Here is a 109,722-nt window from a genome sequence, read left to right on the forward strand (position 1 = left end):
CGCGACGCGCTGCGGGCCCTGTCGGAAGCGGCCTTTGGCGACATCAACCACTATCTGCGACCGGGTCATCTGAAGCAGCTCCGCGCGATCCTGGAGGATGGCGAGGCGAGCCCGAACGACAAGTTCGTCGCGCTGGACTTCCTCAAGAACGCCAACATCGCTGCAGGCGGCGTGCTGCCGATGTGCCAGGACACCGGCACCGCGATCATAATGGGCAAGAAGGGTTGCAACGTCATCACCGATGGTGACGACGAGGCGGCACTGTCGGAAGGCGCGCGCGATGCTTACCTGCGCCGCAATCTGCGCTACTCGCAGGTCGCGCCGCTGTCGATGTACGAGGAGAAGAACACCGCCAACAACATGCCGGCGCAGTGCGAGATCTACGCCGAAGGCGATGACGCCTACAAGTTTATGTTCATGGCGAAGGGCGGTGGCTCCGCCAACAAGAGCTTCCTGTTCCAGGCGACGCCCTCGGTGCTGACCAAGGACCGGCTGCTCGCCTTCCTGAAGGAGAAGGTGTTGACGCTGGGCACCGCGGCGTGCCCGCCCTATCACCTCGCGATCGTCATCGGCGGCACCTCGGCCGAGCTCTGCATGAAGACGGTGAAGCTGGCGTCGGCTCGCTATCTCGACGCGCTGCCGACCCACGGCTCGCCCGACGGCAACGCGTTTCGCGATCTCGAGATGGAGCAGGAAATTCTGAAGATGACGCAGTCGCTCGGCGTCGGCGCGCAGTTCGGTGGAAAATATTTCTGCCACGACGTCCGCGTGATCCGCATGCCGCGTCATGGCGCCTCGCTCCCGATCGGGCTCGGCGTGTCCTGCTCGGCCGATCGCCAGGTGCTCGGCAAGATCACCAGGGAGGGCGTCTATCTCGAAGAGCTCGAGCACAACCCGGCGCAGTATCTGCCCGAGGTCGAGCAGTCGCTCGGCGGCGAGGTCGTCAAGATCGGCCTCAACCAGCCGATGAAGGATATCCTTGCCACGTTCTCGAAGTACCCGACCAAGACGCGGGTATCGATGACCGGCACCATGATCGTCGCGCGCGATTCCGCGCATGCCAAGCTGCGCGAGCGGCTCGACAAGGGCGAGCCGCTGCCGGACTATTTCAAGAACCATCCGGTCTATTACGCGGGCCCGGCCAAGACGCCCGAGGGCTATGCCTCCGGTGCGTTCGGCCCGACCACTGCGGGCCGTATGGATTCCTTTGTCGATCAGTTCCAGGCCGCCGGCGGCTCGATGGTGATGGTCGCCAAGGGCAACCGCGCGCCAGCCGTGCGTGAGGCCTGCAAGAAATATGGCGGCTTCTATCTCGGCTCCATCGGCGGCGCCGCGGCGAATCTTGCCGAGCACTGCATCAAGAAAGTCGAGGTGCTCGAATATCCCGAGCTCGGCATGGAAGCGATTTGGCGCATCGAGGTCGTCGACTTCCCGGCGTTCATCATCATCGACGACAAGGGCAATGACTTCTTCAAAGAGTTGAATCTCGGCTAGCCAGGTCCTGCGTCCTTCCGCCGGTTCTTGGACCGGCGGAGGATTTACGCAGCCTGCGCTCAGCGCTTTATGCTGAACGATACAGCGCCGCCATTTTCCACGCTGTCGAACATGACGAGGGCGCGAATGCTGGCTGAGTCTTCCTCGAGGGGAAGTAGAATCTCCGCTTTGGCGTCCGCTGTGACGGTGCTGAGGTCGAGCGTTGCCAACGGCTTTGCCGTCTTGCTGCTGCCGTCCCACAACCAAATTGTATAGGAAACCTTTTCATTCCGCGTCGGGCCTGCGAGAAGCAAGATGCCGTCGTTCACCGCGGCAAGGTCCCGGATCCCGGTATTTTCCCCGAGTTCTAACGGGATCTAGTCCGGCTTGAGGTCGTCGGCCTTTGTGAACAGTGCTCCCGCATCGACGCTGAGCACATAGGCTTGCTTGTCGAGCGACGGTCCTCGCAGCCCGAAGTACATGCGTCCGTTCCTGACCGCGATCCCTTCGATATTGACGCCGCCCTCCGCAAGAGGCTTGTTGAATTTCGCTTTTACATATTTGTCGTTTTCAATAACCTCGCGCATCCGCGGGCTCGCCTCCACGCCATCGACCTTCTTAGCGTTGGGTTCGGTCTTGGGAATACCGTTTTGCGGATCCACAGCGATCCGAAACACGACGTAGCTCGACAGGTTCTCCTTGTCTTTCTTGCGGCTGCGGCCGTGCGAGCCGGTCACATAGAAGAAACCCTTTTCGTAGGCGACGCCTTCGGCATCGGGATCCTTGTCTTCATCGGAAAGCCGGATGAGCTTCCGTGGAACGAGGACGTTTCCTTCGATCGAGAAGAACTGCGCGTATTTCTTCTCATCATTGGCAATCAGGCACGACGTGAATTTTGGTGTCGTCGGCACGCACGCCGCGCCGCTCAGATTCATGCGCGGCTGATCCTCGAACTTGTCGTCCTTGTCTTCCTTCTCAAAGATCGAGGCAGGCTTCCAGGCAGTCGCCTCCGGCGAAATCTTCGGCGGCAACGGTTCGCCGCGGCCGGCCGACGCCGTAGCTGCCAGCACAATGCAAACGAAGGCGGCGGTCAGTGATCGATGAAATGAAAGCGTGTCGTTGTGCGGCATTTTTCCCTCCCGCGTGCAATGCTTAACTACAACCCTGAATTGTTAAGAAGGCAAGGGCGGCGACTGTCGCGGAGCGGGATTTTCTCGTCAGCTACAATTCGTGACCTGGTTGGAGCACAGCCCGCGCCACCAGCCGCGGACGCCGTCCTGGCTCTCGACCAAGCCCCAGAGGCCGCTGCAGGCAAAGATGTGCTTCGGTCCGCCGTCGGTGTCGATCGCGCCGCCGAGCTCGCGCTGGGCGGGCGTCCATTTCGCATCGACGAAGGGTGCTTGGAACAGGCCGCCCATGCGTGTCGCGCCATTGGCGTAGGACGCGCCGACCTTGTTGGAGGCGACCCAGCCGCGTCCAGCATAGGGCTTTGGCGCGCTGCGCGGATATTTCTTGTCGTCCTCGTGGTCCTTGCCCGGCGGCTTGGCGCCTTCGATCAGAAACCAGCCGTTCTTGAAGCCGATGATGCGGAATTCGGTAAGCCAGCCGCCATCCGGCGTATTCTCGCTGCCGCCGAGCTTGAGCCGGTAGGGCGGCGGAAGCGTGCCGAGCACACGCGCCTTGATCGATGGTTCGGCACGCACGTTGAGGCCATCAGGATCCTTGTCGACGGACCATGCGCCGAAATCGCAGGGCTCGGTACCGTCGGGAAGCGTTGAGCGCCTGGCGGCGAGATCGGCATGCAGCTTTGCGAAGTCGGTGTCGTCGTTGTCAGAATCGGGCCCGCTACGCGGCTTCAATTCGGCCGAGATTGCGCGCGTCGCATCCGGCGTCAGCGCGACCACGAGAGCCTGGCGCGTGGCGAACACGCTTGCAGGTGACTTCGGATCGTTCGACGAGATCGGATAGACGGCGAGGTAGCCCGTCGGCCCTTCGGTTCGATAGGCCGTGCCGGCGACATAGCCGGCCGGTAGCATGGCGAGCGCGCTTGCCCGCCACGCCGGTTCGGCGTCGTCCGCGCTAGCCGCTTGTGTCGCGACACACAGGATCGTCGCCGCGATGAGACCGAGCGCGCGCACCGTTGCCGCGCGGCTTAGGCGCGCGTGCCGGTGAACGGGAAGCTGCCCATCGGGCCGATGCCCATCTCACCGCTCATGCTGTCGCCGGAGACGGTTCCGATGAATTCGAGCGTCAAGGGCATCGGATTGGTGATCGAGACCTTCCAGTTGACGGCATCGCCGCTGACGGTGCCATCGAAAATCTCGGCTGTATCGCCTTCCGCGCCCTGCGTCCCCGTGAGCGTGCCGCCGGCAGCCGTCAGGCTCAGCGTCGCCTTGCGCTCGCCCATGGGGGTCGTCAGGGTCAGAGTCCAGTTGCCGTCGACGGCCATTCGCGTCTCCCAAGATCCCGGCGGACCGCGACGATCCGCGGGCCAGTCCCGGCCGAGCGTATAGCGCAACTCGCCGCTCGCGCCTAACGCTCCGTTGGAGGCATTTAGGCGCGGGCGGCGGCGCGTCGTCGGCTGGTGACGATGAGGCGAAGCACGACGTATTGCACGGCGAAGGCGAGGATCTTGGCGCCGCCCGCGACCACCGTGATGTAGAACGCCCACAGCTTCAGATCGCCTGTGGAGGCGACGGCGATCATGCCGGCGCCGATTACGAACATCAGCGCGGCCCAGGCATAACCTGCAGCCGTCACATATTCCGGAACGGTCTCGACGACGATCGGCGGCATGTAGCGCAGCATCCAGCCCCGCTTGAGCATGATGGCGCCGATCGCGAAATGCGCGATCGAGGGCTTTGCGAGCATGAAGCGGGGATCGTTGGTCAGCAGCGTGACCGTGCCGAGCACGACGACGAGCGCGACGCTCGCATAGGTCATGTAATTGAGCTGCTGCCCCTTGACGCGCGCGTAGATCACCTGCGCGATCGCTCCGGCAATCGCCACCGACGTTGCCAGGACGACGTTGTCGGTGATGATGTAGATGACCAGGAAGACGATGGCAGAGAAGAGGTCGGAGGCGAGGCGGGCGAATACGTCCTTCATCGTCGATCCTGTTCAGCGGGAGTTGGACATTGGGCTGGCCGGCGCACCGTACTTGATCTGCCGATATTCGGGATACCATTTTGTGAAATAGATCGCGCTGTTGCGGGCGGCGAAGGCGACCGCAAGGCTCGACCAGAGCGGCAGGCCGGGGACATAGAGCAGCACGAGATTGGTGGCCGCCATCAGCAGCGCAGCCGCGGTCCAAGCGCCCGTGATGACGTAATTGGCATAGAGAAAGCCGGGCATTGCCGCGGTCTCGGCCGGCACGGATTCGACCGCGTATTGCAGCGTGAAGGGACGCCGGACCAGCATCGAGCCGAGCGAGATGACGAAGATGCCGATGTCGACCGACAGCTTGACACCGAGCGTGCCAAGCGCCGGGTCGAACAGCGCGAGGTGGAGGCCGATTGCGGCGAATAGCAGCGCCGAGCCCATAGCCAGGATCTTCAGCGAGCGACCGCGCACGACATCGATCGCCACGGTGGCCAGACAGGTTGCCGAGGCTACGATTACGCTGATCGTGGCAGACGTCATCAGCATCAGGAAAGTGAAGGCGCCGTAGGGCGCGAGGATCAGGAAAATCGCCATGGTTCGCCTCGGTCAGGCCTTATCTTTACGGTGTAAAGATCAATATGTCAGGAGCGAGGCGGGGTCAAGTAGAATCTTTACAGTGTCAAAATGACGTAAGCGACTTCCAAAAATTGGATTGCTGCAACGGCTTGGTCGGCCATCTCATCAATGAAGCCGGCCCAGGACAGGTGCGGCAGCACAGGTAACGCACAGGCGATCGAGAGGACGAAGGCGAGCAAGATACCGCCGTTGAAGATGGTTTGGCCGCTCCGCCGCGGCCGGATCATCGGGAGCGTGATCCCGGCGCAGATCAGGAACAGGATCAGGACAGCGAGGCGGTCCGCGGTGATCGAGGGCATATGCACGAGAGACCTTTTGGTGACATCAGCGATGTCGAGAGGAGAGCTACCGCGCGCCGACCCAATTGCCGTGAAAACCGTCGGGCACGCGATGGCCGAGCTGCACCAGCGCGACGGGGCCGGCCTCGACATCCTTGGCATTGAACACGGCGAGGTCGCTGCGGTTTTCCCGCGCGCGCCAGACCACCGCCAGCAGCCAGCCGTCGCCTTCCGCCGCATCTTTCGACCGCTCGACGAAGACCGGCTCGGAAATGGTGTCGCCGGCCGGCAGCGGATAATGGCCGAGGCGCGTTCCATTGCCATCGACATGGACGACGCCGGACAGCGCGCCGAACATCGGCAGCTTCGGATTGGCGCAGGCGTACCAGCCGTGACGGCTCTTCAATCCGGCGCGGCGGTCGTCGATGCGCGGGAATTCGCCGGTGAGATCGTCGAGATAGGTCTGCTGGAAGCGGTCGGTCTTCCCGGCAAGATCGAAGGTCCAGCGGCAGTGGCGAGCGAAGGATTTCTCGGGATTGGTGGGCGTGCAGTCGGGATGCGTAAATAGTGGTGCTTCCTCGAACTGCATGACGTCCGCGATGATGCGGTCACCGTCCTCCCAAGCATTCATGACGTGGAAGACGTAGCAGGCTTCAGCACGAAACCAGACGATGTCCTTCGCGCTGCCCTTGCGCTTGATCACGCCGACATAGGCGCCCTTGTCCGGCTCCCAGGCATAGGGCGGCCGCCCGCTGATCGCGCGCTCCATGCTGCCGGTGACGGGCAGGATCGGAAACAGCACGTGGTTCTCGGTGACGATGAAGTCGTGCACCATGCTGGCATAGGGCGCCTCGAAACGTTCGAAGCGCGTCGCCTTGCCGGACGCGTCGATCGAGCCGTAGGAGAGGGCAGGCGTCAGCGGACCCGCGGCGTTGAAGCCGAAGAACACCAGCTCGCCGGTGACGGGATCGATCTTCGGGTGCGCGGTGAGCTGCCGGCGACACGGCCCTGATAATTGTGATAGCCGCGGGTTGCGAGCGTGCCCGGATCGATCTCAGTCGGCAGATGGGCTTCTTCCAGCGCAAGCAGCTTGCCGGCATGGAAGATGATGTTGGTGTTGGCGACGCCGCCGTCGGTGAGGTCTTGCGGCGCATCCGGCAGCTTGCGGCCGAAGCCCCCGAACAACGCGCGGCCGGCATCGTGCTCGGCCAGCCATTTCGGCGTACGGACCCAGCGATTGCGATGGCTGGCGCGGCCGTTCTCGAGGTGAAAGGCGTGCAGCATGCCGTCGCCGACGAACCAGTGCGCGCCGGGCGAGTCGAACTGCGGATTGGGGCCGTTGCGAAAGAGCGTGCCGTTCAGTTCGCGCGGCAATTCACCGATGATTTTCAGGAAGGGCGCGTCGGCCTCAAACGGAATCGGACCTAGGTTGTGGCGGCGTTCGGCAACGGCGTCCTGCTGCACGGCGTATCCCTTCCTTATCTTTACATCGTAAAGATCAAAGAGCCGTACGAGGGGTTTTGGTCAAGTGAAATCTTTACACTGTCAATATTGCGTCCTATAGCTGGCCCATGGGCAAGAGTGAGATCAGGACAGAAACCGCGCGCGGTGGGCGCATTTCGAAGAAGGCGAGCGCGCCGGCGCGTTCCGCGCGACGACCGGCGAGCGTCAAGTCCGAGGCGCCCTATCACCACGGCGCGCTGCGCGAGGCGCTGCTCCAGGCCGCCGAACGGGTGCTGGAGCGTGACGGGCTTGCCGGCCTGACATTGCGCGCGGTGGCGCGCGAGGCGGGCGTCTCGCATGCCGCGCCCACCCATCATTTCGGTGACCTCACCGGGCTTCTCAGCGAGCTCGCGGCGGTCGGCTTCCGCCAGTTCAATGCGGCGATGGCGTCGTCCTCTGACACCGCCACCACCCCGCTTGAGCACGCGCTGGCGCGGCCGAAAGCCTATGTTGCCTATGCCCAGGCTCATCCCGGCATGTACGGCATCATGTTCCGCACCGAGCGCCTCGACTATTCCAGGCCGTCGCTGCACGAGGCCGCCGAGGCGTCCTTTGCGGGACTCGCCAATGCCGTCGGCATGATGCGGCAGGAGCAGATCCGCGGCGACGCGCTGACGCTCAATCAGGGCGCTGCGATCGCGCGCGCCTGGTCGATGGTGCACGGTTTTACGATGCTGCTGCTCGATGGACGGCTGGAGGATATTCTGGGGCGTCTGCCCGAGGGCACGACTCCCGAACGCCTGCTCGAGGCCATGCTGATGTCGCCCGTGACGGGGAAGCCGCCGGGCCCCTGATCGATTGCCGGCGAGCGCCTAGCGCATCGTCGCGAGCTCGACCGCGCGGCCGCGTGCGCCTATGATTTTCACCTCGTCCTTGCCGCAGGTAAAGCTGCGGGCGAACTCGTCCGCGGCCTTGCGCGCGAGCTCATTGGCGTTCGGGTTGGCGATCGCGTCGACATAGGCGACGTGGCAGACGGGGCCGGGTGGCAGCCGGGTCACGATGAGCATGGCCTTGGTGTTCGGCCGCCCCTGCTTGTCGGGATCGGTGCCATCGGCGATGTGCCAGCGTTGGATCATCGCAAACGGCTTGGCCCCAGCGGTGCGCCATTCGACGGTGGTTTCGGACGAGTTGAACGGAGCGAACCAGACTTTAGCCGCCGGTTCCTCGGCCGCGGCCTCGCGATTGCGGCCGACGGAGACGATTTCGCGAAGATCGTCTTCGGCGATCAGGACCACGAGGCCATCCTTGCCCTTGCAGACCCGCGTGGTGCTGCCGTCGAGCTCGCTGGGCTTTCCGATCTGGCGGCAATCCTTCGGGGCCGTCGAGGTATATTGGCTGCCCACGGATCGGGCGTCGGCGCGGTCGAGAGCACTGCACATCAGCAACATGGCCAAGGGCAATATGGCCAAGCCTGCGGTGGTGATGCGGAACATGACGACGCCTTTGATCGAGTGGGAACTCCGTACCATCAGACGTCTTGATTGTGGGCAAGGTTCAAACGGGGTCAACAGACACCTGACAGCGGCGCGGAATCGTTCTAGAAGAGCGGCTTCGCTTGGGCTCTTTCAGCCTCGTTCGCGTCCTCGTTTTTCGTGATCATGCCAGCCACCTCGTCCAACAAACCTTATCGCGTCGGCCGCTCGAAAACCGGGCTCGGCCTCTTCGCCACCAAGCCGATCAAGAAGGGCACTCGGATCATCCGTTATTACGGACCGATCCTGGACTCCCGGATTCCCGAGCACGACGACATCGAGAACAAATACCTGTTCGAGCTCAACGGTCGCTGGACCATTGACGGCTCCGTGCGCAAGAACCTCGCGCGCTACATCAACCATTCGTGCCGGCCCAACGCCGAATCCGACGTGCGGCCGCGCGAGCGCAAGGTTTTCATCCGCGCCATCAAGAACATCGCGCCGGGCGACGAGATCAATTACGACTACGGCACCGATTATTTCAAAGCCTACCTGAAGCCGATCGGCTGCAAGTGCGAATCTTGCGAGAAGAAGCGCAAGAAGCTGCGCGCCGAGGCGCGGGCCGAACGCGCCAAGGTGAAGGCGCGCGCGGAGCGCAAAGCCGAGAACGCGAGCGTGAAGTCCGCCAAAAAGAAGAAGCTTAATGGTCATGCCGTCGGCAAGGCGAAGGGCCGCGCGCGGGCCTAGCCTGAGTTCGAGCTTCTGGCATAACTGTCATGCCCCGCGAAAGCGGGGCATCGACGACTACCTCTGGAATACTGGGTCGCCCGGTCAAGCCGGGCAACGACAGCGAGTGATGTGGCCTCAGGCAGCCAGCACACTCCCGCTCCTGCGCAATCCCACATATTGCAGTTCGGCAAACACGCCGGTCGCGATCGCCTGCGCCACGACCATGAGCTCGCCGGCAAGGTTCGGCGACACCGCGCCCGAGAGCAGCAGCGCAATGCTGCCGGCGGTCCAGGCCGCGTTGCCGACCACGACCAGCAGCACGAGCGGCTTTGCCACGGAGGCGCGTGAGGCGAGCCAGCCGACCAGCGCCGTGTAGGCGATCAGGAACAGGCCGGTCTCGCGCAGCAGCGCTTCGGGTAGGTTGAACAGCGAGGCGAACGCGCTGGCGCCGAACGTGAAACCGAGAGCGGCCACGCCGCTGAAGATCGCGTCGGCAAGAAGCGCGCGGCGAAGGAAAGTGGATGCGTCGATCATCGTGGGTCTCCATGGTTGGGGTGGGCTCGAGGTGAAACTCAGTGCAATCCACGCCACCAGGCGCGGAGCAGGCGGGCGAGGCGGAACGGGCAGAGGCTCCTGCCGACGCTGTGCTCGAAGGCCGTGACCTGCGCGACGACGTAGTCGCCGGTCGAATGCACCAGCGGCTCCGGCATGTTGAGGCTGCGCGCCAGCATCCGGGTTGCGAGCGCCATGGCCCAGGGAACTAGCTGGTCTGTGACGGTCCGGTAGAGCAGCAATGCGATCATGGTCGTCTCCTGTTGCGACCCAAGATGCGCCGGCCCGAGCCCCAATTCGATTACCTCCGACGTAATGGAAGGGCCGAAATCTGCGTGCTAGGTTTTTGACCATGAACGCACATGCATCCACCGCACAGGCCGAACGCAGCCAGCCGGTCCATATCGGCGACCATTTGCGCGAATGGCGGCAGCGCCGCCGCATGAGCCAGCTCGATCTCGCCGGTGAGGCCGAAATCTCGGCGCGGCATTTGAGCTTCGTCGAGACCGGCCGCGCCGCGCCCTCGCGCGACATGGTGCTCAGACTCGCCGACCGTCTCGACGTGCCACTGCGCGAACGCAACGTGCTGCTGGTCGCCGCCGGCTATGCCCCGGCCTTTCCGCAACGCACGCTGGAGGATCCCGCCTTGAAATCAGCCCGCCAGGCGATCGACCTCGTCCTCAGGGCGCATGAGCCGAATCCGGCGTTGGCCTATGACCGGCACTGGAATCTGGTCTCCGCCAACCGCATGCTGGCGCCGCTGCTCGCCGGCATCCCGCAGCGGCTGCTCGGTCAGCCCTTCAACGTGCTGAGGCTTGCCTTCCATCCCGAGGCGCTGGCGCCGCGCACGGTCAATCTCGCGGAATGGTGCGGACATCTCCTGGAGCGGCTGCACCGGCAATGCGAGGCCACGGCCGATCCCGAGCTGATCAAGCTGTATAACGACTTGAAGAGTTATCCGATCCCGGCGCGCGCGGCGCCGCTGTCGAGCGACAATGTCGCGATCCCCTTCAAGCTGCGCCACGAGGGGGAGATACTAAGTTTCTTCTCCACCACCATGGTATTCGGTACGCCCGTCGACATCACGCTGTCGGAGCTGGCTCTGGAAACCTTCTTCCCGGCCGACGAGCGCACTGCCGAGCGGCTGAAGCAGATGGCGGCTGGCTTGCAGTAGTGCCGTTTACAGGAGCCGGTGGCGCTCGCATAATCCCCGGATGGACACACGCTCGTCCCGGCCATTACGGTCGGCCAATCCGGTCGGCGACCTTTTGCGCGGCTGGCGCATGCGCCGTGCATTGAGCCAGGCGGAGCTGGCGTTCGAGGCCGGCATTTCGATCAAGCATCTGAGCTATGTCGAGACCGGCAAGTCGGCGGCAAGCCGGGAGATCCTCCTGCAGCTCGCGACCGCCCTCGGTTTGTCGCTGCGTGATCGCAATGCGCTGCTGGAGGCCGGGGGTTTCGCGCGACTATACGGCGAGCGCGATCTTTCAGCGCCGGAGCTTGCCGACGCGCGGCGCGCGATCGATCTTCTGCTCCGGCGGCACGAACCGTTTCCCGCGATCGTGACCGATCGGCGCTGGAACGTGATGGAGGCCAACTGCGCCGCGTCGCGGCTGATGACGATGCTGCTTGGGCAAGAACGCATGCAGCGGCCGCTCAATCACATGCGCATGTTCCTCGCGCCGGACGAGCTCAAGCCGTTCGTCGAGAATTGGCCCATCGTCGCGACCGCGTTGTTGTCGCGTGCGCGGCACGAAGCGATGGCTGCACCGCTCGACGAGGCCCTGCAATCGACGTGGCGCGAATTGACGCGGCTGCCGGAGCTTCCCGCACTCAGGATCGAGGACAACGTCGCGCCGGGGCCGCTCTGCGAAGTGCGCTTACGAACGGGCGACGCCCGCATCGGTCTGATCGGTGCGGTGCTGACGCTCGGGACCCCGCAAGACGTGACGCTTCAGGAGCTTCGCGTTGAAATGTTCATGCCGGCGGATGCCGTGTCCGAGGCCACTCTGATCGCGCTTGCGGCTCAGGAGGCCTGAGCTCGCTCGGCGTCGCGGCGCTCAAAGCTCATGGCTTGCATCACCTCCGCAAACGGACCTTTGAGATCGCTCAGTGTCGCCATGGTCAGGCCCGCGCCGTTGGTGCCGACGCGCGTGGCGGCGCGGATCAGGATCCATTCGCTCTCCGGCGGTCGGAAGAAGTAGAGGCTGATCTCGGGATTGATAAAGGTCCAGTTGCGCATGTCGACGATCTGCGCAACGCCGCTCGAAAAGTCCGCGGCCTGCACCGCTTGGAGCAGTGGTGTGTTCGGTTCGCCCTCGACCAGGGGTGCATCAAGTCGCATCCAGGCGGCGGCCGGGCCGGGCTTCTCCAGCGCGCCCTCGATCAGCCGCACCGACACGTTCTGGAAATACCGGCTCCATTTCTGCGCGAAGGCCGCCGGTGCTGCGCCTGTCTCAGGCGTCTTGTCGATAGTCGCGGGCCTGGCGAAGGGATCGACGGGCGATTCTCCGCTCGGCGCCGTCAAGAGCGCCGTGCAACGGGCGATCTCGGTCTCTCCGTCCATCAGCCGCACCTGGGCGGTCTTGGCCTTGCGGCCGTCGCGCAACAATTCGGTGGTGGTCTGGAAGACGCGCAGGCCCGCCGGTCGCCACAGGTCGAAGGTCAGGCGCCGCACCGCGAAGCCGGATTCGGTGGCGAGACGGTCGATGTCGCGGGTCATCAGGGCGGTGGTGGCGCTTCCCTGCAACATGTCAGGCGACCACGGGCCGCCGGCATGCTCCGTAGCCCGGAACTGCTGGCCTTCCGGCTTGGAAATAGCGGTCATCGCGGTTTCCCCTCGTGCTTGATCGTGGCCGCGAGTATCGGGTCGGGTGAGGCCTGTCACAATAACCGCAGAGGTGAAGTCGTGAGCCATGCAGGACCGGTGCCTTGCGCCGCCTCCGGTTCGGTTTATCTTCCGACGAACCCGTACCGTCCGAAGGAGACGTCCGACATGAGCACGTTGAAACCGCTTCAGATCGACGTCGTTTCCGACGTGGTGTGCCCCTGGTGCTATATCGGCAAGCACCGGATCGAGAGTGCGCTGGCGCTGGTGCCCGATGTTCCGGTCAAGCTCAATTTCCGTCCCTTCTTCCTCAATCCCTGGGTGCCGTCCGAGGGCATCAGCCGGGAGGAGTATCTCACCAAGAAGTTCGGCTCGGTCGAGGCCTACAAGGGCATTGCGGGACGCGTCGTTGCGGCCGCGGGCGAAGAGGGGCTCGTCTATCGGCCCGAGCTTGTCGCGCGTCAGCCCAACACCACCGACTGCCACCGCTTGATCCTGTGGGCCGAGGCGATCGGCAAGGCGCCCGAGATGAAGCAGCGCCTGATGGAGCTCTACTTCCGCGACGGCGGCGACCTCACCGATTTGAACGTGCTTGTGCAGGCGGCTGCCGATGTCGGCCTCGATGCCGACGACGTGCGCCGGCGCCTCGCCACCGACGAGGACGTCGCGCGCGTATCGGCGGACGCGCAGGAAGCCGCCGAGAAAGGCATCTCCGGCGTGCCGACCTACGTGTTCGCGCAAAAATACGCCGTCTCCGGCGCGCAGGATCCCAACATGCTCGCGCGCGCCATCCGCGAGGTCTCGGCGGAGATCAACGCCCAGGCGGCGGAGTAGGAGCCATCCTATTTACGAAGCAGGCGAACTGCGCGACGCGCCGCCGCGTAGGCGATGCCGTGCGCCGCGAGCGCTCCGTGAACCAGCGCCACGATGGGGTCGTTCCGCCGCAACGGTATCAGCACGTCGCCGACGGCGAAGCGCCCGCGCCAGATCGGATTGATCATGGGGTGATCGGCGCTCGCCGTGGAATCCGCGCTGGCGATGGCTGGATCGGCGCAGAGGCGGCGGGTGAGCTCGAGCGTGAGCTGCACGCCCGGCGAATATCTTGCAAAGCGCTCGTCGATGCCGAGCTTGAAGAAGAAAGCGCGATCCTGGTGGCGCAGCACGATGCCGGCGGCCACCGGCGTCGCGCCGGCGCGAAGGGTGACGATCTCGCATTGCCCGGTTTCTGCCAGCGCGGAAACGGCGCGGCGGATGAAGGTTGCATCGCCGGCATGCTGGACCAGCGCGGTTCCGCGCTTCCCCTTCCAGCCGCTGGCTTCGAGCTGCAAAAATGTCTCGAGCGCCGGCCCGATCTCGTCGGGGCTGCGCGCGACGTCGAACACGATTGCGCCGTGTTCTTCGAGGCGATGCCGTTGGCGGCGTAGCTCCTTGAGCTTTTTGGTGCCGAGCGCGTCGCGTAGCAGCGTCTCACCGTCCTGGGTCGCGTCCAGGCTGGCGCGGATGTAGGAGTTGAGGAGGCGCGGCTTCAGGCCGTCGCGATTCAGAACCTGGCTGAGGGCGGTCATTGCCGCCCCATCGAGCGCGACATCGTTCAGCACGAGCGCATGCGCCCCGGTTGCGCGGGCCTGCTGCACCAGGCGCGCCGCTGCCTCGATCGGGGCATCGCGGTCGATCAGCGGGCTGCACAGCGTACCATAGGGATGCGCGCTCACCAGCGCGGGCAGGGGGATCTTCCATGCCCGCCAGAGCGAGATCACCGGCATCAGCCCGATCAGCCGCGATCCATCGTATGCGGAAAGCGCCGAGGCATCGGTGCGGCCGCGCGCGGTTGCACTGACAGCGAGCTCCCAGCCCGGCAGGTAATATCCGTTCGGCTCGATCGCGCGCTGCGCGAGTGTGCGCCACTGGCCGGGTTCAATCGCCGTGAGCGGGACGCGCGCGCGCGCCGTCGCGGCATGCTTTGCCGATGCCGGATTGATCGCAGCCTGGTGCGCGATATCGACCACGTCCCGTCGTCCCCGTTCAGGAGGCCATGCTTAGCGCAAAGATTGGAAAATACAGTTGGGACACCGTCTCAATTCGAGTGGTAATATTAACGTTTCGTTGAGCATCCGGCCGCGAGCCGGCCGGATGCGCCGATGGATACGCCAGAATTGCTCTCGACCCGGAGGATCATCATGGTCGCCACATCTTTTACGCCGATTGCGTCGCTCCTTGGCGGCGCGTTGATCGGCCTGTCCGCCGTGCTGCTGATGTGGACGACGGGACGGATCGCCGGGGTCAGCGGTATCGCGGCGCGGCTGTTTCCGCCTTACGAGGATCGGCAATTCGCCGGCCGGCTCGCCTTCGTCGCGGGCCTTATCGTCGCGCCCGTTCTGGTGCGCCTTGTCACGGGAGGCCTGCCGGCGCAAACGATCGGCGCCGGAACGCCGCTTCTGATCGTCGCGGGATTGCTCACCGGCTTCGGCGCGGTGTGGGGCAGCGGCTGCACCTCGGGCCACGGCGTCTGTGGCTTGTCGCGGTTGTCGGCGCGATCGCTGGTCGCGACCATGACCTTCATGGCGGCCGGCATGGCGACCGTATTCGTGATGCGGCACTGGAGCTGACCGCGATGACAATCCTCATTCAATTCGGGATCGGTGTGGTCTTTGGGCTTGGCCTCATCGTCTCAGGTATGTCGAACCCGGCAAAGGTCCTGAATTTCCTGGACGTTGGCGGCATCCCGGCAGGAACGTGGGACGCAAGCCTCGCATTCGTGATGGCTGGCGCGGTCGCGGTGACCTTCATCGGCTTCAGCCGCGTCCTGAAATTGGCGCGGCCTGTCTTCGCCGATCGCTTCTATGTCCCAACGCGAAAAGACATCGATCCGAGGATTATCGCCGGTCCCGCCATCTTCGGTATCGGCTGGGGCCTTGTAGGCTTTTGCCCAGGCCCGGCGTTGACCGCGCTCGGATTTGGCTCGGCCTCCGCCTTCATCTTCGTCGCCGCGATGTGTGCCGGCATGGTGCTCGCCCGCTTCATCGCGCAGCTCTCGTCGGCAACGCGTATTGTCACGCCGGGAAAACCGCTCGAGATCTGACATGGACAAGACCGGGCGAGTTATCTCGTCCGGTCCTGCATTTCATGACTTCATCGACTACCAGCGATCGCCGACACCAACGCCAACACTGACGCCGGGTGCGCGGATGCCGACGCCGCCGCGCGGACCATCGTCCCAGTCGCGATAGGTGCGGCGCTCATAGTAGCGGTCACGCGGCATCGTCGCGTAGGAGTCGCGCACGATCACACGCGAGCCGCCGCGGGTGCGATAGCAATTGCCGGAATCGTCGCAGACCAGCCGCACTTGCTGGACGAGATCGGGGCTGGTGTATTCGCTGGTCGTATAGACGTCGGCGGCCTTCGCGCCGCTCACCGCTGCCAAGGCTCCGACGCCAGCCAGCAACGCAATCGTGAATGTCCTCATCATGTCCTCCTCGAAACTGCCCTCGGCGGTAACAAGAAGGGGAGGCCATGATCGTTCCGGCAAAATTACAGGTTTTTCCCGGAACCGGATCGGACGTCGGCTTGATCCGTTTCCTAGATCGGCTCGTAGCTTTCCGATCCGCAGATGTCGTCCGCTTCGGCGCGGCGGCGATCGACCACCTTTCCGCCTGATATGGTCACGATGTAGGTCTGTGGCCCGAGCGGCGATCCGGTCGCCGAGGTGAGCTGCGCGCGGACGCAAGCTGTCCAGCCCGGTCCTCGTACCTCACGATGGGGTGTGGCGACATGCACCTCACGCGGATAGGACGTGCTGAGGAAGACGACTTCGATCTGCTCGCGCACGACGCGTTTGACGTCGGGGGGCGATTCGGGCGGCGGCTGCTCGGCCTCCTTCATGCGCATGAACTCGGGCACCGGTGCGCGGCTGTCGGCAAACCCGCAGGCCCCGAGCGCGAGCGCGCTGCCTAGCAGCGCGGCATGAGCAATAATCCGTAACATCCGTGAAGGTCCCCTGCGGGCCAAAACATAGGCACGAATGCGATCCGACGAAGACCCGGCCGATCAAAATTTGCTGAAGCCAGAATTCCTTGGAGCCAGGATTCTTGGAGCCAAGATTTCCTGAAGCCAACATTTCCTGAAGCCCTGCAGCCCGCGGCATTGGCTATTCCATAATTGCCGGCTAGTTTGTACCCCAGACGAGGGGGATTGCGCCCATGAGGATTTTGGTCATAGCGGCCGCCGTGCTTGCGCTGGCGGTTGCCTCCGCGCAGGCGCAGATGGGCGGTGGCAGGCGTCAGCCTAACGAGGGCGGCCAGAAGGCGGACAACAAGCCCAAGGTAGACGAGAAGGCCTACAAGGCCGCACTCGAGCGCATTCCCGAGTCCAAGGAGAAGTACGATCCGTGGAGCGGGGCGCGTCCGCCTGAACCTGGCAAGAAGCCGAAATAGGTGAGGCGGGCCTTGGCGACCCGCTCCTGCTATTTGGCCGCTCTCATCACGCTCCTCTTGTTTTCGTCGCGGCCAGGCATCGCCTGGGAGAGCTGGGGTGGCGATCCCGGTGGCTCGCGCTTCTCGCCATTGCGAGAGATCACGCCCGACAATGTCGGCAACCTGGTTCGGGCCTTCGAATTCCACACGGGCGATCTCGCGGCGCGGCCGCCCGGGGTGATGCGGCGAACCAAATTCCAGGCGACGCCGCTGTTCGTCGAGGACAGCCTGGTCTTCTGCTCGCCTTTCAACGAGGTGATCGCGCTCGATCCCGGTACGGGCGCGCAGAAATGGCGTTACGATCCCAGGATCGCGATGAACCAGCGTCCCGCCAACCGCTACGTCTGCCGCGGCGTCACTTACTGGATCGACGATGAGGCGCCTGTAGATGCGGCATGTCGATCGCGTATCTTCATGGGCACCAACGATGTTCGCCTGATCGCGCTCGATGCGAAGACGGGAATCCCCTGTGCCGGCTTCGGCGAGGGCGGTGAGGTCAGGCCCGACATTGGCATGAAGCTGGAATGGCCGGGCGAATTCCAGATCACCTCGCCGCCGGCGGTCGGCCGCGGGGTCGTCGTGGTCGGCTCCGCGATTGGCGACAACCGCCGCGTCGACGCGCCGAGCGGTGTGGTGCGTGCGTTCGATGCGCGTAGCGGTCAGCCGCGCTGGACGTTCGAGCCGCTCAAGCGCGACGGCATCGAAGCCGGTCACGCCAATGTCTGGGCGCCGATGTCGGTCGACGCGGCGCGCGGACTGGTATTCCTGCCGACGTCCTCGCCGTCGCCGGATTTCTGGGGCGGCAAGCGGCCGGGCAACAACGAGCATGCCAATTCGGTGGTCGCGCTGCGCATCGAGACGGGTGAGCTCGTATGGGCATTCCAAACCGTGCATCACGACGTCTGGGATTACGATCTGTCGGCGCAACCGACGCTCACGCGCATCGACACCGGCGATGGTCAGCGCGATGTCGTGATCCAGCCGACCAAGCAAGGCTTTGTCTTCGTGCTCGATCGCGACACCGGCAAGCCGGTATGGGCGGTCGAGGAGCGCAGCGTCCCGCAGGGGGCCGCGGAAGGCGAACGGCTGTCGCCCACGCAGCCATTCCCGACGCATGTGCCGCCTCTGATGTCACAAAAAATCTCGACTGAGGATGCGCTCTCGCTCATTCCTAGCCTGCGTCGCTCAGCTTGCGAGAAGGAGTTTGCGGAGGCACGCAACGAGGGCCTGTACACGCCCCCCTCAACCCAAGGCACGCTGGAGTTTCCGTTCACCGGCGGCGGCGTCAACTGGGGCAGTGCGGCCTTCGATCCCGTCAACCAGGTCCTCTATGCCAACACCAGCCGGGCCGTTCATCTCATCAAGCTGATTCCGCGGGCGGAGACGGTCGGATTCGATCCTCCGCCCGGTCATGATTTCGGCCAGCAGACGGGTGCGCCGTTTGCGATGTCGCGTGCGGTGGCAATGTCTCCGCTCGGGCTTCTTTGCAACAAGCCGCCCTGGGGCGAGATGGTCGCGGTCGATCTGAAGGCCGGCAAGATCCTCTGGCGTTCGACGGTCGGCACCACCGAGGATCTCGCCCCGCTCGGCGTGCCGCTGCCGTGGGGTGCGCCGCTCGTCAACGGGCTCGCGGTCACGGCAGGCGGGCTCGTCTTCACCGGAGCGATGGACGCCTATTTGCGCGCCTTCGATGCGCGCAGCGGCAGGGAGCTGTGGCAGGGTCGGCTGCCCGTGCCCGGCGTCGCCAATCCCATGACCTATCTCTGGAAGGGCGAGCAGTATGTCGCGATCGGCGCCGGCGGCCACTCCGAGGCAGGCACCTCGATCGGCGACAGCTTCGTTGCGTTTCGCCTGGCACGGCCGGGCGAGGGGCCGTCGCTGTGGTCGCGTACGATCGATCGCCCCGGTGGACGATTTTTTGCGGCATCATCGGCGATCGCGCTCGCGATCGTCGCGCTCGTGGTTGCAAGCCTGGGCTGGCGTCGCCGACGTCGTGTCGCGCGAACATGACGCAGCGTCGCGCGCGCGATGCGAATGATCGTTCACATCGTATGCACTACTGTACGAAAGCGAGGCCGATGCGCCTGTCGCTACGCCAGACAGGGCGGCATTTCCGCACGAAATTGTCGCGCGCGATCGCGAGCGTGAACGATTGCGGCAATGTGACGAGGGCATCGAGGTCGATTGCGGCGCCGTCCGCCGACATGTTTCGCACCGTGCACGTGATGCCGCTGTTTTCAAAGGTGATCTTTCCACCCTTGAAAACACGGTGACGCTGCGCAGCACGCTTCTCGATCATCCGCGTTAATCCATAATGATCTTTGTGAAGTAGTGCATAGAAATTACGTTGAACTAAACTCAATACTGGCGCTACTTGCACAGCGCTTCAGATTTCGTTTACGACGTCGAAGCGGAAGTCACTCCGCGGATTTCCCCAAGCCGTTCCTTTGTGGCGCTACGCGCCGATGGAGATATTGATGAAGACCACGTTTTCGCTTCTGTTCGCCGCAGCGCTCTCGCTCTCGTCCATGCCCGCCCACGCCACCAAGCTCGATCTCGCGACCATGAGCTGCAAGCAGTTCCTGGAGAGCGGCGACGACACCATCAAGATGGTGCTGACCTGGATGGACGGCTGGTACAAGGGCGACGAAGAGAATGCGATCATCGACACCAACGTATTCGTCGAGAACGCCAAGCAGTTCGGCAGCTATTGCGGAAAAAATCCCAACGTCAGCATTGTCACCGCGGCTGACGAAGTGCTCGGCAAGTAATTTCTGCCGCGTGTCGGCACGACGCGCGATCACAACCGCGCTTCCCGTCTCGACATGACGCCATTGAGAGCCGCGGCGCGCTTTGCGCTCCACGCGGCTTTCTTCTTTCGGATGATGCTCATCCCGGCAGCATCGCGAACGCACTCGACACCATCGCCACCGGCTTGTTGTCGGTGGCCGAGAGCAGCGTGACCCGGCCAAAGCTCATGGTGCGTCCGAGTCGCACCACGCGGGCGTCGGCCAGTACGTCCGACGAGGAGACGGCGCGCATGAAATGCGTGGTCTGGTCGACCGTCGTCATCGGACGATAGCCGCGGTTGGCGGCGAGGTTCGCGATCACCATCGCGGTGTCGGCGAGCGCCATCAGCGCCTGGCCGCAGACCACACCACCGTTGCGGCACAGCCGCTCCGAGAACGGCATGCGCAGGAGCGCTGCCGGCTGCCAGTCCGGCACGTCCGGCGGCGGCAGGTGATCGATGCGCTCGACCGACAGGTTGAGATCCTGGACCCAGGGCGCAAAGACTTCGCCGAGGATGCGTCGGGCCTCACTGATGCCGAACTCGGCTTCTGGCTGCGATGGCATTGCTGTCGTTCCCTCCTGTATTGCCGGATGTTCGGCATTTCGAGCGGACCGGCGCGGCAAAGTCGCCGGTCTGCCGCGGGTCCCGTCGGCTTGAAAATGCCTGACTTCGCCCGGTATGATGCCATGGAGTGGGTATGGGTGGGTGATGTTGCGTAGGTATGTCCTCGTGTTTTGTCTGGCCGGGCTCGGCCTGTTGCTGAACGGGTGCACTAAGTGCGGCCCGATCTGGGACGACTGGCTCCACGCGCCGAAATCGTGCAGATCGGACCGGCTCTAGCGGGCCGAGCGGCCCCTGCGGTTGTGGCAGGGGTGACAAGGCGCGGGCGACCCGCGCCGCCATGGATGATCAAGGAGTCAATGATGAAGCTTTTCCGTATGGCCGCGGTGCTGGCTGTTCTGGCGGGACCGACCGTGCTGGCGGGACCGGCTTATGCGCAAATGCCCAATCTCAATTTGCTGCAGGAGGGGCCTGGCAAGACCCCCGAGGAGAAGGCCGCGGAGGCCGAGCGTGACAGGGCCTACAAGGAAACGCTGAAGAAGATTCCAGACTCCAAGGCGTCCAACGATCCCTGGGGTGGCATGCGCTCCGACCCGCCGAAGGCGTCGGCGGCGCCAAAGGCGTCGGCCGCAACCGGTGCGCCGAAGAAGAAGTCCGGCACGACTGCCAATTGACCTTCCGCCCGATCGGCGGCGGTTGATGCCTCCGGCCGGGACTCCTCTTTGATCGGCCTGCTTCCTACATTGCGCGGGAGTGTATCGCGTCGAGGAGAGCAGAACATGGCCGATCGTCCGCGGGATCTCGCCGAGCGGATGGCGCGCCGGCGCAAGATGGGCGGCAAGCCCGGCCCGAGGGCCGGCGACGGCTATCTGCGCGAGACCTTCACGCTGCCGCGCGCGGCGGCACGGGAGAGGGCGCAGGCTTTCTTCGCCCGCTACCCCAAGGCCGGCTATATGAGCGCGGTCGAGACCTGGCGCGAGCTGCCCGGCGGCGACATTGAATTCACGATGCGGCGGCTGCCCAGCGCGGATTAGGGCCGGCCCCTATTCGAAGGTTTCGGATGTGATGCGGATCCGGAACACGGGCTCCTTGGCCTCGTCCAGCAGCTCCATGTTCCATTCGGAATTTTCCTGGAGCTTGCGGGCGATGCCGGCGGCCATGTCGGCGCAGACGCTTGTCATCTCCCTCCAGGCCAAATCGCGATCGGCAAATTCCGACGCCTGGTCGGCACAGCCGGAATAGCGGCCGTTCCGGATTCGAAAGAAGTAGAGCGGCATGGTTCGCACCGATCGCGCCTGATGGCTCCGTCCCCTCGGCCATAATCGCGGGCAGTCCAATCCCAAACCAGCGGCAGATCAATTCCGGGCGGCTACGGAATAGCCCCATGGGCGCGGCTTGCGCCCTGCAAGCCATGCTGCGCTCCGCAAGTCATGCTGCGCTCAAGTCATGGCGGCTGCGGCGCGCCGGGGCGCATGCCGCCGACGATCTCGGTCCGGCCGTTCAGGCGGTTTTGCGCCCGATCGCCTTCAGCTCCCGATCGATGCGCAGCTGCACCCGTCGGATCGCCAAGAGATCGATCTTGGTCTCGGTCCTGCCGGTCTTGATCTGCTCGCCGATGCGGAACTGCCACTGCCAGATGCCGGGAATTGCCGTCTTGGCGACGGTGAACTCGATGCCCCTGTGATTCATGGCCATCTCCCACGATTCACTTCCATCACTGAGAACATGCTGGGCGGCATAATATTCCAAGGGAAAGCCAAACCTGTCGGTAAGCCCCGGATCGCTCACGGCTATCGCGCAAACGCACGTGCTCCGGAACATACGAAATCGAAATTCGAAAGACGTCGGCCGCGCGCGTCGGCGCGAGACCTCATGCCCGTGGTTCTCCGGCCAAGAACAGAGTTCCGAGAATGGGTAAGGGCGACTTCCGGAACGCGGCGGCATGTGCCTTGCTTGGCCCGATGCGGCTAAGCAACATGGACGCGTCATGCCGGGCATTCCCCGCCGCTATTCTCATTTCGTGTTCGGAATCATCCAGTCCGGACTGACCTCGCTGATCGCCGCGGGCATCGCCAGCTTTCCCGCAGGGAACGCGCTGGACTTCCTGGCGCACTGGATGGTGTCGTGGCTGATCGCATGGGCGGCGATGCTGCCGATCGTGCTGCTCGCAGCGCCGGCGATCCGCGCCTTCTCGCTGCGGCTGACGCAGGAGGAGGGCGGTTCGCAAACCGGCCGGCCGGCAAGAAAATCAGCTTGAAAATCGGAATGAAAAAACCCCGCTTGGGAGAACCAAGCGGGGAGAAGGTTATTGGAGGCTGAGGTGCTGGGCTGCAACACCATAGCCGGGCGACCCTAGCCGGTTCAGCTTACGACAGCCTGACAAGGCCCAATGATGGCAGCAAAAGCCGGAGCGCGGGGGCCGCAGACTGGCCCCGCACCGGTCCCAATTTCGACATCCGTTCGCACAACTCAGGACACAACCGCAGGCGAGATTTCGCGGCGACGGTGCTGCCATGGGGGAAACGTGGCGTGCCGGCAACGGGGTGGCATCATGGACAACGTAGAGCGGTCATTCGCCGCCGCGACGGCGGCTGGCTTCGTCGTGCTGGTAATCGGCATCGGGTTGCTGGTTCTGCTGTAGGCGCTGTTGGGTGCGGAAGATGGCTCCGAGGGTGGAAAGGCCCGTGCGCGCCTTTCAAAAACGCGAAAACAACCCCATGCACAGTAGCGTGCCTACAAATTCCCCGCCCAATCAATGGCTTACTGGTAGTATTTAGATACCATATCGGCTCGGATTTGCCTTTCACGGCCATCCGAATCCCGATTCCCGTGCCGATTCCCTGAGATCAACGGGCGGCCGCTCCGGCACCGTCGCCAGCGCGGGCCCAGCGGCCTAATGAACCTTGATCGCGTCCAGCGGCAAACGGAGTTCGGCGGCACGCTCTTCGCGGTCTTTCTTGCGGAACTCGTTTTCCTTGCGCTCGAACTTGCTCAGCTCCTCCCGCGCCGCCTCCAGCAGCGGAGTGCGCCGGATCGTATCGTGATGCGTGTTGTCCGTCATGACTGAAGTCCCCAGAGTTGCGGTCTCGTCCAAGAGCTATCCAGGAGAAGGCCGCAGACCGCGAAAGGTTCGGTGCCGGACGATTGCGGAATTCTGACGGCGCACAGCGCATCCGTCTTTGATGCGCTTCAGGCAGCCAAAATCGTAAAAGAACATATTGCGAACCTAGAACAAATAGGGTACATTGCTTTTATCGCCGCGCCGCCTCGCCAATCGTTTGTCCCTCACGCGAATCCTCGTCATAAGGAGCACGACCCGATGTCCACCACTGCCCTGCGTATCGTCGAAGGATCCTCCATGGACAAGAGTAAAGCTCTCGCCGCCGCGCTCTCCCAGATCGAGCGTCAGTTCGGCAAGGGCTCGGTGATGAAGCTTGGCAAGAACGACCGTTCGATGGATGTCGAGGCGGTCTCTTCGGGCTCGTTGGGGCTTGATATCGCGCTCGGGATCGGCGGCCTGCCGAAGGGGCGCGTTGTGGAGATCTACGGGCCGGAATCCTCGGGCAAGACCACGCTGGCACTGCACACGGTGGCGGAAGGGCAGAAGAAGGGCGGCATCTGCGCCTTCATCGACGCCGAGCACGCGCTCGACCCGGTCTATGCGCGCAAGCTGGGCGTCAATATCGACGAGCTCCTGATCTCCCAGCCGGACACCGGCGAGCAGGCGCTGGAAATCTGCGACACGCTGGTGCGCTCCGGCGCGGTCGACGTGCTGGTGATCGATTCGGTCGCGGCGCTGGTGCCGAAGGCCGAGCTCGAGGGCGAGATGGGCGATGCGCTGCCGGGTCTGCAGGCGCGTCTGATGAGCCAGGCGCTGCGCAAGCTGACGGCGTCCATCAACAAGTCCAATACGATGGTGATCTTCATCAACCAGATCCGCATGAAGATCGGCGTGATGTACGGCTCGCCGGAGACCACCACCGGCGGCAACGCGCTGAAATTCTATGCTTCCGTCCGCCTCGACATCCGCCGCATCGGCGCGATCAAGGAGCGTGACGAAGTGGTCGGCAACACCACGCGCGTCAAGGTCGTCAAGAACAAGCTGGCGCCGCCGTTCAAGCAGGTCGAGTTCGACATCATGTACGGCGAGGGCGTCTCCAAGATGGGCGAGATCCTCGATCTCGGCGTCAAGGCCGGCATCGTCGAAAAATCCGGCGCATGGTTCTCCTACGACAGCCAGCGTCTTGGCCAGGGCCGCGAGAATTCGAAAGCGTTCCTGAAGGCCAACCCCGACATCACCGCCAAGATCGAGACCTCGATCCGCCAGAACTCCGGCCTGATCGCCGAGCAGATTCTCGCCGGCAGCCCCGAGCGTGACGCCGACGGCGAGGAGCCGGCGGACGAGTAAGCTTCAGCAGTAAAGTTTTTCGCGAGGAGCGGGCGCTGAGGACGTTGAGTTGCCGACGTCTTCGGCGCCTGTTTCGTTTGGGATTGGTCATGCTCGGGGGGGCGCGATGAAGCGGTTGATCTTGACCAGTTCGTCCGGAAGCGGGCTCGCCCGATCGGGCTTGGCGGAGCTTGTCATCTCATCCTCGTTTCACTTTGAGTGGGGACCGCTGCCCTCGCCCGAGAAGCTCGCAGCCTTTTTCGCCGCGCGTTCGGCGAATCTCGGGCCGGGTGATCATTGGTCCGACTGGGGCATCCGGTGGCCCAAGGACATCAAGGCCCGCAAAGACTTGTCCCTTGCGAACTTCTGCGAGCAATATGACGTGGTTGAACTTTGGTTCGACCCAGCTCCCCGGGATCAATTGCAGCTCGTCTGGCTGCTGGACCACCTCAGCTCCTGCTCCTCGCTGGTGCGAAAGCTTAAACTTCGACTTGTGGCATCCGAGCTGACCACAGAACGCGGTGAGGATCTCGCTGCGTCCGAGCCGCACATTCATGTCGTGCGTATCACGGCTCGAGAGTTCGAGACTGCCCGGTTGGCGTGGTCGGCCTACCGCGCGACGACCCCTGAGGCGTGCGTCGATCTCCTTCACCAGGATCTCAGTGCATTGCTGATGCTGCGGTTGTTTCACCTGCGCTCGCAACGGCGCACATATGTGTTCGGAGAATTTGAGTTGGGTTCGTTGCTCGAGGGGCTCGCGCTCGGCCCCAAGCCCGTAGTGGCCGGGTTGGGCGACGAACTGCGCACGATCGATCGCGAAAATTTAAGAGCTCGGCACGAGGTCTATCTCCGCAGCCGGTTGTCGTTGACCGAGTTCGGCAGGGCCGTCCTGGCCCATCAGGAAGATTTCAGTCGCCACAATCCGATCGACCGCTGGTGGGGCGGCACGCACCTGACCAATGATCGGCTGTGGCGTTACGGTAATGTTTTGACGAAGCCTTGAGGCCACGGCATGACGCGGCTCATTGTCACGACCGACTCGTCCATCGCCGGCGCTATTCAACAGGCGGGCCTTGCCGACCTCGTGATTGCCATCGAGCGCCGGCTGGTCTGGGGACCGTTGCCAGCCGATGCAGAGCTGGACGCATTCTTTGCGCCGCGTACGACACAGCCCCGCGGGCTTCACTGGCTCGACGATACGCCGTCCTGGCGTCTCGAGGAATCAGGCGTGAAGGATCGAGGACTGATTGAACTGCTCGCGGAATATGACACGGTCGAGTTTTGGCGAGGGCCGGAGCCAAATGCGCAATTGATCCTGCTCTGGCTGCTCGATCATTGGGGCCGCCAACACGATGCAAATCCCGACTTTGTCGTGCGCTCCCTGTCCTTGGGTGTCAGGGATGTCGACCCACCGCGAAGCGAACTCTACCCGCCGGCTGTTGCGATCACACCTCGTCAACTCAAATCGGCCAAGCGTGCATGGCGGGCCTATCGCGCGCCGACCCCGCAAAGTTGGAGGGATCTCTTCAAGACCAATTTGAGCTGTTTGCCACAACTCGCCCCTCACGTGAGGGCTCTGCTCAACGAACTTCCGCGTCCCGCCTCAGGCCTTGGAGCCACGGAAGCGCGGATACTCCAGCTCATCGCGCGAGGCGGCATGCAGCCTTTCGATGTCTTTCCGGGCCATCAGAAGTGCAACGGGCTGGATGTGTATGGTTATTGGGAAGTTGGAGCGCTGCTTGACGGCCTTGCGCGGTGCGAGAGGCCGGCCGTGTCGGGACTGGATCAAGGTCCTTTTTCGCTAGAGATGCACGACGATTCAAGTCAGTTCGATCGGTACGAGCGGTCGCAATTGACGCTGACCGAGTTCGGAAAGGCGGTGTTGGGAGGCGACCAGGATTTTCGCCGGCACAACCGGATTGATCGCTGGTGGGGCGGCACTCACCTGACCAACGAGCGACTCTGGCGGTGGGACCCCGAGACCCGTTCGTTGGTTGCGCCCTAAATGCGTGTTCCGTGCCGGAGGGTGGGTTAGCGAAGTGTAGCCCACCTCTTCCATTTCGCCAGAGACAGAAGTGGTGGGTTACGCCAGCGACTGCGCTTCGCGCAGCCGGTGGCTAACCCACCCTACAAAACGGTTACTCCGCCGCCTCCGCGTAATCGCTCACCGGCGGGCAGGAGCACACCAGGTTGCGGTCGCCATAGACGTTGTCGACGCGCCCGACCGGGCTCCAGTATTTGTCGGTGCGCGAGGTGCCCGCGGGGAAGCAGCCCTCGGCGCGGGTGTAGGCGCGCTTCCAGTCGTCATCCGCGATGTCGTGCACGGTGTGCGGGGCGTGGCGGAGCGGCGACGCCTCGATCTTGAAGCGGCCGGCCTCGACCTCGGCGATTTCCTTCCGGATCGCGATCATGGCATCGCAGAAACGATCGAGCTCCGCCCTGGATTCCGATTCGGTCGGCTCGATCATCAGCGTGCCCGGCACCGGGAAGCTCATGGTCGGCGCGTGGAAGCCGTAATCGATCAGGCGCTTGGCGATGTCGTCGACGGTGACGCCTGAGGTCGTCTTCAGCGCGCGGGGGTCGACGATGCACTCATGCGCGACGCGGCCTTTCTCGTTCTTGTAGAGCACCGGGAAATGCGCATCGAGCCTTGCAGCCACGTAGTTGGCGTTGAGGATCGCGATCTCGGTGGCGCGCTTGAGGCCTTCGCCGCCCATCATCAGGATGTAGATGTAGGAGATGGTGAGGATCGAAGCCGAGCCGAACGGCGCGGCCGAGACCGGCCCCACAGGCGCTTTCCCATCCGTCGCCGGATGACCGGGCAGGAACGGCTTGAGGTGCGCCTTGACGCCGATCGGGCCCATGCCCGGGCCGCCGCCGCCATGCGGGATGCAGAAGGTCTTGTGCAGGTTGAGATGGCTGACATCGGCGCCGTAATCGCCGGGCCTGCTAAGGCCGACCTGCGCGTTGAGGTTGGCGCCGTCGAGATAGACCTGCCCGCCATGGCCATGCACGATCTCGCAGATCTCGCGGATGTGCTCCTCGAACACGCCATGGGTCGAGGGATAGGTGATCATGACCGCGGCGAGGTCGTTCGAATGCTTCTCGGCCTTGGCGCGGAGATCATTGACGTCGACGTCGCCGTTCTTCTCGCAGGCGACCACCACCACGTCCATGCCGACCATCGCGGCCGAGGCCGGGTTGGTGCCGTGCGCGGAGGAGGGGATCAGGCAGATCTTGCGATGCGTCTCGCCACGCGCCGCGTGATAGCCGCGGATCGCGAGCAGCCCGGCATATTCGCCTTGCGCGCCCGAGTTCGGCTGCAGCGAGATCGCGTCATAGCCGGTGATGTCGCACAGCCATTTTTCCAGCCGCGCGAACAGCGCGTAGTAGCCCTTCGCCTGCTCAGGCGGGGCGAACGGATGCAGGCTGCCGAATTCCGGCCAGGTCAGCGGCATCATCTCGGTGGTCGCGTTCAGCTTCATGGTGCACGAGCCGAGCGGGATCATCGCGCGGTCGAGCGCGAGGTCGCGGTCGCTGAGCTTGCGCATGTAGCGCAGCATCTCGGTTTCCGAGCGATGCGCGTGGAAGACGGGGTGGGTGAGGAAAGAGGTCGCACGCTTGAGCGTCTTCGGCAGCGCCTCGCGCGTGGTGGCGTCGATCTCGGCGTATGCAAGCTGCCCGCCGAAGGCGCGCCAGACTGCTTCCACCGTTGCGGGCGTGGTGGTCTCGTCGAGCGCGATCCGCAATGCAGTTTCGCCAGCGCCGAGATTGATCTTCTCGGCCGCCGCGCGCGCCACGATTTCGGTACGCTTCGCCCCTGCATCCACGCTGAGCGTGTCGAAGAAGCTGTCGGACTGCAGCGCAAAGCCGAGCTTGCGCAGGCCGGCCGCCAGCACCGCGGCGCGGCGGTGCACATTGCGCGCGATCTGCGAAAGGCCTTCGGGGCCGTGATAGACTGCATACATCGAGGCGATCACGGCGAGCAGCACCTGCGCGGTGCAGATGTTGGAGGTCGCCTTCTCGCGGCGGATGTGCTGCTCGCGGGTCTGCAGCGCGAGACGGTAGGCCGGCATTCCGCGCGAATCCACGGAGAGGCCGACGATGCGGCCGGGCAGCGAGCGCTTGAGCGCATCGCGCACCGCCATATAGGCCGCGTGCGGCCCGCCATAACCCATCGGCACGCCAAAACGTTGCGCCGAGCCGATGGCGATGTCCGCGCCGAGCTCGCCGGGCGAGGCGAGCAGTGTCAGCGCCAGCAGATCGGCGGCGATGATCGCGAGTGCGCCCTTGGCCTTCAGGCTGGCGATCGCGGGCCTGAGGTCGCGCACAGCGCCTGAACTGCCCGGGTATTGCAGCAGTGCACCAAGCACGTCGGTCTTGTCGAGATCGGTGAGGGGATCGCCCACGACCAGGGTCCAGCCCAGCGGCTCCGCGCGGGTGCGCATCACGGCGAGCGTCTGCGGATGCACGTCCTTGTCGACGAAGAAGGCCTTTGCTTCGACCCGTGAGTGCCGCTCCGCGAGCGCCATCGCTTCGGCGGCAGCGGTGGCCTCGTCGAGCAGCGAGGCGTTGGCGACGTCGAGCCCGGTGAGGTCGCAGATCATGGTCTGGAAGTTGAGCAGCGCCTCGAGCCGGCCCTGGCTGATTTCAGGCTGGTAGGGCGTGTAGGCCGTGTACCAGGCCGGGTTCTCCAAAATGTTGCGCTGGATTACCGCGGGCAGGATCGTGCCGGAATAGCCTTGGCCGATCAGCGAGGTGAAGACCTGGTTCTGGGCGGCGAGTTCGCCCATATGCGCGATCGCTTCGGTCTCGCTGAGCGGCTTGCCGAGATCCAGTGGGACGGCCTGCCGGATCGAGGCCGGCAGCGTCTGCGCCATCAGCGTATCGACGCTGTTCGCGCCGACGGCCTCGAGCATCGCGGTGACGTCGCGCGCGGAGGGGCCGATGTGGCGGCGAACGAAGCTGGTGGTGTCGCCGTTGGATTTGCGGTGCGCGGTCATCATGGGTCCTCGCTTCAGATGTTCTTGTCGCCGTCATGCCCCGCGAAGGCGGGGCATCCAGTAAACGCAGCCGCTTCGGCTAGGGCCGATGGGCCGCGGCGTACTGGATCGTCCGCCTTCGCGGACGATGACACCGAATATGAGGTCAGAGTTCGCATCATCTCACGCCGTGTGGGCCTTGTAGGCGGCTTCGTCCATCAGACCGCCGAGCTCGCTCTTGTCGGCAATCTTGATCTTGAAGAACCAGGCCGCGCCTTGCGCATCCGAGTTCACCAGTGCGGGCTCGGCGGCGAGCGCGGCGTTGGTCTCGAGCACTTCGCCCGTCACCGGCGCGTAGACGTCCGATGCGGCCTTCACCGATTCCACGACCGCGGCGGGTTCGGCCTTCTTCAGCGTGCGGCCGAGCTTGGGCAATTCGACGAACACGACGTCGCCGAGCTGCGATTGCGCGTAGTCGGTGATGCCGACGGTGGCGACATCGCCGTCGATCGCGAGCCATTCGTGGTCGGAGGTGTACAGCGTCGTGGTCATTTTCTCGGTCCTCAGCGTTTGTAGGTGTTTTTCACGAAGGGCATGGCGGCGATTTGCACGGCCAGGCGCTGGCCGCGCACCTCGGCGAAGAGTTTTGTGTCGATCGCGCTCGATGCGGTGGGCACATAGCCCATCGCGACCGGCGCATTCAGGCTCGGGCCGAAACCGCCCGAGGTGACCTTTCCGATCGGCTCGGCGGAGGTCGCATCCGCAAACAGCAGCGCGCCTTCGCGCACCGGCGCGCGGCCCTCGGTGCGCAGGCCGACGCGGCGGCGGGATGCGCCATGGTCGAAATGGGCGAGAATCTTTGCCGCGCCGGGGAAGCCCCCCGCACGCGCGCCGCCGGTGCGGCGGCTCTTCTGCACCGACCATTCCAGTGCGGCCTCGACCGGCGTGGTCGCGGTGTCGATGTCGTGGCCGTAAAGACAAAGCCCGGCCTCGAGCCGCAGGCTGTCACGGGCGCCGAGCCCGATCGGCATGACGTCCGGATTGTCCAGCAGGGCCTTGGCGAGCCGTTCGGCATCGCCGGCAGGAACCGAAATCTCAAATCCGTCCTCGCCGGTATAGCCTGAGCGCGAGACGAAGCAGTCGAGGCCGGCAACCCTGTGCGGGCCGGAATCCATGAATTTCATGGCGGGTGCTTCTGCACACAATTTCGTCAGCGCCGATTCCGCCTTCGGCCCCTGCAGCGCGATCAGCGCGCGGTCGGCAAGCGAATCGATCATGCAGTCGTCCGAGAGATTCGCGCGCAGATGCGCCTCGTCCTCGGCCTTGCAGGCGGCGTTGACGACCAGGAAGAGGTGATCGCCGAAATTGGCGACCATCAGATCGTCCAGAATCCCGCCCTCGGCATTGGTGAACTGGGCGTAGCGCTGCCGGCCCGGCGCGATCGCCAAGATATCCTGCGGCACCAGTCGTTCCAGCGCGCGGGCGGCGTCCTCGACCTTGCCGGATTTCGGCCTGAGTGCGATCTGGCCCATGTGGGAGACATCGAACAGGCCGGCTGCGTTGCGGGTATGAAGGTGTTCCTTCAGGACTCCGGCCGGATATTGCACGGGCATGTCATAGCCCGCGAACGGCACCATCTTGCCGCCGAGCGAGACATGCAGGTCGTAAAGGGGGGTGCGTTTCAGGGAGTCTTTGTCGTCGCGCGCAAGCATCGGGGGGCCCTCGGCGGTTCCCCGGGAACGATTTCCCGTGGACACCAGTCGAAGCCCCATCTGTCGCTGTGCCTGAGAGTATTATCCCGTCGGCGGACGCTGTCCGGACCTAAACCCGTCGGCGCCTCTTTCCAGATGCTGTCAAAGCCACGCGGTCCTTTTGCCTGAGAGTTTCCGGGGCGGTTGCTCCTTCGGCGCCGGCTACCAGTGCCGGTCTCTCCCGACGTGGCCGTACGATACAGAGGTAAAGACCACAGGCCGGCCAAGCCTGTCAACGCGGCATCGGCGGCTTTCCAACGGATTACGCGACTGCGGCAACGCCTTGATCTGGCTGCACAGTTTCTGGACAGCCAAGCTGGCCTTGTCTAAAAGCGCATTGGCCCGCAGATATCAGCCCAAACTTGCGGTTTGGGTGGCTGGAAGGCGGGTGCAAGCACACCCGATTGGATGAACATGAGCGGCGTCAACGAGATCAGGTCGACCTTTCTGAATTTCTTTGCCGAGAACGGCCACGAGATCGTGTCGTCCTCGCCATTGGTGCCGCGCAACGATCCGACGTTGATGTTCACCAATGCCGGCATGGTGCAGTTCAAGAACGTCTTCACCGGCGTCGAGAAGCGGCCCTATCAGCGCGCCACCACCTCGCAGAAATGCGTGCGCGCCGGCGGCAAGCACAATGACCTCGACAATGTCGGCTACACCGCGCGCCATCTCACCTTCTTCGAGATGCTCGGGAACTTCTCCTTCGGCGACTATTTCAAGGAGCGCGCGATCGAGCTGGCCTGGACGCTGATCACGAAGGAGTTCGGGCTCAAGAAAGACAAGCTGCTCGTCACGGTCTACCACACCGACGACGAGGCGGCCGGGCTGTGGAAGAAGATCGCGGGCTTCTCCGAGGACCGCATCATCCGCATCCCGACCTCGGACAATTTCTGGGCGATGGGCGACACCGGGCCGTGCGGGCCGTGCTCGGAGATCTTCATCGATCGCGGCGAGCACATCTGGGGCGGGCCTCCGGGCTCGCCTGAGGAGGATGGCGATCGCTTCCTCGAATTCTGGAATCTCGTCTTCATGCAGTACGAGCAGGTGACGAAGGAGGAGCGCGTGGCGCTGCCCCGTCCCTCGATCGACACCGGCATGGGGCTGGAGCGCATGGCCTGCATCATGCAGGGCGTCGACAGCGTGTTCGAGACCGACCTGTTCCGTCATTTGATCGACGCGACCGCGTCGGCTCTGGGAAGCGGACCGGACGAGAAGACCGTGGCCTCGTTCCGCGTCATCGCCGACCATCTGCGTTCGTCGGCCTTCCTCGTCGCCGACGGCGTGCTGCCCTCGAACGAGGGCCGCGGCTATGTGCTGCGCCGGATCATGCGCCGCGCGATGCGCCATGCGCAGCTGCTCGGTGCGCAAGAACCGCTGATGCATCGCCTGGTCTGGGCGCTGGTGCGCGAGATGGGCCAGGCCTATCCGGATCTGATGCGCGCGGAAAATTTGATCGAGGAAACGCTGCGGCTGGAAGAAACCCGCTTCCGCAAGACGCTGACGCGCGGCCTCGCCATTCTCGACGAGAAGAGCGCGTCCTTGAAGAAGGGCGACATGTTCGACGGCGACGTCGCCTTCACGCTGTACGACACTTACGGCTTCCCGCTCGATTTGACGCAGGACGCGCTGAAGTCGCGCGGCATCAGCGTCGACCAGGCTTCCTTCACCGACGCGATGGAGCGTCAGAAGGCCAAGGCGCGCGAGTCCTGGAAGGGGTCGGGCGAAGCGGCTTCCGAGGCGATCTGGTTCCCGCTGCGTGAGAAGCTGGGCGCAACCGAATTCCTGGGCTACGAGACCGAGAGCGCTGAAGGCGTGGTGACTGCGCTGGTCAAGGACGGCAAGGAAGCCACGAGCCTCAAGGCCGGCGAGACGGGCGCGATCGTGCTGAACCAGACGCCGTTCTACGCGGAGTCCGGCGGCCAGGTCGGCGACACCGGCGTATTGACCGGCGAGGGCGGCATCAAGTTCCGCGTCACCGACACCCAGAAGAAGCTCGGTGATTTCTTCGTTCACGTCGGCACATTGGAGAGCGGCGAGCTGAAGCTCGGCACCGCGCTGCAGCTCGAAGTGGATCACGGCAGGCGTTTTTCGATCCGCGCGCATCATTCGGCGACCCATCTCATCCACGAGGCGCTGCGCCAGGTGCTCGGCGACCACATCGCCCAGCGCGGCTCGATGGTCGCGCCGGATCGGCTGCGTTTCGACTTCGTGCATCCGAAGCCGATCACGGCGGAAGAGCTCGCGCGCGTCGAGGACATCGCCAACGAGGTGGTGCTGGAGAATGACGAAGTCTCGACCCGCGTCATGGGCGTGGACGAGGCCCGTGAGGCCGGCGCACGCGCCCTGTTCGGCGAGAAATATGGCGACGAGGTTCGCGTCGTCTCGATGGGCCGGACCGCGCGCGAGCGCGGCGCCAACGCACTCGGCTGGTCGGTCGAACTTTGCGGCGGCACGCATGTCAGGCGGACCGGCGACATCGGGCTGATCACGCTGACGGGCGAGAGCGCGGTCGCCTCCGGCGTGCGCCGCATCGAGGCTTTAACCGGCAACTACGCGCGAAAACACGCCAACGACACCATGGCGCTGGCGAAGACCGCGGCCCACGAGCTGCGCACCTCGATCGACGACGTCCCGGCGCGCATTGCCGCTCTGATGGAGGAGCGCAAGAAGCTCGAGCGCGAACTCTCCGACGCCCGCAAGAAGCTGGCGATGGGCGGCGGTGCAGCTTCGAGCAACGGCGCGGCCTCAGGTGTGCGCGAAGTCGGCGACGTCAAGCTGATGGCGCGCGCGGTCGAGGGCATCGAGATGAAGGATCTCAAGAGCCTTGCCGACGACGGCAAGAAGCAGATCGGCTCCGGCGTCGTCGCTATCGTCGGCGTCACCGAGGATGGCAAGGCCGGCGTCGTGGTCGGCGTCACCGCGGACCTCACTTCGCGTTTCAATGCAGTCAATCTGGTGAAGGTCGCCTCCGAAGCGCTCGGCGGCAAGGGCGGCGGCGGGCGGCCCGACATGGCGCAGGCCGGCGGCCCTGATGGCGCCAATGCGGCCGCGGCGCTCACGGCGATCGAAAAAGCCATGGCTGAACAAAAATCGGCCGGCGCGTAGGCAGGTGCGCCCCGTTCCGCGAGGAATTGGGCTTCGCGATCCCAATCTGAGGGATCGCCTCTACGAATTGCTGGAGCATGATCCGCTGGCCTACTCGGTCGGGTCGCGCTTCATCCAGCTGATCATCGGCGTCATCGTGCTCGATGTCGCCGCGATGATCCTTGCCTCGGTGCCGGAGCTGGACGCGCAATTCGGCGCGCTGTTTTCGGCGATCACCATCCTGTCCGTGATCGTGTTCGCGCTGGAATATGCGGCGCGGCTGTGGACCGTGGCGGGCCATACCCAGCGCGCAGCGTCCGCGCTGTCCGACCGGCTCAGCTATGTCTTCTCCGCACTCGGCATCATCGATCTGCTCGCGTTTCTGCCGGCCGCGATCGTGCTAGCCACGGGCCGGCATGCGACGCTGGCAGCGCTCGGCGTGCTGCCGTTCTTCAAGCTGGTGCGCTACTCGCCGGCGATGCGGTCGCTGCTCGCGGCCGTGCACGCGGAGCGGCGGGCGCTGATCGGCTGCATCGTCATCCTGATCGGCGCGGTTCTGACGTTTGCCTCGCTGCTCTATGCCATCGAGCGCGACGTGCAGCCGGACAAGCTCGGAACCATTCCGCAGGCGATGTGGTGGGCGATCGTGACGCTTGGCACCGTCGGTTACGGCGACGTCGTGCCGGTGACGGCGCTCGGAAAGTTCATCTCCGTCTTCACCATCATCAGCGGCTTTGCCATGATCGCGCTGCCGGTCGCGATCATCTCGACGGCGTTTGCGGAAGAGGTGAAGCGGCGCGACTTCGTGGTCACCTGGGGTATGCTGGCGCGGGTGCCGCTGTTCTCGCATCTCAGCGCATCCGAGATCGCCGACATCATGCGGCTGCTGCGGGCGCGCACGATCGAGCAGGGCGAGATCCTGGTGCGGCGGGGCGATGCGGCTTCGTCGATGTATTTCATCACCGCCGGCGAGGTCGAGATCGCGCTGCCGAACCAGCAGGTGCGGCTCGCGGATGGCACGTTCTTCGGCGAGATCGCGCTGCTGCATAAGACAAAACGCAGCGGCACGGTGACGGCGACACGCAAGACCCGGCTGCTGGTGCTCGACGCCCAGGACTTTCACGCCCTGATCGAACGCATGCCGACGCTGGCCGCGCACGTCCACAAGACCGCAAAGGCGCGACTGGAGGGCAGCGGTGACCTTGCGGTGGCGGAGCTGGCGCAGGCGGAGCGCGACGGCACCGACCGCTAAGCGCTCAGCCCTTCTTCAGGAAGACGTAGTCGGCTGAATAGGGCGCGCTCTTGAAGTCGCCGGCCTTGTCGCACGCGCCGTCGAGCTTGCCGCCATGGGTGTTGATACGCTGAACCGTGGTAACGGGCGTGAGGACGCCGCTGCCGCGGTGGGCGGTCACTTCCAGCTTCAGCCAGGGAATGTCGGCGGCGGTGGTACCCGGCGCATTGCCGGCGGCCTTGGCGGCTACGGCGCTGCCGTCGGCATGCTCCCAGTTCGGTCCGGCATAGTGACGGCCGATCGTCTTGCCCTCGGACAGCAGCGTCGCGATGGGTTCGCGAAAAGCCCAGGCGAGCTTCCCGTCGCTGCCGGCTTCGCACTCATAGACCTGCGCGCCCTCGGCGTGGACGCTGAGCACGATGCTCTCGCCGGGCGCGGCGATGGCGTCGGGAAGCGGGTCGGCGGCCACAGCCGGTCCAGCGAGCAGCAACAGGCAGGGGACGGCAAGCTTGATCGACATGGTCGCATCTCCGCCCAAAGGTCCAAATAAGCGAACGGGCCGCGTTTGCGACGCGGCCCGTGATGATGTCCGTCCCAGTCGGGCGAAATGCGGACGGCTTACGCCGCCAGCGCCTTGCCGAGGTTCTCGGCGACCTTGTCGAGGAAGCCGGTTGTCGAGAGCCAGCGCTGGTCGGCGCCAACCAGGAGCGCGAGGTCCTTGGTCATGTAGCCTTCCTCGACGGTGTCGACGCAGACCTTCTCCAGGGTGTTGGCGAACTTGGCGAGCTCGGCATTGTTGTCGAGCTTGGCGCGGTGCGACAGGCCGCGGGTCCAGGCGAAGATCGACGCGATCGAGTTGGTCGAGGTCTCCTTGCCCTTCTGGTGCTCGCGATAGTGGCGGGTCACCGTGCCGTGGGCGGCTTCGGCTTCCACCGTCTTGCCGTCGGGGGTGAGGAGAACCGAGGTCATCAGGCCGAGCGAGCCGTAGCCCTGCGCCACCGTGTCGGACTGCACGTCGCCGTCGTAGTTCTTGCAGGCCCAGACATAACCGCCGGACCATTTCAGCGCGGAGGCGACCATGTCGTCGATCAGGCGGTGCTCGTAGGTCAGGCCCTTGGCGTCGAATTCCTTCTTGAACTCGCGCTCGTAGATGTCCTGGAAGATGTCCTTGAACCGACCGTCATAGACCTTCATGATCGTGTTCTTGGTCGAGAGATAGACCGGGTAGTTACGCAGCAGGCCGTAATTCAACGATGCGCGGGCGAAGTCGATGATGGAATCGTCGAGGTTGTACATCTGCATCGCGACGCCGGCGCCCGGGGTCTTGAACACTTCCTTCTCGATGACGGTGCCGTCCTCGCCGACGAACTTCATCGTCAGCGTACCCTTGCCCGGGAACTTGATGTCGGTGGCGCGATACTGGTCGCCATAGGCGTGGCGGCCGATGATGATCGGCTTGGTCCAGCCAGGAACCAGGCGCGGCACGTTCTTGCAGATGATCGGCTCGCGGAAGATCACGCCGCCGAGGATGTTGCGGATGGTGCCGTTCGGCGACTTCCACATCTGCTTGAGATTGAACTCCTTCACCCGCGCTTCGTCCGGGGTGATGGTGGCGCACTTGACGCCCACGCCGACCTTCTTGATCGCCTCGGCGGCGTCGATCGTGACCTGATCGTTGGTGTGGTCGCGGTACTCCATTCCCAGGTCGAAATATTGCAGCTCGACATCCAGGAACGGGTTGATCAGCTTGTCCTTGATGTACTGCCAGATGATCCGGGTCATCTCGTCGCCATCGAGTTCGACGACGGGGTTGGACACCTTGATTTTTGCCATGATCGGGGAAGCCTCTTGGGAACGGCGCTTGTGGCGCGCCACGGGAATATCCGCCGCCTCTTAGCACCGGGACGCGGCCGGCGAAAGCCAAGGGATTATGCACTTTTAGCTCATCCAGCCTCCGCAGATGGGGGGCGGGAGCAGCCCTGCCGCGGGGACCGGGCTGAGGTTTCAGGCGAGATTCAAAAGTCGAATCCAACCCGTTATTTCCCTTGAGAATTTTGTCAGGACAGGCAAACGACAGGCGAACGGGCAGCCGGCCCAAGACCGAAGTCAAGACCAGGTCGGGACCGGCCTTGAATCAGTTCATGAAGAGCGCCTGCCCAAGACCTTGAGAACCAGTGTGAAAGCGAAGCGAGATGTCCGGGACTGACAAGAGCAAAGCGGGCCTTTCCCTCGACGGTCCCATCGTGATCCTGGTCGAGCCGCAACTGGGCGAAAACATCGGCATGGCCGCGCGCGCCATGGGCAATTTTGCGCTTGGCGCCTTGCGCATCGTCAACCCTCGCGACGGCTGGCCGAACGTCTCCGCCCAGCGCGCCGCCGCCGGCGCCGACCATATTCTGGATAGGGTCGAATTGTTCGACACGGTCGGTGAGGCCGTCGCCGACCTGGACCTGCTGTTCGCCACCACCGCGCGCCCCCATGACCAGGCCAAGCCGGTGGTGGGGCCGGAAGCCGCAGCTAGCGAGATTTCCGGGCACGTCGCGGCCGGCGGCAAGGCCGGTATCCTGTTCGGCCGGGAGCGCTGGGGCCTGACCAATGAGGAGGTCGGGCTCGCCAACCGCATCATTACCTTCCCGGTCAATCCGGGCTTTGCCTCGCTCAACCTCGCCCAAGCGGTGCTGCTGGTCGGCTACGAATGGTTCAAGCGGGCGACCTCCGGCGAGCTGCCGCATGCCATGCCGGAGCGCTCTGAGCGCGCCTCGCAGCACCAGATGCAGGCCTTCTTCGACAATTTGATCCGCGAACTCGACCGGGTCGAATTTCTGCGCCCGGCCGAGAAGCGCGACACCATGCTGGTGAACCTGCGCAACATCTTCACCCGGATGGAGCCGACCAAACAGGACATGCACACCCTCCATGGGGTGGTGATGGCGATCGCGGAAGGGCGCAAGGGCCCGGCCAAAGGCGGCGTGCTCGACGGCGAGCAGGCAACGCGGCTGCGTGCGCTTTTGGCCGAGCACGGTCAGGGCGGCGGCGTCCCCGACAGCGGCTCCACCGTGCGCGGCCTCGCCCGTCTGCTCCGCCGCAACCCAACCGATGCCGAGCGGCTGCTTTGGCAGGCCCTCACACGCGACCGCCGCTTCGCAGGCCAGTTCAAGCGCCAGACTCCTGTGGGGCGGCATATCCCGGACTTCGTCTCGTTCCCGCACCGGATCGCGATCGAACTGGTGAACACGGGCGAGAATGAGACGATCGTCGCGGATCGCGCGTCGCGGCGGGCGTGGCTCGAGGCGCGCGATTATCGCGTGATCGAGATGCGGGCTGCGGACGTGGAGCGGGATCTCGAGGCGGAGCTAGTACGGTTGCAGGGGCTGATGGCGGAAACAACATAACTTTGGGCACGCCGCCGGTTTGCGAGCGCCGCAACCGAGGGCTGTGCAAGAGCATGACCGGTTGCTAATGTCGTCCCCGGGAATTGAGTTGGGGACTGCATGTTCGGAATGACAGGCCGCGCGCTCGTTTGTGCGGCAGCAGGCGTAAGCGCGTTGGCATTGGCGACCTTGCTCGAAATATCGGGCGCTCGTGCGGAAATGGCCTTGAGCGCCAAGTGCAACGCGGCCGGCAATTTCAGTGTCGATGACCGCATTGCGGGCTGCACCGCCATGATCGAGGCAGCGACCGGTATGCAGCCAGCTGTGATCATGGCGCATTTCCGCCGCGCCATGTTCTACCGCCAGAAGGGCGAGATCGACTTTGCGATCGCGGACTACAATCAGATCATCGAGCGCGATCCGGGCAATCTGAACGCCCGTATCGCGAGGGCGTCTGCGTTTATTCAAAAGCGACAGCCCGAGGCCGCGCTGTCAGATTACGCCAAGGCAATCGAGCTCGATCCGAAGAGTACCTACGCATATATCGGACGTGCTCACGTCTATTCGGCGAGACGAGACTTCGTCCGCGCCATCGCCGACTATGATCAGGCTCTCCTGATCCATCCGGACAATGTCATAGCGTATGTCGAGCGAGGCCTTGCTTACATTCGCAAAGGGGATCCGGATCGGGCCATGGCCGACTGTGATCGAGCGGTCGAGATCAGCCCCCAAACCGGCGGCGGCCAACTGTGCCGGGGTCGGGTTTACTTCGCCAAAGGCAATAGAGAACGTGCATTGGCCGAACTCGATCAAACCACGCCGATCAGGCCAACGAAGGAGAATTTCTACTAACTTCCGAGCCGAGTCCTTCTCTCAGCTGGGCGAACTCGACCGCGCTATCGCCGACTACGACCGGGTCATCGAGCTGAATCCACAAAGCCGGACTGCCTACGGCTGCCGCGGTGTCGTCTATGCTCAAAAGGGCGACTATGATCGCGCCATCGCCGATTACGACCAGGTGATCCGGCTGCTACATCAGGATCAAGGGATCTCGGGTGGTCGGCAGACGCGGATTCAAGGTCAGGACGGTGACCCCATTTCCACGTCCGTCGCGGGTGAATCAATTGCACTCGCTTCAGGGGACGGCCCTGTGCTCCGCGCTCGCGGGGTAGCCTACTACGCGAAAGGCAATCTTGACCGCGCTATCGCAGATTACGATGAGGCGATTCGCCTCAATCCCAAGGACAAGGATGCAATATCGTCTCGCGGCAACGCGTACAGGGCCAAAGGAGACTTCGACCGCTCGCTTGCGGACTACGATCAACTTGTACGACTCGATGCCAGGGATGCGCGCGCCTACTTTCATCGTGCAAGGGTCTATTGGCAGAGCGCTTCTTTTGCAAAATCGTTGGCTGACCTCGATCAGTCAATCCAGCTCAATCCAAAGGATGCCTATCCGGTTTTATGGGGCGAAATCGTTGCAAAGCGCAGCGACCAACAGAGCCGGCTGAGCGAGGCTGCGAAGCAGCTGGACGCGACGAAATGGCCCGCGCCGATCGTCAATCTCTTTCTCGGCAAGATGACGCCGGAGCAAGTGCTCAGCGCGGCGGACGACGCCGACCCGATGAAGAGAAAGTGGCAGTTCTGCGAGGCGAATTTCTATATTGCCGAGCGCGCACTGCAGGGCGGCTCCAAGGAAGAGGCGCTTAGGCTGTTGGATCAGGCGGCGGCCGATTGCCCGAAGACCTTCATCGAGAAGCAGGCGGCCGACGTTGAGCTCCTTTCGCTGCGAGCGAGCCGCTGACCTCGATCAGGCTTCCTAAGGCGGGCAAAGCGAAGCGTGCCACCATCTCACGTACCGAGACGGAAGTGCTGGGCATGGCGCTGCGCGCCTTCGGCCACCTTACGAAGGACGTCCGAGCTGCACTTCGCGCTGGACCGCAATCCATGTCGCTCGCGCCACCGCCAGCAATCTCCCGGCTTCATCGTGAAGCGCAGCTTCGGCCGCGCGTTTGCGGCCGTCGCGGCCGATGGGCCAGGCCGTGATGATGCAGCGTTCTCCCGGGCGCGGGCGGGCTTCGATCCGTGCTGACATTCGCCCCAGCAGCAGCGGTGCCTTGTCGAAGCCGCCGTTCTGTGGATCGCAATTGCAGGCAAAACCGGTGGGGCAGTCGAGCGCCGACCAGAGGAATTCCGGCGCGACGAGGCCGTCGTCGGCGGCGAGATTCTGATCCGGCGTCCAGCTCGCCGCGAGAACGGCGTTGTGACCACGGAGCGAGCCGGCAAAAATGCGCAAGCCGTCGCCTTTCGCCCTTGCCGGACCGCACACGAAACATGTCGGCAATGGATGCTCGTGCGGCTTGACCGGCGTCAGCAATTCGGCGGCGCAGGCGTCCTCGAAGCTGGCTGTCTCCAGTCGCGAAAGCTCCACGCTTGCCGGCTGCCCGGTCGCGACGATCTTGTTGCCGTCGCGAAGCTCCCATGTGCCGTCGTCGGTTGCGACCGCATCGAGCGGAGTGTCCAGCGGCGGCGGCGCGCGCAGCGTTATCTCCGCGGCGCCGGGAATATGGCGGGCGAGCCGGCCGCAGACATAGCCGCCGTTGCCGGAGTTCGGAGGACCGCAAAAGCGTTTGTCGATGATGATCTGTGTCATCGGTTTTGTTCTCTCTTTCCGGCTCACCTTACCTGATCTTGAGGACAATTCGCCCCTGAACCGTTCGGTTGGCCACGGCGCGCATGGCTTCTCCGGCCTCCTCCAAACGAAGGACGCGATCGATGTGCGGACGGATTTTTCCCTCGGCCAGCAATTGCATCAGCGTGGCGTTCATACGCGCGGCATCAGCTGAGAATTTCTCCGCCCAGGCGCCGACGAAGACGCCGAGGATGGAATAGTTCTTCAGCAGCGGAAGGTTCATCGGGAGCTGTGGAATTTCGCCGCTGGTGAAGCCGATCGGCATCAGCCGTCCGCCCCATTTCATCGACCGGGCCAACTGCTCGAATATCGCGCCGCCGACATTGTCGAAGCCGATGTCGATCCCTTCGCCACCGGTGATCGCCTTGATCCGGTCGCGCAGATTCTCTGTGCGATAGTTGATGACCTCGCTGGCACCGTAGGCGCGCACCAGGTTCGCCTTGTCATCGGAGCCGATACCGGCGACGACGCGCAGGCCCAGGTGGCGGCCAAGGTCGACCGCGGCAAGGCCAACTCCGCCGGCCGCACCGGTGACGAACAGCGTTTCGTCGCGCTGCGCCCGGGCCCGCTCGACCAGCGCATAATAGGCCGTGCCGTAATTGTGCAGCACCGTCGCCGCGGCTTCGAATGCGACGCCATCCGGCAGTCGCACGGTTTTCGATTCCTTCGCTATCATCCGTTCGGCGTAGCCGCCGGTCCAGGCGCTGCACGCCACGCGGTCGCCAGGCGCGAATCCCGTGACTTTGTCGCCGACCGCGACGACGACACCGGATGCTTCCGTGCCGGGCACGAAGGGCGTCGGCGGCCGCATCTGATAGAGACCCGAGACCACCAATTGGTCCATGAAACTGACCGAGGCCGCATGGACGGCGATCAGAATCTCGTCGCCGGACGGCTTCGGCTCGTCGATTTCACTAAGGCGCAAATCGCCGGGTCCGGTGAATGAGCTGCATAGAATTGCTCTCATCGTGTCGCTCCAACGGATTGTCTGCATTCGGCAGGTTTGCGTAACGGCGTCGCATATCCCGCGACAAGCTTGACGAAATCTGCCTGTCGCGCTGCACCGGTCTTTTCAAACAGGCGCCGGACATGCGTCTTGATCGTCGTATTGGCGACGCCGAGTGCCGCCGCCACTTCGGGAACGCCGCCGAGTTCGACGATCGCGAGCATCACACGCAGTTCGGCTGGCGTCAGTTTGAACGCGTTACGGAGAGCTTCCGAACGAGGCAATATTGTCAGCGCCGCCTTGCGGACGAACAGTGCGGCAACCGCGCTGCAGGCGGCAGACGCATTGCGGCGCATGCCCGATGTGAGCGACAGGACATGGGCGACGTGGCGTTCTCCGTCCAGCCCGATCATCGAGATCGCGAGTCCGTTGATGCCATGCGCCTGGTCGCCGCGTCCCGCTGCCGCGAAGACTTGCCGCAACGTCTGGCTGACCGTGCTATCGCAGGCCATCAGAACCCCACGGAGCTCGAGGAGGACGTCGCTCGCATCGAGCATGGCCTGCCCGGCGGTATTGGCGTGAATCAGACGTCCGTCTGTGTCGACGAGAAATAGGCTGGCGTCGAGCCCATCGAGGGTATCAGCGAACACGGCGGCGTTTGCTGCCACCTGAACGGGCCCCCGCTCGACCGCAAATGCGCGGCATGGCACTGCGCTCATCGGGGTGCACCAGCGGAGCGAGGGGGCTGGCGCTCGTCCGCCGGGCGGCGCGTGAAGAGACGCGGCACCAGCATCGGAACGCGGTGGCGATATTGCTGATAGGTCATGCCGAACTCGGCGATCAGATCGCGCTCCTCGAACTGCAGGGCGATCAGGATGTAGGCCGTGTTCGCGAGCGCGAACAGCAGATGGCCGGCGGTCATCTCGGGCGTAGCCCAGAACGCGAGCAGGAAACCCAGCATGATTGGGTGCCGCACGATCTTGTAGAGCAGCGGTGTTCTGAACGATTGACCTGGTATCTCGCTCCCGCGGAACGCGACGAAGGCCTGGCGGAGGCCGAACAGATCGAAATGATCGATCATGTGGGTGGAGGCGAACGCGATCAGCCAGCCGAGCCAATGCACGCCGATCAGCAACCAGGCCGCTATTCCGCTCGTTTGCCAGACCGGCGTCGGGATCGGACGCCACTGCCAGAACAGCAACAGCAGGATCAGGCTGGAAAGCAGCACATAGGTGCTGCGCTGGCAGGCCGCGGGGAGGAATTTGGCCGACCATCGTTTGAAGGCCGGCCGCGCCATCACGCTGTGCTGGATCGCAAACAGGCTCATCAGCAGCAGGTTGACGACGACGGCCACGCTCAGGTCCGTCGGGCTGCCGACATCGATCGACTTATCGATCGACATATCTATCGATTTGGGCACGACATAATTGCCGACGAAACCGAGCGCATAGAGAAATGAGACCGTGAAGATGACGTAGCTCACGATGGCGTAGAGCAGGATCAGGAGGCGCGAGATCATGTTTTTTCCTATTGTGCCTAATGCAGCCGTGCCGCATTCAGGAGCCTGAATTGCTCGCCCGCGAGCAGGCTCGATCTGCCCCGACTGCTATTGCCGGACCGTCCCCTGTGCGTCCCCCGGGGGCGCCGCAAGGGGAGGGAGGACTTTCATGACGGCTTTCTCGCTGGGGACATTCGGGTTCCCTGAGGTCCACGCCGACGGCCGCCCGATCAAGTTGGCCTTGCGCAAGGGCCTCGCGCTGCTGGTCTATCTCGCGGAGGCCAAGGGCGCTGTGGCCCGCGAAATCGTGGCGACGCTGCTGTGGCCTGAAACTGACCGCGAGACCGGCCTTGCGCGGTTGCGGCGGCTGCTTCACCGAATCGAGCTGACGCTCGGTCAGCAGGTGTTCGAGACCGACCGCACCAGTCTGCGATGGTCTCCGGCAGTCGCGCTGCAGGTCGATGCACATCTTTTCGAGAGCGCCTGCGATCGCGGTGACTTTGACGAAGCCTGCCAGATTTATCGCGGAGATTTCCTCGCAGGCTTCTCCCCGGAGGACTGTCCGGAATTCGACGATTGGGCGTTCTTCCGCCGCGAGGCGCTGCGGGGACGGCTGATGCACGCGCTGGAGCGTCTGGTGCAGGACAAGACCGCTGCCGGAGACTACTTCGCCGCGACCGCGCATGCGACCCGTCTGGCCGAGCTCGATCGTTTGAGCGAGGTCTATGGCCGGCATCTGATCCGCAGCCTGCTGCTGGCGGGCGACCGCAGCGCGGCAGAGCGGCACCATGCGGCACTGACGCGGCGGCTGCGTGACGAGCTTGGTGTTACGCCGGAAGCCGAGACCGCGGCGTTGATGAGTCCTGCGGCGGCACACTCTGTACCAGCGACGCGCTACGTCAAGGGCGCCGGTGTGCATCTGGCGTATCAGACCTATGGCAGCGGTCCGCTCGACATCCTGGTCATGCCCGGCTTCGTATCGCATGTGGAACGCGCCTGGGAGCATCCGGCGAGCCGAACCTTTCTGGCCTCACTGACGAAGCTGGGGCGTCTGATCGTGTTCGATCGTCGCGGGATCGGGTTGTCCGACCGGGTTGGGTCGGCGCCTGATATCGACGTCACCGCGGAGGATATCGGCACCGTGCTGCGCGCCGCGGATGCGCGCCGCGTCGTGCTGTTCGGCGCATCCGAGTGCGGGCCGGCCTGCATCAAATTCGCCGTCGACGAGCCGCGTCTCGTGGCTGGACTCATCCTGTTCGGTGCATTGGCCAAGGGCTGCTGGTCGCAGGACTATCCGCACGCGTTGCGCGCCAGCCAGTACGACGCCTGGAGCAAGCACCTCATCGCGCAATGGGGAGGTCCGGTGGGGATTGAGACCTTCGCACCCAGCCTTGCCGGCGATCCCCAGGCCCGCGCATGGTGGGCGGGGCTATTGCGCGCGGCCTCCAGTCCCGGCGGCATCTCGGCCGTGCTCGAGGCGTTTCGCGACGCCGACGTGCGGCAGCTTTTGCCGCAAATTGCCATGCCGACATTGGTGTTGCATCGTCGGGACGACAAGGCCGTACGGATCGCGGCCGGCCGCGATGTGGCGAGCCGGATCAAAGGTGCGCAATTCGTCGAGCTCGACGGCAACGATCACTGGTTCTTCGCGGGCGATCAGCAGCCGGTGCTCGATGCGATCAGGGGATTTACGGAAGCATTGCCGAGGCGATGAGGCGAGGCACGTAAATCCGTAGCCCCGGTCATTGGCACGTTTCGTGCCTGCCAAAGTGGCACAAAAAAGCGTCGCGTCTATCCGCTGCCTCGAGGAAATGAGCCGGCGCGACATAGTCTTAGCCAAGGAGACCCTGACATGAAACGCGAAGACCTCACCGAGAAGCTGCTCGACATCAAGCGCGAGAAGGGCTGGAGCTGGAAATATATCTGCGAGAAGATCGGCGGCTATTCCGAGGTGCTGATAACAGGCGCGATCCTCGGCCAGATGAAACTGACGAAGCCGCAGGCGGCCAACGCCGGCGAACTGTTCGGCCTGTCGAAGGCGGAGACCGCCATGCTGAACGAGGTGCCGATGCGCGGCACCGGCACGCCGATGCCGCCGACCGACCCGCTGATCTACCGCTTCTACGAGATGGTGATGGTCAACGGCCCGGCCTGGAAGGCGCTGATCGAGGAGGAGTTCGGCGACGGCATCATGTCGGCGATCGACTTCGACATGGCGATCGAGCGCGTGGCGAATCCGAAGGGCGACCGCGTCAAGTTCACGATGAGCGGCAAATTCTTGCCGTACAAATATTACGGCGCCAGCGGCAACGTGCCGGAATATGGGTTCAAGGAGGGATAGCTGGTTGGCATTCCGGGGGCGCGTCGCAGACGTGGCCCCGGAAAGATGCTTCGCCTTATTTCCCGGCCTTCACCTCGGCCGCCGCCACCGCGATCAGCTCGTTCATCTTGGCGCGAATCGCCTGTTCGGTGACGGCCACGTTCTTGGCGGCGAAATCGGCCATGACCTTGCGCAGGACGTCGGCGTCACCGGCTTCCTCGAAATCGGCCGCGACCACCTCCTTGGCATAGGCCGTGGCGGCATCACCCGTGATGCCGAGCTTTTCGGCCGCCCACAGCCCGAGCAGCCGGTTGCGGCGGGCTTCCGCCTTGAATTTCTGCTCCTCGTCGAGGGCAAACTTCTTCTCGAAGCCTTCCTCGCGCTTGTCCAACGTGCTCATGCCTTTTCCAATTCCCTGCTGACTGGACCCGGCTGGCCCTCGTTGCGAGAGCCCCGGTGCATGCCTAGATAGGGGGCAGGAATCGGCAAAACAACGAGCCGTTAAGCCGCAGGCAAGGCGGTATAAGTTTGATGCCGGACGGCCGGATCGATTGTGCTGGGACAGCCAATCGGATAGGTTGCCTCAGGCTGGGTTCCCGTTCTGTTTTCTAGGGGTTCCGGGCCGTTCACGGCAGCTCCGCTGTGGGTCGTAGTCTCGTCAACCGGAGCACACCAAATACATGGATTTCAACAAAACACGGTACATCCCCATGAGCCGTCGGCGTCGCATTTATGAAGGCAAGGCAAAGGTTCTTTACGAAGGCCCGGAGCCCGGTACCCTGATCCAGCACTTCAAGGATGACGCCACCGCGTTCAATGCGAAAAAGCATCAGGTGATCGAGGGCAAGGGTGTCCTCAACAACCGGATCTCGGAGTACCTGTTTCAGCACCTCAACGACATCGGGGTGCCGACCCATTTCATCCGCCGCCTCAATATGCGCGAGCAATTGATCCGCGAAGTCGAGATCGTGCCGCTGGAAGTGGTGGTGCGGAACGTTGCCGCCGGCTCGCTGTCGCAGCGCCTCGGCATCGAGGAGGGCACGCAGCTGCCCCGCTCGATCATCGAGTTCTACTACAAGAACGACCAGCTCAACGATCCCATGGTGTCGGAAGAGCACATCACCGCTTTCGGGTGGGCGACACCGCAGGAGATCGACGACATCATGGCACTTGCCATCCGTGTCAACGACTTCCTCACTGGTCTCTTCCTCGGCATCGGCATCCGCCTCGTCGACTTCAAGATGGAGTGCGGCCGGCTGTTCGAGAACGAGATGATGCGGATCATCGTCGCCGACGAGATCTCGCCGGATAGCTGCCGCCTGTGGGACATCAAGTCGAACGAGAAGCTCGACAAGGACCGTTTCCGCAGGGATCTCGGTGGGCTGCTCGAGGCCTATACCGAAGTCGCCAAGCGTCTTGGCATCCTCATGGAGAACGAGCGTCCGGCGGGCTCAGGCCCGGTGCTGGTGAAGAGCTAAGAGGGATCTGACGTGAAGGCACGTGTTACCGTGACGTTGAAAACGGGCATCCTCGATCCGCAGGGCAAGGCGATCGAGGGTGCGTTGAAGTCGCTCGGCGTCGACGGCGTCGCCAGCGTCCGGCAGGGCAAGGTGTTCGACATCGAGCTCGCGGGCACGGACAAGGCGAAGGCGGAGGCGGCGTTGAAGGATGCCGCCGACAAGCTGCTGGCGAATACCGTGATCGAGAACTACCGGGTCGAGCTGATCGGGTGAACGGGATGGCTCACAGCCATCCGACCCGACGAAAACGCCAATACAGCGCGCCGCACGCCGTCAGCATCACGCCGAGCAGCGTGTAATAGCCGTACTCCCAGTCCAGCTCCGGCATGTGCTTGAAGTTCATGCCGTAGATGCCGGCAAGCGCGGTCGGGATCGCGATGATCGCGAGCCAGGAGGCAAGTTTCTTGGAGACCGCCGTCTCCTGGGCCTGGCCGACCAGCAGGCTCGCTTCGAAGGCGAAGGCCAGCACCTCGCGCATGGAATCGATCCGCTCCTGGATGTTGCGGACGTGGTCGGTGACGTCGCGGAACAGCGGCTGCATCGTCGCGCGCACCATCGCAAGCTCGTCGTGCTCCAGACGGCGGCAGACCTCCACCAGCGGCCCGATCGCGGTCCTGAGCCGCAAGAGGTCGCGGCGCAGCATATAGAGCCGCTCGATCTGCGCCTTGCTGATCGCCTTGGAGAGCACGTCATCCTCGATGCTCTCGACCTCTTCGTGAATGCTCTCGAGCACGGGCGAGTAGTTGTCGACGATGAAATCGAGGATGGCGTAGAGGATGTAGTCCTCGCCGCGCGCGAGCGCTCGCGGGCAGCTTTCGCAACGTTCGCGCACCGGCGTGTAGGACGTCGACGCGCCGTGGCGCACCGAGACCAGATAGCCTTCGCCAACGAAGATGTGCGTCTCGCCGAAGGCGATCCGGCCCTCGATCAGTTGCGCGGTTCGCGCCACGATGAACAGGGCCTCGCCATATTGCTCGATCTTCGGTCTCTGATGGGCGTGGTTGGCGTCCTCGATGGCAAGCTCGTGCAGGTCGAACTGCTTCTGCACCGCGCTGAGCAGCGCCATGTCGGGCTCGTGCAGCCCGATCCAGACCACGTGGCCGGGCTTCGCCCGCCAGCTCGAGGCCTCGCTGATGGCAATATTGGCGACGCGCCGGCCGTCGACATAGGCACCGGCGGCGATCACGCCCTCGGTGGACACCGGCTCGGAGAGGGATGCGGGCAGCGAGGGGACATTCATGGCTTTAATCCCGGGCGAATCGATCGGCCGATGGCGGGCTATGGCCTGTGCACAACGCTCGCGGCCGAGGCTAGCACTGGTAAAATCCCCGTCAAATGGATATGTCTGCTCACGATTTGGCAGCCGTGCCAGCCCCATTCAATCTTCGTTCGGAACCTCTGCCATGAAAGCCGCCATCCTCGTCTTTCCCGGAATCAACCGCGAGCGCGACATGGCGCGTGCCTTGAGGCTGATCTCGGGCAGCGAGCCCGCGCTGGTGTGGCATGCCGAGACGTCGCTGCCTGATGGCACCGACCTCGTGGTGGTGCCCGGCGGGTTCTCCTATGGCGATTATCTGCGCTGCGGCGCGATTGCGGCGCGGGCGCCGGTGATGGACGCGGTGCGCGACTATGCGGCCAAGGGCGGCCTCGTGCTCGGCGTCTGCAACGGTTTTCAGATCCTCTGCGAGTCCGGCCTCTTGCCTGGCGTCCTGATGCGCAATGCGCGGCTGAAATTCATCTGCCACGACGTGCATCTGCGCGTGGAGCGCTCCGACACGCCATTCACGCGCGGCTACAATGCCGGGCAGGTGATCCGCGTGCCCATCGCGCATGGCGAGGGCAATTATGCGGCGGACGCGGAGACCATCAAGCGGCTCGAAGGCGAGGGTCGCGTCCTTTACCGCTATTGCTCGGCTGACGGCGCGATCGACGATATCAGCAACATCAACGGCGCCGCGCAATCCATCGCCGGCATCGTCAACGACAAGGGCAACGTGCTCGGCATGATGCCGCATCCGGAAAACCACGTCGAAGACATCATGGGCTGCACCGACGGTCGCGGCCTGTTCGCCGGCCTCACCGCGCATCTGGAAAAAGCCGCGTGATTGCGTTCGTGCTGAAGCGGCTGCCGGCCGCTGTCGCCGTCGTTGCGTTCGCGACGGCCGCGTTCGCACAGGATTTCCCCAAGCGTCCCGTCACCATGATCGTGCCGTTCGCGGCCGGCGGCACGTCCGACGTGATCGCGCGCACGGTTGCCGAGCAGATGGGCATCGCGCTCGGCCAGACCATCGTGATCGAGAATGTCGCCGGCGCCGGCGGCTCGACCGCACTGGCGCGCGCCTCCCGCGCCGAGCCTGACGGCTACACCATTGCGATCGGCAATGCCGGCACCAACGCTGCGACCTATACGATCTATCCAAAGCTGCCGTTCACGCCGGACTCCTTCGTGCCGATCGCCATGGTGGCGAAGACGTTCGGCATCATCGCCGTGCGCAAGGATTTTCCGGCAAAGGACCTGAAAGAGTTCATCGCCTACGCCAAGGTCAATCCGGGCAAGATCAATCTCGGCCATGCCGGCGTCGGGTCCTCGAACTACCTGATCTGCAAGAGCTTCGTCACAGCCGCCGGGATCGACGCGACGCTGGTCGGCTATCGCGGCGCCGCCCCCGCGCTCACCGATGCGATCGGCGGCCAGATCGACGGCGTCTGCGATGCGGCAGCCTCGGTCTCGCAGTCGATCAACGAGAAGCTGGCGCGCGGGCTCGTGGTCGGCTCGACCGTGCGGCTCGCGACCCTGCCGGATCTGCCGACGTCGGCCGAAGCCGGCCTGCCCGAATTCGAGGCGCAGGGCTGGAACGGCCTGTTCGCGCCCAAGGGCACTCCGCCGGCGGTCATTGCCAAGCTGAATGCCGCCGCGCGTACGGCCGTGGAAACCGACGCGGTGAAGAAACGGTTCGCCGACCTCTCGACCGTTGCCCCCGATCCCGACGAGCACACGCCCGAGGTGCTGCAAAAGCTCGTGACGCGCGACGTCGAGAAGTACCGCAAGATGCTGGCCGACGACGCCAAGTAATAGCGCGAGGCTCCTGACGGTTGGCATCATCGCCACCGAGAACGCTTACCCCGCAGCAGGAATGCGGGCGATCACCTTGATCTCGAAGTCGAACCCGGCAAGCCAATTCACTCCGACTGCCGTCCAGTTCGGATAGGGTGCCTCCCCGATCTCCGCAGCGCGAATTGCCATCACCTTCTCGATCTGCGTGGCCGGATCGGTATGGAACGTGGTGACGTCCACCACATCGTCCAGCGTGCATCCGGCCGCTGCGAGAACGGCACGCAGATTGGCAAACGCGCGTCGGACCTGGTCCTCAAACACCGGTTCGGGCGAGCCGTCCTCGCGACTTCCAACCTGCCCGGAGACGAAGAGCAGGTCGCCGGACCGGATCGCGGCCGAATAGCGGTGCGCTTCATAGAGGGCGTGGCGGCCGGCCGGGAAGATTGCGTCGCGCTTGGGCATGTCTGGATCCTTGATTGATGGATGGCGGTCGCAGCTGTGGTGGGCAGGGCCTGCCACTGGATTTCCACGAGCTGTTCATATACGTAGCGTATGTGGAATATGGATCACATACGGACCGTATGTCAATAGGGTCGGCAAATGGAGTTGGGAAGCATGGCGAAGGGCAAGCGCGCCGAGGCGATGGCGGAAAGTCGGGCCAAGCTCATCCGGGCCGCGCGCAGGGCGTTTGCCACACAAGGCTATGCAGCCGCGTCGATGGACGAGCTGACTGCTTCCGTCGGACTGACGCGGGGCGCGCTGTATCACAACTTCGAAGACAAGAAGGGGCTGCTCTGGGCCGTCGTTGTGCAGATCGACAGCGAAATGGCGGAACGGCTCCGCACGGCCCGCGAGCAAGCGCCGAGCTTGTGGCAAGGACTGCTTGCAGAGGGGACCGCCTATATCGAGATGGCGCTCGATCCTGAAATTCAGCGCGTCATGCTTCTGGATGGACCGGCCGTGCTCGGTGATCCATCCAAGTGGCCCGGCGAGAATGCCTGTCTTGAGATTACCATGCGAACCATTCGGTCGCTGATCGAACAGGGGATTGTGAAGCCCGTCGATGTCGAAGCGGCGGGACGCTTGCTGAACGGGGCTGCGCTGAGCGCAGCGCTGTGGGTCGCCGCAGCCGACGATCCGCCAGGCGTCCTGACCAAGGCCGTTGACGCCTTCCAAGCGTTGGCGAGCGGATTGTTGCGCAAGCCGCATTGAGCGCCTCGTGCCGAACGGCGGAAGCAGCGGGTCACCGCAGCTTCAACCGCTCCGTCGGCACCGTCATCGCGGCGACGCCCGCCATGACCAGCACCAGTCCCAGCGCCAGGTTCGAGGGCACGCTCTCGCCGAGCAGCAGCACGGAGAGGCCGACGCCGATCGGGATGCGCAAATAGCCTTGCGCGTTCGTCGTCAGCGTGCCGAGCCGTCCCAGGCACATGTAGAACAGCATCAGCCCCAACGCGCTGGAGACTATGCCCATGACAATGGTGGCTGTGATCGCGGTCGGCGTCGGGTGCAGCGTCCAGGGCTGGTCGACGATCAGCGAAGGCGGCAGCAGCACGAGGCCGCCGAACAGCAGCGAGCCGGCTGCCACCACCATCGGATCGTATTCGGACAGCCGCAGGCCGAAGATCGTGGCGCAGGCGAACGAGATGGTGGCGAGCAGGATGGCGATCTCGGCCACGATCTCGCTGCCGAAGCCGCGCAGCGCATCCAGGCCCACGATGACGATTGTGCCGGCGAGGCCGAGGAGCGCGCCCAAGAGCTTCAACAGCGTTGCCGGTTCGTGACGCGTGATCAGCGAGGTGATCAGGAAGGCGAAGATCGGCGTGGTCGAGGCCAGCACCACCGTGTTCGACGCCGGCACATATTGCTGCGACCAGGTGATGATCAGGAACGGAAAGGTCGAGTTGATCAATTGCTGGGTGGCGAACAACTTCCACGCCTTGGCGTCGGTCGGGATCCTGACGCCGCGCATCCACAGGATCGCGAACAGGAAGGCGGCCGCGATCAGCGAGCGCGCCGAGATGAAGGTCACGGGCGGGATCGTATCCAGCGCGAGCTTCGCCAGCGGATAGGTTGAACTCCAGCAGCAGGCCAGCGCGAACAGCAGCGCATAGTCGCGCCAGTTGCGCGCGCCTGTGGCGGGCATGGACGGCAATTGCGAGACTGTGGCCCGCCCCGTCGGCGATGTGCTCTGCGGCACCTTGATGTTGCTCCCCGGCGCGACAGCGCTGGACACAAGTCTGGGCGAGGGGGCGCCAAAAGGGAAGGCGGCGAGCTATGCGTTTGGCTGCGGTGCCGGCTTCCGCTTCACCCGCTTGATCGTACCGGAGAAGGTGAAGAGAGGCCGCCCGCCCGATATCAGCTTGCCGCGCAGGAAGATCAGCGAGCCGCCGGCGCGGGAGACCTCGCCGACGCATTCGATCAACTCGCCTTCGCGCGCCGCGTCGAGGAAGTCGCAGGCGAAATTGGTGGTCACCGCCGGCCCATCCAGTTCGTGGGTGGCGATCGCGAACAGGCAATAGTCGGCAAACGCCATGAAGCAGCCGCCATGGACGTTTCCGGAGCCGTTGAGGTGCTTTTTCTCGACCCGGAACGCCGAGCGGACGCTGCCGTCGTCCTCGATCTTGTGCCAGAACGGGCCGATATGGCTCTCAAAACTGTCACGAATCCAGGTTCGCCAGCCCTGGAATTCCCCATCGGTCGCGACGTGGAGGTCGGGGCGGCGAGGCGGGGGCGCTTTGGTCAATTCATGCAAGGAAATGGGCCTTCAATTGCGGGTCTTTTGTCCTTAAATCCGATCTGTCCGCGCTGTGCAATTCCTGTTCCCGCAACCCCCGGCCGCAAAACGTGGGACAGCGGGAAAATGCGCCATAAAGGGCTTTTCCAAGCCGTCCGATGTTCCTAAGAACGGCCAACCGCCGTCGAAAGCCCAAATTCCATGAAGAACGAACCCAAGATCACCCCCGAGCTGATTGCCGCCCACGGGCTCAAGCCCGACGAGTATGAGCGCATTCTCAAGCTGATCGGGCGGGAGCCGACCTTCACCGAGCTCGGCATCTTCTCGGCGATGTGGAACGAGCACTGCTCGTACAAATCCTCGCGCCTCCATCTGAAGGGCTTGCCGACCAAGGCGCCCTGGGTGATCCAGGGCCCGGGCGAGAATGCCGGTGTGATCGACATCGGCGACGGCCAGGCCGTGGTCTTCAAGATGGAGAGCCACAACCACCCGAGCTACATCGAGCCTTACCAGGGCGCGACCACCGGTGTCGGTGGCATCTTGCGCGACGTTTTCACCATGGGCGCGCGGCCGATCGCCTGCCTCAACGCGCTGAGCTTTGGCGCACCGGAGCATGCCAGGACGCGGCATCTCGTCTCCGGTGTCGTCGCTGGCGTCGGCGGCTACGGCAACTCGTTCGGCGTGCCGACGGTCGGCGGCCAGGTCCGTTTCCACACCCGCTATGACGGCAACATTCTCGTCAACGCGATGGCGGTCGGCCTCGCCGATACCGACAAGATCTTCTATGCCGCCGCCTCCGGCGTGAACATGCCGATCGTCTATCTCGGCTCCAAGACCGGCCGCGACGGCATCCACGGCGCCTCGATGGCCTCGGCCGAGTTCGACGACAAGTCCGAAGAGAAGCGTCCGACCGTGCAGGTCGGCGATCCCTTTGCCGAAAAGCTGCTGTTAGAGGCTTGTCTCGAGATCATGGAGAAGGGCTGCGTCATCGCGATCCAGGACATGGGCGCGGCGGGCCTGACCTGTTCGGCGGTGGAGATGGGCGCCAAGGGCGACCTCGGCGTCGATCTCGATCTCGACGCGGTGCCGACGCGCGAGATCGGCATGAGCGCCTACGAGATGATGCTCTCGGAGAGCCAGGAGCGCATGCTCATGGTGCTCAAGCCCGAGAAGGAGAAAGAGGCCGAGGCGATCTTCAAGAAGTGGGGCCTCGATTTCGCCGTGGTCGGCTACACCACGCCGAGCAAGCGCTTCGTGGTCAAGCATGGCGGTGACGTCATGGCCGATTTGCCGATCAAGGAGCTCGGCGACGAGGCGCCGCTCTATGATCGCCCGCATGTCCCCTCCGCCGCGCTGCCGGTCGTGCATGCGCGCGAGGTGGCGGCGCCGATGGGTCTCGGTGCCGCGCTCGAAAAGCTGATCGGCACGCCCGATATGTGCAGCAAGCGCTGGGTCTGGGAGCAGTACGACCACGTCATTCTCGGCAACACCATGCAGCGTCCCGGCGGCGATGCCGCGGTGGTGCGCGTGCAGGACGGCCCGAAGGGCTTGGCGCTGACCGTCGACGTGACGCCGCGCTATTGCGAGGCCGATCCGTTTGAAGGCGGCAAGCAGGCGGTGGCGGAAGCCTGGCGCAACATCACCGCGGTTGGCGGCAAGCCGCTTGCGATCACCGACAATCTCAATTTCGGCAATCCTGAGCGGCCCGAGATCATGGGCCAGTTCGTCGGCTGCCTGAAGGGCATCTCGGAAGCCTGCCGTACGCTCGACTTCCCGGTCGTGTCCGGCAACGTCTCGCTCTACAACGAGACCAACGGCCGCGCGATCTTGCCGACGCCCTCGATCGGCGGCGTCGGCCTGCTCGATGATTTCACCAAGTCCGCGTCGCTCGCCTTCAAGGCCGAAGGCGAGGCGATCCTCCTGATCGGCGAGACTCATGGCTGGCTCGGCCAGTCCGTTTACTTGCGCGACATCTGCGGTCGCGAGGAGGGCGCGCCGCCGCCGGTCGACCTCGCGGCTGAGAAGCGCAACGGCGACTGCGTGCGCGGCATGATCCATGCGGGCACCGCGACCGCCGTGCACGATCTGTCCGACGGGGGCCTGCTGATTGCGCTGGCCGAGATGGCGATGGCGGGCGGCATCGGCGCCAAACTGCTCGCGGCGCCGACCTCCTTGGTGCCTCAGGCCTATTGGTTCGGCGAGGACCAGGCGCGCTATCTCGTCACCGTGCCTGAAACCGAGGCCGGCCGCGTGCTCGCCAAGATGCGCGGCTGCGAGGTGCCCTGCGTGCGGATCGGCACCACCGGCGGCGACGCGATCGCGATCGCGGGCGAGGCGCCTGTAACGATCGAGGCGCTGCGGACCTCGTTCGAGCGCTGGCTGCCGGAATATATGGGCGGGAAGGCAGCCTGAGGGGCTGAACCGGTAGCCCGGTTGAGCGAAGCGATATCCGGGTCTTTGTCGTGAGGTTTCCCGGATATCGCTACGCTCATCCGGGCTACGGGTATCGCGCCTCACAACACGTGCGACGCTCCCGGAATCTTCCGTAAGGCCGCCGTCAGACCCCAGCTCAGGATCACCGTAAGCACGAAGCCGATCGCAGCCTTCACGATCGCCGGCAGGCTGTAGTCGAACAACGCGTACTGGATCCACAACGCGATCGGGTAGTGCACCAGGAAGATGCCGTAGGCATCCGCCTGCATGCGGTCGAGCAGGTTCGGGCCCGGCGACTTCTGGTGCAGGAAGAACGCGAGAATCGCGAGCAGGATCGAGCCTGAGAACAGCACGAAGAACGTACCGTAGATCGCCTGATACCAGTGCGGTTGTGGGTCGGGATTACCGAGGATCTCGCGCTTGATGTAGATCATGCCCCACATCAGGCAGTAGGCGATCAGCGTGGCGATCACCCACAGCCAGCGCTGTTTCGGCAACTGCCCGCCGGCGCTGAGGATGCCGCGATCGAAGTTGGCCGCTCCAACGCTGACGCCGATAAAGAAATAGGCGAAGTAGAGCAGGATGCGGCTCGCCTGCACCGAGAACGGCCCGAGCTCGAACCATTTGCTGCCGCCGAAATAGAGCAGCGCCGGCACGTAGGCGATTGCCGTGACGACGACGAGCAGCAGCCAGAATACGGCCGGCTGGTCGAATCCGCGCAGCGACACCCGGTTGCCCGGGTCGACCAGACGCGCGGAGACCCGGTAGAGCAGGCTCGCGGTCAGGTCGAATGCCAGCAGCACCCACACGAACCAGATCGGGCCGCTCGGCCACGGGCCAACCGTGATCGTCTTCCACCAGAACGCCGTGAAGCTCAGCCCGGGATCGTGCCGCAGCGCGATCGCGTAATAGGCGAGCGGGATGACGGTGAACGCCGCGATCGCGAACGGCAGCCCGAGCCGCAACAGGCGGTCGCGGAGAAAAACTGACGGCGCCTTGCGCGCGATGCCCGGCCAGGTGAACAGTCCCGACAGGAAGAAGAACATTGCCATGAAGAAGCTGTCGGTGGCCAGCACGACCACGTCGAAACCGGCCCAGGACGCCGGATCGGTGTGCCCGAAATAGGTGTAGGGAATCACGGCGTGGTGCAGCAGCACCACCAGCGTCAGGAAGGTGCGGGCGCGATCGAGCGACAGATTGCGCGCCTTGGCCCTCGGCGCCGCGTGCGCCTCTGCCCCGATCGTCGCTGAATGTGACATCGTCATCGTGGCCGCCCCGGTCGCGCTTCGGTCCCGCCCGGACTTTGCCGCCGGGAACCGGATTCAGCAAGGGTCGTTTGGGACGCCCGCGGGTCCCTGAGACCGCCAGGAACCAGTTCCCTGCGACGAAGTTAGCGTTCGCCAAAAGGGCCTGAGGACCGCGGCAGGCGGTACAATTTCGGAGCTGGCGATGACGATCCTGAAATGGGCACTGATCTTCTTACTTGTCTCGATCGTAGCCGGCGTGCTCGGCTTCACCGGCATCTCGGCCGCCTCCGCCGACATCGCCCGCTTCCTGTTCTACGTGTTCGTCGCGATCTTCCTGGTGCTGCTGATCCTGGGGCTGACGATATTCAGGGCGTAGCGGGGCGCTGTCCACGCACACAGTCGTCATGCCCGGGCTTGCCGTCTTCGCTGAAGCTTCGCCGGCCCAACACCTATAGCCCGGCGAAGCCTCGGCGGAGCCGGGTCCCGGGCATCGACGTTGTTCTGTATCCGCGATTGCCCAAAAACGTGGATGGCCGGGACGAGCCCGGCCATGACGGAAGCAGCTACCCCAATTCCTCGATCTTCACCTTGTCCGGATAGAAGGCGAGATGGCCCGAAATCTCGGTCATCGCGGGAAAGGGGGCCTCATAGGTCCAGATCGCGTTGTCCAGTGTCTTGCCGTCCGCCTTGACGCTGTAATAGCTCGCATCCCCCTTGTAGGGGCAGTGGGTGACGCGGTCGGTGCGCTCTAGCAGCGCCATGTTGGCGTCCTGCCGCGGCACATATTGCACCGCCGGATATTTCGCCTCTTTCAGCGTCAGCGCTTTGGTGGTCTCGGCGATCACGATATCGCCGGCTGTGACGCGGACGCGCCGGGGATTTGGGGTGATGGTGATGGGGTGGTCGGGCCCTGGAAGCTTCATGATTTCACGCCTTTTTCGATCACTCTGCCGCGCGCGGCACTTTGTCGTGGCTTTATCCAGATCGGATCACCGATATAGTGCCGGAAGGCGTGACGTAGAAGGCCGTTCACGCTAAGTTTGGCCGCGCCGGAAGGTTGGCTTTGTAGAACCGGACCCCGGCAGCGATTCGACGACAAGACTGATTGCAGCCGAGACAGGAGCACGACCCGAATGCCAATGGACGCCCACGATATCGAGGCGATGATCAAGGCGGCGATCCCCGATGCCGAGGTGACCATCCGTGACCTCGCCGGGGACGGCGATCACTATGCCGCGACCGTGATCTCGGAGACCTTCCGCGGCAAGTCCCGCGTCCAGCAGCACCAGATCGTCTATCAGTCCCTCCGCGGCCAAATGGGCGGCGTGCTGCATGCGCTGGCGCTGCAAACCGGGGTGCCGGGCGCTTGATCTGATCGTGACGGGGGGATGACGATGGCTGCGGACAATCCGCGCGGCGCGATGTTTCGCGTCATCCTGCCAAACCAGCACAGCCGCGTCACCAATGCCGAGCTGTTCTTCGACCTGGTCTTCGTTTTCGCGATCACGCAGGTCTCGCACACACTGCTGCACCATTTCACGCCGCTCGGTGCCGTGCACGTCGCGGTGCTGTTTCTCGCGGTATGGTGGGTGTGGGTCTACACCGCCTGGGTCACCAACTGGCTCGATCCCGAGCTGACGCCGGTCCGGATCCTGCTCTTCCTGATGATGCTGGGCGGCCTCGTGCTGTCGACGACGATCCCGACCGCCTTCGAGGGGCGGGGCCTGTGGTTTGCGATCGCTTACGCAACGATGCAGGTCGGGCGCACCGCCTTCTGGATGTTTGCAACGCCGCGGCATCGAACTGCGGTCCGGCACAATGCGATCCGCATCCTGACGTGGCTCTCGGTCTCCGCGATCTTCTGGATCCTCGGCGGCCTCGCCCATGACGAGGCGCGGCTATGGTTCTGGATTGTGGCGCTGACGATCGAATATGTCTCGCCGGCGGTGCGCTTCTGGATCCCCAAGCTGGGCTTCTCGTCGGTCGAGGCCTGGGCCGTCGAAGGCGGCCACATGGCCGAGCGCTGCTCGCTGTTCGTCATCATCGCGCTTGGCGAGGCCGTTGTCGTCAACGGTGCGACGTTTGCCGAGCTTGACTGGACCGCTGACAACATTTCGGCCTTCGTCTCCGCGCTGGTCGGCAGCATCGCGATGTGGTGGGTCTATTTCCACAAGGGCGCCGAGGCCGGAGCCGAGCGCATCTCGAGATCCGCCGAATCCGGCCGCTTGGCGCGGCTCGCCTACACCTACCTGCATATGCCGATCGTCGCCGGCATCATCCTGACCGCGGTCTCCGACGAACTCGTGCTGAAGCATCCGGTGGGGCATTCAGATGTCAGGATCATCGTGAGCACGATCGGCGGGCCGCTGCTGTTCCTGGTCGGCACCATCCTGTTCAAGCACGCGATCCGCGGCTTCCTCCAGCTCTCGCACGGGATTGGCATCATCGCGCTCGCGGCACTGTGGTGGTTTGCCGCCGAACTGTCGCCGCTATGGCTGTCGGTCGCCGCGACGGTGATCATGATCGTTGTTGCGGTATGGGAGTCGGTTTCGCTGGGATCGACGCCGGAAGAAGCCGAGGAGCATTGAGCCGCCGCCGTTGGCGCCGGAGCGCTTACTCCGCCACCTCCAGCGCGTGCACCGAGAACATCTTCGCCGCATCCGTCCAGCTCTCGCGCACCCGCCAACCCGCGCCTTGCGCCAGCGTCGCGAAGCGCTCGATGCTGTATTTGTAACTGTTCTCGGTGTGGATGCTCTCGCCGGCGCGGAACGAAAAGCTGGTGCCGAGCAGGCGCACGGTCTGGCTCTTCTTGCTGATCAGGTGCATCTCGATGCGGTGCCGCTCGCGATTGTAGATCGCGCGATGGGTGAAGGCGGAAAGGTCGAAATTGCCGCCGAGCTCGCGGTTGATCCGCACCAGCACATTGAGATTGAAGCGAGCGGTGACGCCGGCGGCATCGTTATAGGCGTCGTGGAGCAGGCGCTCCTCCTTCTCGAGATCGGCGCCGATGATCATCTGCGCGCCGCGGCCCAGAATGGCGCGTGCGCTCTTCAGGAAGGCCTGCGCTTCATGCGGCTCGAAATTGCCGATGGTCGAGCCTGGGAAGAACCCGACCTTGGGCATGGTCGCCACCGCCTTGGGCAGCTCGAACGGCGTGGTGAAGTCGGCCGCCACCGGGTAGATGCCGAGTGACGGAAAATCCCGCTTCAGTCCGTTTGCCTGCGCCGTCAGGAAGTCGCCGGAGATGTCGACGGGCACATAGGCCGCGAACTTGCAGTGGTTGAGCAGCAGGCGGACCTTTGTGGTCGCGCCTGCGCCGAATTCGACGAGGGCCGCGTGCTCCGGAATGATTTTCGCGATCTCGCTGCCGCGCTCCTTCAGGATCGCTAGCTCCGTGCGAGTCGGGTAATATTCCGGCAGCCGCGTGATGGCCTCGAACAATTCAGATCCGGCCGCATCGTAGAAATATTTCGGCGACAGCTTTTTAGGCTGCTGCGACAGGTCCTCGATGGCCTCGCGGGCAAAGGCGGTGGTCTGTTCGTCGGGAAGATGGGCTTCGGCCAAGGCGCTAGCGTGCACATTCATGATACTCTCCTGAACGCGCTGTCCGGCGCGCATTTGTCGTCGGATGAGAATTTTACTCGTAGTCGGCGAGCCGCAGTCCCGTGAATTGCCAGCGGTGGTGCGGATAAAAGAAGTTGCGATAGGTGATACGGCTGTGCCCCTCCGGAGTTGCAAGCGAAGAGCCGCGCAGCACCAGCTGGTTGACCATGAACTTGCCGTTGTATTCGCCGAGCGCGCCTTCGATCGCGCGATAGCCGGGATAGGGCGAGTAGGATGATCGCGTCCACTGCCAGACGATGCCGAAGGCATCGTTGAGCTGGCCCGAGCGGGCCGCGACCTCCCATTCCATCTCGGTCGGCAGATGTTTTCCGGCCCAGCGCGCAAAGGCGTCAGCCTCGTAATAGCTGACGTGGCAGACGGGCGCGTCGGGATCGACCGGCTTGAGGCCGGCCGGCGTCATCACATGCCATTGGCCGTCGATCTCGCGCCAATGACCGGGGCAGTCCCAGCCCTCGTTGTTCACGGCCGCAAAACCGTCCATCAGCCACAGCGTTGCGGTCCGGTAGCCCCCGTCACGCATGAAGGCGAGCCATTCGCGATTGGTGACGAGATTGCGTGCGAGCTTGACCGGGCCGACGAGGGCGCGGTGTGCCGGCTTCTCGTTGTCGAAATGAAAACTATCATCGACGTGACCGACGGTGTGGATGCCTTCGTTCAGCGTCAGCCAATCCTCGCTGGCCGGCGTCGCGGCCGGGAAGCGCCAGTCCGGATCATAGGCCGGCGGGATCGGGTTCTGCGCGAAGGCGTGCAGGATGTCGGTGAACATCAATTCCTGATGCTGCTGCTCGTGATTGAGGCCGACCTCGACCAGCGGCGCGATCTCGCGAAGCTTGTCCTCGCCGGCGTCGCGGAAGAATTTCACGACGGCAGCGTCGACATGTTTTCGATAAGCGCCGACCTGATCGGCGCTCGGACGGGTGATGTCGCCGCGGTGATTGCGGGAATGGCGCGGACCGGCGCTGACGTAATAGGAATTGAACAGGAAGGCGAAGTCAGGGTGAAAGGGCCGGTAGCCCGCACAGTGCTCGCCGAGCACGAACTGCTCCCAGAACCACGTGGTGTGCGCTCTGTGCCATTTCGTCGGGCTCGCATCCGGCATGGACTGGATCTGCTGGTCCTCCGGCGACAGTGGCGCGGCCCGGCGCTCCGTCTCGTCGCGAACGGCGAGAAACGCGTCTTCCAGCCTCTGGGCAAGGCCGCCCAAATCGACCGACAGTGACGGAGCGGGGGCCGGAGCGGAGGCTTGTTTCGTCACGTTTTTCTCCAGACAGGACAAGAGAACGTTGTTGGTGTGGACGGGTTCCAAAACGCCGGGTTCGTCCTAGATAGGGGCTCCGTGACGGTATGAAAGTCCTCCCTGACGATGATATTCGTGGCATCATGCAATGGGCCGGTGCAGCCGAGAGCGGTCCACAAGAGGCAGCTCGCCGCCATTTTACTTTGGATGCACAACGGTTTGGGCTACATATATACCCAGGTATCGGGTTAGATCGGCGGAGCCAGCCCGAAGCAATTGGAGTGGGCTCCGCCCCATAAGGACACGGATATGAGCATCGAGGAATTCATCGCCAACGAAGTGAAGTCGAACGACGTGGTTCTGTTCATGAAGGGCACACCGCAATTTCCGCAGTGCGGGTTCTCCGGCCAGGTCGTCCAGATCCTCGACCACATCGGCGTCGGCTATAAGGGCCTCAACGTTCTCGAATCCGCCGAACTGCGCAACGGCATCAAGGACTATTCGAACTGGCCGACCATTCCGCAGCTCTATGTGAAGGGCGAGTTCGTCGGCGGCTGCGACATTGTCCGCGAGATGTTCCAAGCCGGTGAATTGCAGCAGCTCTTCTCCGAAAAGGGCGTCGCTGTCGCGGCCTGATACGTGACCCAGCTGACGCGCCGGATCGGCGGCGCGGAGCTCAAGGTCATCGTTGCTGACATCACCACGCTGAGCGTTGACGCCATCGTCAACGCGGCCAACACGTCGCTCCTGGGTGGGGGCGGCGTGGATGGCGCGATCCATCGGGCGGCCGGGCCCGAGCTTCTAGCCGCGTGCCGGAAGCTCGGAGGATGCCCGACCGGCGATGCCAAGATCACGAAGGGCTACCTTCTCCCTGCGCGTCATGTCATCCATGCAGTCGGTCCGGTCTGGCACGGCGGCACTCGCGGTGAGGCAGAGGCGCTGGGCTCCTGTTATCGCCGTGCGCTTGAGCTCTGCGGGGCCAATCAGCTGACCTCCGTGGCGTTCTCCGCGATTTCGACCGGGGTTTACGGCTTTCCAGCCGACCAGGCCGCGAAGATTGCGGTCCATGCGACCATTGAGGCCCTGCCGGCCGCGCCGTTGGTCGTCGATGTCATATTTTGCTGTTTCTCGGAAAAGAGCGCGGCTCTGCACGCGGACGCTTTGGCGCGGTACGGCGGCCCTTGTGCCTGATGACGTGGTCGGTACACTCCGCCGGGCCATGTTCCGGGGAGGGGATATGATTTCACAGTCTGGACTGCGCGCGCTTGTCTGCGCCGCGCTTGTATCGTTAGGTACGATGTCGTTCGCGCGGGCGGAGGGCACCTACGAGATTCCGGCCGGCGCGCATTTCAATCCGGACAAGCTCGCGAGGATCACCGAGTTCTTCAAGAACGAGGTCGCGACCGGCAAGATCGCAGGGGCAAACGTCCTCATCAAGCAACATGGCAAGCCCGTCTACCACGAAGTCTTCGGCTTGCAGGACGCCGTCAGCAAGGCGCCGATCACCGACAAGACGATCTTCCGCCTGTTCTCGATGAGCAAGGCGATCACTTCCGTCGTTGCAGTGAAGTTGATCGAGGAAGGTACGATCAAGCTCGACGATCCCGTCTCGAAATACATTCCCTCCTTCGCCAATGTGAAAGTCGGCGTCGAGAAGAAGGCCGAGGACGGCACCAAGTCGCTCGAGCTCGTGCCGCCCAACCGGCCGATGACGGTGCACGATTTGATGACGCACACCTCGGGCGTCACCTACGGCTTCTATGGCGACAGCCTGGTCCGCAAGGCCTATCGCGACGCCAACATCTATGCCGGCGATTTCGACCTCGCGGAGTTCGCCGAGCGCATCGCAAAACTGCCGCTGCACAACCAGCCGGGCGCGCTGTGGCAATACGGCCATTCCACCGACATCCTGGCGCGGGTCATGGAAGTCGCGGCCGGCAAGCCGCTCATCGAGATCGAACGGGAGAAGCTGCTCGACCCGCTCGGCATGGTCGACACCGGCTTCTTCGTCACCGATCCCGAGAAGCAGAAGCTGCTGGCGCAGCCGGTCCCGAACGACAGCGATTTCCGGGTCGGGCGGATCAACGATCCGACGGTCGTCAAGAAGATCCAGTTCGCCAGCGGCGGTATGGTCACGACCATGGCCGATTATGAGCGCTTTACGCAGATGCTGCTCCAGGGCGGCAATCTCGACGGCAAGACGATTCTCAAGCCCGAGACGTTCAAGCTGATGGTGACTGACCAGATCGGCCCCAAGTCGGGCGTCGATCGCGATTATTTTTATTTCCCCGGCGACGGTTTTGGTTTCGGTCTCGGACTTGCGGTGCGCACCGACCCCGGCAACGCAAAACCGCCGCCGCCCGGCGATCTCGGCGAATTGAAATGGGATGGCGCCTCCGGCTGCTATTTCGTGGTCGACCCCAAGCAGGACATGTTCTTCGTGCTGCTGGAGCAGACCCCGACCGAGCGCCAGCGCGTGCAGCGAACATTGAAGCAGCTGGTTTATGAAGCGATGGAGAATTGACATGTTCGGGCGCCGCGCATTGATCGCGGCGCTCGTCCTTCTCGCCGGCGGCATCGTTGCGAAGGCAGGTTCCGAGAGACCTGCGGTCCACACGCTCTCGCCCGCGGGGCTGGCGAAGGTTTCCGACTACATCCGCAACGAGGTGGCCACCGGCAAGATCCCCGGAGCCATCCTGCTGCTTCAGCAGCACGGCAAGCCGGTCTATTATCAGAATTTCGGCGTCCGCGACGTCGCGACCGAACTCTCGATGAGCGCGGACACGATCTTCCGCCTCTACTCGATGTCGAAGCCGGTTACCTCAGTCATGGCGATGATGCTGGTCGAGGAGGGCAAGCTGTCGCTCGACGATCCCGTCTCGAAATACATTCCGGCCTTCGCCGGCATGAAGGTCGGCATCGAGAAGAAGGCCGAGGACGGCAAAGTCGCCCTGGTGCTGGAGCCGCTGGAGCGACCCATCACGATCAAGGATCTGCTGCGCCACACCTCGGGGCTGCCTTACGGCTATTACGGCGGCGGCATGGTGCGCGAGCTCTATGCGAACGCCAATCTCTTCAACAGCGATCTGACCAACGCCGAATTCGCCGCCAAGATCGCCACGCTGCCGCTTGTCGAGCAGCCCGGCACGGTGTGGGATTACGGCTATTCCACCGACGTGCTCGGCTGCGTCGTCGAAATCATTGCGGGAAAGACGCTGCTGCAGTTCGAGAAGGAGCGGCTGCTCGATCCGCTCGGCATGACCGAGATGGCTTTCTTCGTCGCCGATCCCGCCAAATTCCCGCGCATCGCCGAGCCGATGCCGAAGGATCGCAACATCAATCCGACGACACAGGTCCGCGACATCAGGCGGCCTGCGACCTGGGAATCGGGCGGCGGCGGCATGGTCGGTACGATCGGCGACTACGCCCGCTTCGCCCAGATGCTGCTGAATGGCGGCACCTATGACGGCCGACGCTATCTCAAACCGGAGACCATTGCGCTGATGGCCTCGGATCATATCGGTCCGGAGACGAAGATCGCGCGCGACCAGAACTATTATCCGGGCGGGTCTTCCGGCTTCGGCCTCGGCTTCGCTGTGCGCACCTCGGTGCCTCCTGGAACAACGTGGCCGCTTGGCGAATATCGCTGGGACGGCGTCGGCGGCACGTTCTTCTTCATCGATCCCGAGGACGATCTGTTCGGGATCTTCATGGTGCAGACCCCGACGCAGCGCGGCCGGATTCAACTGGCGCTGAAGACGCTGATCTACCAGGCGATGGGGCGGTGATTACGCTCCGCGCACGATCTCGCGGATATATCCGATCGTCTCCTCGACCTGGCTCGCATTGACGTCGAGATGCGTGCAGGCGCGGATGCGGCCGTCCATCATCGCAAGCGTCACGCCGCGCTGGCGCAGCGCCGCGACCATCTTGTCGCCGGGAACGCCGGTACCATCGGGCTTGAAGAACACCAGGTTGGTTTCGGGCTCCTGCACCTCGATGCCTGCGATCTGCGACAGTCCGCGGGCGAGCGCGCGCGCGTTGGCGTGATCGTCGGCGAGCCGATCGACATGATGGTCGAGCGCGTAGATGCAAGCCGCCGCGCAGATTCCGGCCTGTCGCATCGAGCCGCCGAGGCGCTGCTTCCACTGCCAGACCGCATCGATGAAGGCGCGCGAGCCCGCGAGCACGCCTCCGATCGGCGCGCCCAAGCCCTTCGAAAAGTCGATCCAGGCCGAATCCCACCCCGCGGTCATGTCGCGCGGAGAGATGCCGCTCGCAACTGTGGCATTGAGCAGGCGCGCGCCGTCCATGTGGGTGACGAGGCCATGTTGTTTCGCGATCGCGACGATCTCGTCGAGCGCGGCCTTCTTCCAGACCGTACCGCCGCCGATATTGGCGGTCTGCTCGACGCTGACCACCGTCTGCGGCGGCTGGTAGCGGGTACGCGGATGCAGCGCTCTGCGAAAGGTCTCCGGCGTGAACTGGCCGTCGGGTCCCTTCAGCTGCGTGACCTGGAAGCCGCCGACCGCGGCATGCGCGCCGCCTTCACGCGCGATGATGTGGGCGCTCTCATGGGCGAGGATCTCGTCGCCGGGGCGGCAATGCACCAGCGTCGCGGTGACGTTGCACATCGTGCCTGACGGCATGTACACCGCGGCTTCCTTGCCGAGCAGCTCGGCCACGCGCTCGCACAGGGCGTTCACGGTCGGATCGTCGCCGACCTGCTCGTCGCCGACCCCCGCCCGCGCCATCGCCTCGCGCATCGCAGGTGTCGGCTTTGTCTGCGTATCCGAGAGCAGATTGATGCGCACCGGCGGCGCCTTGGGATCGATCGGGGGAGGGGTATAGAGCATGCGACGCCTCCTGAAGGTAAACGGCCACTGAAGTGTGGCTCTTTAAGCAAAAAAGGCCCCGGCGAACCGGGGCCTTTCGATATTCAGATCTTAGCGCGAATAGAATTCGACGACCAGATGCGGCTCCATCTGCACCGGGAACGGCACGTCGGAGAGGTGCGGGATGCGAATGTATTTCGCAGTCATCTTGCCATGGTCGACTTCGAGATAGTCGGGGGTGTCACGCTCGGAGAGCTGGCTGGCTTCGAGGACGTGGGCAAGCTGCTTGGATGATTCCTTGACCTCGATCACATCGCCGAGCTTGACCAGATAGCTCGAGATGTTGACCTTGCGGCCGTTCACCTTGACGTGGCCGTGGTTGATGAACTGGCGCGCGGCGAAGATCGTCGAGACGAACTTGGCGCGGTACACAACCGCGTCGAGACGGCGCTCGAGCAAGCCGATCAGGTTCTCGCCGGTGTCACCCTTGAGGCGGCTGGCCTCGACGTAGATGCTGTGGAACTGACGCTCGGAGATGTTGGCGTAATAGCCCTTCAGCTTCTGCTTGGCGCGGAGCTGCACGCCGAAGTCGGAGAGCTTGCCCTTGCGGCGTTGGCCGTGCTGGCCGGGGCCGTATTCGCGGCGGTTCACGGGGCTCTTCGGGCGGCCCCAGATGTTCTGGCCCATACGGCGATCGAGTTTGTACTTCGCCTCACTGCGCTTAGTCATCGCGTCCTCTTCAGGTACTTGGTTTGAGGAAACGCGCCCTCCTGTGTGACGGGCTAGCCCGGCACTGACAGGTCCGATCCCAAAGCTTAAGGGACAGGACCACGGGTCGCGAAACGCTTCGCGGGCCGAAATCGGCCCGCGAGCAAGCGGCTTTTAGGGGGATTTGGGGCTCGCTGTCAATGCGAATGGCCCGGAATCACGTTCCGACTGCCCGGATCGACTTCGACCCGGCCGCACGCAATTCGGCAGCGATTTCAGTGTTCAGGACCTGTTCCAGCCGGGTCAGGACGCGGGCGATCGGGGCGGCGTCGGTGACCCGATGATCCCAGCGGATCACGACATGGATGGTCTGGTCAGGCCCGACCACCCCATAGCTGACGATGAAGGGGCCGGGCGTGATCGGGTGAAGCTCGCCACCGCCATAGGCGGCCACCGAGCTCACCGCGAAGCTGCCGAACCAGTTGCCGCGCTGCCGGCCGAAATTCAGCCCGATCGCCCAGGACAGCCGCCGCAACGGCAGCGGCAGGCGGGTCGCCCGCATGATCTTGCGAAACATGGGAATTTCGTCGATCGGGGCGGTCTTTGCGTGCCGGATCTCGGCGTCGACCGCAGTCAGCGTCATGGCCTCGGGAGCCGCGATTCGCTGCGGGATCACGCATTCCTCGCCGCCCTCGATCCGGGCAATGGCCACCGACGCTACGCTCTTCGGCAGCTCGTAAAGCGACGGCCAGGGCCATTTGGCATAGACGGTACGCAGGACCGGCTCGTCCCTGGCGACGAGGGCAAAAGCCTTGACGAACATGGCCGCCCAGCCGGCTGGCGCCATCGCGCCCGCGCGGGCCTCCAGCAGGGGGCCGATATCGAGCGAACGGGAAAGCGACACGAAGGGCACGCCCATCGAGGCGTGCATGAGGTCGATAATCAGGCGACGCGGCAGCGAAATGGTCTTGGGCGTCCCGCGCATCGCTCTTTGGTTTCCCCTGATTAAAGTTTGTGCAGCGAGCGGGGTTCCCGCTCGCCGCCTGCTCTAGCACGAACCAACCCGCGTGGGACCGGTCGGTTCGCCGCATCAGGGCGCCGGCGAGGCCAGCGGCTTGGTCTTGTCGACGACGTAAACTCCAAGCACTTTCATAGCCTTGTCGCCGTGGGCTTTGGCGTCATGCACGACGCCCGCCGGGATCTGGTAGGAATCGCCGGCTTTCAGCCTCTTTTCCGGCTGCCCGTCGATGAGGAGATTGAGTTCACCTTCGAGCACGTAGCCGGTCTCGATGCCCGGATGGGTATGGCGTCCGGCCGCGCCGCCCGCCGGGACCTCCGCGATGGCCGTGATGGTGTTGTAGCCATCCGGAAACTCGACCTTCTGGAGCGGGGTGCGCTTGATGCCGGGCTGCTGGGCGAAGGCCGCAACAGCGAGGCCGGTGAAGGCGAGAGCGAGCAAAGTCTTTTTGAGCATGGTTTTTCCTCCCTGGAACGGCTGAGCCTAGCAGCGCCGCGGTTCCCGGCAAGACTCAATGGCTAGCGCTTGATCCCCTCGAACGCTGCCATGATGCCGCGCTGGAATAGCGACCAGTCGAAGCCGAGCGCGATCGCGCGGTAGCCGCGGTCGACCAGGGCGTTGGCCTGGTCCGCGGTACGGGCCACACCGCCGATCGGCACACCGCTTCTGAGGATGCCGGCCTCGGCCCGCGCCACCAGCTCCAGCAATTCCGGATCGTCCATCTGGCCGCGCTTGTTGATGGAGGTGGCGAGATCGCCGGGGCCGATCACAGCTACATCGATGCCGGGCGTGGCCATGATCTCGTCGATGCGGTTGACGGCGTCGACGTGCTCGATCGTGATCATGCAGATCATCTCGTCGTCGGCGCTGGCCATGTAGTCGGCATCGACTGGCCCCAGCGGAATGGCGCATGGAACGGACCCCAGAGCCGATCGCCGCGTGGAGGATAGCGCACGCTGCGCACCGCTTTCTCGGCCTCCGCGCTATTGGTGATCATCGGGAAATTGATGCCGAAGGCGCCGATGTCCATCGGTGCCTTCGCAAGCCATGGCTCGTTCGCCGCGATGCGCACCAGCGGCGTGCATGGGGTGCCGGTGGTGGCCGCGATCATCGCATGTGCTTCGGTCAGTCCAATCGGCCCGTGCTCGAGATCGACGATGATCCAGTCGAGAGAGCGCGCCATGATCTGCACGGTCTGCACGCTCGGGATCGTCGCGATCGCGCCGAAGGCAGGACGACCCTCGCGCCAGAGCTGGCGAAGACGGTTGAGCGGCGTGGTCGGGACGGACATGGGAAGAACCTGTAGGAAACGACGACGGCGGACCCTAGCAGCGGGGCGTCGAGGCGCAAGATCAGGCTGGAATGCGGCCGCCGAAGAACGGCGTCAGCATGGTCGAAAGGCCATGCACGCGGTTCGAGGTGAAGATCATTTCGGCGCCGGATTGCGCGATGCCACCGGTGTGCGGGCCGAGCAGATCCGAGACGCGGCGGGCGATCGCGGGCGCCGGATCAATCCAGTCGACCGGCCAGGGGGCGAGCTTTTTCAGCCGGTCGAGCAGCAGCGGGTAATGCGTGCAGGCGAGCACCACGGTGTCGGTGCGTGCGCCTGCGTCCCCGGCATCGCCCACGAAACACGGGGCGAGCTCGGCGAGGATGGCGTCGTCGCTGACGGGAGAGCCGCTGAGCTCGGATTCAGCCAGCGCGGCCAACTCGGGCGAGCCGACCAGTGTCACCTCGCAACCCTGCGCGAAATCGCGGATCAGCGCCTTGGTGTATTCGCGCTTCACGGTGCCCCTGGTGCCGAGCACCGACACGCGCCGGCTCCTCGACTGCGCGCAGGCTGGCTTGATCGCCGGCACCGTGCCGACGAAGGGCAGGGAATAAGCGGCGCGCAGATGCGATAGGACCAGCGTGGACGCCGTGTTGCAGGCGATCACGACGAGGTCAGGATCGTGCATGCCGATCAATTCCCCCATAAGCGGCACCACGCGGGCGATGATCTCGTCCTCGCTGTGGTGGCCATACGGGAAGAAGGCGTCGTCCGCGACGTAGACGTAATGCGCGTCGGAGCGCGCAGCCACGACCTCACGCAGGACCGTGAGGCCGCCAAGGCCGGAATCGAACACCAGAATCGTCGGAGAATGGGTCACGTGAACACTCTAGCCCGCCATCGTTACCATTCGGTTTTTGGGGCGGTTTTGCGGCAAGGGCACTTAGGGCTATTTTGGAGCGATTCAATTTCGCGACGGCCACATGTTCCCGGTATCAGCTGCCGTACGGCGGTGCGGATAGGGACAGGCCCGCAAAACTCCGGAGCACCGACATGATCAGAAATACCAGTCACGGCTGGGGCAGCATTTCCCGATGGCTGCACTGGAGTCTGGCGCTGATCATCATCGGCATGATCGGCTTCGGGTGGTGGATGAACCACATCCCGGCGCGTCCCGACCGCTTCTTCTACCGCTCGATCCACGCCGATATCGGCTATGTGATCCTGCTGCTCACCGTGCTGCGCCTGGTGTGGCGCCTCGTCAACCCGACGCCGATCATGCCGGCCGGGACCTCGCGCTGGCAGAAGGTCGCCGCCCATTTCAGCCACGGCGCGCTCTACCTCGCCGTCATCATCGTCACCATGCTCGGCTGGGCGCATTCCGGTGCGCACGCACCTGATTATTCGAACTTCTTCGGCCTGTTTCACGTGCCGCAATTCACGGCTCCCGACCGCGCGGCGGCTGGCGTCTATGAAGACCGCCACATCCTCTTTGCCTATGTGCTGCTCGCCTTGATCGCGATTCACGTGATCGCCGCTGTGTGGCACCATTTCATCCGCCGCGACCGCATTGTGGCGCGGATGGTGACGGACGAGGCGGGGTAGGGCGGACATGGGAGGAAGCATCGCGCCCGCGATTGCTTCGCTGCGCTCGCAATGACGGAGTAAGGTGTGGGGTCACGAAACATCCAATTGCGTCGCAGGAGGCCTCATGCTCACCGTCCATCATCTCGGCAAGTCGCAGTCCGAGCGTATCGTCTGGCTGTGCGAGGAGCTGGGGATTCCCTACGAGTTGAAGCGCTATGCGCGCGATCCCGTCACCATGCTGGCTCCGGCCGAGTACAAGGCGCTGCATCCGGCCGGCACGGCGCCGGTGATCACGGATGGCGAGCTGGTGCTCGCGGAATCCGGCGCCGTCGTCGATTACATCGTTGCAAAATATGGCAACGGCCGACTCGTGCTCGGTCCCACTGATCCCGCCTTCGCGCAGTTTCTATATTGGGTTCATTTCGCCAATGGCAGCCTGCAACCCGGTATGGGACGGATGATGATCCTGAACCGGCTCGATCTCGCCAAGGACAATCCGACCCTGCTCGCGATGAAGGGGCGTCTCGATCGGGCCTACGATCTTCTCGACGCAAGGCTTCGCGAGGCCGAATATCTTGCGGGCAGCGCCTTCACGACCGCCGACATCATGACAGTTTTCTCGCTGACCACGATGCGCTACTTCCAGCCCTATGACCTCCAGCGCTCTCCGAACGTGGTCAAATATCTCGGCCGCATCAGTGCGCGGGCGGGCTATCGGCGTGCGATGGAGAAGGGCGACCCGGGCATGGCGCTGCTCTTGGACTGAGCGGCGAGGCGGTCGCTCACGCGATCCTGTTCGTGGTGGCGGCCCTCTCTGTTGCCAGCTGCTTCTGCAGGCGCTCGATGTTTTGCAGCAGCCGCTGGCTAGTCAGCACCAGGAAGTAATAGCCGAACTGCGGGTCCTGGAAGTAGATCTCGAGCAGCCGGTCGTAGGTGATCGTCAGCACCTGGCCGTCCTCGATGCACTCGACCGTTCCGGTGCGCCGGTTGTCCGGCGTGAGGAAGCCGAGTTCGCCCATGAGCGTTCCGGGCAGGATCTCGATGTTGATCTCCTTGACCAGGAACTTGCCGGTGACGGTGAGGAACATCTCGTTAGCCGGATCGCGCAGCTTGAACAGCGTATCGCCGCGACGATATTTGCGCTCGGTCATGAACGGCTTGAGCCATTCGATCGACATGTCGCCTTCGGCTGCATGGCGCGCCTTCTTGACGAGCTTGAGCATCTGCCGCAGGCGCAAGGCGTTGATCGGTAGCAGCAGGAGATAGAGCAGGAAGGTCGACACGTTGGCGGAGAGCGCGCCGAAGACGGCGAAGAACGCGCAGCCGACCATGTTAGCGACGCGCAGCGGCACCATGGTCCGCATCAGAAGGGTAGCGACGAAGAAGCCGGCGCCGACCGCGGCGAACATATTGGCCAACGTGATGTTCTGGACGAAGATCTCCAGCATCCGATTGAAGATCGAGTCATAGGTGACGTTGTTCGGATCGAGGCCCATCTGGACCAGGATCTTCGCGATCCTGAGGTTATCCGTCGCCGCCTCGAGAATGCGGTCGAGGATCGACGAAATGTCTGTGCTGCCGGACGGCATGGTACTATCCCCGCGTAAGGCCTTCAGTCCCGGTCGGTATTCTCGACACCTATAGCCGAAATCGAACGACGACCGCTTGAATGAAGTTTTGGGCCGCCGTGCCGCAAGAGGCAAATTTTAGCCTGATCGGGCGTTTCGGCAATTGCCTGTTTGGCGGTGCATATGGCCGTGGCGCGCCCGCGATTCGGGGGCCAGTGGGTACGAGCCTCGGCGTGGTCGACCTCGGCGGCCGACCGGGCGAGGGGGACCAGGCGTGGGCGTGGGGCGATCCCCCCGCCTTAGGGCTTGGCGGGCGGCACGACCTCCTGCTCGACCAAGCCGAGGTGCCCCGGCAGTGAACCAGCGCGCAGCAGCATGGCGACGCTGTTTGCTTCCTCCAGGGTGAAATTGCCGGAGATCTGGCCCGAGCCGCCGGTGATGGGCTCGCGGATGATGGGGGCGGAGATCACCTTGCCGTCGAGCACGATGGCGAAGGGCTTTGCGATATTCTCTTCGGTGATGTGGGCAAAGCGCCGCGTGCCGCGGCCGTTGAAGCGGAACGAGGCGATCGGCTCTTTCGTGGCGCTCGCAAACCCCGGGCCCGCATAGCTGATGTCGTCGCCGTCGAGCACGCTGTCCTTGGCGACCAGATAAAGGCTCTTGTCCTTGAAGCCGGGCAGGACTTCCGTGCCTGCCGGTGGCGTGCCGGATTGCGCCTGCTCCGGCGGCACCGAGAGGTCGATCAGGCGGAAGCCGACCTTGACCCTGCGGGCGAAGACCGCGGTGACGCGCTCGGGCTCCATCACACCGGGCAGGAAGATGCGGATGCGGTCGGTCCCATCGGGCTGGACGCTGGCCAGCTGGACGCCGGCCTCCTTCAGACGCTGCTCGATCATGGCGATGGCATCTTCGACGAGTTCGTGCAACCGCGCGGCGGATGCCGCATTGGTCGGCACGAGCCTGACCAGTCCGCCGCCGTCGGTCACGGCGAGTGCATGCGACGGCAATCCTTCCGCGGCCGACGCGAGCTTGCGCGCGAGTTGCTCGCGGCCCTTGACGTCGGCAATCTTCAACTCGACGCCGCCGTCGCGGATCGCAAGACCGGAGAAGGCGATCTTGCCCTCGCGCAGGTTCTTGTAGACGTCGTCGCGCAAATCCGTGACTACGCTCTCGCGCAGGCCATCGGTGTCCACCTTGTAGACGATGCGTGACCCGCCGAGCTTCTCCATCTTGTCGCCGATGAAGGCCGAGATCTTGGCGCGCATCTTGTCGAGCTGGCCGTCCTCGGCGAGTGCCGCGCGGGGCAGGGCGATCACCGATGTCATGATCCCCGCTGTCACGGCGAGCGCGATGAACAGCCGGGTAGCGCAATCCCGCGGGGGCGTAGTCATGATCACCTCAGTCTTGCGGCAGGGCGCTGGCGAGGACGCCGGCATGTGAGTCCTATGCCAGTTCTTGGTCCCCGGATCGGGCGCGCAGGTTCAAAAGCCTCTCACCACAGCCCGAGGCCGTTAGGTCATGGACGAACGCCAAATCATCCATCATTCTGCCCGTGCTCGGCCGGCCCATCGGTCGAGGCCACGCCAAACCAAAATGTCAAAAGACAGGGGGCGCGGACATGCATCTGAGGGAGGACGGAATTCCATGGCGGGCATCCACGCGCTCGATCGGCTCATCGGCAGCGACTATCCGGACCTGGCGACGGACGCCGAGGTTCGAGCCTTCGAGCAGGTCCCTTACGCCGATCGCGTCGCGGCCGACAGCACCTATGACGCCATCAGGCTGGGTGCGGTCCGCAACCCCAACGGGCCGGCGATCCAGTTCCTGCAAAATGCCGATCCCGCCGACACGCCGGTCGTGGTCACGTACCGCGACTTCATCGCGCGCGTCACGCAGGCCGCCAACATGCTTCACGTGCTGGGCGTGGAGAAGGGCGACGTCGTCAGCTTCATGCTGCCGCTGGTGCCGGACGCCTTTGTAACGCTGTTCGGCGCGGAAGCCGCCGGCATCGCCAATCCCGTCAATCCGCTCCTGGAGCCGCACCAGATCGCGGAGATCCTCGAGGCCGCGAATACGAAAATCCTGGTGGCGCTCGGGCCGATGCCGGGCACCGACATCTGGCAGAAAGTCGAGCAGATCAGGCCGCAACTCAAGCAGCTCAAGGCGATCGTGCAGGTGTTCGGTGCTGGCGATCCGGCGAGAGGAATCTTTGCCTTCAACGACCTCATCAAGCCGCAGCCTTCGGACCGCCTTATCAGCGGACGCAAGATTCTCGGCAGCGACATCGCCGCCTATTTCCACACCGGCGGCACCACCGGCACGCCAAAGCTGGTGCGGCACACGCATGCCAACCAGGTCTATCAGGCCTGGGCGCTCAATCTGCTGCTGAAGTCGAAGCCGGGCGCCAACATGCTGTTCGGCATGCCGCTGTTTCACGTCGGGGGCTCCTTGACGCAGGTGCTGACGACGCTGTCGGCTGGCGGTTCGCTGGTCGTGCTGTCGCCGAGCGGATGGCGCAACCCGAGTGCGGTGAAGAACATCTGGCAACTGGTCGAGCGCTTCAAGCCGGAGGCGCTGTCGAGCGTCCCCACGGTACTCGCCGCGACGCTCGCGGTACCGCCTGGCAATGCGGACATCTCCAGCCTGAAATATGCAGCCGGTGGGGGCTCCGCGATCCCGGTCGCGGTGGGGTCTGCGATCCAGGACAAGCTCAAGCTGCCGGTCGTCGAGGTCTACGGCATGACCGAGACCTCGAGCGTGCACACGCTGGCCTATCGGTCGCGGCCGATCCGGCTCGGTTCGGTCGGCCTTCCCATGCCTTACGCGCGGGTCCGCATCGTCCAGCTCGATGCCGAGGGCAAGCTGATCCGCGACTGCGCGCCGGATGAGATCGGCGTCGTCATCATGGCCGGGCCCGGCGTGTTCGGCGGCTATCTCAACGACGAGCACAACAAGGGTGCCTTCGTCGACGAGGTCTGGGTCAATTCCGGCGATCTTGGCCGGCTCGATGCCGACGGCTATCTATGGATCACCGGCCGCGCCAAGGATCTCGTGATCCGCGGGGGCCACAACATCGATCCGGCGCCGATCGAGGAGATCATGTTCCGGCATGCCGCCGTCGGCTTTGCCGCCGTGGTCGGCCAACCCGACGCCTATGCCGGCGAGCTGCCGGTCGGTTACGTGCAGCTGAAGCCGGGCGCGACTGTCGAGCCGGGCGAGCTGGAGACATGGGTGCGCGAGCGTACGCCGGAGCGCGCCGCCGTTCCCGTACAGGTCATCCCGATCGATCCGATGCCGGTGACGGGCGTCGGCAAAGTGTTCAAGCCGCAGCTGCGCTGGGACGCAGCCCAGCGCGTGTTCACGAAGGTGCTGACGCCGCTCACTGAGCGCGGCATCGACTGCAGGGTCAGGGTCGGCGCCCACGGCAGCCACGGTTCGATCGCCACCGTGACGCTCGCGGGCCTGCCGGCGGATCAGCGCGAGGCGGTTGCGAGCGAGGTGCACGCACTGCTTGCACCGTTCGTGATGCGCCACGAGGTGGTGCAAATGTAACGGGCTCAACAGACGGCTTTGGCGTCAGCTCCAGAGCAGGGCGACGCTTCGCCGCATCATCCATACCCCGATAGAGCCCCTTATGTGACAAGTATCACATAGGAAGAATTGGTAATTAAGCCATGGTCCGAATAGTCTCGTGGAATTGCATCCGGGGGGACGCAAGTGATTCCGTTTCGGATATTTGTTTTGTTGATTTTGGCCATTGGCCTCGCCTGCGGACCAGCCCATGCGGACCGGCGGGTGGCGCTTGTCATCGGCAATTCCGCCTACAAGAGCGCGCCCAAGCTCGGCAATCCCGTCAACGATGCCACTCTGGTCGGCGGCATGTTCAAGAAGGCGGGCTTTGATTCCGTCGATGTCAGGCTGGATCTCAGCGCCAGCGAGATGCGGCGCATGTTGCGCGAGTTCGCCGGCAGGACCCGCGATGCCGATATGGCGGTGATCTATTACGCCGGCCACGGCATCGAGCTGGAAGGCACCAACTATCTCATTCCGATCGACGCGACGCTGGAGACGGATGGCGACGTACTCGACGAGACCATCCCGGTGGAGCGCGCGCTGTTCGCGGTAGAGCCGGCCAAACAGCTGCGCCTGATCATCCTGGATGCCTGCCGCGACAATCCGTTTTCCAAGACCATGAAGCGAACGCTGGCTTCGCGCGCGATCGGACGCGGACTCGCCAAGGTCGAGCCGACCAGCCCCAATACCATGATCGCCTTCGCGGCAAAGGCCGGTTCGACTGCGTCCGACGGCGATTCGAGGAACAGCCCGTTCGCCACCGCGCTGGTCGAGCACTTGCCCAAGCCGGGCCTAGATTTGCGCAAGGCGTTCGGATTCGTGCGCGACGACGTGCTGAGGAGCACCGGGAACAAGCAGGAGCCCTTCGTGTATGGCTCGCTGGGCGGCGATGACGTGCCGTTGGTTTCTGCCAAGCCGGCTGCAACCGGTCCGCAGGCAAATCCGCAGGATTCGATTCGCAGGGATTACGAGCTCGCGCTGCAGCTTGCCACGCGCGACGGTTGGGAAGCCTTCCTGGCGCAATATCCCGAAGGCTTCTATGCCAATCTGGCCAAGGGCCAGATGAACAAGATCGCTGCTGAAGAGACGCGCGCGTCGGCCGAGCAAAAAGCGAACGCGGCCGAGCAGCAGAAGGCAAGGCTCATTGCCGAACGCGCCCAGAAGGCCGAGCAGGACAAGGCGGCCGCGGCTGCCAAGGCCGCCGAAGAGGCCCGGGTCGCGGCGGAGAAGCAGAAGCAGATCGAGCAGGCAAGGGCGGACGCGGCCGAGCACCAGCGCAAACTGGCTGAGGCTGCCGCGGCAAAAGCACAAGCCGAGAAGCAGGCAGCGGAGAAGGCCAGGGCCGAGCTTGCCGCCAAGCAGGCCGCCGAGAAGGCGGAGCAGGCGGTAAAACCGGCGGCCGATCGGCAGATGCCTGAGGTCGAGCAGAAAGTTGCAGCCCTTGCGCCGGCGCCGGCATCCACATTGTCGGTGGCTGATCTGACGAAATCACTCCAGAGCGAACTGCGCCGCGTCGGCTGCCTGTCCGTCACTGCGGACGGCGACTGGAATTCAGCTTCGCAGCGCTCGCTGGCGCTGTTCAACAAATACGCCGGTACTCAGTTCGATGCCAAGCTCGCCAGCGCCGACGCGCTCGATGCCCTGAAAGCCAAGCCGGGACGCGTCTGCCCGCTCATTTGCAGTTTCGGCTCCAAGGCCGACGGCGATCAATGCGTGAAGATTACCTGCCGCGCCGGCTATCGCGTCGGTGATGACAACGAGTGCGAAAAGATTCAGGAGAAGAAGCCGGTCGCCACGCGTGAGGATTCGCGGAGGCGGGATACGGACCGGAAGGCAAGCGAATCTTCGCCGTCCAGGCCTGAGGCGAGTGGACAGATTATTTGCAGCTCGACGGGATGTCGCCCGGTGCAAAAGGGATGTCGGCTTGTCAGCGGGACGATCCCCGGCAGGGTTAGTTCGAATACAGCCACAGGCGGCAACTTCGAGGTCTGCAATTAGGGTGTCACAGGCAATCGCCCGTAAAAGGCTCGGCGTTTCATGATCGTCTTGCGATCTCTTTCACTGTTGATTTTCGGTCTTTGGCTGGGGTGCGGATCGGCCCAGGCCGACAAGCGCGTTGCGCTCGTCATTGGCAATTCCGCTTACAAGAACGCACCGCGGCTTGCGAACCCGGTGAATGACGCCGGGCTCGTGGGCAGCATGTTCAGGAACGCAGGCTTCGATACGGTCGAGGTCAGGCTGGATCTCAACGCCAGCGAAATGCGGCGATCGTTGCGCGAGTTCGCGGCCAGGACGCGCGATGCCGACATGGCAGTCATCTACTATGCGGGCCATGGCATCGAGCTGGACGGCAGCAACTATCTCGTTCCGACCGATGCGATGCTGGAAACTGACGGTGACGTCCTCGACGAGACGGTCGCGCTGGATCGCGCGCTGTACGCGGTCGAACCGGCCAAACAACTCCGTCTCGTCATCCTCGATGCGTGCCGCGACAACCCATTCGCCAAGACGATGAAGCGCACCCTGGCCTCGCGCGCGATTGGTGGCGGACTTGCCAAGGTCGAGCCGACCAGTCCGAACACGATGATCGCCTTTGCGGCCAAGGCGGGATCGACGGCGTCGGATGGCGACTCCCGCAACAGCCCGTTCGCGGTCGCGCTGACCGATCATCTCCCGAAGCCCGGGCTCGACTTGCGCAAGGCATTCGGGTTTGTCCGTGACGACGTCTTGAAGAAGACCGGCAACAAGCAGGAGCCGTATGTCTATGGCTCCCTGGGCGGCAGCGACGTGCCGCTGGTGCCGCTGAGGCCAGTCGCCGCAGCAGGTCCGCAGGCGAACCCGCAGGACAGTGTGCGCAAGGACTACGAGCTGGCGCTTCAGGCCGGCCTGCGCGAAGCCTGGGAAGCATTCCTCCAGACCTATCCGGACGGCTTTTACGCCAACCTCGCTCGTGTGCAGTTGAAGAAGATTGCCGCCGAGGAGGATCGCACGGTGGCGACCGAGAAGGCGCGTCTGGCCGAACAGGAGAAGGCGAGGCTCGCGACCGAACGAGCCCAGAAGGCCGAGCAGGAGAAAGCCGCCGCAGCTGCCAAAGCCGCGGAAGAGGCGAGGATCGCGGCCGAGAAAGCCAAGCAGATCGAGCAGGCCAAGGCGGAGGCGGCCGAACGAGATCGCAAGGCGGCGGAAGCTGCCGCGGCCAAGTCGCTCGCGGAGAAGCGGGCGCTCGAGAAAGCGGCGACGGAGGCCGCAACGAAGCAGGCAGCGGACAAGCAGGCGGCTGATGCCGAAAGCAGGAAGGTCGCCGCGCTGTCGCCGCCGCCAAGCTCCCCGCCGCCCGGCGATCTCGCGAAATCCGTTCAGAGCGAGCTGCGCCGCGTCGGCTGTCTTTCGGCCGCCGCTGACGGCGATTGGAACGCCGCATCGCAACGCTCGCTGACGCTGTTCAACAAATATGCCGGCACCCAACTCGACGCGAAGCTTGCAAGCGTCGACGCGCTCGATGCGCTGAAGGCGAAACCAGGACGCGTCTGTCCGCTCGTATGCAATTTCGGCTTCAAGGCCGACGGCGATCAATGCGCGAAGATCACCTGCCGCGCCGGCTATCACGTCGGCGATGACAATGAATGCGAGAAGGTGCCGGAGAAGAAGCCGGTGGTCACGCGCGAGGATTCGAAGAGGCGCGACCAGGACCGCAAGGAGGCGGAGTCCGCGGCTCCGAAGTCGCAGTCCTCTGGGCAGATGATCTGCAACAACGCCGGCTGCAGACCGGTCGCAAAGGGCTGTCACCTCGGGCCGGTGCCCAATGCGAACGCCAGCGCCAAGATCACCGGCGAGGTCTGCAACTGAGGGCCAGGCAGCGGTGATGTCCGGCCGGACCAGACACGTCTGCGGTTGAGGTGAGGGCAGGCGACACGAGGCTTGCGTGCCCCGCCGCAAGCGAGCATCATTCCCAAAAAAATGGGGAAAACCGATGCTTGAGCTCTCGCGCCGCAGTCACCTTCAGCAATTGTCGGCCGTGCTCGGATCCGCCGCGCTGCCTGGGTGGTCGAGATGCGCTAGGGCTTCGGAGGCAGACATTCCCCCCGAGGGCATCGGCAAGGGCATCAAGCACATCTCCTACAGCGACATCGGCGGACGGCCCGACAGCGTGCAGGTGATGTTCAACCGGCAGCATGTCTATGTCGGACATATGTTCAGCGACGGCGTGACGGTCCTGGACGCATCCGATCCGCGTGCGCTGAAGCCGGTCAATTTCTTCACCGCGGGACAATACACTCGCACCCACCATTTACAGGTGGCGGAAGACCTGCTGCTGCTTGCAAACGGCGCCAACATCGTCGCGATGCAGTCCTACGACAATATGCGCGGCTATTTCGAGAACACGCTGGTCGACAGCATCACCAAGGCCAAGAAATTCCGCTGTGGGCTGTCGATCCACGACATATCGAAACCGAACGAGATGCGCGAAATCGCATTCCTCGAAATGCCCGGCTTCGGCATCAATCGGCTGTGGTGGCCGGGCGGCCGCTATGCCTATGTATCGGCGCATCTCGACGGGTTCACCGACCACATCCTTTGCGTGGTCGATCTCAAGACCATCACCAAGCCGGAGATCGTCGCGAAATGGTGGCTGCCGGGCATGAACCGTGCGGCCGGCGAGCCGGCAAAGCCGAAGGGCAAGCGCTTTGCGCTCCATCACATGATCACGGCGGGTGATCGCGGCTATGCTGCCTGGCGCGATGGCGGCTTCACCATTCACGACATCAGCGATCCCGTGAATCCAAAGCTGCTGTCCCACATCAACTGGTCGCCGCCCTTCGCCGGCGGGACGCATACGCCGCTGCCGCTGCCCAAGCGACAGCTCGCAATCGTCGCCGACGAAGCGAACGCGGACAATTGCGCCAAGGGGCTGTTCCATACATTCGTTCTCGACGTGCGCGCGCCGGCAAATCCGGTGCCGATCGCGACCCTGCCCACCCCGCGCGACCGCGATTTCTGCACGAACGGCACCTTCGGTCCGCATAATCTGCACGAGAACCGCCCGGGCTCGTTCCAGAGCGAGGAGACGATCTTCGCAACCTACAACAATGCCGGCGTCAGGGTGTTCGACGTCAGGGACGCCTTCGCACCGAAGGAGATCGCGTATTGGGTGCCGCCGACACCGAAAAAGCTCATCGATCCGCGCCCGAACGTCGCGCTCGCGGCCAAAACCTGCGACGCCTATGTCCGGCCTGACGGGCTGATGTTCGTCTCCGACTGGAACGCCGGCATGCACGTGCTGCAATATCAGGGATGAGCGGTGTTGTAGGGTGGGCAAAGGCGCGAAGCGCCGTGCCCACCATTTGCAGCGGAGAAGTTTGTGGTGGGCACGCTTTCGCTTTGCCCACTCTGCGAGACCTGCACTACCCCGCCGGCATCCGCGTCTCCACCAACCGCGCCCAGAACGATGCGCCGTGGCCCAAAATGTTGTCGTTGAAGACGTAGGCCGGGTGGTGGCACTCGTTGCCGTCGCCCATGCCGACCAGGATCATCGCGCCGGGGCGCGCTTCCAGCATGAAGGAGAAGTCTTCGGCGCCCATCATGGGAATGAACTTGTCGTTGACGCGCTCGGCACCGACGATGTCGCGGGCGACGTCGGCGGCAAGGCCGGCCTCGCGCGCATGGTTCATCGTCACCGGATACATCCGCGTGTATTTGGTCTCCGCCGAGCCGCCATAGGCGCGCGCGATGCTCTCGGCGACTTCGCCGATGCGGCGCTCGACGAGATCGCGCACTTCAGGGTCGAGCGTGCGCACGGTGCCGCCGAGCTCGGCGACCTCGGGGATGATGTTGAAGGCCGTGCCGGAGTGGAATTGCGTGATCGAGATGACGGCTGATTTGAGCGGGTCGACGTTGCGGGACACGATCGACTGCAGCGCGTTGACGATCTGAGCGCCGATCAGCACGCTGTCGATGGACTTGTGCGGACCCGCGCCGGCATGGCCGCCCTTGCCGTGCACCGTGATCTGGATGTTGTCGGAGGAGGCGAGCATCGCGCCGGGTGTGGTCGCGAAATGGCCTTCGGGCAGGCCCGGCATGTTGTGCATGCCATAGACCTCCTGGATATTCCAACGCGTCATCAGCCCGTCCTCGACCATGGCTTTGCCGCCGCCGCCGCCTTCTTCCGCGGGCTGAAAGATCACCACGGCCGTGCCGTCGAAATTGCGCGTCTCGGCGAGGTATTTGGCGGCGCCGAGCAGCATCGCGGTGTGGCCGTCATGGCCGCAAGCGTGCATCTTGCCGGGGACCTTGGAGGCATAGGGTACGCCCGACGTCTCCATGATCGGCAGCGCATCCATGTCGGCGCGCAGGCCAATGGTCTTGCCCGAGGCGGACTTGCGGCCGCGGATCACGCCGACGACGCCGGTGCGGCCGATGCCCGTCACCACCTCGTCGCAGCCGAACTCGCGCAAGCGGTCGGCGACGATGCCGGCGGTGCGGTGGACGTCGTATTGCAGCTCCGGATTCTCGTGGAAGTCATGGCGCCAGGCGGCCATTTCGTCGGAGAGGGCGGCAACGCGGTTGACGATGGGCATGAGGGAGGTCCGCCTTGATTTGTAGCCCGGATGAGCGAAGCGAAATCCGGGATTTTTTGTGGGAAAAGTCCCGGGTGTCGCTGCGCTCACCCGGGCTACGAATGACGCTCAGCTTTCGCCGAACACGCGCTTGAAGATCGTGTCGACGTGCTTGAAGTGATAGCCGAGGTCGAACTGCTCGTCGATTTCGGCGTCGGTGAGATACTTCTTCACTTCAGCGTCCTTCTTCAGGAGCTGGAGGAAGTCGCCCTCGCCGCGCCAGACCGGCATGGCGTTGCGCTGCACGAGCTTGTAGGCGTCCTCGCGGCTTGCGCCCTTCTGCGTCAGCGCCAGCAGAACGCGCTGCGAATGCACGAGGCCGCCGAGGCGGTCGAGGTTCTTCTGCATGTTGGCGGGGTACACCAGCAGCTTGTCGATCAGGCCGGCGAGGCGGACCAGCGCGAAGTCCAGCGTCACGGTCGCGTCGGGGCCCATCATGCGTTCGGCAGAGGAGTGCGAGATATCGCGCTCGTGCCAGAGCACGACGTTCTCCAGCGCCGGGGTCACATAGGCGCGCACCATGCGCGACAGCCCGGTGAGGTTTTCCGAGAGCACCGGATTGCGCTTGTGCGGCATCGCGGACGAACCCTTCTGCCCTTCGGAGAAGAACTCCTCGGCTTCCAGCACTTCGGTGCGCTGCATTTGGCGGATCTCCACCGCGAAACGCTCGACCGAGGAAGCGATCACACCGAGCGTCGAGAAATACATCGCGTGGCGGTCGCGGGGGATGACCTGCGTCGAGATCGGCTCGGGGACGAGGCCCATGGCATTGGCAACATGCTGTTCGACGCGCGGGTCGATCTGGGCAAAAGTGCCGACCGCACCAGAGATGGCGCAGGTGGCGACTTCCTTCCGCGCCGCGATCAGGCGCTCCCTGGCGCGCGAGAATTCGGCATAGGCATAAGCGAGCTTGAGGCCGAAGGTCACGGGTTCGGCATGGATGCCGTGGCTGCGGCCGATGGTCGGCGTCATCTTGTGCTCGAGGGCGCGCTTCTTCAGCGCCGCCAGCACCTTGTCGAGGTCGGCGAGCAGCAGGTCAGCGGCGCGGGTGAGCTGGACGTTGAGGCAGGTGTCGAGCACGTCGGAGGAGGTCATGCCCTGATGCACGAAGCGCGCTTCGGGGCCGACGATCTCGGCGAGGTGGGTGAGGAAGGCGATGACGTCGTGCTTGGTCTCGCGCTCGATCTCGTCGATGCGGGCGACGTCGAAAGTGGCGTCCTTGGCCTTGCCCCAGACCGTTTTGGCGGCCTCCTTGGGAATCGTGCCGAGCTCGGCAAGGGCGTCCGCCGCATGCGCCTCGATCTCAAACCAGATCTTGAACCGGGTCTGCGGCTCCCAGATCGAGGCCATTTCCGGGCGGGTATAGCGGGGGATCATTGGACTGCTCCAGGAAGGTGGGCGGGCGACCCAGAAGGGGCGACCTGCCAAAATGCTTTTTACGCCGTGACTTAGCAGAGCGGGGAGAGCGAAACAAACGGCACCGGCAACGTAGCGGGGGATGATTGGGCTGGGTGGGGGGGATCGGCCGGCCGCGGCGCGCGATGAGCGGCACGTGCCCCGGGGCCGCAGATATTAACTGTCAATCACGGATCATTGACTGACAGATATTGAAATCTGTCAGCGAGACGTGTATATCCGTTCTCGGACGCTCCAATCGGGCGTCTGGCGGCATCCCGGGAGCCCGACGTCCCAAGCAGATGGGGGATTGAGGGTCGCAATTGAACAACAGGGACCGCCAATTGATTGGAGACTTACGACAATGACGACCGAAATCATCAATTTGACCGGGACGATTGGGCACTGGCTCAATTTACTGGTGGCGCGCCAGATCGCGGCGCAGGCTGCAAAACTGCCTCATTAAGGCGAGAGCTTTCCGAAACGACCGGCACGGGCGCTTCGGAAGCAGCTCTGTCACCGGGTAACTGAGCCCTCAACGGGAACATGGTGCTGGCATGAACGAAGCCGTTATCTTGACGCCGGAGCGGATCCTCGAAGTCACCGAGGACGTGCTGCGGCGTTACGGACTGGCCAAAGCCACCGTGGTCGACGTTGCCCGTGCGCTCGATGTGAGCCATGGCAGCGTCTATCGCCATTTCCCGAGCAAGGCTTCGCTGCGCGAAGCGGTTGCCAAACGCTGGCTTGACCGCATCGACGCGCCGCTGCTGGCGATCGCCAAGGAGCAGGGCCCGGCGCCTGACAGGCTCGACCGCTGGCTGCGCACGCTGTTCGCCGCCAAACGTTCGCGTGTGCTCGACGACCCCGAGATGTTCGACACTTATCTGACCCTGGCGCGCGAAGCCTGCGCGGCCGTCAAATGTCACAAGGACACCATGATCGACCAGATCGCGGCAATCCTGTCCGACGGCGTGACGCAGGGCGTGTTCGCCGTCGATGACGTCAAGACCACCGCGCGTGCGATCTTCGATGCCACAGTCCGCTTTCACCATCCGGCCCATGCCGACGAGTGGAAGGATGCCGATCTCTCGGCGCGTGTCGATGCGACGCTGGCGCTGGTATTGCGCGGGCTGAAGGCGTAGGCCGAATACTCCACGCGCTGTTCCAAAGCCGCTCGATCGCCCGCATGGGCGGCGCTTTTATCCGTCGACCTTGTGGGCGAGGGCACCATCGCGAAGCGAACGCGGATGGTGGGACTTTTTCCGCGCACGAAGAGCGGTACCCGCCAATGGCACGACCGGGGGGCTTTCCGGATACGCATTGACTTCAATTTCGACGAGGTCCTTCGCCCGCTTTCGAAGCCTGTAGAATGCAAGCTCCTGTTCGAGCATGGGGCAGTGGAATCGAATGGTTGCTGTGTCTGGCAAGCGGCAGAGTTCATCGATGAGCTCGCCGACAGTGATGAGCGCGGGATAGGTAGCTTCGCGGATAGCCTTACTCATGGCGGAACTCCTTCACTGCGGTACTAACTGGAGTTCGATGGCCTCCGTTCCAATCCGCATCGCAAGGCGGTCGAAATATACCTGGGAGACGCCCGCATGCGGAGGGCCCTGTGCGCCTGCCTTCCAAGGGGGGGCGGATATCTAGATTTTGGTCAGCCCACAACTGGCCGCCAGCCGCACGAGCTGCGCGTCCGTACGCGCGCCGGTCTTGGTCTTGATCAGATAGTGATAGTTCTGCACCGTCTTGACGCTCAGATTGAGATGCGCAGCGATCTGTTCGGTCGTGGCACCGCCGGCGAACTGGCGCAGGATCTCGATCTCGCGTTCTCCCAATTGATCCAGCGCCGAGCCCGCCGACAGACTGTCCTCGGCCAAGATGTGCGCGATGTCGTCGCTCATGGCGCGCTCGCCGCGGGCAACGCTGCGGATCGCGGACACGACTGCGGACGGCTCGCTACTCTTGGTGACGAAGCCGCTGGCGCCGGCACTGAAGGCTGCCTTCACCAGAACGGCTTCGTTGTGCATGGTAAAGACGAGGATGCGCGCCCGCGGACTGCGCGCGCGGATGTTGCGGATGGCTTCCAGTCCGCTCGCGCCGGGCATCGAGATATCAAGCACGACGACATCAGGATCGCGCGCCTTGAAGGCGCTGTAGGCATCCGCAGCGTTGTCGGCTTCCGCCACGACATGCAGATCACCCTGGCTTTCCAGCACGCGCCGATAGCCTTGCCGCACGATCGGATGGTCGTCGACCAGCAGCACGGAAATGCCCGTTGCCGTAATCTCGTTCATGCCGGCCTCATGCGGCGAGCGGGATGGTGGCGGCGACGCTGAGTCCGCCTCGGGCGGGCAGGATCGAGAATGATCCACCGGCCGCTGCGACGCGCTCGCGGATGCCGGTGAGGCCGAAGCCGGCCGACTGCTTGACGCGTGCCGCGTCGCCGCCGCCATCGTCGTCGACACGGATCAGCAATGCATCGTCGTCGCCCGCGCGCCGTTCCACGCTGAGCGAAATCTCGCGTGCCGCGCCGTGGCGCAACGCGTTGGTCAGGCATTCCTGCGCGACGCGATAGGCCGTGATAGCGGCCGGGCCGCTGATGTCGGTGAGGTCGCCCTTGAGATCGAGCTGGATCGTCGGCCGCGCCGAGCTCTGCGAGCGCCAGCTATCCACCAAATTCACGAGGCTCGCCTCCAGCCCAAGCTCGGCGGGCAGAGGATTGCGCAGGCGCTTCAGCGCGTCGCGCAGCGAGGCCATCAGATGATGCGTGGCCTGCGAGATCATCCGCGCGTCCTGCACGATGTCGTCGCGCTTATCTGCCTTCGTGCTCGCCGTTTCGATGGTGTTGGCGAAGGCGAGGATGGCCGAGAGATTTTGTCCGAACTCGTCGTGCAGCTCGCGGGCGAGCGCGCGGCGTTCGTCGTCGCGGATCTCGATCAGGCGCCGCGTCAGCGCCGCGCGCTGTTCGGTCGCCTCCTCCAGCCGGCCGCCGAGCTCGCCGACGGCGCTGCCGATCATCGCCAGCTCCATCGAGCGGAAGCGCGGCAGTTTCGTGCGATAATGGCCGCGGGCCATGCGCTGCAAGGCCGTGACGATCGTGCGCGCCGGCGCCAGCGCATGCGCGATCGCGAGCGAGGCCAGCAGCGCGATCGCCGCCGCCATCAAAAGCGCGACGTCGATCACGTTGAGGATGTACTCCCAGGCGAGCGAAATGGCGGCCGTTTCATCCGGCGTCGCGACCACCGTTCCGGCGGTCGCCGCGCGGGGACTGACGGGCCGTATCACTTCGGCATGGCTGCCGAGGAAGGTCGGCACGATCGACGCGAACCAGCGCGGCGGCGTCTTGCCCAGCCCCTCGCTCTGGCCGCAGAGCGGCTTTTCGAATGCGATGGCCGGTTGGAATTCGACGCAGACGCCGGGCGAGATCAGCTTCATCGTCTCCAGCGTGCGCCACTCCGGAACCGGCAGAAGCTGCTCGCGTGTTCTGCTGCTACGCAACAGGAATTCGTGCCAATACAGGGCCTGAAGCGCCTGGGCGACCCGCTGCGCCGAGGCCGCAGTTGCCCGGTCGACGCTGCGATAGGCGTCGAACGTGGCCCAGATCGTCGCCGCCCCAAGGCAGAGCGCGACGATGAGAAACAGACGGGCGACAAGCTGAAGCACAAGGCGCATGCGATCACCCCAAAGTTTGCTAAGGTCAGCCTAACAACGCCGCCGCGCCTTGCCAATTGCGAGGCACGGCAAGATGGTAGCTCGGGCAAATTTCCCATGCCGGATTGGGCATGGCTCTTTGGACCGGGCGCGGCGGCTTTGATCTAATGGGCGGAATTCACGGCCAGGAGCGGTGCAGCATGAGTTCGATGACGATTGGGCCGATCGCGGGGCCTGCTGCCGACCCATCCGAGCGCAGTGCGCTCCTGTTCTGGATGATCTTCACCGGGCTTTCGATCTTCGCCGTCGTGCTGCTGTGGCGGTTCGGCCTGATCCGCCTGATGCTGACCTCAGATCGGACCTACATTTCCAGCGTGATCGCGCTGCTCTATGTCCTCACCTGCGGTCACTGCTTCCTGCGCACGCGGGCCATTGCCCGCGAGGGCGCGGCTGCAAGGCGCTGCCGCGCGGTGCTTGCGGCCCCCGAGGGCGGCAGGGCGCTCGACGTCGGCGCTGCCGCGCTGCCGCGCGGGCTGGTGCGGGACCACATTGAGAGCCTCGTGACCAAGGCCGCGGCGCAGGACTACCGCCCCGTCGACCAGACGCTATTGCTGCGAACGCTCGCCGACCGGCTGCGCGGCTCCAACGGCTTCGGGGCCTTCGTCTCGGATACGCTGATGAAGCTCGGCCTGCTCGGCACCATCGTCGGCTTCATCATCATGCTGGCGCCGATCGCGGGACTGGATGCCGCCGACAAGGTCGCGATGCGATCCTCGATGGGACTAATGAGCGACGGCATGGCGGTCGCGATGTACACGACGCTGGCGGGCCTCGTCGGTTCGATCCTGGTCCGCATCCAGTATTACATGCTGGATGCCGCGACCCAGAAGGTGTTCTCGGATGCGGTGGTGCTGACCGAGACCTATGTGACGCCGGTGCTGGAACGTAAGGGCGCTGGAATCGCGACATGATGGATGATTTCGGTCTCTATCCGCGCGAGGAGCCGTTCGATCCCTTGGGCGTGATGCTGTTCAAGGCGCTCCAGGTGATCGCTTTCCTGTTCTTCCTCGCGCTGCTCGCGGTCTCGCCGGACGCCAAGGACGGCAAGATCGACTCCAAGGCCGAGTTCATGATCACGCTGGACTGGCCCGACAGCCATCCCGACGATCTCGACCTGTTCGTGCAGGATCCCGTGGGCAATATCGCCTGGTATCGCCACCGCGAGGCCGGCTTCCTCACGCTCGACCGCGACGATCGCGGCGGAGCCAACGACTTCATCATGGTCAACGGCAAAAAGATTGCCTCGCCGATCCGCGAAGAGATCGTCACGGTGCGGGGCATCGTTCCCGGCGAATACACCGTCAATGTCTCACATTTCGTGGCTACGACCGGCGAGCCTGTGACGGCCAATGTGAAGGTGCAAAAACTCAATCCGACGGCGCAGGTGATCTTCGATAACAAGTTCACGGTCGATCACACCGGCGACGAGAAGACCGCGGTGCGGTTCCGACTCGACGCCGAAGGCAAGGTCGTCAATGTGGACCAGCGGCCGAAATCGCTGCTGGAGACCTTTCGCAGCGGCTGGCGCAACGGCGCCGATCTCGACCCGAGCACCGGCGTGAGCAAGAACGCTGTGAGGGTGCGCCGTGACTAGCCTGCCAACGGTCATCCTCACGCTATCGATAGCCTACGCCGTCATCGGTGCGCTGCTGCTGGTCGTTCTGGTCTATGCGCGGCTGCATTGGTCGTTCAAGGCGGTCGCGGTGGTCGTGACCAGTGCGTTCTATGTCGTCAGCTTCACCGAGATGCGCGGGCTGCTCGGCTGGGCCAGCGCCGATCGGCTGCCGGCCTCGTTCAAGCTGCTGAAGGCCCGCATCGTCGAGCCGCATTCGCTGGAGGGCGATCCCGGCTCGATCTATCTCTGGGTCGAGCAGCTCGACGAGGACAATCGGCCGAGTGGCATCCCGCGCGCCTTTCGTGTGCCCTACAATGACAGGCTGGCCGACAAGACCCATGCGGCGGAGAACGAGATCGCGCTGGGACATCCGCAAGGCGGCCGGGCCGCCGATTTCGGCGGCGGCGATGGCAGCCTCATCGACATGGTCCGGGAATATGTGACGCCCAAGACCATCATGGAGACGAGCGGAGGCGATTCCTCGACCGGCGAATTCCTGGCACCACCGGCCGGCGCGCAGGGCGCCGTGTTCACGCCGTTGCCGCCGCCCCGGATGCCGCCGAAGGACGAGCAATAGGCTCTTCACCATCGCGACAGGGCAGTGCTGGCAAACCGCGCGCCGCTGGCGCATGTTCTTGACCTCCCTCAATTTAGCCTTATCGGCTCCCAATAAGGTTCGAGGGTGGAGGGTGCGTGCTTCTCGCTGTCTTCTCGGATATCCACGGCAACCGGCAGGCGTTCGAGGCGTGCCTGAAAGTCGCGCGGGCGCGTGGCGCCGAGCGCTTCATCCTGCTTGGCGACTTCGTCGGCTATGGCGCCGATCCGGAATGGGTGGTGGATACCGCGATGGAGCTGGTTGTCCAAGGCGCCGTCGCCGTGCGCGGCAATCATGACCAGGCGGTGAATTCCTCGGCCGAGACCATGAATGCCGAGGCGCAAATCGCGATCGAATGGACCCGCGGCCGGCTCGACACCGCGCAGCGGCGGTTCCTGGCGGAATTGCCGATGCTGGTGGAGGACGGCGATCGCCTGTTCGTGCATTCGGAAGCCTCCAGCCCCCGAAGCTGGCACTATGTCCGATCGACCGCCGACGCAGCCAAGAGCCTGATCGCGACGCCGGCTCATGTCACGTTCTGCGGCCACATCCACCGCCCGGCGATCTATTCGATGTCGGTGACGGCGAAGATGTCGGGACTCGTGCCCAAGACTGACGTCTCCGTACCGCTGCTGCGCGGCCGGCAATGGCTTGCGGTGCTCGGCTCGGTCGGCCAGCCGCGCGATGGCGATCCATCCGCGGCTTTCGCGCTGTTCGACACGGTCTCGTGCCAGATCACCTATTGCCGCGCGCCCTACGACGTCGAGACGGCCGCGAACCGGATCCGCGAGAACGGCCTGCCGCATTGGCTCGCCGACCGACTGTCGCAGGGGCGTTAGAGGCCGATGCCGAAACCCCTCGTCAAATCGGGCGCAGAGATCGACGGCTACACGATTGGCGAATGCGTCCATGCCGGCGGAATGGCGACGCTGTGGACCGTCACCCGTCCCGGCCTCGACGTGCCGCTGCTGATGAAAATTCCGCGGGTGTCGGAGGGCGAGGACCCCGCGGCGATCGTCTCCTTCGAGATGGAGATGATGATCCTGCCGCGGCTTGCGGGTCCGCACGTGCCCTCCTGTTTCGGCACCGGCGATTTCGCCCACCAGGCCTATGTCGTGATCGAGCGCATCTCCGGGACCACGCTCTACAAGCGGTTGCCCGACCTGCCGCTGCCGTATGACGAGGCGCGGCAGCTCGTCGCCAGGATCGCAACGGGGCTTGCTGATTTGCACCGGCAGAACGTGATCCATCACGACATCAAGCCGAGCAGCATCATGTTCCGCGAGAGCGGCGAGGCGGTGTTGATCGACTATGGCCTGTCGCATCACAACCATCTGCCGGACCTGTTGCAGGAGGAATTCCGCCTGCCTTACGGCACCGCGCCCTATATGGCGCCAGAACGGTTGTCAGGGGTGCGCGACGATCCGCGCAGCGATCTGTTCTCGCTGGGCGTGCTGCTCTATTTCTTCACGACCGGCGAGCGGCCGTTCGGCGAGGGCGAGACACTGCGTGCGATGCGGCGCCGGCTTTGGCGCGATCCGCACCCGCCGCGCGGCTTGCGCGCTGATTATCCGCCCTGGCTCCAGGAGGTGGTGCTGCGGTGCCTCGAGATCGAACCGGTGCGGCGCTATCCGACGGCGTCGCAGCTCGCCTTCGATCTGACCCATCCGGACCAGATCAGGCTCACCACACGCTCGGAGCGGATGAAGCGCGACCCGTTAAGCGTCGCTTGGCGGCGCCGCTTCAACCAGGGCGTCATGCAGCCGCGCGCGAAATCGGATGTCGCAGCCCAGATCGCATCAAGCCCGATCCTCGCGGTCGCGCTCGACACGGTGGAAGGCGCCCCCGAGCTGAACGAAGCGTTGCGCGTCACCACCGAGCGTATTCTCGCCACGCTGCCGTCGGCGCGGCTCGCCTGTCTCAACGTGCTGAGGCTCAACCGCATCGCGATTGACAGGACGCTGGATGAGCAGGGCTCCAACAAGCATATCGACCGGTTGGTGGCGCTCAGACACTGGGCCACGCCGCTCAAGCTCGATGAGAGCCGGCTCTCGGCTCACGTGCTGGAAGCCGTCGATCCCGCGGCGGCCATCCTGGAGTTTTGCGAGGTCAACCACGTCGACCACGTCATCATCGGCGCGCGGCAGGGCTCGTTCAGGCGCACGCTGCTCGGCAGCGTCTCGGCCAAGGTGGCCTCGGAAGCGGCCTGCACCGTCACCGTGGTACGGCCGCCGCGAATGGCTGCGGATGCGGGCGAGGAGGCCGGATAGGGCCGCGCTCTGGATCCTGGAGGCTCAGGCCGCGTGAGCGGTGTGGACGGAGCGCTTGCGACGGATCGGCCAGGAGAATTGCGGGCCGGGCTCGCAGTGATCCGCGCTGCCGCCGAAGAACTGGATGATCTCGCGGCACGGCTCGCAGTTGAACAGGTTACGCGACGCGGATGCCTTGGTCATTTCCTTGAGGCAGTTCGGGCAATGCGGCTTCATGAGCTTGGTCCAGAAAAGAATTCAATGCCGGCGCGGTGACCGGAGCGGGTGATCCAGGTCCATCTCGGGCCCGGTGTCGTCGCGCATCTCGCCTTCGGTGCGTTCGAGCCGACCGAAGAAAAAATTGAGGTCAGGATGTGGGCGCCGCGGGATGCGGCACCGGCGCTTCGGCTGACGTTTCACGAGCGCGATCTGCATGGGGTCAGGCCCGATACCAGTCGCGACGAGCGATGCGGGCCGAGCGTACCGAGACCTTCACCGGTCCGGCCGATGGACCAAACACAACAAACGCACAAAAACCAAGCCACAACGCCACGCCAGTCCAGACCAGGGTCGTCGTCATGATGTGCTCCCGCGAAAACAGGCAAGAATCACTTGCGGTGATTTGCGCGAATCAGGGAAGCCCGGAGGAGTACGGATCAAGTTGCAAATTTAGGCATTACGCGCCGCAACACCCGTAGAGGCCGCACGTCTGCGGAGTCGAGCGGGCCCTCAGATCGCCTCGCCGCGTGCACCCGCGGCGGCGTTGCGGATTGCGGCGATGTTGGTCTTATAGGCATCCTGCGTGCCGCCCCTGAACACGGACGTGCCGGCGACGAAGGCGTTGGCCCCGGCCGCAGCCAGGGGACCTGCGACGTCGGGCCCGACGCCGCCATCGACCTCGATATCGATCGGCCGGCCCGCTGTCATGGCGCGGATGTCGCGGATCTTGCCGATCGCGGAGGGGATGAAGGCCTGGCCGCCGAAGCCGGGATTGACCGACATCACCAGCACGAGGTCGACCAGGTCCAGGACGTATTCGAGCGCACTGATCGGCGTGCCCGGATTGAGCGAAACGCCGGCCTTCTTGCCGAGTGCGCGGATCGCCTGAAGCGAGCGGTGCAGATGGGGACCGGCCTCGGCATGCACGGTGATGTGGTCGCAGCCGGCTTTCGCGAAGGCCTCGAGATAGGGGTCACAGGGCGAGATCATCAGATGCGCGTCGAAGATCTTCTTGGTGTGCGGGCGCATCGCCTTAATGACGTCGGGGCCATACGAGATGTTGGGAACGAAGTGCCCGTCCATGACGTCGAGATGGATCCAGTCGGCTCCAGCGGCGTCCACGGCGCGCACCTCCTCGCCGAGCCTGGAGAAATCCGAGGCCAGGATCGAGGGCGCGATTGCCAGGGGGCGGGGAGCGAAGGCTTGGGTCATGGCGGTTTCCCGTGGCGGCCGTGGAAGATGGACTCGCCTAACATGGGCCTCTCAGCCGGGCAATGCAGGGGCGGCGTGCTTCCTGTGGGCGGAAATTTCTGCCGCGACCGGCATGAATTGCCGGTGTTCCGGGCCGTGCAAAGTGCGGTGAAAGCGGATTTCATTGAGCTTTTTGCGCTGGCACGGCGCTTGCTGACTTCACCTGAACAGAACATTGGCCGCGGCATGCCGCATCGGTTGGAGTTGTGCAATGTTGTTTGCTCTTGGGGCCGTATCGAGCGCACTCGACGCGATCCAGTCGCTGACGAATTCGAAATCGTCCTCGTCGACGCAGAAGACGGGAACCTCGCAAAAGCCCGCGACCAATCCGTTCGCGATCGAGAGCGGCAGCAACAGCACGACCGGCGCGGCCTCGTCGGTCAATGCGGGCAAGACCCCGCAGATCTCGCCGGAGACGATGAACGCGCTGTTCGCTGCGCAGAGCCAATCCTCGGACAGCACCGGCAGCGCCGCCAGCTCGACCTCGTCGAGTTCGACGTCCTCCTCCTCGACGCGCCGCGACGCCGCCTTGAAGGATCTGTTCTCGCAGATCGATGGGGACGGCGACGGCAAGATCACCAAGTCGGAATTCGAGAATGCGCTCGGCGCCGGCGGCACCAATCTCGCGCAGGCCGACGACGTTTTCTCGAAGCTGGATTCGAATACCGACGGCAGCGTCAGCCTCGACGAGATGTCGAAGGCGCTGAAGGGCGGCCATCACGGTCACCATCACGCGCAAGGCGCGGGCGATGCCTCCGGCAGCGGTTCGGGTTCCTCCTCGCGGTCCAGCGGCGGCTCGACCTCGACCTCGACGACCGGCGCCGACGGTTCGACCACCACCACTGTCACCTATGCCGACGGCTTCAAGATGTCGACGACGGTCCCGGGCGCCTCCAGCTCCCGTAATTCGGCGTACGATCTGTTCGCGCAGTTGATGCAGCGGCAGGGCGGGCAGGGACAAGGCGCCTCAGCGGCTGTCGGTTCATCGATGTCGATGAGCGTGTAACCTTGCTCACGGCTAGCCTGCATATTCGTGCGTGATGTCACGATAGACATACCGATCACGGATTTCGCGGTTGAAGAACGTACCCTTTGAGCGCACATTCTTGAGCGCGGCGGCGACCTCGGGCGGAACGTCCGCGTAGACATAGACGCGTCCGCTGACGAAAGTCACCGTCAGCTCGCGCCTATCGGGGGCGTAGCGGAAAAAGCGGATCACGGAAGACGGCATGGCGGTGCACCTTGTCGGCCAGGGTAACGCCGTGTCAGCCGTTTCGTTTCTATCCGAACCGGTCCTTCCACGCCGGCATTGCGCCGGCAAAGGGCAGGGCCGTCGCATTGTAGACGCCGCGAGCGATGGCGCGTGCGACCACGTTGGCGGCGATCGTTCCGAGCTCGGTAAGGCCGACCAGCGGCTCGATCGGCTTCTCGCCCGTTGCGGCGGCGAACAGCACGTCGCCGTCGGTCGGGGCATGCACCGGATAGATCGCACGGGCGAACCCGGTATGCGCGATCATCGCAAGCCGCTTGGCCTGGGGTTTGGTCAGCGTGGCATCGGTGACAACGACGCCGATCGTGGTGTTCTCGCGCGCGTTCGCGGCGGGTCCGCCCTTGATGCGCATCGCCAGCATGTCCGGTGTGAACGTGGACGGCAGGCCGCGCCCGCCGAACTCGCCGTTCTCCTCGAAGGGCGCAGCCCAGAACCAAGGCCCTTCGCCAACGGTTGTGCTGCCGACCGCGTTGACGACCATGATCGCGGCGACCTTGATACCATTGGCCAGGACCGCGGAGGCCGACCCCAGTCCACCCTTGAAGGTCGCGGTGGTGGCACCGAGGCCGGCGCCGACGCTGCCCAGTGCGAAATCGTCGCTGGCGGCCAACGCTGCGGCGTAGCCGAGGTCGCGATAGGGCGCGAAGCGTCCCCAGGCCTTGTCGCCGCCGTTGAGCAAGTCGAAAACGATTGCGCCAGGCACGATCGGAATCACCGCCTCGCGAATCCGCAAGCCGCGGCCTTGTTCGGCGAGCCAGGCCTGGATGCCGCCGCCGGCGTCGATTCCAAAGGCGGAGCCGCCGGACAGCGCGATGGCGTCAACGCGATCGACGGTGCTGGCGAGGTCGAGCAACGCGTCTTCGCGCGTGCCGGGTCCGCCGCCGCGAACATCGATGGCCGCAACCGCGGGGGCGTCGAAGATGATCGCGGTCGTGCCAGTGGCGATTTTCGCATCCTCGGCATGGCCGACGCGGACGCCGGCGATATCGGTGAGAAGGTTTTTCAAGGCGGCTCCGCAGGCTGAAAGGCGCTCGCTTCAGCGATATCGCAGGGATGCCGCAGGCTCAACCCGCGAGCGCGGTCCTCAGCATCTTGGCGAGCTCGGACTTACGGTAGGGCTTTGCCAGCAGCAGCACGCCGGAATCGAGCCGCCCGTGGTGGACGATGGCGTTCTCGGTGTAGCCCGAGGTGAACAGCGTCTTCAGGTCGGGGCGGCGGCGAGCCGCCTCGTCGGCGAGCTGGCGGCCGTTCATGTTGCCGGGCATGATGACGTCCGTGAATAGCAGGTCGATGTCCTTGTCGGCGTCGATGATGACGAGGGCCTCGGCCGCGTTGGCGGCTTCGAGGGCGGTATAGCCGAGGCTCTTGATCTGGGTCACGACATATTGGCGCACCAGCGCGTCGTCCTCGACGATCAGGATCTTCTCGTGGCCGCCGGTGACGGGCGCGTTCTGCAGCGCCTCGAATTCGGTCTCCTGCACGCCGCTCGAGCGCGGCAGGTAAATCTTCACGCTCGTGCCGTGGCCTTCCTCGCTGTAAATCTTGATGTGTCCGCCGGACTGCTTGACGAAGCCGAACACCATGCTGAGCCCGAGGCCGGTGCCCTTGCCGACCTCCTTCGTGGTGAAGAAGGGATCGAACACCCGGTCCATCAACTCCGGCGGGATTCCGGAGCCGGTATCGCTGACGGCGATCATGACGTAATTGCCGGCCACCACGTCGGGATTCATGCTGGCATAGCCGTCGTCGAGGAAGATGTTGCGCGTCTCCAGCACCAGCGTGCCGCCGTCGGGCATCGCATCGCGCGCGTTCAGCGCGAGGTTGAGGATCGCGGTGGAAAGCTGGCCCGGGTCGATCAGTGCCGGCCACGCATCCTCGGTGAGTTGCGGCATGATGGTGATCTGCTCGCCGAGCGTGGGATGCAGGAGCTTTGCGGCCTCGAGCGTCAATGCGTTGACGTCGATTTCGCGTGGTTGGAGCGGCTGCTTGCGGGCGAACGCGAGCAGATGCTTGGTCAGTTGCGCGCCGCGCTCGGCGGCGTCGTCGATCAGCTTGGTGATGGCGGCGAGCTCGGGACGGTCAGCGACCGCGTCCGCCAAAATTCCGATCGTGCCGGTGATGACGGTCAGCACATTGTTGAAGTCGTGCGCGACACCGCCGGTCAATTGACCAATCGAATCCATCTTCTGGACGTGCCTGAACTGCGCCTCGGCCGCCTGCTTCTCGGTGAGGTCGCGGCCGATGAAGAAGTGGCGCTTGACCGGCTCGGACCAGGTGCCCATCCAGTTCAGCGTGACCTCGTGACCGTCGTAGTGGTAGTAGCGCGCCTCGAAGCTGCGCTTGACCGCGCCACGCCGCGCCGCGCGCATCTCGTCGCGCGTCTTCTGGAGGTCATCGGGATGAATGAACTCGGTGGCGCTGTGCCCGATCATGTCTTCCGGATTCAAGCCGAGAATGGTCTTCACGCTCGGGCTGACCTGGATGAAATTGCCAAAACCGTCGGTGACCAGGATCAGATCCTGTGAGGTCTCGAAGATCCGCTGCCGCTCCTCGACCTCGCGGCGCAGTTTTTCTCGTGCCTGCTTCTCTTCCGTGATGTCGTGGGCGATCTTGGAAGCGCCGATGATCTGTCCGTTGGCTGATTTCAGCGGAGAAACATTGAGGACGACGTCGACCCGCCGGCCGTCCTTTCGGATCCGGACCGTCTCGTGCTGTGCGATCGTTTCGTTGCCGCCGACCCGGTTCAGGATACCCCTGACCTCGGCCTTGCGGTCCTCCGGGACGATGATGTCGATCGGCTGCCCGATGGCCTCCGCGGCGGCATAGCCGAACAGATGTTCGGCGGCCTTGTTCCAGCCCGTGATGACACCGTCGAGCGTCTTCGTGATGATGGCATCATTGGCGGATTCGACGACGGCGCCGTACAGGGCAAGGCGCTTGCCATAATAGTCGCGATCCAATGCCGACTGCTGGCGCAGCCTGCCGACGAGACCCAGCGTATGCGCCTGAAGGCGGACATTTTCGATCAGGAGCACCGCGAGCACGAAGGTCGCCGCGCAGAGGCCGTAGACACGACCGGCGTAGAAGCCGAGATCGAAGCGCGCCACGTTGACGATCGCCGACAGCGCGATGTCGAACAGCCATGCGCACATCACCACCATGAGCCAGACATCGATGACCGAATGCGGACGGCGGAACCACAGCGAGACCAGCGCGGCGAAGCTCAAGGACCAGACAAAGGACACCACGCCGATCATGATCTGCGTGTAACCGCCATCGCGCAGCAGGACCGGAAGCAGGTCGTGCTGCGCAGTGACGATCCAGGTCAAGACGATCATGATCGTGACGACGCCGACCACGCTGGCGTAGATCGCCTTGCTTGCCGAGCCCGTGATCCGGGCGCCGCCGTCGGCCTCCTTCAGCCAGGCGTAGGCCAGCACGCAGAGCGGAAAGCCGCCGTGCCAGATCATGTAGAGCCAGACCGTGGTCTGCTGGTTGGCCCCCAGCAGCCCGGTCGGCGAAAAAAGTCCGGGGAAGGTGAGGGCATGGACCACGGCCGCGGCGGCTGTGAAAAGATAGCCCGTCGCGAGCACGAGCAGCGCGCTGGTCCTGAGCACCGCAAACTGCGACAACAGCAGGACGGCGGTGACAATGTCCGCGACCACAAGGGCGGATTGATAGCTGGCGACGAAGGCTGGCACGGGCAGTAGCGGGATACCCGCGAAGGGCACGGCCACTGCGAACAGGATCGACGAGACGCCCACGATCGCCAATGCTGCGGTGCGGTCCTTCGGGGTAGCCGGCAACGTCGAAAGGAATGTGCTTCGATCGGTCGTCGCAGACACGTGCAGCTCGCGCAGATCGGTTTTGAGCATCTTCGCCAATCTCATTTGGCCCAATCAATTTCTGCCCATGGTAGCGGGTTCTGGGCACGCATCATGACAAAACCCACTGCGACTCAACCGAAGGTTACAGTTTACTTAATTATGGGGGGAACGCGCACCGGGGATCGGGTAAGATGCGCTTTACTGGATGGTGCAATAATGCTCTCCCGCAGCTGCGGGTTCCAGGTTTGAACCAGGCATTTTGATTTCAGGATCCGGGAGTTGTTCCCTATGCCCCGCGTTCTCATCATCGACGACCAGAAGGACGTCCGTGCGATGGTCGCGATCGTGCTGCGCGTCAACCGTTATGAGGTCGTTGAGGCCGACAGCGGCGCAGCCGGGGTGAAAGCCTTCACCGAGGTCGGCTTCGACGCGGCAATCGTGGACATTTTCCTCGGCGATACCAGTGGCGTCGAGGTCATCACGACCCTGCGCGAGCTTGCACCGAGCCTCCCGGTCGTTGCCGTGTCGGGGATGACGGCGCTGGACTTCATGGAACAATCGCCCCACCTCGCCAGCGTGGTCTGCCTGCAAAAGCCGTTTCGGCCGAACGATCTTCTTGAAGCGCTGAGGAAGGCCCAAGGCGCGGTGGACGGCGCGATACAAGCAGCAGTCTGATCCTGACGCAGGAAGAAACGCCCCGGGCGAGCCGGGGCGCGATGATGATTGGAGGAGGCCTTCAGGCCCCGGCAAGCGTGCTTAGGTGCCGTTGCCGCTGATCGCGGCGTAGCCGCCCTTGGCGTCCCATTTGTAGACGACGTAGTCGAGCTGCTTGATATCGCCCTTGGAGTCATACTCGATCGGCCCGATCACGGTATCCCACTTGCCGGCCTTGATGGCTGCCATGACCTTCTTGGCGTCGGTGGTGCCGGCCTTCTTGGCCGCCTCCGACCAAACCTGCATCGCTGCGTAGGTGTAGAGCGTGTAGCCCTCGGGGTCGATGTTCTTGGCCTTGAAGGCTTCGACGATCTTCTTCGCGGTCGGCTTGTTGCGCGGATCGGGGCCGAAGGTGAACAGCGTGCCTTCGCCGGCCGGGCCGGTGATGGAGGCGTATTCCTTGTCGGCGAGTGCGTCGCCGGCCATCAGCACGGTCTTCAGGCCCTGGTCGCGCATCTGGCGCAGGAGAAGGCCGCTCTCTTGATGGTAGCCCCCGACATAGACGAGATCGATGTTGTCGCGCTTCAGCCGCGAGACGATCGCGTTGAAGTCCTTGTCGCCCTTGTTGTAGGACTCGTACATCTTCTCGGTGACGCCGGCCTTGTTGAGCGCCTTCTTGGTCTCGTCCGCAAGACCCTTGCCGTAGGTGGTCTTGTCGTTGAGGATGGCGATGTTCTTGCCCTTGTAGTTCTTGGCGATGAACTGGGCGGCGACCAGGCCCTGCTGGTCGTCGCGGCCGCAGACGCGCGCCACGTTCCACAGTCCGCTATCGGTGAACTTCGGATTGGTGGAGGCGGGAGTAATCTGGAGCACGTTGCCGTCGGCATAGGCTTCCGACGCGGGGATCGACGAGGACGAGCAATAATGCCCGGCCACGAACGGAATTTTCGCGCCGGCGATCTTCTCGGCGATCGAGCGCGCCTGTTTCGGATCGCAGGCGTCGTCCTCGACGGACAACGCGAGCTTCTTGCCGTTGACGCCGCCGGCGGCGTTGATATCGGCTACGGCCATCTCGGCGCCGTTCTTCATCTGGCGGCCGAAGGCGGACTCGCCGCCGGTCATCGGACCTGCGACTGCGACGGTGACATCCTGCGCGAATGCCGCGCTCGACAGCGCGATCGATGCGCCGAATGCCAGACCGATGAGCTTCAGTGATTTCATGAGATACCTCGAGGGTGGTCGCCTGTGGAAGTTACCGGGCATGCCCGGTTCAAACCGGCGCCATTCTTGAATGAATTCGAGGAGAAGTCACCGGCAAAATACGGGCATTGGCAGAGATATCGCCAAATTCGGCCGCACGGGTTCGCCTTGGCGGCCTCAGCCGTGCCGGCCGCCTTCCAGGTAGGCGGCGCGAATCTCGGGGCGCTGCAACAACTCGGCACCGGTCCCGGCCAGGGTGATCAGGCCATTGACCATGACATAGCCGCGATGGGCGAGCTTGAGCGCGTGGTTGGCGTTCTGCTCGACGATCAGCACGGTCAGGCCGTCCTGCCGGTTCAGAGTGCGGATCGCATCGAAAATCTGGCGCGCGATCAGCGGCGCCAGACCGAGCGAGGGCTCATCAAGCAGGAGCAGGCGAGGGCGGCTCATCAAAGCGCGGCCGATGGCCAGCATCTGCTGCTCGCCGCCAGACAGGGTTCCCCCGCGCTGGCCGTAGCGTTCCTTCAGCCGCGGAAACAGCGTGAACACGCGTTGTAGCGTCACCTCGCGTTCGGCGTCGGTGCATTCGGTGGCGTCCGCCCCCATCTGGAGATTTTCCGCCACGCTCATGCGCGGGAAGATGCGGCGGCCTTCCGGCGATTGCGCGATGCGCAAATGCGCGATCTCGTGGGTGGGCACTTCGGTGATGTCGCGGCCTTCGTACAGGATCTGGCCGGCGCGGGCGCGGGGCTTGCCGAAGATCGTCATCATCAGCGTCGATTTGCCGGCGCCGTTGGCGCCGATCAGCGCCACGATCTCGCCGGCATTGATCTCGAGGTCAACGCCCTTCAGCGCCTCGATCTTGCCGTAGGCAGCGCGAAGGCCGTGGATCGCGAGCAGGGCAGTGGGCGACGTCACGACCCGCTCTCCATCACGGCCGCCGCCTCTTCCTCATCGGTGCCGAGATAGGCGGCGATCACCTTCGGATCGTCGCGAACCTCGCGCGGGGAGCCTTCAGAGATCTTCACACCGTGGTCCATCACCACGATATGGTCGGAGATCTCCATCACCACGGACATGTCGTGCTCGATCAGCAGGATCGAGGTGCCGAGCTCGTTCCGGATCGACAGCAGCAGCTCGCTCAGGGCGGCGCTCTCGCGCGCATTGAGGCCGGCGGCGGGTTCGTCCAGGCACAAGAGCGCGGGCTCGGTGCACATCGCGCGTGCGATCTCGAGTCGTCGCTGGTCGCCATAGGCAAAATTACCGGCAGCATCGTCGGCGCGATCGAGCAAATTGACGCGCTTGAGCCAGTCGGTGGCGAGATCAATCGCGCGCTTCTCGGCGTCGCGGTAGACGGGCGCGCCAATGAGCCCGAGCAAGGTGAAGCCGGAGGCGCGCATCAGCGCGTTGTGCTGCGCCACCATCAGGTTTTCCAGCGCCGTCATGCCGGGAAACAGGCGGATGTTCTGGAAGGTGCGGGCGACCTTGGCCTGCTTCGCGATGCGGAAATCGTTCAGCCGCTCCAGCGCGATCACCTTGCCGTCGTCATGGCCGAGGCGGATGGCGCCGCCGCTCGGCTTGTAGAACCCGGTGATGCAGTTGAAGACCGTTGTCTTGCCGGCACCGTTGGGTCCGATCAGCGCGGTGATCTTCTTCCGCTCGGCAGCAAACGACAGGTCCTGCACCGCGACGATGCCGCCGAAGCGCATGGTGAGCCGGTCGACCTCGAGAATCTGGTCGCGGCTCATCCGTGCCCCTCCTTGACGAGGTCGGATGAGATCGCGTGGGCCTTGGTCAGATACACGGTCGGCGCGCGATGGCCGATCAGGCCGCGCGGCCGCCAGATCATGATCAGCACCATGGCCATGCCGAACACCAGCATGCGATAGCTCTCGAGGCTCCGGAACAGTTCGAAACCGCCGATCATGGCGAGCGCTGCGAGCGCGACGCCAAGCTGCGAGCCCATGCCGCCAAGCACGACGATGGCGAGCACCAGCGCCGATTCCTGGAAGGTGAAGGATTCCGGGCTGATGAAGCCCTGGCGGGTCGCAAAGAACGCGCCGGCAAAGCCGCCGAACATCGCACCGGTCGCGAATGCCGTGAGCTTGGTGGTCGTGGTGTTGATGCCGAGCGCGCGGCAGGCGACCTCGTCCTCGCGCAGGGCTTCCCAGGCGCGGCCGATCGGCAGGCGGCGCAGCCGGATCGTCACCCAGTTGGTGAGCAGCGCGAGCGCCAGGATCAGGTAGAACAGGAAGACGATGCGGTGGGTCGGCGAATATTCGATGCCGAGCCTGGCTGCGAGGCCGTTGTCGCTATTGTCGAGCGGGATGCCGAAGAAAGAGGGGCGGGGAATGCTGGAGACGCCGTTGGGGCCGCCGGTCAGATCCTGCCAATTGATGATGACGAGGCGGATGATCTCGCCGAAGGCGAGCGTCACGATCGCGAGGTAGTCGCCGCGCAGGCGCAGCACGGGGAAGCCGAGCAGCACGCCCCAGAATGCGGCGAGGACGCCCGCTAGCGGCAGGCAGATCCAGAATGACCAGCCGAAATTGGTCGCAAGCAGCGCGTAGGAATAGGCGCCGACCGCATAGAAGGCGACATAGCCGAGATCGAGCAGGCCAGCCAGCCCGACCACGACATTCAACCCCCAGCCCAGCATCACATAGGTGAGCACGAGGATGGCGAGATCTAGGATGTAGCGCTGGTCATAGAAGATCACAGGCACCAGCAGGGTGAAGATCAGAAGCGCCGGTGCGAGATAGCGGCCGAGGAACGACATTCCGCTCTGCACCGCCGGCGGCACCAGCTTCTCGGCGCCGGTCGGACCGATCCATTGCTTGAGCAGCTCGAGCACGATCGAGCCGCCGAATACCGCGGCGACGAGGGAGGCGACCTCGCCGAAGCGCGTCCAATAGGTGAGCTGGCCGTCGGAACCGGCTTCGGTGCGGACGCCGACCATCAGCGAGAACAGCACCAGCGCGATCAGTGCGTTGACGCAGGCGGTCTTCAGGAGAGCGGGGATGCCCGATGCGGTTTTGGCCGTATTGATCGAGGGAGCTTTCACGCGCGCGACCGTCAGACTTTTTCGACTTCGGGGCGGCCGAGCAGGCCGGTCGGCATGAAGATCAGCACGACGATCAGGATCGAGAACGCGGCGACATCCTTGTATTCGACCGAGAAATAGGCCGACCAGAACGTCTCGATCAGCCCGATCGCGAGCCCCCCGAGCATGGCGCCGGGCAGCGAGCCGATGCCGCCGAGTACGGCCGCGGTGAACGCCTTGATGCCGGCGACGAAGCCCATGAAGAAATCGACCAGGCCGTAATAGAGCAGGTACATCAGGCCGGCCACTGCGGCGAGCGCAGCGCCGATCACGAAGGTCATGGAGATAGTGCGGTCGACGTTGACGCCGAGCAGCGCCGCCATGGTCTGGTCCTGCTCGCAGGCGCGCATGTCGCGCCCGAGCCTTGTGCGCGACACCAGCCAGGTGAAGATCGCCAGCAGCACGATGGTGGTGATGACCACCACGATCTGGATATTGGAGAGCTGGATGACGAAGCCATCGGCGCTCTCGTGCAGCGTATAGCCGCCGGTGATCACTGGCGGCACTGGCTTCACCCGCGCGCCTTGCGCCACCTGCGAATAGTTGGTCAGCACGAACGACATGCCGATCGCCGACAGCATCGGCGCGAGGCGGAAGGAGTGGCGCAGCGGACGGTAGGCGATGCGCTCGATGGTCCAGCCATACAGGGCGGTGATCGCCATCGAGACCAGGATCACGATCAAAAGGATCACCGGGACCGCAGTCAGGCCCGTCGAGACCAGGAGAAGGAAGGTGATCAGGGCGATGAAGCCGCCGATCATGAAGACATCGCCATGGGCGAAGTTGATCATCCCGACGATGCCGTAGACCATCGTGTAGCCGATCGCGATCAGCCCGTAGATCGAGCCGAGCACGAGGCCGTTGATGAGCTGCTGGGCGAAATAATCCATAGGCTGCCGTACCCAAATCTGACGCGGCTCAAAGGGAGCTCTTCGAGAGAGAGTGCTGGTTTCTTCTCGGGCCCCGGCAGCCCTTAAGCATTCTCGTTTTGTAACAGGAGGGAACTGGCGGCTGCAACCGGCCTCGCCTCCGCATCAAGGCTTTTACAGAGATCATTTGGCGCTCCGGTTCCCCCGCAATGGGCGGAACCGGCTCCGCCAGCGCCATCGGATGCCTGTCGGGAGGCAGTTAAGGTAAACAAAGGGTTTAAATTGCCGCCACAGTCTGATGCGAGTTAGCTCCCGGCAGAGCCTTTCATCGAAGGCGCGGGCCAAACGAAGCGGGAAGCGGCATGTTCGGAAACTGGCGGATCGGTTCGGTCAACGGCGCACTTCTGGCGGCCTATTTCATCCCGACCTGGACCCTCGTTGCCTTCAACATCATGGTGGCGCCGGTGCACGGCCTCTATGAGCGGCCGAGCGTCGCAGTCGCTCTTTTCCTCAGCGACCATCTCCAGATGGCGGGGATGGACACGGTGCGCGCCGCCTGGCTGCTGGCGCTGGGGCGCTTAACGGTGGTGGCGTTCTTTGCGATCTACCTTGCGCTGCTCTGCATCCCCCGTATCCGCAAGAACGGCGGCAGCGACGAAGCGCTCGGCATTGCGCTTGCGATCGGCAGCCTGATCTCGTTTGCGAGCATGATCATGGCCTCGAAGGTCGGCGAGATGGCCGCGCTGCGGCTGCACGCCACCGAACTTCTGCTCTTGCTCGGTGCCGCCATCGTGGTGGTGATCGAGCGGCCCGCGGCGGCGCCCAAGATCGCTCAGAAGCCCGTCGAGGCCACCCCGCCGCTAGGTCTTGAGCAGGCCGAGCTCCTGCACAATCGCTGAGGCTTCCTTGACGGCGTGGTTCGCCGCCGGCACGCCGCAATAGATCGCCTGCTGCAGCAGGATTTCCTTGATGTCGTTGGGCGTGAAGCCACCCTCAGCGAGGGCCGCGCGCACATGCAGGCGGAATTCATCCCATTGCCCAAGCGCAACCATGGTGCCGATCACCAGCACCCGCCGCGTGCGCTCGTCGAAATGCGGCCGCGTCCAGATCTCGCCCCAGGCGTAGCGCGTGATCATGTCCTGGAAATCGGTGTTGAATGCATTGCGACCCGCGATCGACTTGTCGACCCAGGCATTGCCCAGCACTTTTCGGCGCACGTTCATACCGGCATCGCGGCGTTTCTGGTCGTCCATGCTGTTTCCTCCTTCGTCATTGCGAGGAGCGAAGCGACGAAGCAATCCAGTCTCTCACGGCAGACGGATTTCTGGTTGCATCGCTGTGCTCCCAACGACGGTTGTGGCTAGCGTTGCGTCAAAAAGCCCACGACCGCGTCGGTGAATGCGTGCGGCTGCTCGACATTGGAAATGTGGGCGGCGTCAATGATGGTCATGCTCGCGCCGGGAATGCTTGAGCGGATCAATTCACCCGCCGAAATCGGCGTCGCCATGTCGTGGCGGCCGGCGATCACCAGTGTCGGGTTCTTGATGTTCGGCAGCAACGCGCGCTGGTCGAGCGTCGACAGCGCTTCGCAGCAGGCGAGATAGCCTTCGAGCGGCGAGGCCAGCAGCATCTCCTTCATCCTGGCGGTGATGTCGGGCGCGCGCTCGCGGAAATCCTGGGTGAGCCAGCCGGCGATGACGGCGTCGGCGACGGCGGCGATGCCGCCCTTCTTCACCGCGTCAATGCGCTCGAGCCATTTGGTCGGCTCGGCGTAGTAGCAGGAGGTGTTGGCGAGGATGAGCTTACCGAAGCGCTCCGGCGCGTTCGCGCCGAGCCATTGCCCAACCATGCCGCCCATCGACAGGCCGCACCAGTGCACTTTTTCGATATTGAGGTCGTCCAGGATGGCGAGCACGTCGCGGCCGAAGCGCTCCATGGTGTAGGGGCCGGGCGGAACGTTGGACTTGCCGTGGCCGCGGCGGTCGTAGCGGATGACGCGGAATATCTGCGTCAGTGCCTTCATCTGCGGCTCCCACATCTGCAGCGTGCAGCCGAGCGAGTTCGAGAGCATCAGCGTCGGCCCGCCGTCGCGGCCCTCGACGGAGACGTTGATCAGGCAACCGTCGGCATCGATCATGGGCATGCGGGCGTCTCCGTTTTATTTGCGCGCAGGACTGCTTTATTCGCGTTCGAGGCTGTCGAGCAGGCGGTCGATCAGGGCTTGGGAAGCGCCTAGATAGGCCATCGGCTCGAGCAACGCCGCAATTTTTTCCGGCGAAAGATGCGCAGTGACATGCGAATCGGCTGCGAGCACCTCGCGCAGATGCTTCTTCTCGGCGACCGCGCGCTTGCTCGCGGCCTCGATCAGATGATGCGCATCGCTCTTGCCGATCGTCTCGGCCAGCGCAAAGGTAACCGCTTCCGCCATGATCAGCCCGTGCGTCGCATCGAGATTGCTGCGCATGCGCGCGGCATCGACATCGAGACCCTCGGCGATGTCGACGATGGCGGCAAGCGCGCCGGAGGTGACCAGCATCAATTGCGGCAGCGTCGGCCATTCCGCGTGCCAGGGACCGGCGCTGCGTTCGTGGTCCTGCACCTGTGCGGCAAAAATCGTCGCTGCGAGCTGAGGCGCCATGGTCGCGCAGCCGAGCGCGCTTGCGGCTGCGACCGGGTTGCGCTTGTGCGGCATGGTCGAGGAGCCGCCGCGGCCTTCCCCGGCGGGCTCGAACGCCTCTGCGACGTCGGTCTGCATCAGCAGCGAGACGTCGCGCGCGATCTTGCCGCAGCTTCCGGCGAGAATCGCGAAGGCTGATGCGGCTTCCGCGATGCGGTCACGGTGGGTGTGCCAGGGGGCTTCTGGCAATGGCAGGTTCAGCTCCTGCGCCAGCCGTTCTGAAACGACGAGCCCCTTGTCGCCAAGTGCCGCAAGCGTGCCGGCCGCGCCGCCGAATTGCAGTGCGAGGCCCTCGCGGCGCAGCCGCCTGAGGCGGCAGCGGGCGCGGGCAAGGCTTGCGGCATATTCGGCGGCCTTCAGTCCGAACGGCATCGGCAGGGCGTGCTGGAGCCAGGTTCGCGCCACCATTGCCGTGTTGCGATGACTGCGCGCAAGTGCGGCAAAGCCCTTGATGGCGCGGCTGAGATCGGCGTCCAATGCATCGATGCCGGCGCGAAGCGTGAGCATGGTCGCGCTGTCGATGACGTCCTGGCTGGTCGCGCCCCAATGCACGTAGCGTGCGGCCTCGGCGTCGCCCTTGCCGACATTGGCGGTCAGAGTCTTGACCAAGGGGATCGCGAGATTGCCGGATCGAGTCGCGGCCTCGGCCAGCGCAGCCATGTCAAAGGTATCGGCCTTGCACGCGGCTTCGATCGGGCCCACCGCGGACGCGGGAATCACACCCGTGGCCGCCTCGGCTCGGGCGAGGGCTGCCTCGAAATCGAGCATATTCTGAAGGGTCGACCGGTCGTCGCAGACCGCGCGCATGGCCACGCTCGACAGCATCGGCGCGAGCAGGGGGGAGAGGGATGTGCTCATATTGTGCGGGACCTAACCACCATGACCCGCCTGTGCCAATCCCAAACCGGCGGCGCAAGCTTTTTGCAGTTGCGAATATGCATTGCACGTGACCGAGGGCCACCCTTTCTTTTGCCGCCTCCGTGCGGTACTTGAGCTGCATTATAGTTGCGCGATCCAAGTTCGGTATCCCGGGAGGCACCCAATGGCCATGACGATGAACGGCGAAGTCCAGCTTGCGGCGCCGCGCGAGGCCGTGTGGGCCAAGCTCAACAATGCCGAGGTGCTGAAGGCCTGCATCCCCGGCTGCGAGGAGCTGGAGAAGACCGACGATGGCGGCTTTCGCGCGACGGCGAAAATGAAGGTCGGTCCGGTGTCGGCGCGCTTCAAGGGCAAGGTCACGCTGTCCGATCTCGACCCGCCGAACGGCTACAAGATCTCCGGCGAAGGCGAGGGCGGGGTGGCCGGCTTTGCCAAGGGTGGCGCCGTGGTCAAGCTTGCGGAGAAGGACGGCGGCACGCTTTTGTCTTACGAGGTCGAGGCGCAGATCGGCGGCAAGTTGGCGCAGCTCGGCCAGCGTCTGATCAACGGCGCCGCCAAGAAACTGGCAGACGAATTTTTCGCGA

At 64.2% G+C, this 109,722-nt stretch carries 115 protein-coding genes, 3 pseudogenes and 1 riboswitch (2 of these 119 running past the window's edge); of the genes and pseudogenes, 53 read left to right on the forward strand and 65 right to left on the reverse strand.

The genetic code is table 11. The annotated features are described in order from the left end of the window. Positions 1-1,494, forward strand: the 3' portion of a protein-coding gene (locus tag RX329_RS15480; RefSeq protein ID WP_085349400.1) for a fumarate hydratase. Its footprint begins 162 nt before the window's first position; the window shows 1,494 of its 1,656 coding nt (coding positions 163-1,656); its start codon lies beyond the left edge, outside the window; its stop codon occupies positions 1,492-1,494. A 59-nt stretch (positions 1,495-1,553) separates the two neighbouring features. On the opposite strand, the pseudogene RX329_RS15485 reads toward RX329_RS15480, so the two are convergent. The 7 genes and pseudogenes from RX329_RS15485 to RX329_RS15515 form a co-directional block, all read right to left on the reverse strand. Continuing rightward, positions 1,554-2,603, reverse strand: a pseudogene (locus RX329_RS15485) (DUF3616 domain-containing protein). Between the two features lie 87 nt (positions 2,604-2,690). After that, positions 2,691-3,611 carry an SH3 domain-containing protein gene (locus RX329_RS15490; protein WP_085349397.1) on the reverse strand — a complete coding sequence of 307 codons (921 nt, stop codon included), beginning with the start codon at positions 3,609-3,611 and terminating at the stop codon, positions 2,691-2,693. A gap of 14 nt (positions 3,612-3,625) precedes the next feature. After that, positions 3,626-3,922 (reverse strand): hypothetical protein, encoded by a 297-nt coding sequence (locus tag RX329_RS15495; RefSeq protein ID WP_007602176.1) that lies wholly within the window; start codon positions 3,920-3,922, stop codon positions 3,626-3,628. Positions 3,923-4,026: 104 nt separating this feature from the next. Continuing rightward, complete coding sequence (locus RX329_RS15500; RefSeq protein WP_085349396.1) at positions 4,027-4,581, reverse strand: inner membrane-spanning protein YciB; 555 nt, start codon at positions 4,579-4,581, stop codon at positions 4,027-4,029. Between the two features lie 12 nt (positions 4,582-4,593). After that, on the reverse strand, positions 4,594-5,169 hold the full coding sequence (locus RX329_RS15505; protein WP_085349395.1) for a hypothetical protein: 576 nt from the start codon (positions 5,167-5,169) through the stop codon (positions 4,594-4,596). Between the two features lie 77 nt (positions 5,170-5,246). After that, positions 5,247-5,516: a hypothetical protein gene (locus RX329_RS15510; RefSeq protein ID WP_166517616.1), complete on the reverse strand. Its 270-nt coding sequence runs from the start codon at positions 5,514-5,516 to the stop codon at positions 5,247-5,249. Positions 5,517-5,556: 40 nt separating this feature from the next. Next, a pseudogene (locus RX329_RS15515) lies at positions 5,557-6,953 on the reverse strand (carotenoid oxygenase family protein). A 107-nt stretch (positions 6,954-7,060) separates the two neighbouring features. On the opposite strand from RX329_RS15515, the gene RX329_RS15520 reads away from it, so the two are divergent. Next, complete coding sequence (locus RX329_RS15520; RefSeq protein WP_085349392.1) at positions 7,061-7,786, forward strand: TetR/AcrR family transcriptional regulator; 726 nt, start codon at positions 7,061-7,063, stop codon at positions 7,784-7,786. 18 nt (positions 7,787-7,804) lie between these two features. On the opposite strand, the gene RX329_RS15525 is transcribed toward RX329_RS15520, so the two are convergent. Next, positions 7,805-8,425: a hypothetical protein gene (locus RX329_RS15525; RefSeq protein ID WP_085349391.1), complete on the reverse strand. Its 621-nt coding sequence runs from the start codon at positions 8,423-8,425 to the stop codon at positions 7,805-7,807. A gap of 165 nt (positions 8,426-8,590) precedes the next feature. Here RX329_RS15525 and RX329_RS15530 point away from each other — a divergent pair, with 165 nt between their 5' ends. Continuing rightward, a complete protein-coding gene (locus RX329_RS15530) occupies positions 8,591-9,151 on the forward strand; it encodes an SET domain-containing protein (protein ID WP_085349431.1) in 561 nt (186 codons plus the stop codon). Positions 9,152-9,268: 117 nt separating this feature from the next. Here RX329_RS15530 and RX329_RS15535 read toward each other — a convergent pair whose 3' ends face one another. Further along, on the reverse strand, positions 9,269-9,667 hold the full coding sequence (locus RX329_RS15535) for a hypothetical protein (protein ID WP_085349390.1): 399 nt from the start codon (positions 9,665-9,667) through the stop codon (positions 9,269-9,271). Positions 9,668-9,705: 38 nt separating this feature from the next. Continuing rightward, positions 9,706-9,936, reverse strand: coding sequence for a hypothetical protein (locus tag RX329_RS15540; RefSeq protein WP_026233166.1), 231 nt, complete (start codon positions 9,934-9,936; stop codon positions 9,706-9,708). Positions 9,937-10,037: 101 nt separating this feature from the next. Here RX329_RS15540 and RX329_RS15545 point away from each other — a divergent pair, with 101 nt between their 5' ends. Next, positions 10,038-10,859, forward strand: a complete 822-nt coding sequence (locus RX329_RS15545; RefSeq protein WP_085349389.1) for a helix-turn-helix domain-containing protein — start codon at positions 10,038-10,040, stop codon at positions 10,857-10,859. A gap of 109 nt (positions 10,860-10,968) precedes the next feature. Then, positions 10,969-11,724 carry a helix-turn-helix domain-containing protein gene (locus tag RX329_RS15550; protein WP_317246109.1) on the forward strand — a complete coding sequence of 252 codons (756 nt, stop codon included), beginning with the start codon at positions 10,969-10,971 and terminating at the stop codon, positions 11,722-11,724. On the opposite strand, the gene RX329_RS15555 is transcribed toward RX329_RS15550, so the two are convergent. Next, on the reverse strand, positions 11,712-12,512 hold the full coding sequence (locus RX329_RS15555) for a thioesterase family protein (RefSeq protein ID WP_317246110.1): 801 nt from the start codon (positions 12,510-12,512) through the stop codon (positions 11,712-11,714). The two genes, RX329_RS15550 and RX329_RS15555, sit on opposite strands and share 13 nt — an antisense overlap. 168 nt (positions 12,513-12,680) lie before the next feature. Here RX329_RS15555 and RX329_RS15560 point away from each other — a divergent pair, with 168 nt between their 5' ends. Further along, a complete protein-coding gene (locus tag RX329_RS15560; protein WP_085349430.1) occupies positions 12,681-13,346 on the forward strand; it encodes a DsbA family oxidoreductase in 666 nt (221 codons plus the stop codon). An 8-nt stretch (positions 13,347-13,354) separates the two neighbouring features. On the opposite strand, the gene RX329_RS15565 is transcribed toward RX329_RS15560, so the two are convergent. Further along, the gene (locus RX329_RS15565; RefSeq protein ID WP_085349386.1) at positions 13,355-14,518 is read right to left on the reverse strand and encodes a GNAT family N-acetyltransferase; all 1,164 of its coding nucleotides are present in this window, start codon (positions 14,516-14,518) and stop codon (positions 13,355-13,357) included. Between the two features lie 171 nt (positions 14,519-14,689). Between RX329_RS15565 and RX329_RS15570 the strand changes: the two genes are divergently transcribed. Together RX329_RS15570 and RX329_RS15575 are read left to right on the forward strand one after the other, a co-directional pair. After that, positions 14,690-15,118, forward strand: a complete 429-nt coding sequence (locus tag RX329_RS15570; RefSeq protein ID WP_085349429.1) for a YeeE/YedE family protein — start codon at positions 14,690-14,692, stop codon at positions 15,116-15,118. 5 nt (positions 15,119-15,123) lie between these two features. Beyond that, the gene (locus RX329_RS15575; protein WP_085349385.1) at positions 15,124-15,591 is read left to right on the forward strand and encodes a DUF6691 family protein; all 468 of its coding nucleotides are present in this window, start codon (positions 15,124-15,126) and stop codon (positions 15,589-15,591) included. A gap of 57 nt (positions 15,592-15,648) precedes the next feature. Here RX329_RS15575 and RX329_RS15580 read toward each other — a convergent pair whose 3' ends face one another. Then, the gene (locus RX329_RS15580; protein WP_018456387.1) at positions 15,649-15,978 is read right to left on the reverse strand and encodes a hypothetical protein; all 330 of its coding nucleotides are present in this window, start codon (positions 15,976-15,978) and stop codon (positions 15,649-15,651) included. A gap of 110 nt (positions 15,979-16,088) precedes the next feature. Further along, the gene (locus RX329_RS15585) at positions 16,089-16,493 is read right to left on the reverse strand and encodes a hypothetical protein (protein WP_085349384.1); all 405 of its coding nucleotides are present in this window, start codon (positions 16,491-16,493) and stop codon (positions 16,089-16,091) included. A 215-nt stretch (positions 16,494-16,708) separates the two neighbouring features. Between RX329_RS15585 and RX329_RS15590 the strand changes: the two genes are divergently transcribed. Both RX329_RS15590 and RX329_RS15595 read left to right on the forward strand, forming a co-directional pair. Then, on the forward strand, positions 16,709-16,942 hold the full coding sequence (locus tag RX329_RS15590; protein ID WP_018456385.1) for a hypothetical protein: 234 nt from the start codon (positions 16,709-16,711) through the stop codon (positions 16,940-16,942). Between the two features lie 33 nt (positions 16,943-16,975). Next, a complete protein-coding gene (locus tag RX329_RS15595) occupies positions 16,976-18,991 on the forward strand; it encodes a pyrroloquinoline quinone-dependent dehydrogenase (protein ID WP_094183438.1) in 2,016 nt (671 codons plus the stop codon). A 46-nt stretch (positions 18,992-19,037) separates the two neighbouring features. On the opposite strand, the gene RX329_RS15600 is transcribed toward RX329_RS15595, so the two are convergent. Continuing rightward, positions 19,038-19,280, reverse strand: a complete 243-nt coding sequence (locus RX329_RS15600; protein WP_085384306.1) for a PilZ domain-containing protein — start codon at positions 19,278-19,280, stop codon at positions 19,038-19,040. Positions 19,281-19,458: 178 nt separating this feature from the next. Between RX329_RS15600 and RX329_RS15605 the strand changes: the two genes are divergently transcribed. Further along, positions 19,459-19,752 (forward strand): HdeA/HdeB family chaperone, encoded by a 294-nt coding sequence (locus RX329_RS15605; protein WP_085384333.1) that lies wholly within the window; start codon positions 19,459-19,461, stop codon positions 19,750-19,752. Positions 19,753-19,870: 118 nt separating this feature from the next. Here the strand turns inward: RX329_RS15605 and RX329_RS15610 are convergent, their stop codons facing one another. After that, positions 19,871-20,335 carry a PaaI family thioesterase gene (locus RX329_RS15610; protein ID WP_018456381.1) on the reverse strand — a complete coding sequence of 155 codons (465 nt, stop codon included), beginning with the start codon at positions 20,333-20,335 and terminating at the stop codon, positions 19,871-19,873. Between the two features lie 360 nt (positions 20,336-20,695). Here RX329_RS15610 and RX329_RS15615 point away from each other — a divergent pair, with 360 nt between their 5' ends. Together RX329_RS15615 and RX329_RS15620 are read left to right on the forward strand one after the other, a co-directional pair. Beyond that, on the forward strand, positions 20,696-21,007 hold the full coding sequence (locus RX329_RS15615) for a hypothetical protein (RefSeq protein WP_085349428.1): 312 nt from the start codon (positions 20,696-20,698) through the stop codon (positions 21,005-21,007). 105 nt (positions 21,008-21,112) lie between these two features. Next, complete coding sequence (locus RX329_RS15620) at positions 21,113-21,367, forward strand: hypothetical protein (protein WP_085349380.1); 255 nt, start codon at positions 21,113-21,115, stop codon at positions 21,365-21,367. Positions 21,368-21,376: 9 nt separating this feature from the next. On the opposite strand, the gene RX329_RS15625 is transcribed toward RX329_RS15620, so the two are convergent. Further along, the gene (locus RX329_RS15625) at positions 21,377-21,610 is read right to left on the reverse strand and encodes a DUF6894 family protein (RefSeq protein WP_085349379.1); all 234 of its coding nucleotides are present in this window, start codon (positions 21,608-21,610) and stop codon (positions 21,377-21,379) included. 223 nt (positions 21,611-21,833) lie between these two features. Continuing rightward, positions 21,834-22,022, reverse strand: coding sequence for a hypothetical protein (locus RX329_RS15630; RefSeq protein WP_085349427.1), 189 nt, complete (start codon positions 22,020-22,022; stop codon positions 21,834-21,836). 298 nt (positions 22,023-22,320) lie between these two features. Here RX329_RS15630 and RX329_RS15635 point away from each other — a divergent pair, with 298 nt between their 5' ends. Next, on the forward strand, positions 22,321-22,590 hold the full coding sequence (locus RX329_RS15635) for a DUF2798 domain-containing protein (RefSeq protein WP_085384304.1): 270 nt from the start codon (positions 22,321-22,323) through the stop codon (positions 22,588-22,590). Positions 22,591-23,226: 636 nt separating this feature from the next. Here the strand turns inward: RX329_RS15635 and RX329_RS15640 are convergent. Continuing rightward, complete coding sequence (locus RX329_RS15640; RefSeq protein ID WP_085349377.1) at positions 23,227-23,394, reverse strand: hypothetical protein; 168 nt, start codon at positions 23,392-23,394, stop codon at positions 23,227-23,229. 258 nt (positions 23,395-23,652) lie between these two features. Between RX329_RS15640 and recA the strand changes: the two genes are divergently transcribed. The 3 genes from recA to RX329_RS15655 all read left to right on the forward strand — a co-directional run bounded on the left by recA (position 23,653) and on the right by RX329_RS15655 (position 26,725). Further along, the gene (recA, locus tag RX329_RS15645) at positions 23,653-24,741 is read left to right on the forward strand and encodes a recombinase RecA (protein WP_026233157.1); all 1,089 of its coding nucleotides are present in this window, start codon (positions 23,653-23,655) and stop codon (positions 24,739-24,741) included. A gap of 106 nt (positions 24,742-24,847) precedes the next feature. Beyond that, positions 24,848-25,723: a hypothetical protein gene (locus RX329_RS15650; RefSeq protein WP_085349376.1), complete on the forward strand. Its 876-nt coding sequence runs from the start codon at positions 24,848-24,850 to the stop codon at positions 25,721-25,723. A gap of 9 nt (positions 25,724-25,732) precedes the next feature. Beyond that, complete coding sequence (locus RX329_RS15655; RefSeq protein ID WP_018456372.1) at positions 25,733-26,725, forward strand: hypothetical protein; 993 nt, start codon at positions 25,733-25,735, stop codon at positions 26,723-26,725. Between the two features lie 133 nt (positions 26,726-26,858). On the opposite strand, the gene gcvP is transcribed toward RX329_RS15655, so the two are convergent. The 3 genes from gcvP to gcvT all read right to left on the reverse strand — a co-directional run bounded on the left by gcvP (position 26,859) and on the right by gcvT (position 31,414). Then, on the reverse strand, positions 26,859-29,723 hold the full coding sequence (gcvP, locus tag RX329_RS15660) for an aminomethyl-transferring glycine dehydrogenase (RefSeq protein WP_317246418.1): 2,865 nt from the start codon (positions 29,721-29,723) through the stop codon (positions 26,859-26,861). A 162-nt stretch (positions 29,724-29,885) separates the two neighbouring features. Further along, positions 29,886-30,254, reverse strand: a complete 369-nt coding sequence (gene gcvH / locus RX329_RS15665) for a glycine cleavage system protein GcvH (protein ID WP_027567642.1) — start codon at positions 30,252-30,254, stop codon at positions 29,886-29,888. An 11-nt stretch (positions 30,255-30,265) separates the two neighbouring features. After that, positions 30,266-31,414, reverse strand: coding sequence for a glycine cleavage system aminomethyltransferase GcvT (gene gcvT, locus RX329_RS15670; protein WP_085349373.1), 1,149 nt, complete (start codon positions 31,412-31,414; stop codon positions 30,266-30,268). Positions 31,415-31,557: 143 nt separating this feature from the next. After that, a riboswitch (glycine riboswitch) is annotated at positions 31,558-31,647 on the reverse strand. Positions 31,648-31,867: 220 nt separating this feature from the next. Here gcvT and alaS point away from each other — a divergent pair. Next, the gene (gene alaS / locus RX329_RS15675) at positions 31,868-34,561 is read left to right on the forward strand and encodes an alanine--tRNA ligase (protein ID WP_026233155.1); all 2,694 of its coding nucleotides are present in this window, start codon (positions 31,868-31,870) and stop codon (positions 34,559-34,561) included. 4 nt (positions 34,562-34,565) lie between these two features. Then, complete coding sequence (locus tag RX329_RS15680; protein ID WP_085349372.1) at positions 34,566-35,792, forward strand: cyclic nucleotide-gated ion channel; 1,227 nt, start codon at positions 34,566-34,568, stop codon at positions 35,790-35,792. 4 nt (positions 35,793-35,796) lie between these two features. Here RX329_RS15680 and RX329_RS15685 read toward each other — a convergent pair whose 3' ends face one another. Next, positions 35,797-36,291, reverse strand: a complete 495-nt coding sequence (locus RX329_RS15685) for a DUF3455 domain-containing protein (protein WP_085349371.1) — start codon at positions 36,289-36,291, stop codon at positions 35,797-35,799. Positions 36,292-36,389: 98 nt separating this feature from the next. Continuing rightward, positions 36,390-37,604: an NADP-dependent isocitrate dehydrogenase gene (locus tag RX329_RS15690; RefSeq protein WP_018456365.1), complete on the reverse strand. Its 1,215-nt coding sequence runs from the start codon at positions 37,602-37,604 to the stop codon at positions 36,390-36,392. Positions 37,605-37,963: 359 nt separating this feature from the next. Here RX329_RS15690 and RX329_RS15695 point away from each other — a divergent pair, with 359 nt between their 5' ends. The 3 genes from RX329_RS15695 to RX329_RS15705 all read left to right on the forward strand — a co-directional run bounded on the left by RX329_RS15695 (position 37,964) and on the right by RX329_RS15705 (position 40,946). Further along, positions 37,964-39,163, forward strand: a complete 1,200-nt coding sequence (locus RX329_RS15695; protein WP_085349369.1) for a TrmJ/YjtD family RNA methyltransferase — start codon at positions 37,964-37,966, stop codon at positions 39,161-39,163. 99 nt (positions 39,164-39,262) lie between these two features. After that, the gene (locus RX329_RS15700) at positions 39,263-39,994 is read left to right on the forward strand and encodes a tetratricopeptide repeat protein (protein WP_240543953.1); all 732 of its coding nucleotides are present in this window, start codon (positions 39,263-39,265) and stop codon (positions 39,992-39,994) included. Further along, entirely contained in the window at positions 39,933-40,946 is a 1,014-nt protein-coding gene (locus RX329_RS15705) for a tetratricopeptide repeat protein (RefSeq protein ID WP_317246111.1), read from the forward strand. The genes RX329_RS15700 and RX329_RS15705 overlap by 62 nt, the downstream gene beginning before the upstream one ends. Positions 40,947-41,045: 99 nt before the next feature. Here the strand turns inward: RX329_RS15705 and RX329_RS15710 are convergent, their stop codons facing one another. From RX329_RS15710 to mddA, 4 genes are read right to left on the reverse strand one after another with little or no spacing between them, the layout of a single operon-like run. Next, positions 41,046-41,795, reverse strand: coding sequence for a hypothetical protein (locus RX329_RS15710; RefSeq protein ID WP_317246112.1), 750 nt, complete (start codon positions 41,793-41,795; stop codon positions 41,046-41,048). A 28-nt stretch (positions 41,796-41,823) separates the two neighbouring features. Continuing rightward, a complete protein-coding gene (locus RX329_RS15715; protein WP_026232965.1) occupies positions 41,824-42,801 on the reverse strand; it encodes an NADPH:quinone oxidoreductase family protein in 978 nt (325 codons plus the stop codon). After that, positions 42,798-43,499: a helix-turn-helix transcriptional regulator gene (locus RX329_RS15720; RefSeq protein ID WP_051112990.1), complete on the reverse strand. Its 702-nt coding sequence runs from the start codon at positions 43,497-43,499 to the stop codon at positions 42,798-42,800. The genes RX329_RS15715 and RX329_RS15720 overlap by 4 nt, the downstream gene beginning before the upstream one ends. Further along, positions 43,496-44,299 (reverse strand): methanethiol S-methyltransferase, encoded by an 804-nt coding sequence (gene mddA, locus RX329_RS15725; RefSeq protein ID WP_085358897.1) that lies wholly within the window; start codon positions 44,297-44,299, stop codon positions 43,496-43,498. The genes RX329_RS15720 and mddA overlap by 4 nt, the downstream gene beginning before the upstream one ends. Positions 44,300-44,447: 148 nt before the next feature. On the opposite strand from mddA, the gene RX329_RS15730 reads away from it, so the two are divergent. Both RX329_RS15730 and cynS read left to right on the forward strand, forming a co-directional pair. Then, positions 44,448-45,992, forward strand: coding sequence for an alpha/beta fold hydrolase (locus tag RX329_RS15730; RefSeq protein WP_317246113.1), 1,545 nt, complete (start codon positions 44,448-44,450; stop codon positions 45,990-45,992). A 138-nt stretch (positions 45,993-46,130) separates the two neighbouring features. After that, positions 46,131-46,619: a cyanase gene (cynS, locus tag RX329_RS15735; RefSeq protein WP_018455520.1), complete on the forward strand. Its 489-nt coding sequence runs from the start codon at positions 46,131-46,133 to the stop codon at positions 46,617-46,619. Positions 46,620-46,674: 55 nt separating this feature from the next. On the opposite strand, the gene RX329_RS15740 is transcribed toward cynS, so the two are convergent. Then, the gene (locus tag RX329_RS15740) at positions 46,675-46,998 is read right to left on the reverse strand and encodes a DUF1476 domain-containing protein (protein WP_018455521.1); all 324 of its coding nucleotides are present in this window, start codon (positions 46,996-46,998) and stop codon (positions 46,675-46,677) included. 310 nt (positions 46,999-47,308) lie between these two features. On the opposite strand from RX329_RS15740, the gene purC reads away from it, so the two are divergent. Together purC and purS are read left to right on the forward strand one after the other, a co-directional pair. Further along, entirely contained in the window at positions 47,309-48,076 is a 768-nt protein-coding gene (gene purC, locus RX329_RS15745; RefSeq protein WP_008974302.1) for a phosphoribosylaminoimidazolesuccinocarboxamide synthase, read from the forward strand. Between the two features lie 12 nt (positions 48,077-48,088). Next, on the forward strand, positions 48,089-48,331 hold the full coding sequence (gene purS, locus RX329_RS15750) for a phosphoribosylformylglycinamidine synthase subunit PurS (protein ID WP_026232966.1): 243 nt from the start codon (positions 48,089-48,091) through the stop codon (positions 48,329-48,331). A 10-nt stretch (positions 48,332-48,341) separates the two neighbouring features. Here the strand turns inward: purS and RX329_RS15755 are convergent, their stop codons facing one another. Beyond that, positions 48,342-49,358 carry a magnesium and cobalt transport protein CorA gene (locus RX329_RS15755; RefSeq protein ID WP_018455523.1) on the reverse strand — a complete coding sequence of 339 codons (1,017 nt, stop codon included), beginning with the start codon at positions 49,356-49,358 and terminating at the stop codon, positions 48,342-48,344. Between the two features lie 163 nt (positions 49,359-49,521). Here RX329_RS15755 and purQ point away from each other — a divergent pair, with 163 nt between their 5' ends. Then, positions 49,522-50,223, forward strand: coding sequence for a phosphoribosylformylglycinamidine synthase subunit PurQ (gene purQ / locus RX329_RS15760; RefSeq protein ID WP_247368158.1), 702 nt, complete (start codon positions 49,522-49,524; stop codon positions 50,221-50,223). Next, positions 50,220-51,191, forward strand: coding sequence for a tripartite tricarboxylate transporter substrate binding protein BugD (locus tag RX329_RS15765; protein ID WP_317246114.1), 972 nt, complete (start codon positions 50,220-50,222; stop codon positions 51,189-51,191). Before purQ ends, RX329_RS15765 begins: the two co-directional genes overlap by 4 nt. A gap of 45 nt (positions 51,192-51,236) precedes the next feature. Here the strand turns inward: RX329_RS15765 and RX329_RS15770 are convergent, their stop codons facing one another. Next, positions 51,237-51,635: a RidA family protein gene (locus RX329_RS15770; protein WP_018455526.1), complete on the reverse strand. Its 399-nt coding sequence runs from the start codon at positions 51,633-51,635 to the stop codon at positions 51,237-51,239. A 153-nt stretch (positions 51,636-51,788) separates the two neighbouring features. Here RX329_RS15770 and RX329_RS15775 point away from each other — a divergent pair, with 153 nt between their 5' ends. Then, positions 51,789-52,385 (forward strand): TetR/AcrR family transcriptional regulator, encoded by a 597-nt coding sequence (locus RX329_RS15775; protein WP_317246115.1) that lies wholly within the window; start codon positions 51,789-51,791, stop codon positions 52,383-52,385. Positions 52,386-52,416: 31 nt separating this feature from the next. Here the strand turns inward: RX329_RS15775 and RX329_RS15780 are convergent, their stop codons facing one another. Next, entirely contained in the window at positions 52,417-53,373 is a 957-nt protein-coding gene (locus tag RX329_RS15780) for a DMT family transporter (protein ID WP_026232967.1), read from the reverse strand. A gap of 75 nt (positions 53,374-53,448) precedes the next feature. After that, on the reverse strand, positions 53,449-53,928 hold the full coding sequence (locus RX329_RS15785; RefSeq protein ID WP_085384292.1) for a PaaI family thioesterase: 480 nt from the start codon (positions 53,926-53,928) through the stop codon (positions 53,449-53,451). Positions 53,929-54,111: 183 nt separating this feature from the next. Here RX329_RS15785 and purL point away from each other — a divergent pair, with 183 nt between their 5' ends. After that, a complete protein-coding gene (gene purL / locus RX329_RS15790; RefSeq protein ID WP_085349362.1) occupies positions 54,112-56,322 on the forward strand; it encodes a phosphoribosylformylglycinamidine synthase subunit PurL in 2,211 nt (736 codons plus the stop codon). A 101-nt stretch (positions 56,323-56,423) separates the two neighbouring features. Here the strand turns inward: purL and RX329_RS15795 are convergent, their stop codons facing one another. After that, the gene (locus RX329_RS15795) at positions 56,424-57,602 is read right to left on the reverse strand and encodes an acyltransferase family protein (RefSeq protein ID WP_085349361.1); all 1,179 of its coding nucleotides are present in this window, start codon (positions 57,600-57,602) and stop codon (positions 56,424-56,426) included. A 190-nt stretch (positions 57,603-57,792) separates the two neighbouring features. Between RX329_RS15795 and RX329_RS15800 the strand changes: the two genes are divergently transcribed. Next, complete coding sequence (locus RX329_RS15800; RefSeq protein ID WP_007602280.1) at positions 57,793-57,966, forward strand: DUF1328 domain-containing protein; 174 nt, start codon at positions 57,793-57,795, stop codon at positions 57,964-57,966. A gap of 187 nt (positions 57,967-58,153) precedes the next feature. On the opposite strand, the gene RX329_RS15805 is transcribed toward RX329_RS15800, so the two are convergent. After that, a complete protein-coding gene (locus tag RX329_RS15805; protein WP_018455532.1) occupies positions 58,154-58,513 on the reverse strand; it encodes a DUF427 domain-containing protein in 360 nt (119 codons plus the stop codon). Positions 58,514-58,723: 210 nt separating this feature from the next. Between RX329_RS15805 and RX329_RS15810 the strand changes: the two genes are divergently transcribed. Both RX329_RS15810 and RX329_RS15815 read left to right on the forward strand, forming a co-directional pair. Then, positions 58,724-58,960 (forward strand): BolA/IbaG family iron-sulfur metabolism protein, encoded by a 237-nt coding sequence (locus tag RX329_RS15810; protein WP_007602284.1) that lies wholly within the window; start codon positions 58,724-58,726, stop codon positions 58,958-58,960. A 24-nt stretch (positions 58,961-58,984) separates the two neighbouring features. After that, positions 58,985-60,178, forward strand: a complete 1,194-nt coding sequence (locus RX329_RS15815) for a low temperature requirement protein A (protein WP_026232969.1) — start codon at positions 58,985-58,987, stop codon at positions 60,176-60,178. Between the two features lie 25 nt (positions 60,179-60,203). On the opposite strand, the gene egtD is transcribed toward RX329_RS15815, so the two are convergent. Further along, entirely contained in the window at positions 60,204-61,175 is a 972-nt protein-coding gene (gene egtD / locus RX329_RS15820; RefSeq protein WP_085384329.1) for an L-histidine N(alpha)-methyltransferase, read from the reverse strand. Positions 61,176-61,227: 52 nt separating this feature from the next. Continuing rightward, a complete protein-coding gene (egtB, locus tag RX329_RS15825) occupies positions 61,228-62,520 on the reverse strand; it encodes an ergothioneine biosynthesis protein EgtB (protein WP_166517618.1) in 1,293 nt (430 codons plus the stop codon). A 240-nt stretch (positions 62,521-62,760) separates the two neighbouring features. Here egtB and grxD point away from each other — a divergent pair, with 240 nt between their 5' ends. From grxD to RX329_RS15845, 4 genes are read left to right on the forward strand one after another with little or no spacing between them, the layout of a single operon-like run. Continuing rightward, the gene (gene grxD / locus RX329_RS15830; protein WP_007602294.1) at positions 62,761-63,087 is read left to right on the forward strand and encodes a Grx4 family monothiol glutaredoxin; all 327 of its coding nucleotides are present in this window, start codon (positions 62,761-62,763) and stop codon (positions 63,085-63,087) included. A gap of 3 nt (positions 63,088-63,090) precedes the next feature. Beyond that, positions 63,091-63,642 carry an O-acetyl-ADP-ribose deacetylase gene (locus tag RX329_RS15835; protein ID WP_018455537.1) on the forward strand — a complete coding sequence of 184 codons (552 nt, stop codon included), beginning with the start codon at positions 63,091-63,093 and terminating at the stop codon, positions 63,640-63,642. A 46-nt stretch (positions 63,643-63,688) separates the two neighbouring features. Then, complete coding sequence (locus RX329_RS15840) at positions 63,689-64,975, forward strand: serine hydrolase domain-containing protein (protein ID WP_166517619.1); 1,287 nt, start codon at positions 63,689-63,691, stop codon at positions 64,973-64,975. A gap of 1 nt (position 64,976) precedes the next feature. Beyond that, positions 64,977-66,239, forward strand: coding sequence for a serine hydrolase domain-containing protein (locus RX329_RS15845; RefSeq protein WP_166517620.1), 1,263 nt, complete (start codon positions 64,977-64,979; stop codon positions 66,237-66,239). On the opposite strand, the gene RX329_RS15850 is transcribed toward RX329_RS15845, so the two are convergent. The 6 genes and pseudogenes from RX329_RS15850 to murI all read right to left on the reverse strand — a co-directional run bounded on the left by RX329_RS15850 (position 66,240) and on the right by murI (position 71,162). Then, positions 66,240-67,307, reverse strand: coding sequence for a threonine aldolase family protein (locus tag RX329_RS15850; RefSeq protein ID WP_085349357.1), 1,068 nt, complete (start codon positions 67,305-67,307; stop codon positions 66,240-66,242). It lies immediately after the preceding gene. A gap of 90 nt (positions 67,308-67,397) precedes the next feature. After that, on the reverse strand, positions 67,398-68,015 hold the full coding sequence (gene rpsD / locus RX329_RS15855) for a 30S ribosomal protein S4 (protein ID WP_007602315.1): 618 nt from the start codon (positions 68,013-68,015) through the stop codon (positions 67,398-67,400). A gap of 196 nt (positions 68,016-68,211) precedes the next feature. Beyond that, a complete protein-coding gene (locus RX329_RS15860; RefSeq protein ID WP_085349356.1) occupies positions 68,212-68,979 on the reverse strand; it encodes an acyltransferase in 768 nt (255 codons plus the stop codon). Positions 68,980-69,084: 105 nt separating this feature from the next. Continuing rightward, positions 69,085-69,468, reverse strand: a complete 384-nt coding sequence (locus RX329_RS15865; protein ID WP_018455542.1) for a cupin domain-containing protein — start codon at positions 69,466-69,468, stop codon at positions 69,085-69,087. Positions 69,469-69,530: 62 nt separating this feature from the next. Then, a pseudogene (locus RX329_RS15870) lies at positions 69,531-70,303 on the reverse strand (HpcH/HpaI aldolase family protein). 61 nt (positions 70,304-70,364) lie between these two features. Next, positions 70,365-71,162 carry a glutamate racemase gene (gene murI / locus RX329_RS15875; protein WP_085349354.1) on the reverse strand — a complete coding sequence of 266 codons (798 nt, stop codon included), beginning with the start codon at positions 71,160-71,162 and terminating at the stop codon, positions 70,365-70,367. A 173-nt stretch (positions 71,163-71,335) separates the two neighbouring features. On the opposite strand from murI, the gene RX329_RS15880 reads away from it, so the two are divergent. Together RX329_RS15880 and RX329_RS15885 are read left to right on the forward strand one after the other, a co-directional pair. Further along, positions 71,336-71,887 carry a cytochrome b gene (locus tag RX329_RS15880; RefSeq protein ID WP_247409380.1) on the forward strand — a complete coding sequence of 184 codons (552 nt, stop codon included), beginning with the start codon at positions 71,336-71,338 and terminating at the stop codon, positions 71,885-71,887. Between the two features lie 106 nt (positions 71,888-71,993). Next, positions 71,994-72,635, forward strand: a complete 642-nt coding sequence (locus tag RX329_RS15885) for a glutathione S-transferase family protein (protein WP_085349352.1) — start codon at positions 71,994-71,996, stop codon at positions 72,633-72,635. Positions 72,636-72,651: 16 nt separating this feature from the next. On the opposite strand, the gene RX329_RS15890 is transcribed toward RX329_RS15885, so the two are convergent. Both RX329_RS15890 and RX329_RS15895 read right to left on the reverse strand, forming a co-directional pair. Beyond that, on the reverse strand, positions 72,652-73,458 hold the full coding sequence (locus tag RX329_RS15890) for a Crp/Fnr family transcriptional regulator (protein ID WP_018455547.1): 807 nt from the start codon (positions 73,456-73,458) through the stop codon (positions 72,652-72,654). Positions 73,459-73,736: 278 nt separating this feature from the next. After that, complete coding sequence (locus tag RX329_RS15895) at positions 73,737-74,828, reverse strand: SecDF P1 head subdomain-containing protein (RefSeq protein ID WP_085349424.1); 1,092 nt, start codon at positions 74,826-74,828, stop codon at positions 73,737-73,739. A 253-nt stretch (positions 74,829-75,081) separates the two neighbouring features. Here RX329_RS15895 and RX329_RS15900 point away from each other — a divergent pair, with 253 nt between their 5' ends. From RX329_RS15900 to RX329_RS15915, 4 genes are all read left to right on the forward strand, one after another. Next, positions 75,082-76,989: an acyl-CoA synthetase gene (locus tag RX329_RS15900; RefSeq protein ID WP_085349351.1), complete on the forward strand. Its 1,908-nt coding sequence runs from the start codon at positions 75,082-75,084 to the stop codon at positions 76,987-76,989. A 165-nt stretch (positions 76,990-77,154) separates the two neighbouring features. Further along, complete coding sequence (locus RX329_RS15905; RefSeq protein ID WP_143273186.1) at positions 77,155-79,008, forward strand: caspase domain-containing protein; 1,854 nt, start codon at positions 77,155-77,157, stop codon at positions 79,006-79,008. Between the two features lie 39 nt (positions 79,009-79,047). After that, the gene (locus tag RX329_RS15910) at positions 79,048-80,856 is read left to right on the forward strand and encodes a caspase domain-containing protein (protein ID WP_018455551.1); all 1,809 of its coding nucleotides are present in this window, start codon (positions 79,048-79,050) and stop codon (positions 80,854-80,856) included. A gap of 124 nt (positions 80,857-80,980) precedes the next feature. Continuing rightward, on the forward strand, positions 80,981-82,306 hold the full coding sequence (locus tag RX329_RS15915) for an LVIVD repeat-containing protein (RefSeq protein ID WP_085349349.1): 1,326 nt from the start codon (positions 80,981-80,983) through the stop codon (positions 82,304-82,306). A 106-nt stretch (positions 82,307-82,412) separates the two neighbouring features. On the opposite strand, the gene RX329_RS15920 is transcribed toward RX329_RS15915, so the two are convergent. Together RX329_RS15920 and purB are read right to left on the reverse strand one after the other, a co-directional pair. Then, the gene (locus tag RX329_RS15920) at positions 82,413-83,585 is read right to left on the reverse strand and encodes a M20 aminoacylase family protein (RefSeq protein WP_085349348.1); all 1,173 of its coding nucleotides are present in this window, start codon (positions 83,583-83,585) and stop codon (positions 82,413-82,415) included. Positions 83,586-83,693: 108 nt separating this feature from the next. Next, positions 83,694-85,001, reverse strand: coding sequence for an adenylosuccinate lyase (purB, locus tag RX329_RS15925; RefSeq protein ID WP_317246116.1), 1,308 nt, complete (start codon positions 84,999-85,001; stop codon positions 83,694-83,696). Positions 85,002-85,576: 575 nt separating this feature from the next. Here purB and RX329_RS15930 point away from each other — a divergent pair. After that, entirely contained in the window at positions 85,577-86,161 is a 585-nt protein-coding gene (locus tag RX329_RS15930) for a TetR family transcriptional regulator (RefSeq protein WP_018455555.1), read from the forward strand. Positions 86,162-86,218: 57 nt separating this feature from the next. On the opposite strand, the gene RX329_RS15935 is transcribed toward RX329_RS15930, so the two are convergent. The 3 genes from RX329_RS15935 to RX329_RS15945 all read right to left on the reverse strand — a co-directional run bounded on the left by RX329_RS15935 (position 86,219) and on the right by RX329_RS15945 (position 88,691). Then, the gene (locus RX329_RS15935) at positions 86,219-86,521 is read right to left on the reverse strand and encodes a hypothetical protein (RefSeq protein ID WP_018455556.1); all 303 of its coding nucleotides are present in this window, start codon (positions 86,519-86,521) and stop codon (positions 86,219-86,221) included. Between the two features lie 141 nt (positions 86,522-86,662). After that, complete coding sequence (locus RX329_RS15940; RefSeq protein ID WP_085351047.1) at positions 86,663-87,313, reverse strand: response regulator transcription factor; 651 nt, start codon at positions 87,311-87,313, stop codon at positions 86,663-86,665. Between the two features lie 7 nt (positions 87,314-87,320). After that, the gene (locus RX329_RS15945; protein ID WP_085351048.1) at positions 87,321-88,691 is read right to left on the reverse strand and encodes a sensor histidine kinase; all 1,371 of its coding nucleotides are present in this window, start codon (positions 88,689-88,691) and stop codon (positions 87,321-87,323) included. A 179-nt stretch (positions 88,692-88,870) separates the two neighbouring features. Between RX329_RS15945 and RX329_RS15950 the strand changes: the two genes are divergently transcribed. The 5 genes from RX329_RS15950 to RX329_RS15970 all read left to right on the forward strand — a co-directional run bounded on the left by RX329_RS15950 (position 88,871) and on the right by RX329_RS15970 (position 93,210). Beyond that, the gene (locus RX329_RS15950) at positions 88,871-89,641 is read left to right on the forward strand and encodes a MotA/TolQ/ExbB proton channel family protein (protein ID WP_085351049.1); all 771 of its coding nucleotides are present in this window, start codon (positions 88,871-88,873) and stop codon (positions 89,639-89,641) included. Next, positions 89,638-90,324, forward strand: a complete 687-nt coding sequence (locus RX329_RS15955; protein ID WP_085351050.1) for a hypothetical protein — start codon at positions 89,638-89,640, stop codon at positions 90,322-90,324. Before RX329_RS15950 ends, RX329_RS15955 begins: the two co-directional genes overlap by 4 nt. Next, entirely contained in the window at positions 90,317-90,922 is a 606-nt protein-coding gene (locus RX329_RS15960; protein WP_018455562.1) for a hypothetical protein, read from the forward strand. Before RX329_RS15955 ends, RX329_RS15960 begins: the two co-directional genes overlap by 8 nt. 116 nt (positions 90,923-91,038) lie before the next feature. After that, positions 91,039-91,779: a metallophosphoesterase family protein gene (locus RX329_RS15965; RefSeq protein ID WP_085351051.1), complete on the forward strand. Its 741-nt coding sequence runs from the start codon at positions 91,039-91,041 to the stop codon at positions 91,777-91,779. Between the two features lie 6 nt (positions 91,780-91,785). Next, positions 91,786-93,210, forward strand: a complete 1,425-nt coding sequence (locus tag RX329_RS15970) for a bifunctional serine/threonine-protein kinase/universal stress protein (RefSeq protein ID WP_018455564.1) — start codon at positions 91,786-91,788, stop codon at positions 93,208-93,210. Positions 93,211-93,234: 24 nt separating this feature from the next. Here the strand turns inward: RX329_RS15970 and RX329_RS15975 are convergent, their stop codons facing one another. The 4 genes from RX329_RS15975 to rpe form a co-directional block, all read right to left on the reverse strand. Beyond that, complete coding sequence (locus tag RX329_RS15975; protein ID WP_085351052.1) at positions 93,235-93,426, reverse strand: hypothetical protein; 192 nt, start codon at positions 93,424-93,426, stop codon at positions 93,235-93,237. A gap of 21 nt (positions 93,427-93,447) precedes the next feature. Further along, positions 93,448-93,624 (reverse strand): hypothetical protein, encoded by a 177-nt coding sequence (locus tag RX329_RS15980; RefSeq protein WP_317246117.1) that lies wholly within the window; start codon positions 93,622-93,624, stop codon positions 93,448-93,450. A 4-nt stretch (positions 93,625-93,628) separates the two neighbouring features. Continuing rightward, positions 93,629-93,769 carry a hypothetical protein gene (locus RX329_RS15985; RefSeq protein WP_162847284.1) on the reverse strand — a complete coding sequence of 47 codons (141 nt, stop codon included), beginning with the start codon at positions 93,767-93,769 and terminating at the stop codon, positions 93,629-93,631. Between the two features lie 149 nt (positions 93,770-93,918). After that, positions 93,919-94,620: a ribulose-phosphate 3-epimerase gene (gene rpe / locus RX329_RS15990; RefSeq protein WP_018455567.1), complete on the reverse strand. Its 702-nt coding sequence runs from the start codon at positions 94,618-94,620 to the stop codon at positions 93,919-93,921. Positions 94,621-94,870: 250 nt separating this feature from the next. On the opposite strand from rpe, the gene RX329_RS15995 reads away from it, so the two are divergent. Next, positions 94,871-95,665 carry an EF-hand domain-containing protein gene (locus tag RX329_RS15995; protein ID WP_317246118.1) on the forward strand — a complete coding sequence of 265 codons (795 nt, stop codon included), beginning with the start codon at positions 94,871-94,873 and terminating at the stop codon, positions 95,663-95,665. Positions 95,666-95,677: 12 nt separating this feature from the next. On the opposite strand, the gene RX329_RS16000 is transcribed toward RX329_RS15995, so the two are convergent. Genes RX329_RS16000 through RX329_RS16010 form a run of 3 tightly spaced genes read right to left on the reverse strand, consistent with a single transcriptional unit; the run spans position 95,678 to position 99,804 of the window. Next, positions 95,678-95,890 carry a KTSC domain-containing protein gene (locus RX329_RS16000; RefSeq protein WP_085351054.1) on the reverse strand — a complete coding sequence of 71 codons (213 nt, stop codon included), beginning with the start codon at positions 95,888-95,890 and terminating at the stop codon, positions 95,678-95,680. Positions 95,891-95,939: 49 nt separating this feature from the next. Next, positions 95,940-96,935: a P1 family peptidase gene (locus tag RX329_RS16005; protein ID WP_018455570.1), complete on the reverse strand. Its 996-nt coding sequence runs from the start codon at positions 96,933-96,935 to the stop codon at positions 95,940-95,942. A 58-nt stretch (positions 96,936-96,993) separates the two neighbouring features. Then, positions 96,994-99,804 (reverse strand): PAS domain S-box protein, encoded by a 2,811-nt coding sequence (locus tag RX329_RS16010; RefSeq protein ID WP_162496426.1) that lies wholly within the window; start codon positions 99,802-99,804, stop codon positions 96,994-96,996. A 240-nt stretch (positions 99,805-100,044) separates the two neighbouring features. Between RX329_RS16010 and RX329_RS16015 the strand changes: the two genes are divergently transcribed. Further along, positions 100,045-100,431: a response regulator gene (locus RX329_RS16015; RefSeq protein WP_085351056.1), complete on the forward strand. Its 387-nt coding sequence runs from the start codon at positions 100,045-100,047 to the stop codon at positions 100,429-100,431. 81 nt (positions 100,432-100,512) lie between these two features. Here the strand turns inward: RX329_RS16015 and RX329_RS16020 are convergent, their stop codons facing one another. The 5 genes from RX329_RS16020 to RX329_RS16040 all read right to left on the reverse strand — a co-directional run bounded on the left by RX329_RS16020 (position 100,513) and on the right by RX329_RS16040 (position 105,603). Beyond that, positions 100,513-101,631, reverse strand: coding sequence for a branched-chain amino acid ABC transporter substrate-binding protein (locus tag RX329_RS16020; protein WP_018455573.1), 1,119 nt, complete (start codon positions 101,629-101,631; stop codon positions 100,513-100,515). 156 nt (positions 101,632-101,787) lie between these two features. Further along, entirely contained in the window at positions 101,788-102,528 is a 741-nt protein-coding gene (locus RX329_RS16025) for an ABC transporter ATP-binding protein (protein ID WP_018455574.1), read from the reverse strand. Then, entirely contained in the window at positions 102,525-103,358 is an 834-nt protein-coding gene (locus RX329_RS16030; RefSeq protein ID WP_018455575.1) for an ABC transporter ATP-binding protein, read from the reverse strand. Before RX329_RS16030 ends, RX329_RS16025 begins: the two co-directional genes overlap by 4 nt. Next, positions 103,355-104,674: a high-affinity branched-chain amino acid ABC transporter permease LivM gene (gene livM / locus RX329_RS16035; protein ID WP_018455576.1), complete on the reverse strand. Its 1,320-nt coding sequence runs from the start codon at positions 104,672-104,674 to the stop codon at positions 103,355-103,357. Before livM ends, RX329_RS16030 begins: the two co-directional genes overlap by 4 nt. An 11-nt stretch (positions 104,675-104,685) precedes the next feature. Beyond that, positions 104,686-105,603 (reverse strand): ABC transporter permease subunit, encoded by a 918-nt coding sequence (locus RX329_RS16040; RefSeq protein WP_018455577.1) that lies wholly within the window; start codon positions 105,601-105,603, stop codon positions 104,686-104,688. 341 nt (positions 105,604-105,944) lie between these two features. Between RX329_RS16040 and RX329_RS16045 the strand changes: the two genes are divergently transcribed. Continuing rightward, a complete protein-coding gene (locus RX329_RS16045; RefSeq protein WP_085351058.1) occupies positions 105,945-106,481 on the forward strand; it encodes a hypothetical protein in 537 nt (178 codons plus the stop codon). Here the strand turns inward: RX329_RS16045 and RX329_RS16050 are convergent. From RX329_RS16050 to RX329_RS16060, 3 genes are all read right to left on the reverse strand, one after another. After that, positions 106,443-106,835, reverse strand: coding sequence for a carboxymuconolactone decarboxylase family protein (locus tag RX329_RS16050; protein ID WP_085351059.1), 393 nt, complete (start codon positions 106,833-106,835; stop codon positions 106,443-106,445). The two genes, RX329_RS16045 and RX329_RS16050, sit on opposite strands and share 39 nt — an antisense overlap. Before the next feature lie 107 nt (positions 106,836-106,942). Then, positions 106,943-107,725 carry a 3-oxoadipate enol-lactonase gene (gene pcaD / locus RX329_RS16055; protein WP_018455580.1) on the reverse strand — a complete coding sequence of 261 codons (783 nt, stop codon included), beginning with the start codon at positions 107,723-107,725 and terminating at the stop codon, positions 106,943-106,945. Between the two features lie 36 nt (positions 107,726-107,761). Then, positions 107,762-109,117 carry a 3-carboxy-cis,cis-muconate cycloisomerase gene (locus tag RX329_RS16060; protein ID WP_085351061.1) on the reverse strand — a complete coding sequence of 452 codons (1,356 nt, stop codon included), beginning with the start codon at positions 109,115-109,117 and terminating at the stop codon, positions 107,762-107,764. Between the two features lie 184 nt (positions 109,118-109,301). Between RX329_RS16060 and RX329_RS16065 the strand changes: the two genes are divergently transcribed. Then, on the forward strand, positions 109,302-109,722 hold the 5' portion of the coding sequence (locus RX329_RS16065; RefSeq protein WP_317246120.1) for a carbon monoxide dehydrogenase subunit G. 26 nt of this gene lie beyond the right edge of the window; the window shows 421 of its 447 coding nt (coding positions 1-421); the start codon lies at positions 109,302-109,304; the stop codon falls past the right edge of the window.

This window comes from Bradyrhizobium sp. BWC-3-1, assembly GCF_032917965.1.
GTDB classification, from domain to species: Bacteria; Pseudomonadota; Alphaproteobacteria; order Rhizobiales; family Xanthobacteraceae; genus Bradyrhizobium; species Bradyrhizobium canariense_D.

Excerpts from the sequence above, each read along its gene's own strand:
- RX329_RS15495 (WP_007602176.1), bottom strand. The coding sequence starts at position 3,922 with ATGGCCGTCGACGGCAACTGGACTCTGACCCTGACGACCCCCATGGGC.
- RX329_RS15500 (WP_085349396.1), bottom strand. The coding sequence starts at position 4,581 with ATGAAGGACGTATTCGCCCGCCTCGCCTCCGACCTCTTCTCTGCCATC.
- RX329_RS15505 (WP_085349395.1), bottom strand. The coding sequence starts at position 5,169 with ATGGCGATTTTCCTGATCCTCGCGCCCTACGGCGCCTTCACTTTCCTG.
- RX329_RS15520 (WP_085349392.1), top strand. The coding sequence starts at position 7,061 with ATGGGCAAGAGTGAGATCAGGACAGAAACCGCGCGCGGTGGGCGCATT.
- RX329_RS15525 (WP_085349391.1), bottom strand. The coding sequence starts at position 8,425 with ATGTTCCGCATCACCACCGCAGGCTTGGCCATATTGCCCTTGGCCATG.
- RX329_RS15530 (WP_085349431.1), top strand. The coding sequence starts at position 8,591 with ATGCCAGCCACCTCGTCCAACAAACCTTATCGCGTCGGCCGCTCGAAA.
- RX329_RS15535 (WP_085349390.1), bottom strand. The coding sequence starts at position 9,667 with ATGATCGACGCATCCACTTTCCTTCGCCGCGCGCTTCTTGCCGACGCG.
- RX329_RS15540 (WP_026233166.1), bottom strand. The coding sequence starts at position 9,936 with ATGATCGCATTGCTGCTCTACCGGACCGTCACAGACCAGCTAGTTCCC.
- RX329_RS15545 (WP_085349389.1), top strand. The coding sequence starts at position 10,038 with ATGAACGCACATGCATCCACCGCACAGGCCGAACGCAGCCAGCCGGTC.
- RX329_RS15550 (WP_317246109.1), top strand. The coding sequence starts at position 10,969 with ATGCGCCGTGCATTGAGCCAGGCGGAGCTGGCGTTCGAGGCCGGCATT.
- RX329_RS15555 (WP_317246110.1), bottom strand. The coding sequence starts at position 12,512 with ATGACCGCTATTTCCAAGCCGGAAGGCCAGCAGTTCCGGGCTACGGAG.
- RX329_RS15560 (WP_085349430.1), top strand. The coding sequence starts at position 12,681 with ATGAGCACGTTGAAACCGCTTCAGATCGACGTCGTTTCCGACGTGGTG.
- RX329_RS15570 (WP_085349429.1), top strand. The coding sequence starts at position 14,690 with ATGGTCGCCACATCTTTTACGCCGATTGCGTCGCTCCTTGGCGGCGCG.
- RX329_RS15575 (WP_085349385.1), top strand. The coding sequence starts at position 15,124 with ATGACAATCCTCATTCAATTCGGGATCGGTGTGGTCTTTGGGCTTGGC.
- RX329_RS15580 (WP_018456387.1), bottom strand. The coding sequence starts at position 15,978 with ATGATGAGGACATTCACGATTGCGTTGCTGGCTGGCGTCGGAGCCTTG.
- RX329_RS15585 (WP_085349384.1), bottom strand. The coding sequence starts at position 16,493 with ATGTTACGGATTATTGCTCATGCCGCGCTGCTAGGCAGCGCGCTCGCG.
- RX329_RS15590 (WP_018456385.1), top strand. The coding sequence starts at position 16,709 with ATGAGGATTTTGGTCATAGCGGCCGCCGTGCTTGCGCTGGCGGTTGCC.
- RX329_RS15600 (WP_085384306.1), bottom strand. The coding sequence starts at position 19,280 with ATGATCGAGAAGCGTGCTGCGCAGCGTCACCGTGTTTTCAAGGGTGGA.
- RX329_RS15605 (WP_085384333.1), top strand. The coding sequence starts at position 19,459 with ATGAAGACCACGTTTTCGCTTCTGTTCGCCGCAGCGCTCTCGCTCTCG.
- RX329_RS15610 (WP_018456381.1), bottom strand. The coding sequence starts at position 20,335 with ATGCCATCGCAGCCAGAAGCCGAGTTCGGCATCAGTGAGGCCCGACGC.
- RX329_RS15615 (WP_085349428.1), top strand. The coding sequence starts at position 20,696 with ATGAAGCTTTTCCGTATGGCCGCGGTGCTGGCTGTTCTGGCGGGACCG.
- RX329_RS15620 (WP_085349380.1), top strand. The coding sequence starts at position 21,113 with ATGGCCGATCGTCCGCGGGATCTCGCCGAGCGGATGGCGCGCCGGCGC.
- RX329_RS15625 (WP_085349379.1), bottom strand. The coding sequence starts at position 21,610 with ATGCCGCTCTACTTCTTTCGAATCCGGAACGGCCGCTATTCCGGCTGT.
- RX329_RS15630 (WP_085349427.1), bottom strand. The coding sequence starts at position 22,022 with ATGAATCACAGGGGCATCGAGTTCACCGTCGCCAAGACGGCAATTCCC.
- RX329_RS15635 (WP_085384304.1), top strand. The coding sequence starts at position 22,321 with ATGCCGGGCATTCCCCGCCGCTATTCTCATTTCGTGTTCGGAATCATC.
- RX329_RS15640 (WP_085349377.1), bottom strand. The coding sequence starts at position 23,394 with ATGACGGACAACACGCATCACGATACGATCCGGCGCACTCCGCTGCTG.
- recA (WP_026233157.1), top strand. The coding sequence starts at position 23,653 with ATGTCCACCACTGCCCTGCGTATCGTCGAAGGATCCTCCATGGACAAG.
- RX329_RS15650 (WP_085349376.1), top strand. The coding sequence starts at position 24,848 with ATGAAGCGGTTGATCTTGACCAGTTCGTCCGGAAGCGGGCTCGCCCGA.
- RX329_RS15655 (WP_018456372.1), top strand. The coding sequence starts at position 25,733 with ATGACGCGGCTCATTGTCACGACCGACTCGTCCATCGCCGGCGCTATT.
- gcvP (WP_317246418.1), bottom strand. The coding sequence starts at position 29,723 with ATGACCGCGCACCGCAAATCCAACGGCGACACCACCAGCTTCGTTCGC.
- gcvH (WP_027567642.1), bottom strand. The coding sequence starts at position 30,254 with ATGACCACGACGCTGTACACCTCCGACCACGAATGGCTCGCGATCGAC.
- gcvT (WP_085349373.1), bottom strand. The coding sequence starts at position 31,414 with ATGCTTGCGCGCGACGACAAAGACTCCCTGAAACGCACCCCCCTTTAC.
- alaS (WP_026233155.1), top strand. The coding sequence starts at position 31,868 with ATGAGCGGCGTCAACGAGATCAGGTCGACCTTTCTGAATTTCTTTGCC.
- RX329_RS15685 (WP_085349371.1), bottom strand. The coding sequence starts at position 36,291 with ATGTCGATCAAGCTTGCCGTCCCCTGCCTGTTGCTGCTCGCTGGACCG.
- RX329_RS15690 (WP_018456365.1), bottom strand. The coding sequence starts at position 37,604 with ATGGCAAAAATCAAGGTGTCCAACCCCGTCGTCGAACTCGATGGCGAC.
- RX329_RS15695 (WP_085349369.1), top strand. The coding sequence starts at position 37,964 with ATGTCCGGGACTGACAAGAGCAAAGCGGGCCTTTCCCTCGACGGTCCC.
- RX329_RS15700 (WP_240543953.1), top strand. The coding sequence starts at position 39,263 with ATGTTCGGAATGACAGGCCGCGCGCTCGTTTGTGCGGCAGCAGGCGTA.
- RX329_RS15710 (WP_317246112.1), bottom strand. The coding sequence starts at position 41,795 with ATGACACAGATCATCATCGACAAACGCTTTTGCGGTCCTCCGAACTCC.
- RX329_RS15715 (WP_026232965.1), bottom strand. The coding sequence starts at position 42,801 with ATGAGAGCAATTCTATGCAGCTCATTCACCGGACCCGGCGATTTGCGC.
- RX329_RS15720 (WP_051112990.1), bottom strand. The coding sequence starts at position 43,499 with ATGAGCGCAGTGCCATGCCGCGCATTTGCGGTCGAGCGGGGGCCCGTT.
- mddA (WP_085358897.1), bottom strand. The coding sequence starts at position 44,299 with ATGATCTCGCGCCTCCTGATCCTGCTCTACGCCATCGTGAGCTACGTC.
- RX329_RS15730 (WP_317246113.1), top strand. The coding sequence starts at position 44,448 with ATGACGGCTTTCTCGCTGGGGACATTCGGGTTCCCTGAGGTCCACGCC.
- cynS (WP_018455520.1), top strand. The coding sequence starts at position 46,131 with ATGAAACGCGAAGACCTCACCGAGAAGCTGCTCGACATCAAGCGCGAG.
- RX329_RS15740 (WP_018455521.1), bottom strand. The coding sequence starts at position 46,998 with ATGAGCACGTTGGACAAGCGCGAGGAAGGCTTCGAGAAGAAGTTTGCC.
- purC (WP_008974302.1), top strand. The coding sequence starts at position 47,309 with ATGAGCCGTCGGCGTCGCATTTATGAAGGCAAGGCAAAGGTTCTTTAC.
- RX329_RS15755 (WP_018455523.1), bottom strand. The coding sequence starts at position 49,358 with ATGAATGTCCCCTCGCTGCCCGCATCCCTCTCCGAGCCGGTGTCCACC.
- purQ (WP_247368158.1), top strand. The coding sequence starts at position 49,522 with ATGAAAGCCGCCATCCTCGTCTTTCCCGGAATCAACCGCGAGCGCGAC.
- RX329_RS15770 (WP_018455526.1), bottom strand. The coding sequence starts at position 51,635 with ATGCCCAAGCGCGACGCAATCTTCCCGGCCGGCCGCCACGCCCTCTAT.
- RX329_RS15775 (WP_317246115.1), top strand. The coding sequence starts at position 51,789 with ATGGCGAAGGGCAAGCGCGCCGAGGCGATGGCGGAAAGTCGGGCCAAG.
- purL (WP_085349362.1), top strand. The coding sequence starts at position 54,112 with ATGAAGAACGAACCCAAGATCACCCCCGAGCTGATTGCCGCCCACGGG.
- RX329_RS15795 (WP_085349361.1), bottom strand. The coding sequence starts at position 57,602 with ATGTCACATTCAGCGACGATCGGGGCAGAGGCGCACGCGGCGCCGAGG.
- RX329_RS15800 (WP_007602280.1), top strand. The coding sequence starts at position 57,793 with ATGACGATCCTGAAATGGGCACTGATCTTCTTACTTGTCTCGATCGTA.
- RX329_RS15805 (WP_018455532.1), bottom strand. The coding sequence starts at position 58,513 with ATGAAGCTTCCAGGGCCCGACCACCCCATCACCATCACCCCAAATCCC.
- RX329_RS15810 (WP_007602284.1), top strand. The coding sequence starts at position 58,724 with ATGCCAATGGACGCCCACGATATCGAGGCGATGATCAAGGCGGCGATC.
- RX329_RS15815 (WP_026232969.1), top strand. The coding sequence starts at position 58,985 with ATGGCTGCGGACAATCCGCGCGGCGCGATGTTTCGCGTCATCCTGCCA.
- egtD (WP_085384329.1), bottom strand. The coding sequence starts at position 61,175 with ATGAATGTGCACGCTAGCGCCTTGGCCGAAGCCCATCTTCCCGACGAA.
- grxD (WP_007602294.1), top strand. The coding sequence starts at position 62,761 with ATGAGCATCGAGGAATTCATCGCCAACGAAGTGAAGTCGAACGACGTG.
- RX329_RS15840 (WP_166517619.1), top strand. The coding sequence starts at position 63,689 with ATGATTTCACAGTCTGGACTGCGCGCGCTTGTCTGCGCCGCGCTTGTA.
- RX329_RS15845 (WP_166517620.1), top strand. The coding sequence starts at position 64,977 with ATGTTCGGGCGCCGCGCATTGATCGCGGCGCTCGTCCTTCTCGCCGGC.
- RX329_RS15850 (WP_085349357.1), bottom strand. The coding sequence starts at position 67,307 with ATGCTCTATACCCCTCCCCCGATCGATCCCAAGGCGCCGCCGGTGCGC.
- rpsD (WP_007602315.1), bottom strand. The coding sequence starts at position 68,015 with ATGACTAAGCGCAGTGAGGCGAAGTACAAACTCGATCGCCGTATGGGC.
- RX329_RS15860 (WP_085349356.1), bottom strand. The coding sequence starts at position 68,979 with ATGCGCGGGACGCCCAAGACCATTTCGCTGCCGCGTCGCCTGATTATC.
- RX329_RS15865 (WP_018455542.1), bottom strand. The coding sequence starts at position 69,468 with ATGCTCAAAAAGACTTTGCTCGCTCTCGCCTTCACCGGCCTCGCTGTT.
- RX329_RS15880 (WP_247409380.1), top strand. The coding sequence starts at position 71,336 with ATGATCAGAAATACCAGTCACGGCTGGGGCAGCATTTCCCGATGGCTG.
- RX329_RS15885 (WP_085349352.1), top strand. The coding sequence starts at position 71,994 with ATGCTCACCGTCCATCATCTCGGCAAGTCGCAGTCCGAGCGTATCGTC.
- RX329_RS15890 (WP_018455547.1), bottom strand. The coding sequence starts at position 73,458 with ATGCCGTCCGGCAGCACAGACATTTCGTCGATCCTCGACCGCATTCTC.
- RX329_RS15895 (WP_085349424.1), bottom strand. The coding sequence starts at position 74,828 with ATGACTACGCCCCCGCGGGATTGCGCTACCCGGCTGTTCATCGCGCTC.
- RX329_RS15900 (WP_085349351.1), top strand. The coding sequence starts at position 75,082 with ATGGCGGGCATCCACGCGCTCGATCGGCTCATCGGCAGCGACTATCCG.
- RX329_RS15910 (WP_018455551.1), top strand. The coding sequence starts at position 79,048 with ATGATCGTCTTGCGATCTCTTTCACTGTTGATTTTCGGTCTTTGGCTG.
- RX329_RS15915 (WP_085349349.1), top strand. The coding sequence starts at position 80,981 with ATGCTTGAGCTCTCGCGCCGCAGTCACCTTCAGCAATTGTCGGCCGTG.
- RX329_RS15920 (WP_085349348.1), bottom strand. The coding sequence starts at position 83,585 with ATGCCCATCGTCAACCGCGTTGCCGCCCTCTCCGACGAAATGGCCGCC.
- purB (WP_317246116.1), bottom strand. The coding sequence starts at position 85,001 with ATGATCCCCCGCTATACCCGCCCGGAAATGGCCTCGATCTGGGAGCCG.
- RX329_RS15930 (WP_018455555.1), top strand. The coding sequence starts at position 85,577 with ATGAACGAAGCCGTTATCTTGACGCCGGAGCGGATCCTCGAAGTCACC.
- RX329_RS15935 (WP_018455556.1), bottom strand. The coding sequence starts at position 86,521 with ATGAGTAAGGCTATCCGCGAAGCTACCTATCCCGCGCTCATCACTGTC.
- RX329_RS15940 (WP_085351047.1), bottom strand. The coding sequence starts at position 87,313 with ATGAACGAGATTACGGCAACGGGCATTTCCGTGCTGCTGGTCGACGAC.
- RX329_RS15945 (WP_085351048.1), bottom strand. The coding sequence starts at position 88,691 with ATGCGCCTTGTGCTTCAGCTTGTCGCCCGTCTGTTTCTCATCGTCGCG.
- RX329_RS15950 (WP_085351049.1), top strand. The coding sequence starts at position 88,871 with ATGAGTTCGATGACGATTGGGCCGATCGCGGGGCCTGCTGCCGACCCA.
- RX329_RS15955 (WP_085351050.1), top strand. The coding sequence starts at position 89,638 with ATGATGGATGATTTCGGTCTCTATCCGCGCGAGGAGCCGTTCGATCCC.
- RX329_RS15970 (WP_018455564.1), top strand. The coding sequence starts at position 91,786 with ATGCCGAAACCCCTCGTCAAATCGGGCGCAGAGATCGACGGCTACACG.
- RX329_RS15975 (WP_085351052.1), bottom strand. The coding sequence starts at position 93,426 with ATGAAGCCGCATTGCCCGAACTGCCTCAAGGAAATGACCAAGGCATCC.
- RX329_RS15980 (WP_317246117.1), bottom strand. The coding sequence starts at position 93,624 with ATGCAGATCGCGCTCGTGAAACGTCAGCCGAAGCGCCGGTGCCGCATC.
- RX329_RS15985 (WP_162847284.1), bottom strand. The coding sequence starts at position 93,769 with ATGACGACGACCCTGGTCTGGACTGGCGTGGCGTTGTGGCTTGGTTTT.
- rpe (WP_018455567.1), bottom strand. The coding sequence starts at position 94,620 with ATGACCCAAGCCTTCGCTCCCCGCCCCCTGGCAATCGCGCCCTCGATC.
- RX329_RS15995 (WP_317246118.1), top strand. The coding sequence starts at position 94,871 with ATGTTGTTTGCTCTTGGGGCCGTATCGAGCGCACTCGACGCGATCCAG.
- RX329_RS16000 (WP_085351054.1), bottom strand. The coding sequence starts at position 95,890 with ATGCCGTCTTCCGTGATCCGCTTTTTCCGCTACGCCCCCGATAGGCGC.
- RX329_RS16010 (WP_162496426.1), bottom strand. The coding sequence starts at position 99,804 with ATGCTCAAAACCGATCTGCGCGAGCTGCACGTGTCTGCGACGACCGAT.
- RX329_RS16015 (WP_085351056.1), top strand. The coding sequence starts at position 100,045 with ATGCCCCGCGTTCTCATCATCGACGACCAGAAGGACGTCCGTGCGATG.
- RX329_RS16020 (WP_018455573.1), bottom strand. The coding sequence starts at position 101,631 with ATGAAATCACTGAAGCTCATCGGTCTGGCATTCGGCGCATCGATCGCG.
- RX329_RS16030 (WP_018455575.1), bottom strand. The coding sequence starts at position 103,358 with ATGAGCCGCGACCAGATTCTCGAGGTCGACCGGCTCACCATGCGCTTC.
- RX329_RS16040 (WP_018455577.1), bottom strand. The coding sequence starts at position 105,603 with ATGGATTATTTCGCCCAGCAGCTCATCAACGGCCTCGTGCTCGGCTCG.
- RX329_RS16045 (WP_085351058.1), top strand. The coding sequence starts at position 105,945 with ATGTTCGGAAACTGGCGGATCGGTTCGGTCAACGGCGCACTTCTGGCG.
- RX329_RS16050 (WP_085351059.1), bottom strand. The coding sequence starts at position 106,835 with ATGGACGACCAGAAACGCCGCGATGCCGGTATGAACGTGCGCCGAAAA.
- pcaD (WP_018455580.1), bottom strand. The coding sequence starts at position 107,725 with ATGCCCATGATCGATGCCGACGGTTGCCTGATCAACGTCTCCGTCGAG.
- RX329_RS16060 (WP_085351061.1), bottom strand. The coding sequence starts at position 109,117 with ATGAGCACATCCCTCTCCCCCCTGCTCGCGCCGATGCTGTCGAGCGTG.